The sequence below is a fragment of the Chryseobacterium sp. PET-29 genome (assembly GCF_025736815.1).
Lineage (GTDB): Bacteria > Bacteroidota > Bacteroidia > Flavobacteriales > Weeksellaceae > Chryseobacterium > Chryseobacterium nepalense.
In genome coordinates this window covers 634,384-749,726 of sequence record NZ_CP107053.1, presented here as the reverse complement: position 1 = coordinate 749,726, position 115,343 = coordinate 634,384, and the positions used below count along the sequence as shown (strand labels likewise).

The 115,343-nt window shown below is 36.1% G+C and carries 105 protein-coding genes, 3 tRNA genes and 1 pseudogene (2 of these 109 only partly in view); 51 read left to right on the top strand and 58 right to left on the bottom strand.

Annotation, left to right across the window (positions count from 1 at the left end; all coding sequences use genetic code 11):
• The 6 genes from ODE14_RS03220 to ODE14_RS03195 form a co-directional block, all read left to right on the top strand.
• Positions 1-744, top strand: partial view of an ATP-grasp domain-containing protein gene (locus ODE14_RS03220; protein WP_263602960.1) — the 3' portion only. Its footprint begins 468 nt before the window's first position; the window shows 744 of its 1,212 coding nt (coding positions 469-1,212); its start codon lies beyond the left edge, outside the window; it ends in the stop codon at positions 742-744.
• A 103-nt stretch (positions 745-847) separates the two neighbouring features.
• Positions 848-1,561: an alpha/beta hydrolase-fold protein gene (locus ODE14_RS03215; protein ID WP_263602959.1), complete on the top strand. Its 714-nt coding sequence runs from the start codon at positions 848-850 to the stop codon at positions 1,559-1,561.
• Between the two features lie 39 nt (positions 1,562-1,600).
• Positions 1,601-2,554 carry an ATP-grasp domain-containing protein gene (locus tag ODE14_RS03210; RefSeq protein WP_263602958.1) on the top strand — a complete coding sequence of 318 codons (954 nt, stop codon included), beginning with the start codon at positions 1,601-1,603 and terminating at the stop codon, positions 2,552-2,554.
• 27 nt (positions 2,555-2,581) lie between these two features.
• A complete protein-coding gene (locus tag ODE14_RS03205; protein ID WP_248393669.1) occupies positions 2,582-3,703 on the top strand; it encodes a carboxylate-amine ligase in 1,122 nt (373 codons plus the stop codon).
• A gap of 33 nt (positions 3,704-3,736) precedes the next feature.
• Positions 3,737-4,573 carry a type 1 glutamine amidotransferase gene (locus ODE14_RS03200; RefSeq protein ID WP_263602957.1) on the top strand — a complete coding sequence of 279 codons (837 nt, stop codon included), beginning with the start codon at positions 3,737-3,739 and terminating at the stop codon, positions 4,571-4,573.
• Positions 4,574-4,639: 66 nt separating this feature from the next.
• Complete coding sequence (locus ODE14_RS03195; RefSeq protein ID WP_263602956.1) at positions 4,640-5,824, top strand: hypothetical protein; 1,185 nt, start codon at positions 4,640-4,642, stop codon at positions 5,822-5,824.
• Positions 5,825-5,915: 91 nt separating this feature from the next.
• Here ODE14_RS03195 and cphA read toward each other — a convergent pair whose 3' ends face one another.
• The gene (gene cphA, locus ODE14_RS03190) at positions 5,916-8,546 is read right to left on the bottom strand and encodes a cyanophycin synthetase (RefSeq protein WP_263602955.1); all 2,631 of its coding nucleotides are present in this window, start codon (positions 8,544-8,546) and stop codon (positions 5,916-5,918) included.
• Positions 8,547-8,744: 198 nt separating this feature from the next.
• Here cphA and ODE14_RS03185 point away from each other — a divergent pair, with 198 nt between their 5' ends.
• The 3 genes from ODE14_RS03185 to ODE14_RS03175 all read left to right on the top strand — a co-directional run bounded on the left by ODE14_RS03185 (position 8,745) and on the right by ODE14_RS03175 (position 10,930).
• Positions 8,745-9,635 (top strand): cyanophycinase, encoded by an 891-nt coding sequence (locus tag ODE14_RS03185; protein WP_072885670.1) that lies wholly within the window; start codon positions 8,745-8,747, stop codon positions 9,633-9,635.
• A gap of 95 nt (positions 9,636-9,730) precedes the next feature.
• Positions 9,731-10,573, top strand: coding sequence for an isoaspartyl peptidase/L-asparaginase (locus ODE14_RS03180; protein WP_263602954.1), 843 nt, complete (start codon positions 9,731-9,733; stop codon positions 10,571-10,573).
• 99 nt (positions 10,574-10,672) lie between these two features.
• Complete coding sequence (locus ODE14_RS03175) at positions 10,673-10,930, top strand: YtxH domain-containing protein (RefSeq protein ID WP_263602953.1); 258 nt, start codon at positions 10,673-10,675, stop codon at positions 10,928-10,930.
• A gap of 49 nt (positions 10,931-10,979) precedes the next feature.
• Here ODE14_RS03175 and ODE14_RS03170 read toward each other — a convergent pair whose 3' ends face one another.
• The 6 genes from ODE14_RS03170 to ODE14_RS03145 all read right to left on the bottom strand — a co-directional run bounded on the left by ODE14_RS03170 (position 10,980) and on the right by ODE14_RS03145 (position 16,620).
• Positions 10,980-11,777, bottom strand: coding sequence for a class I SAM-dependent methyltransferase (locus ODE14_RS03170; protein ID WP_263602952.1), 798 nt, complete (start codon positions 11,775-11,777; stop codon positions 10,980-10,982).
• A 348-nt stretch (positions 11,778-12,125) separates the two neighbouring features.
• Positions 12,126-13,256: a chromate efflux transporter gene (gene chrA / locus ODE14_RS03165; protein ID WP_263602951.1), complete on the bottom strand. Its 1,131-nt coding sequence runs from the start codon at positions 13,254-13,256 to the stop codon at positions 12,126-12,128.
• Complete coding sequence (locus tag ODE14_RS03160; protein WP_263602950.1) at positions 13,253-14,320, bottom strand: leucine-rich repeat domain-containing protein; 1,068 nt, start codon at positions 14,318-14,320, stop codon at positions 13,253-13,255. Before ODE14_RS03160 ends, chrA begins: the two co-directional genes overlap by 4 nt.
• 4 nt (positions 14,321-14,324) lie before the next feature.
• Complete coding sequence (hisS, locus tag ODE14_RS03155) at positions 14,325-15,677, bottom strand: histidine--tRNA ligase (protein ID WP_263602949.1); 1,353 nt, start codon at positions 15,675-15,677, stop codon at positions 14,325-14,327.
• A 140-nt stretch (positions 15,678-15,817) separates the two neighbouring features.
• The gene (locus ODE14_RS03150; protein ID WP_263602948.1) at positions 15,818-16,171 is read right to left on the bottom strand and encodes an HRDC domain-containing protein; all 354 of its coding nucleotides are present in this window, start codon (positions 16,169-16,171) and stop codon (positions 15,818-15,820) included.
• A 116-nt stretch (positions 16,172-16,287) separates the two neighbouring features.
• Positions 16,288-16,620, bottom strand: coding sequence for a single-stranded DNA-binding protein (locus ODE14_RS03145; RefSeq protein ID WP_072885668.1), 333 nt, complete (start codon positions 16,618-16,620; stop codon positions 16,288-16,290).
• A 204-nt stretch (positions 16,621-16,824) separates the two neighbouring features.
• On the opposite strand from ODE14_RS03145, the gene ODE14_RS03140 reads away from it, so the two are divergent.
• From ODE14_RS03140 to ODE14_RS03110, 7 genes are all read left to right on the top strand, one after another.
• On the top strand, positions 16,825-17,427 hold the full coding sequence (locus tag ODE14_RS03140; protein WP_263602947.1) for an HPP family protein: 603 nt from the start codon (positions 16,825-16,827) through the stop codon (positions 17,425-17,427).
• 5 nt (positions 17,428-17,432) lie between these two features.
• The gene (locus tag ODE14_RS03135; protein ID WP_322927544.1) at positions 17,433-17,777 is read left to right on the top strand and encodes a hypothetical protein; all 345 of its coding nucleotides are present in this window, start codon (positions 17,433-17,435) and stop codon (positions 17,775-17,777) included.
• 18 nt (positions 17,778-17,795) lie between these two features.
• Positions 17,796-18,704: a TIGR01777 family oxidoreductase gene (locus ODE14_RS03130; RefSeq protein ID WP_263602946.1), complete on the top strand. Its 909-nt coding sequence runs from the start codon at positions 17,796-17,798 to the stop codon at positions 18,702-18,704.
• A 16-nt stretch (positions 18,705-18,720) separates the two neighbouring features.
• Positions 18,721-19,302, top strand: coding sequence for a GDP-mannose pyrophosphatase NudK (nudK, locus tag ODE14_RS03125; protein WP_263602945.1), 582 nt, complete (start codon positions 18,721-18,723; stop codon positions 19,300-19,302).
• Between the two features lie 27 nt (positions 19,303-19,329).
• A complete protein-coding gene (locus ODE14_RS03120; protein WP_263602944.1) occupies positions 19,330-19,908 on the top strand; it encodes a hypothetical protein in 579 nt (192 codons plus the stop codon).
• 10 nt (positions 19,909-19,918) lie between these two features.
• Positions 19,919-20,461, top strand: a complete 543-nt coding sequence (locus tag ODE14_RS03115; RefSeq protein WP_263602943.1) for a hypothetical protein — start codon at positions 19,919-19,921, stop codon at positions 20,459-20,461.
• A gap of 134 nt (positions 20,462-20,595) precedes the next feature.
• Positions 20,596-21,042, top strand: a complete 447-nt coding sequence (locus ODE14_RS03110; RefSeq protein ID WP_248393686.1) for a KTSC domain-containing protein — start codon at positions 20,596-20,598, stop codon at positions 21,040-21,042.
• Between the two features lie 267 nt (positions 21,043-21,309).
• On the opposite strand, the gene ODE14_RS03105 is transcribed toward ODE14_RS03110, so the two are convergent.
• The 4 genes from ODE14_RS03105 to ODE14_RS03090 form a co-directional block, all read right to left on the bottom strand.
• A complete protein-coding gene (locus tag ODE14_RS03105; RefSeq protein WP_263602942.1) occupies positions 21,310-24,495 on the bottom strand; it encodes an efflux RND transporter permease subunit in 3,186 nt (1,061 codons plus the stop codon).
• A gap of 7 nt (positions 24,496-24,502) precedes the next feature.
• Positions 24,503-25,564, bottom strand: a complete 1,062-nt coding sequence (locus tag ODE14_RS03100; RefSeq protein ID WP_248393688.1) for an efflux RND transporter periplasmic adaptor subunit — start codon at positions 25,562-25,564, stop codon at positions 24,503-24,505.
• Between the two features lie 9 nt (positions 25,565-25,573).
• Positions 25,574-26,941 (bottom strand): TolC family protein, encoded by a 1,368-nt coding sequence (locus ODE14_RS03095; RefSeq protein ID WP_263602941.1) that lies wholly within the window; start codon positions 26,939-26,941, stop codon positions 25,574-25,576.
• A gap of 94 nt (positions 26,942-27,035) precedes the next feature.
• Entirely contained in the window at positions 27,036-27,629 is a 594-nt protein-coding gene (locus ODE14_RS03090; protein WP_263602940.1) for a TetR/AcrR family transcriptional regulator, read from the bottom strand.
• Between the two features lie 280 nt (positions 27,630-27,909).
• Here ODE14_RS03090 and ODE14_RS03085 point away from each other — a divergent pair, with 280 nt between their 5' ends.
• Positions 27,910-28,299, top strand: a complete 390-nt coding sequence (locus tag ODE14_RS03085) for a hypothetical protein (protein WP_263602939.1) — start codon at positions 27,910-27,912, stop codon at positions 28,297-28,299.
• A 236-nt stretch (positions 28,300-28,535) separates the two neighbouring features.
• On the opposite strand, the gene ODE14_RS03080 is transcribed toward ODE14_RS03085, so the two are convergent.
• From ODE14_RS03080 to ODE14_RS03065, 4 genes are all read right to left on the bottom strand, one after another.
• Positions 28,536-31,094, bottom strand: coding sequence for a hypothetical protein (locus ODE14_RS03080; RefSeq protein ID WP_263602938.1), 2,559 nt, complete (start codon positions 31,092-31,094; stop codon positions 28,536-28,538).
• Positions 31,095-31,177: 83 nt separating this feature from the next.
• Positions 31,178-31,933 carry a GLPGLI family protein gene (locus ODE14_RS03075; RefSeq protein WP_263602937.1) on the bottom strand — a complete coding sequence of 252 codons (756 nt, stop codon included), beginning with the start codon at positions 31,931-31,933 and terminating at the stop codon, positions 31,178-31,180.
• The gene (locus ODE14_RS03070; protein WP_263602936.1) at positions 31,933-32,679 is read right to left on the bottom strand and encodes a GLPGLI family protein; all 747 of its coding nucleotides are present in this window, start codon (positions 32,677-32,679) and stop codon (positions 31,933-31,935) included. Before ODE14_RS03070 ends, ODE14_RS03075 begins: the two co-directional genes overlap by 1 nt.
• Positions 32,680-32,760: 81 nt before the next feature.
• The gene (locus tag ODE14_RS03065) at positions 32,761-33,042 is read right to left on the bottom strand and encodes a hypothetical protein (RefSeq protein ID WP_263602935.1); all 282 of its coding nucleotides are present in this window, start codon (positions 33,040-33,042) and stop codon (positions 32,761-32,763) included.
• 185 nt (positions 33,043-33,227) lie between these two features.
• Between ODE14_RS03065 and ODE14_RS03060 the strand changes: the two genes are divergently transcribed.
• Positions 33,228-33,602, top strand: coding sequence for a helix-turn-helix domain-containing protein (locus ODE14_RS03060; protein WP_263602934.1), 375 nt, complete (start codon positions 33,228-33,230; stop codon positions 33,600-33,602).
• A gap of 34 nt (positions 33,603-33,636) precedes the next feature.
• Here ODE14_RS03060 and ODE14_RS03055 read toward each other — a convergent pair whose 3' ends face one another.
• The 7 genes from ODE14_RS03055 to recQ form a co-directional block, all read right to left on the bottom strand.
• Entirely contained in the window at positions 33,637-34,461 is an 825-nt protein-coding gene (locus ODE14_RS03055; protein WP_263602933.1) for a S1 RNA-binding domain-containing protein, read from the bottom strand.
• Between the two features lie 123 nt (positions 34,462-34,584).
• Positions 34,585-35,427: a DUF4476 domain-containing protein gene (locus tag ODE14_RS03050; protein WP_263602932.1), complete on the bottom strand. Its 843-nt coding sequence runs from the start codon at positions 35,425-35,427 to the stop codon at positions 34,585-34,587.
• A 101-nt stretch (positions 35,428-35,528) separates the two neighbouring features.
• The gene (gene lpdA, locus ODE14_RS03045; RefSeq protein WP_248393694.1) at positions 35,529-36,932 is read right to left on the bottom strand and encodes a dihydrolipoyl dehydrogenase; all 1,404 of its coding nucleotides are present in this window, start codon (positions 36,930-36,932) and stop codon (positions 35,529-35,531) included.
• Between the two features lie 120 nt (positions 36,933-37,052).
• Complete coding sequence (locus ODE14_RS03040; protein ID WP_263602931.1) at positions 37,053-37,406, bottom strand: DUF2489 domain-containing protein; 354 nt, start codon at positions 37,404-37,406, stop codon at positions 37,053-37,055.
• Between the two features lie 26 nt (positions 37,407-37,432).
• Positions 37,433-37,783 carry a hypothetical protein gene (locus tag ODE14_RS03035; RefSeq protein WP_263602930.1) on the bottom strand — a complete coding sequence of 117 codons (351 nt, stop codon included), beginning with the start codon at positions 37,781-37,783 and terminating at the stop codon, positions 37,433-37,435.
• A 77-nt stretch (positions 37,784-37,860) separates the two neighbouring features.
• On the bottom strand, positions 37,861-38,940 hold the full coding sequence (locus tag ODE14_RS03030; protein ID WP_263602929.1) for a glycosyltransferase: 1,080 nt from the start codon (positions 38,938-38,940) through the stop codon (positions 37,861-37,863).
• 254 nt (positions 38,941-39,194) lie between these two features.
• Positions 39,195-41,399, bottom strand: a complete 2,205-nt coding sequence (gene recQ / locus ODE14_RS03025; protein WP_263602928.1) for a DNA helicase RecQ — start codon at positions 41,397-41,399, stop codon at positions 39,195-39,197.
• Positions 41,400-41,553: 154 nt separating this feature from the next.
• Between recQ and ODE14_RS03020 the strand changes: the two genes are divergently transcribed.
• From ODE14_RS03020 to ODE14_RS03005, 4 genes are all read left to right on the top strand, one after another.
• A complete protein-coding gene (locus ODE14_RS03020; protein ID WP_248393699.1) occupies positions 41,554-42,513 on the top strand; it encodes a KpsF/GutQ family sugar-phosphate isomerase in 960 nt (319 codons plus the stop codon).
• Positions 42,514-42,583: 70 nt separating this feature from the next.
• Positions 42,584-43,408 carry a twin-arginine translocase subunit TatC gene (gene tatC, locus ODE14_RS03015; protein WP_248393700.1) on the top strand — a complete coding sequence of 275 codons (825 nt, stop codon included), beginning with the start codon at positions 42,584-42,586 and terminating at the stop codon, positions 43,406-43,408.
• A 387-nt stretch (positions 43,409-43,795) separates the two neighbouring features.
• On the top strand, positions 43,796-45,427 hold the full coding sequence (locus ODE14_RS03010; protein WP_263602927.1) for a M1 family metallopeptidase: 1,632 nt from the start codon (positions 43,796-43,798) through the stop codon (positions 45,425-45,427).
• Between the two features lie 122 nt (positions 45,428-45,549).
• Positions 45,550-47,406 carry a PDZ domain-containing protein gene (locus ODE14_RS03005; RefSeq protein ID WP_263602926.1) on the top strand — a complete coding sequence of 619 codons (1,857 nt, stop codon included), beginning with the start codon at positions 45,550-45,552 and terminating at the stop codon, positions 47,404-47,406.
• Positions 47,407-47,870: 464 nt separating this feature from the next.
• Here the strand turns inward: ODE14_RS03005 and ODE14_RS03000 are convergent, their stop codons facing one another.
• The 4 genes from ODE14_RS03000 to pepE all read right to left on the bottom strand — a co-directional run bounded on the left by ODE14_RS03000 (position 47,871) and on the right by pepE (position 52,126).
• Positions 47,871-48,731, bottom strand: a complete 861-nt coding sequence (locus tag ODE14_RS03000; protein WP_263602925.1) for a hypothetical protein — start codon at positions 48,729-48,731, stop codon at positions 47,871-47,873.
• Positions 48,728-49,882 carry a HAMP domain-containing sensor histidine kinase gene (locus ODE14_RS02995; RefSeq protein WP_322927524.1) on the bottom strand — a complete coding sequence of 385 codons (1,155 nt, stop codon included), beginning with the start codon at positions 49,880-49,882 and terminating at the stop codon, positions 48,728-48,730. Before ODE14_RS02995 ends, ODE14_RS03000 begins: the two co-directional genes overlap by 4 nt.
• Before the next feature lie 6 nt (positions 49,883-49,888).
• Positions 49,889-51,259 carry a D-alanyl-D-alanine carboxypeptidase/D-alanyl-D-alanine-endopeptidase gene (gene dacB / locus ODE14_RS02990; protein WP_263602924.1) on the bottom strand — a complete coding sequence of 457 codons (1,371 nt, stop codon included), beginning with the start codon at positions 51,257-51,259 and terminating at the stop codon, positions 49,889-49,891.
• A gap of 174 nt (positions 51,260-51,433) precedes the next feature.
• The gene (gene pepE / locus ODE14_RS02985; RefSeq protein ID WP_263602923.1) at positions 51,434-52,126 is read right to left on the bottom strand and encodes a dipeptidase PepE; all 693 of its coding nucleotides are present in this window, start codon (positions 52,124-52,126) and stop codon (positions 51,434-51,436) included.
• A gap of 185 nt (positions 52,127-52,311) precedes the next feature.
• On the opposite strand from pepE, the gene ODE14_RS02980 reads away from it, so the two are divergent.
• Positions 52,312-52,887 (top strand): tetratricopeptide repeat protein, encoded by a 576-nt coding sequence (locus tag ODE14_RS02980; protein WP_263602922.1) that lies wholly within the window; start codon positions 52,312-52,314, stop codon positions 52,885-52,887.
• Positions 52,888-52,926: 39 nt separating this feature from the next.
• Here ODE14_RS02980 and ODE14_RS02975 read toward each other — a convergent pair whose 3' ends face one another.
• Complete coding sequence (locus ODE14_RS02975; protein ID WP_263602921.1) at positions 52,927-53,418, bottom strand: YdeI/OmpD-associated family protein; 492 nt, start codon at positions 53,416-53,418, stop codon at positions 52,927-52,929.
• A 379-nt stretch (positions 53,419-53,797) separates the two neighbouring features.
• Here ODE14_RS02975 and fsa point away from each other — a divergent pair, with 379 nt between their 5' ends.
• A complete protein-coding gene (fsa, locus tag ODE14_RS02970; RefSeq protein WP_248393708.1) occupies positions 53,798-54,451 on the top strand; it encodes a fructose-6-phosphate aldolase in 654 nt (217 codons plus the stop codon).
• Between the two features lie 54 nt (positions 54,452-54,505).
• Here the strand turns inward: fsa and ODE14_RS02965 are convergent, their stop codons facing one another.
• The 5 genes from ODE14_RS02965 to ODE14_RS02945 form a co-directional block, all read right to left on the bottom strand.
• Positions 54,506-55,066 carry a sugar O-acetyltransferase gene (locus ODE14_RS02965; protein WP_263602920.1) on the bottom strand — a complete coding sequence of 187 codons (561 nt, stop codon included), beginning with the start codon at positions 55,064-55,066 and terminating at the stop codon, positions 54,506-54,508.
• Between the two features lie 91 nt (positions 55,067-55,157).
• The gene (locus tag ODE14_RS02960; protein WP_263602919.1) at positions 55,158-56,111 is read right to left on the bottom strand and encodes a GLPGLI family protein; all 954 of its coding nucleotides are present in this window, start codon (positions 56,109-56,111) and stop codon (positions 55,158-55,160) included.
• Between the two features lie 142 nt (positions 56,112-56,253).
• Entirely contained in the window at positions 56,254-57,159 is a 906-nt protein-coding gene (locus ODE14_RS02955; protein WP_263602918.1) for a GLPGLI family protein, read from the bottom strand.
• 68 nt (positions 57,160-57,227) lie between these two features.
• On the bottom strand, positions 57,228-59,078 hold the full coding sequence (locus tag ODE14_RS02950) for a M56 family metallopeptidase (protein ID WP_263602917.1): 1,851 nt from the start codon (positions 59,076-59,078) through the stop codon (positions 57,228-57,230).
• Positions 59,079-59,084: 6 nt separating this feature from the next.
• Positions 59,085-59,450, bottom strand: a complete 366-nt coding sequence (locus ODE14_RS02945) for a BlaI/MecI/CopY family transcriptional regulator (protein ID WP_072885664.1) — start codon at positions 59,448-59,450, stop codon at positions 59,085-59,087.
• 330 nt (positions 59,451-59,780) lie between these two features.
• On the opposite strand from ODE14_RS02945, the gene ODE14_RS02940 reads away from it, so the two are divergent.
• Both ODE14_RS02940 and ODE14_RS02935 read left to right on the top strand, forming a co-directional pair.
• Complete coding sequence (locus tag ODE14_RS02940) at positions 59,781-60,365, top strand: hypothetical protein (RefSeq protein WP_263602916.1); 585 nt, start codon at positions 59,781-59,783, stop codon at positions 60,363-60,365.
• A 114-nt stretch (positions 60,366-60,479) separates the two neighbouring features.
• Positions 60,480-60,686, top strand: coding sequence for a DUF2945 domain-containing protein (locus ODE14_RS02935; RefSeq protein WP_263602915.1), 207 nt, complete (start codon positions 60,480-60,482; stop codon positions 60,684-60,686).
• 34 nt (positions 60,687-60,720) lie between these two features.
• On the opposite strand, the gene ODE14_RS02930 is transcribed toward ODE14_RS02935, so the two are convergent.
• The 4 genes from ODE14_RS02930 to ODE14_RS02915 form a co-directional block, all read right to left on the bottom strand.
• Positions 60,721-61,131, bottom strand: coding sequence for a hypothetical protein (locus ODE14_RS02930; RefSeq protein ID WP_066437456.1), 411 nt, complete (start codon positions 61,129-61,131; stop codon positions 60,721-60,723).
• 115 nt (positions 61,132-61,246) lie between these two features.
• Positions 61,247-61,319, bottom strand: a tRNA-Met gene (locus tag ODE14_RS02925).
• 35 nt (positions 61,320-61,354) lie between these two features.
• Positions 61,355-61,427, bottom strand: a tRNA-Met gene (locus ODE14_RS02920).
• A gap of 39 nt (positions 61,428-61,466) precedes the next feature.
• A tRNA-Met gene (locus ODE14_RS02915) sits at positions 61,467-61,539 on the bottom strand.
• Between the two features lie 101 nt (positions 61,540-61,640).
• Here ODE14_RS02915 and ODE14_RS02910 point away from each other — a divergent pair.
• From ODE14_RS02910 to gwsS, 8 genes are all read left to right on the top strand, one after another.
• A complete protein-coding gene (locus tag ODE14_RS02910; protein WP_248393716.1) occupies positions 61,641-62,252 on the top strand; it encodes an L-threonylcarbamoyladenylate synthase in 612 nt (203 codons plus the stop codon).
• A 69-nt stretch (positions 62,253-62,321) separates the two neighbouring features.
• On the top strand, positions 62,322-63,080 hold the full coding sequence (yaaA, locus tag ODE14_RS02905; protein WP_263602914.1) for a peroxide stress protein YaaA: 759 nt from the start codon (positions 62,322-62,324) through the stop codon (positions 63,078-63,080).
• Positions 63,081-63,932: a peptide chain release factor N(5)-glutamine methyltransferase gene (gene prmC, locus ODE14_RS02900; RefSeq protein WP_263602913.1), complete on the top strand. Its 852-nt coding sequence runs from the start codon at positions 63,081-63,083 to the stop codon at positions 63,930-63,932.
• 370 nt (positions 63,933-64,302) lie between these two features.
• Complete coding sequence (locus ODE14_RS02895; RefSeq protein ID WP_263602912.1) at positions 64,303-64,518, top strand: hypothetical protein; 216 nt, start codon at positions 64,303-64,305, stop codon at positions 64,516-64,518.
• A gap of 89 nt (positions 64,519-64,607) precedes the next feature.
• Positions 64,608-65,492, top strand: a complete 885-nt coding sequence (locus ODE14_RS02890) for a hypothetical protein (protein WP_263602911.1) — start codon at positions 64,608-64,610, stop codon at positions 65,490-65,492.
• A complete protein-coding gene (locus ODE14_RS02885; RefSeq protein WP_263602910.1) occupies positions 65,489-65,731 on the top strand; it encodes a hypothetical protein in 243 nt (80 codons plus the stop codon). Before ODE14_RS02890 ends, ODE14_RS02885 begins: the two co-directional genes overlap by 4 nt.
• Before the next feature lie 8 nt (positions 65,732-65,739).
• Complete coding sequence (gene gwsG / locus ODE14_RS02880) at positions 65,740-66,384, top strand: grasp-with-spasm system ATP-grasp peptide maturase (protein ID WP_263602909.1); 645 nt, start codon at positions 65,740-65,742, stop codon at positions 66,382-66,384.
• 175 nt (positions 66,385-66,559) lie between these two features.
• On the top strand, positions 66,560-67,627 hold the full coding sequence (gene gwsS / locus ODE14_RS02875; RefSeq protein ID WP_263602908.1) for a grasp-with-spasm system SPASM domain peptide maturase: 1,068 nt from the start codon (positions 66,560-66,562) through the stop codon (positions 67,625-67,627).
• Positions 67,628-67,683: 56 nt separating this feature from the next.
• Here the strand turns inward: gwsS and ODE14_RS02870 are convergent, their stop codons facing one another.
• Genes ODE14_RS02870 through ODE14_RS02855 form a run of 4 tightly spaced genes read right to left on the bottom strand, consistent with a single transcriptional unit; the run spans position 67,684 to position 73,340 of the window.
• The gene (locus ODE14_RS02870; protein ID WP_248393720.1) at positions 67,684-68,337 is read right to left on the bottom strand and encodes a rhomboid family intramembrane serine protease; all 654 of its coding nucleotides are present in this window, start codon (positions 68,335-68,337) and stop codon (positions 67,684-67,686) included.
• Between the two features lie 12 nt (positions 68,338-68,349).
• A complete protein-coding gene (locus ODE14_RS02865) occupies positions 68,350-70,932 on the bottom strand; it encodes a DNA gyrase/topoisomerase IV subunit A (protein WP_263602907.1) in 2,583 nt (860 codons plus the stop codon).
• Positions 70,933-70,935: 3 nt separating this feature from the next.
• The gene (locus ODE14_RS02860) at positions 70,936-71,418 is read right to left on the bottom strand and encodes a hypothetical protein (protein ID WP_248393722.1); all 483 of its coding nucleotides are present in this window, start codon (positions 71,416-71,418) and stop codon (positions 70,936-70,938) included.
• Positions 71,419-71,474: 56 nt separating this feature from the next.
• Positions 71,475-73,340, bottom strand: coding sequence for a DNA topoisomerase IV subunit B (locus tag ODE14_RS02855; protein ID WP_248393723.1), 1,866 nt, complete (start codon positions 73,338-73,340; stop codon positions 71,475-71,477).
• 481 nt (positions 73,341-73,821) lie between these two features.
• Between ODE14_RS02855 and ODE14_RS02850 the strand changes: the two genes are divergently transcribed.
• From ODE14_RS02850 to ODE14_RS02830, 5 genes are all read left to right on the top strand, one after another.
• A complete protein-coding gene (locus tag ODE14_RS02850; RefSeq protein ID WP_263602906.1) occupies positions 73,822-74,571 on the top strand; it encodes a DUF6261 family protein in 750 nt (249 codons plus the stop codon).
• A gap of 483 nt (positions 74,572-75,054) precedes the next feature.
• A complete protein-coding gene (locus ODE14_RS02845) occupies positions 75,055-75,243 on the top strand; it encodes a hypothetical protein (protein WP_263602905.1) in 189 nt (62 codons plus the stop codon).
• 122 nt (positions 75,244-75,365) lie between these two features.
• Positions 75,366-76,049: a hypothetical protein gene (locus tag ODE14_RS02840; protein ID WP_263602904.1), complete on the top strand. Its 684-nt coding sequence runs from the start codon at positions 75,366-75,368 to the stop codon at positions 76,047-76,049.
• The gene (locus ODE14_RS02835) at positions 76,042-76,461 is read left to right on the top strand and encodes a DUF1573 domain-containing protein (RefSeq protein ID WP_263602903.1); all 420 of its coding nucleotides are present in this window, start codon (positions 76,042-76,044) and stop codon (positions 76,459-76,461) included. The genes ODE14_RS02840 and ODE14_RS02835 overlap by 8 nt, the downstream gene beginning before the upstream one ends.
• A 90-nt stretch (positions 76,462-76,551) precedes the next feature.
• On the top strand, positions 76,552-77,700 hold the full coding sequence (locus tag ODE14_RS02830; RefSeq protein ID WP_263602902.1) for a methionine aminotransferase: 1,149 nt from the start codon (positions 76,552-76,554) through the stop codon (positions 77,698-77,700).
• A gap of 462 nt (positions 77,701-78,162) precedes the next feature.
• Here ODE14_RS02830 and ODE14_RS02825 read toward each other — a convergent pair whose 3' ends face one another.
• The 6 genes from ODE14_RS02825 to ODE14_RS02800 all read right to left on the bottom strand — a co-directional run bounded on the left by ODE14_RS02825 (position 78,163) and on the right by ODE14_RS02800 (position 84,251).
• Positions 78,163-78,927 (bottom strand): SDR family NAD(P)-dependent oxidoreductase, encoded by a 765-nt coding sequence (locus ODE14_RS02825; protein WP_263602901.1) that lies wholly within the window; start codon positions 78,925-78,927, stop codon positions 78,163-78,165.
• Between the two features lie 88 nt (positions 78,928-79,015).
• Positions 79,016-79,963: a helix-turn-helix domain-containing protein gene (locus tag ODE14_RS02820; protein WP_263602900.1), complete on the bottom strand. Its 948-nt coding sequence runs from the start codon at positions 79,961-79,963 to the stop codon at positions 79,016-79,018.
• 45 nt (positions 79,964-80,008) lie between these two features.
• Positions 80,009-81,094 (bottom strand): hypothetical protein, encoded by a 1,086-nt coding sequence (locus ODE14_RS02815; RefSeq protein ID WP_263602899.1) that lies wholly within the window; start codon positions 81,092-81,094, stop codon positions 80,009-80,011.
• Between the two features lie 83 nt (positions 81,095-81,177).
• Positions 81,178-82,269, bottom strand: a complete 1,092-nt coding sequence (gene ychF / locus ODE14_RS02810; protein ID WP_263602898.1) for a redox-regulated ATPase YchF — start codon at positions 82,267-82,269, stop codon at positions 81,178-81,180.
• A gap of 206 nt (positions 82,270-82,475) precedes the next feature.
• Entirely contained in the window at positions 82,476-83,027 is a 552-nt protein-coding gene (locus ODE14_RS02805; protein ID WP_248393729.1) for a ferritin, read from the bottom strand.
• A 450-nt stretch (positions 83,028-83,477) separates the two neighbouring features.
• On the bottom strand, positions 83,478-84,251 hold the full coding sequence (locus ODE14_RS02800) for an SDR family oxidoreductase (RefSeq protein WP_263602897.1): 774 nt from the start codon (positions 84,249-84,251) through the stop codon (positions 83,478-83,480).
• Positions 84,252-84,365: 114 nt separating this feature from the next.
• On the opposite strand from ODE14_RS02800, the gene ODE14_RS02795 reads away from it, so the two are divergent.
• Positions 84,366-84,692 carry a winged helix-turn-helix transcriptional regulator gene (locus tag ODE14_RS02795; RefSeq protein WP_263602896.1) on the top strand — a complete coding sequence of 109 codons (327 nt, stop codon included), beginning with the start codon at positions 84,366-84,368 and terminating at the stop codon, positions 84,690-84,692.
• A 225-nt stretch (positions 84,693-84,917) separates the two neighbouring features.
• On the opposite strand, the gene ODE14_RS02790 is transcribed toward ODE14_RS02795, so the two are convergent.
• From ODE14_RS02790 to ODE14_RS02780, 3 genes are all read right to left on the bottom strand, one after another.
• Positions 84,918-86,510 (bottom strand): glycoside hydrolase family 10 protein, encoded by a 1,593-nt coding sequence (locus ODE14_RS02790; RefSeq protein ID WP_263602895.1) that lies wholly within the window; start codon positions 86,508-86,510, stop codon positions 84,918-84,920.
• Positions 86,511-87,734: 1,224 nt separating this feature from the next.
• Complete coding sequence (typA, locus tag ODE14_RS02785; protein WP_263602894.1) at positions 87,735-89,540, bottom strand: translational GTPase TypA; 1,806 nt, start codon at positions 89,538-89,540, stop codon at positions 87,735-87,737.
• Between the two features lie 368 nt (positions 89,541-89,908).
• Positions 89,909-90,166, bottom strand: coding sequence for a DUF1294 domain-containing protein (locus tag ODE14_RS02780; protein ID WP_263602893.1), 258 nt, complete (start codon positions 90,164-90,166; stop codon positions 89,909-89,911).
• Positions 90,167-90,228: 62 nt separating this feature from the next.
• Between ODE14_RS02780 and ODE14_RS02775 the strand changes: the two genes are divergently transcribed.
• Positions 90,229-90,585, top strand: a complete 357-nt coding sequence (locus ODE14_RS02775; RefSeq protein ID WP_263602892.1) for a hypothetical protein — start codon at positions 90,229-90,231, stop codon at positions 90,583-90,585.
• Positions 90,586-90,633: 48 nt separating this feature from the next.
• On the opposite strand, the gene ODE14_RS02770 is transcribed toward ODE14_RS02775, so the two are convergent.
• The 5 genes from ODE14_RS02770 to ODE14_RS02755 form a co-directional block, all read right to left on the bottom strand.
• Entirely contained in the window at positions 90,634-91,320 is a 687-nt protein-coding gene (locus ODE14_RS02770; RefSeq protein WP_263602891.1) for a hypothetical protein, read from the bottom strand.
• Positions 91,321-91,760: 440 nt separating this feature from the next.
• Entirely contained in the window at positions 91,761-91,991 is a 231-nt protein-coding gene (locus ODE14_RS18720; RefSeq protein ID WP_412059352.1) for a DUF6161 domain-containing protein, read from the bottom strand.
• 128 nt (positions 91,992-92,119) lie between these two features.
• Positions 92,120-95,302 (bottom strand): KAP family NTPase, encoded by a 3,183-nt coding sequence (locus ODE14_RS02765; RefSeq protein ID WP_263602890.1) that lies wholly within the window; start codon positions 95,300-95,302, stop codon positions 92,120-92,122.
• A gap of 30 nt (positions 95,303-95,332) precedes the next feature.
• The gene (locus ODE14_RS02760) at positions 95,333-97,504 is read right to left on the bottom strand and encodes a DNA/RNA helicase domain-containing protein (RefSeq protein ID WP_263602889.1); all 2,172 of its coding nucleotides are present in this window, start codon (positions 97,502-97,504) and stop codon (positions 95,333-95,335) included.
• A 15-nt stretch (positions 97,505-97,519) separates the two neighbouring features.
• Positions 97,520-97,840: a nucleotide pyrophosphohydrolase gene (locus ODE14_RS02755; RefSeq protein WP_263602888.1), complete on the bottom strand. Its 321-nt coding sequence runs from the start codon at positions 97,838-97,840 to the stop codon at positions 97,520-97,522.
• Positions 97,841-98,324: 484 nt separating this feature from the next.
• Here ODE14_RS02755 and ODE14_RS02750 point away from each other — a divergent pair, with 484 nt between their 5' ends.
• Positions 98,325-99,659 carry a lipase family protein gene (locus ODE14_RS02750; RefSeq protein WP_263602887.1) on the top strand — a complete coding sequence of 445 codons (1,335 nt, stop codon included), beginning with the start codon at positions 98,325-98,327 and terminating at the stop codon, positions 99,657-99,659.
• A 325-nt stretch (positions 99,660-99,984) separates the two neighbouring features.
• On the opposite strand, the gene ODE14_RS02745 is transcribed toward ODE14_RS02750, so the two are convergent.
• The 3 genes from ODE14_RS02745 to ODE14_RS02735 form a co-directional block, all read right to left on the bottom strand.
• Positions 99,985-100,284: a GIY-YIG nuclease family protein gene (locus ODE14_RS02745; RefSeq protein ID WP_263602886.1), complete on the bottom strand. Its 300-nt coding sequence runs from the start codon at positions 100,282-100,284 to the stop codon at positions 99,985-99,987.
• Positions 100,285-100,624: 340 nt separating this feature from the next.
• On the bottom strand, positions 100,625-101,266 hold the full coding sequence (locus tag ODE14_RS02740) for a DUF6266 family protein (RefSeq protein ID WP_263602885.1): 642 nt from the start codon (positions 101,264-101,266) through the stop codon (positions 100,625-100,627).
• Between the two features lie 470 nt (positions 101,267-101,736).
• On the bottom strand, positions 101,737-102,000 hold the full coding sequence (locus ODE14_RS02735; protein ID WP_263602884.1) for a helix-turn-helix domain-containing protein: 264 nt from the start codon (positions 101,998-102,000) through the stop codon (positions 101,737-101,739).
• A 566-nt stretch (positions 102,001-102,566) separates the two neighbouring features.
• On the opposite strand from ODE14_RS02735, the gene ODE14_RS02730 reads away from it, so the two are divergent.
• The 8 genes and pseudogenes from ODE14_RS02730 to ODE14_RS02695 all read left to right on the top strand — a co-directional run bounded on the left by ODE14_RS02730 (position 102,567) and on the right by ODE14_RS02695 (position 113,966).
• Positions 102,567-104,252 carry a T9SS type A sorting domain-containing protein gene (locus ODE14_RS02730; protein WP_263602883.1) on the top strand — a complete coding sequence of 562 codons (1,686 nt, stop codon included), beginning with the start codon at positions 102,567-102,569 and terminating at the stop codon, positions 104,250-104,252.
• A gap of 2 nt (positions 104,253-104,254) precedes the next feature.
• Positions 104,255-107,164: a hypothetical protein gene (locus ODE14_RS02725; protein ID WP_263602882.1), complete on the top strand. Its 2,910-nt coding sequence runs from the start codon at positions 104,255-104,257 to the stop codon at positions 107,162-107,164.
• Positions 107,165-107,168: 4 nt separating this feature from the next.
• A complete protein-coding gene (locus ODE14_RS02720; RefSeq protein WP_263602881.1) occupies positions 107,169-110,858 on the top strand; it encodes an RHS repeat-associated core domain-containing protein in 3,690 nt (1,229 codons plus the stop codon).
• 10 nt (positions 110,859-110,868) lie between these two features.
• Entirely contained in the window at positions 110,869-111,495 is a 627-nt protein-coding gene (locus tag ODE14_RS02715) for a hypothetical protein (protein ID WP_263602880.1), read from the top strand.
• Positions 111,496-111,609: 114 nt separating this feature from the next.
• The gene (locus ODE14_RS02710) at positions 111,610-112,305 is read left to right on the top strand and encodes a hypothetical protein (protein WP_263602879.1); all 696 of its coding nucleotides are present in this window, start codon (positions 111,610-111,612) and stop codon (positions 112,303-112,305) included.
• Between the two features lie 5 nt (positions 112,306-112,310).
• On the top strand, positions 112,311-112,676 hold the full coding sequence (locus tag ODE14_RS02705) for a hypothetical protein (RefSeq protein ID WP_263602878.1): 366 nt from the start codon (positions 112,311-112,313) through the stop codon (positions 112,674-112,676).
• Between the two features lie 65 nt (positions 112,677-112,741).
• Positions 112,742-113,500, top strand: a pseudogene (locus ODE14_RS02700) (RHS repeat-associated core domain-containing protein); the annotation flags it as partial.
• A 91-nt stretch (positions 113,501-113,591) separates the two neighbouring features.
• Positions 113,592-113,966 carry a hypothetical protein gene (locus ODE14_RS02695; protein ID WP_263602877.1) on the top strand — a complete coding sequence of 125 codons (375 nt, stop codon included), beginning with the start codon at positions 113,592-113,594 and terminating at the stop codon, positions 113,964-113,966.
• 47 nt (positions 113,967-114,013) lie between these two features.
• Here ODE14_RS02695 and ODE14_RS02690 read toward each other — a convergent pair whose 3' ends face one another.
• Positions 114,014-114,691 (bottom strand): YceI family protein, encoded by a 678-nt coding sequence (locus tag ODE14_RS02690; RefSeq protein WP_263602876.1) that lies wholly within the window; start codon positions 114,689-114,691, stop codon positions 114,014-114,016.
• A gap of 272 nt (positions 114,692-114,963) precedes the next feature.
• Between ODE14_RS02690 and ODE14_RS02685 the strand changes: the two genes are divergently transcribed.
• A protein-coding gene (locus ODE14_RS02685; RefSeq protein ID WP_263602875.1) for a hypothetical protein crosses the window boundary here: on the top strand, positions 114,964-115,343 show its 5' portion. 2,023 nt of this gene lie beyond the right edge of the window; 380 of the gene's 2,403 nt are visible here — the first part of the coding sequence; its start codon is at positions 114,964-114,966; its stop codon lies beyond the right edge, outside the window.

Sequence of the window (115,343 nt, the reverse complement as noted above, 5' to 3'; positions counted from 1 at the left end):
CCCCGCTCCGAAGCCTCTGCATCCGGCATCAAAAAACTGGCATCCAAAGAAGAGCTTTGGGAAGAGCTCAATAAACTTGGTGAAGAACGGCATTTATTTCTGCTGGAAAGCTTTAAGCCCGGCGATGTATATCATGTTGACAGTCTGACTTTTAATAAAGAAACGACTTTCACTTCCGCTTCAAAATATTTAGCACCACCCATGCAGGTTTCTCATGAAGGCGGTGTTTTCAGGACAAAAACCCTGGGAAGATATTCCGATGAATTTAAAGCTCTTGAGGCTGCCAATGTAAAAGTCCTTTCCAGCTTTGGACTGATGCACGGTGCAACCCACACAGAGTTCATCAAAAGTAACGAAGATGACAAATATTATTTTCTTGAAACTTCTTCACGTGTGGGAGGCGCCCATATTCCTGATTTGGTAGAAGCATCAAGCAGCATCAATATATGGAGAGAATGGGCCAGAATTGAGGATGCCTTACTAAAGGGGAAACACTACGAAGTTTCAAAACCTACAGGATACTATTCGGGGCTAATTATTGCTTTGATCAAAAACAAAAATCCTGATTATGGAGAATTTGAAAGTCCGGAAACTGTAAAATTCTTACCCATTGAACATCATGTAGGAATTGTTTACAAATCCAATGATCCCATCATTATTCAGGAAAGGCTTGACAGCGCTGCAGAGAAAATCCTTGCCGAAATGCTGAATATTCTTCCTCCTAAAAGTAAACCGACAAGCTGAGAAGTTAGAAGTTAGAAGTTAGAAGTTAGAAGTTAGAAGTTAGAAGTTAGAAGTTAGAAGTTAGAAGTTAGCGAAAATAATTGATTATCATTCACAATACAATATGCCACATATAGAACATACAGATTATTATTCACATATTTTGGGAAAAAGCATCAAAGTTGAGGTTACCGGACATTACGGCTACCCAATTATTATGTTTCCTACCTCACAGGGGCTTTATACACAAAACCACGATTTTCAACTGAACGGAAGTATCAACTGGTTTGTGGAGCAGGGAAAAGTTAAGCTTTATAATATCCAGACTATCGACAGCTGGAGCTTTTATGATGATAATATTCTGCCTCACCATAGAATTAAAAACTATGAAAGATACGTCCAGTTTCTGATTCAGGAATTTGTACCCTATATTCAAAAAATTCATAAAACTCATCGCGTTGCGGTTGCAGGAGCAAGTTTCGGGGGCTATCATGCGGCTAATTTTGCTTTCAGGTTTCCGGATGTTGTCTCGCATCTGTTCTGCCTTTCGGGCGCTTTCAGTATCAGAAATTTCATGGAAGGATATTCCGATGATCTCGTGTATTTTAATTGTCCGAGAGAATTTGTAAAGAATGATGAAGCCTGGAAATACAAGCATATGCATATTGTACTAAGTACTTCCGACCAGGACATCTGCAGGGATAAAAACATTGAAATGGCGGAAATCCTGCGTTCCAAAGGAATTGACTTCTGGTATGATGAAAGAAAATGGATTAACCACGACTGGCCACTGTGGAGAATGGTTTTCCCAACATTTATCGGAGCATTTTTCTCTTAAATTTAAAAATACAGATTAACAAATATTAAAAAATACATTATGGTTAAAAAAGTTGGAATACTATTCGGAATGGAAGATACTTTTCCCTGGGCATTTATTGATAAGGTAAATGAACTCGGTAAAGGCGAAATTATTGCAGAACCGGTAAGTATTGATAAACTTGAACAAGGCGCAGATTACGGATATGCCGTAATTATTGACAGAATTTCCCAGGATGTTCCGTTTTACAGAGCTTATCTTAAAAATGCTGCATTAAATGGCACCTATGTCATCAATAACCCGTTTTGGTGGAGTGCTGATGAAAAGTTTTTCAATAATGCTCTGATGACAAAACTTGGGATCCCATTACCTAAAACCGTATTGCTTCCTTCTTATGAAAGACCGGAGAACACTTCGGAAACTTCTTTCAGGAATTTAAAATTTCCTCACGACTGGGATTATATTTTTAATTACGTAGGTTTTCCGGCTTACATGAAACCTCACGATGGCGGAGGCTGGAGAAATGTATACCGCGTAGAAAGTCCTGAAGATCTTTGGGCAAAGCATTCGGAAACAGAACAGCTGGTGATGATGGTACAGGAAGAAATAATTTTTGATGATTATTACAGAGTATATTGTCTGGGTAAAAAATATGTTCACATTATGCCCTATGAACCCCGAAACGCGCACCATCTACGATATGCAACAACGCATAAAACCCAGGGTGAAGAGCTGGAAAAATTATTAAAAACCATTCATGATTATACCATTAAAATGAATGAAGCCTTAGGCTATGATTTCAATACGGTAGAATTTGCCGTGCGGGACGGAATTCCTTACGCCATCGACTTCTGCAATCCTGCCCCGGATGCAGACAGGAATTCTGTAGGTGAAGAAAACTTTGCATGGATTGTTGAGCATGCCGCAAAACTTGCTCTGGAAAAAGCAAAAGAATACGTTCCGGGAAAACCGAATATCTCCTGGGGAACTTTCGTAAAAGATTCTGTACAATAAAAAAACATTAAATAAACACGAAAAAAAATGCATCAATTCACTATTGGAATCGAAGAAGAGTATCAAATCATTGATGTTGAGAGCCGTGATCTGGTCTCTCATGTTTCGAAAATTATCGAAGGCGGAAAAGCCGTTTTAAGCGAAAACTTAAAGCACGAAATGCACGAATCCATGATCGAAATGGAAACGGGAATCTGCCAGAATATTCAGGAAGCCAAAACGGAATTAACCAACCTGAGAAGACATCTTATCAAAACAGCCCATGAACAGGGACTTCGCGTTTCCGGCGGGGGAACACATCCTTTTTCAAACTGGGAACACAACACCATTACCAACGGCGAACGATATATCAAAATCGTTGATGACATGGGCGATGTGGCACGTGGAAATCTTATTTTCGGGCTGCACGTTCATATCGGAATTCCAAACCGTGAAGAAGGAGTGAGAATACAGAATGTGATGCGATATTTTCTTCCGCACGTTTATGCGCTGTCTACCAATTCACCATTCTGGATCGGAAGAAATACCGGTTTCAAGTCTTACAGACAGGAAATTTTCGTAAAATTCCCAAGAACCGGGATTCCAAGCTTTTTTAATTCCCTGGCTGAGTTCGATAGCTATGTGGATCTTCTGGTGAAAACAGGAACCATAGACAATGCCAAGAAGATATGGTGGGATCTTCGGGTTCATCCGTTTTACCCTACCATTGAATTCAGGATTTGCGATATGCCTTTAAGAATAGATGAAACCGTTTGCTTAGCTGCAATTATGCAGTCTCTTGTAGCAAAAATTTATAAACTTCATCAGCAGAATTTAAGTTTCAGGAGCTATAGAAGGTTATTGCTGAACGAAAATAAATGGAGAGCATCCAAAAGCGGAATAGAAGCGCATCTTATCGATTTCGGGAAAGAAGAATCCGTACCATACCCGGATCTTCTGAAGGAACTCCTTGAATTTATTGATGATGTGGTAGACGAATTGGGATGCAGGAAAGAAGTAGAATATGCATGGACCATTCTTGAAAACGGAACGGGTGCAGACCGCCAGCTCAGAATATTTAATGAAACCGGCGATCTTACAAAAGTTGTTGATTATATGATCTCTGAAACAGAATACGGCATTACTCATGGAGAAGTTTTACATTCATAATATTTGATACATTTGTATAAAATTTGAAATAAGATGAAGGATATTCGAATTGCTTTGCTGGATATGAATAATAATCAGATCAATCAGGGATTTAAAAATATTAAAGAAATTTCTGAAGCCTTCAGGCAAAGCTGTACCGGGGAAAATGTAAGCATTACAACATTTGATGTGAGGTTTAAAAATGAAATTCCCGGTATTGAAGATTTCGACATATTTATTTCTTCCGGAGGTCCCGGAAATCCGCACCGTGAAGGGTTTGAATGGGAAGATAGATTCAGTGCTTTTTTAGATTCAATTCACAATCACAACCGGATCAGCCAGGAGAAGAAATACCTTTTTTTAATCTGCCATTCTTTTCAGCTGGCAAGCATTCACTGGAAACTGGGCAATATCTGTAAAAGAAAATCCTATTCATTCGGTGTAATGCCCATTCATAAAACAGAGGAAGGCGAAGAAGAATTTTTATTTAAAAATCTCCCGGATCCTTTCTACGCGGTGGATTCCCGTGCCTATCAGTTTATAGAACCGGACCATGAGCGGTTTGAAGAACTGGGAATGAAAATTACTGCGATTGAAAAATTCCGTCCTCATATTGATCTGGAAAGAGCGGTAATGGCTGTGCGGTTTTCTGAGGAAATCTTCGGTACACAGTTTCATCCTGAAGCGAATCCTGAAGGAATGATTGAAAACCTGAAAGATGAAAAAAACAAATTGGCCATGATTGAAAATTTCGGAATGGAAAAGTATCTTGAAACCATCGACAGAATTGATGATGAAGATAAAATTACCCTTACGCAGTCCCAGATTTTACCGAGATTTTTAGATTTTGCAAAGCAAAATATTATCAACAAAGTAAATGTTCTGATTTAGCAAAATATAATTAATAACATAATCGGACAATCGTCCGATTTTTTTAAATCACAACGAAAAAAGATTATGATTTCAGAATACAGAAAAAAGTTTAATCAGGAATTTTCGCAGGAAAAATATGCTCAGCTTAAAGAATATCTAAAGCAAAAAAGCGGACTGGAACCGGCATTCAGAATTTCTGAAAGTCCTTTATTCCTTACCAAAGATTTTGAAGCTAAACTGATCAATGCGAGCGAAAGTATTATTAATCAGATAAAAGCTTTATCCCCGGATATTTTACAAAAAGCTGTTCCTGATAATTGCAGAGTTCCAAATGATACGGAAAAACCTCATTTTTTTACCATCGACTTCGGAATCTGTAAAAATGAAACGGGAGAATTGGAACCGCAATTAATTGAGCTTCAGGCTTTCCCTTCTTTATACGCTTTTCAAAGAGTTTTTGAAGATGCCTTCTGCGAAATTTATCCTTTCCTTTCTGAATTAAAAAATACAATGTCTCCTGACGATTTTAAAAACCATTTCAAAGATCTTATTATCGGAGATGAAAATCCGGAAAATGTTATCCTTCTGGAAATTTATCCTGAAAAGCAGAAAACAGCCATCGATTTTGTCCTGACAGAACAATTACTTGGAATAAAAACGGTCTGCCTCACCAAAGTAAAAAAGAACGGAAAAAAACTTTATTATGAGAATAATGGAAAGTTAACCGAAATTAAAAGGATTTATAACCGTGTTATCTTTGATGAATTAGATCGGATTCCGGATCTGAAAACTGAATTCGATTTCCGGGAAGATGTTGATGTAAAATGGATTACCCATCCCAACTGGTTTTTCAAAATTTCAAAATTTTTACTGCCTCTTTTACAACATCAATTTGTTCCGAAAAGTTATTTCCTGCATGAATTTCCCGAAACAGAGGATTTGAAAAATTTTGTTTTAAAGCCGTTGTTTTCTTTTGCCGGAAGCGGGGTGAATCTAAATCCTACGAAAGAAATTACGGATGCCATTGAAGATAAACAAAACTACATTCTGCAGAGAAAAGTAGACTATGCTCCTATTTTTGAGGATATCAACGAAGATTATTCGAAAGCAGAGATTCGTTTATTATATATCTGGCCTGAAAATAATGAAAGCCCGATTCTGATGGAGAATTTAGCAAGAATGACTAAAGCAGCAATGGTAAACGTCGATTTCAATAAAAAAGATGCCATCTGGATAGGAAGCTCGAATGCTTTTTTTGAGAAGGAATAGTTTACTAAACTATAATAAAAGTTAGAAAAATTTCGGCGGCATCTTCGATGCCGCCGAAATTTTATAGAAAGCCAAAACTTTAGAAATATAATTATAGCATTTTATCGTCTTCCATTAATTCCCGTGTCTGATAATCCTGAACCAGATCAATTGCATTAGATATAACGTCGCTTAAAGCAGTGATAAAAGTACCTTCTTCAGCCATTCCCATTGCATGTTTCAGGGCTTCAATTTCTTTAGGAATAATTTCATAGCTTACATCTTTGCCCGAAGACTGCATACCTTCGATAATAAGTCCGTTAATTTCATCTTCCGTACGTCCGCGGAGATGCTTCTCATTTCGGATGATGATATGATCAAACATTCTTCCTGCGATCTTTCCACACTCTTTAATATCACTATCCCTTCTGTCTCCTACCCCTGAAATAATCCCGATTTTTTTCGTTGCTTCAATATTTTTGAGATAATCTTCAATCGCTTCATAACCCGATGGATTGTGTGCGAAATCAATCAGCACCTTGAAATTTTTAAACTTAAATACATTCAAACGTCCCGGAGTAAGCTGTGCACTTGGAATAAAAGTCCGTAAAGAATTGGAAATATCTTCAATCCCGAATCCATATAAATAACAGGCAAGACTCGCAGCCAGTACATTTTCAATCATGAATTTAGCCTTACCTTCCATGGTAATCGGAAAATCCTTTGCCTTGCCGATTCTTATTTTCCAGTCTCCTTTCTTGACCGTAACAAAACCTTCCTCATAAATACAGGTAATACGTCCTTCTTTCGCGAATTTCTGGATATGCGGATTATTTTCATTCATACTGAAAATGGCAACATGGCTATCCAGGTCATTAACAATTTTCATGGAATATTCATTATCTGCATTCAGAATACTCCAACCGTTTTTCTTTACACTATCGAGCACTACTCTTTTTACACGGGTAAGATCTTTAAGGTTATGAATATCATTCATGCCGAGATGATCCTCTTCAATATTGGTTAAAACCCCAATATCACATTGAGAAAATCCGAGCCCGGAACGTAAAATTCCGCCACGCGCAGTCTCAAGCACCGCAAACTCTACGGTAGGGTCTTTTAGAATAAACTCTGCAGAAAGCGGTCCTGTAGTATCGCCTTTCGACAGCATGGTATTCTGAATATAAATTCCGTCTGAAGTCGTAAAGCCAACTCTGTAGCCGTTACTTTTTACGATGTGTGAAATAAGTCTTGTGGTGGTAGTCTTACCGTTGGTTCCTGTAACCGCAATAATCGGAACGGTAAAAGGTTTTCCCGGAGGATACAGCATATCTACTACTGGTGCGGCAACGTTTCTCGGCAATCCTTCGCTTGGCGCCAGATGCATTCTGAATCCCGGTGCGGCATTAACCTCAATGATGGCACCTCCACTTTCTTTTAAAGGCTGGGTAAGGTTTTCAGCCATAATATCAATTCCACAGACATCAAGACCGATAATTTTGGAAATTCTTTCAGCCATGGTAATGTTTTCAGGATGTATCATATCTGTTACATCAATCGACGTACCTCCGGTTGAAAGATTGGCGGTAGATTTCAGATAAACGACCTCCCCTTTCTGGGGAACCGTTTCCAGGGTGTAGTTCAGTTTTTCCAAAAGCTCGGTGGTATCTTTATCAACCTCGATTTCCGTTAAAACATTTTCGTGTCCGTACCCTCTTCTCGGATCTTTATTTTCTTTTTCTATCAGTTGCTGAAGATTCAATTCCCCGTCGCCGACAACATGGGCGGGAACTCTTCTGGCAGCAGCCACCATTTTATTATTAATGACCAGCACCCTGAAATCATATCCTGTAATATACTTTTCTACAATTACTTTTTTGGAATATTTCTGGGCATGTTCCAGTCCGATTTTGGCAGATTCCCAATCATTGACATTGATAGAAGATCCCTTTCCGTGATTTCCATCCAGAGGTTTAATAACCACGGGATATCCAATTTTTCTTACAACGCTGTCAAGTCCTTCTTCATCCATAATAAGATCTCCCATAGGCACAGGAATCGCAGCATCATGCAGCATTCTTTTGGTAAGTTCTTTATTGCAGGCGATATCTACGGCAATAGAGCTTGTTTTCCCTGTAATGGTTGCCTGGAATCTCTGCTGGTTCACCCCATATCCAAGCTGTACCAAAGAGTTTGTCCCTAAACGGATCCACGGGATTTTTCTGGAAACCGCTTCTTCTACAATGCTTCCGGTGGAAGGTCCTAAACGAACCCTTTCACGGATTTCTTTAAGCTTCTGGATACAAGCGTTAAGATCATATTCCTCACCTTTAATCAAAGCTTCTGCAATTTTTACAGATTCTTCCCCTGCAAAAATTCCGGCATTTTCTTCAATATAATTAAATACGACATTATAAACCCCGGGTGTTTTAGTCTCGCGCGTTCTTCCAAAGCCAACTTCCATTCCGGCAAGAGTCTGGATTTCCAGGGCGATGTGTTCAATAACGTGGCCCATCCATGTTCCCGTCTCAACGCGATGAAAAAAACCTCCTTCCACTCCTTCGGAACATCTGTGAGTAAATAAAGAAGGCAATAACTTTTCTATTCTTTCTCTAAATCCTTCGATTTTATTAGTAGGAAAATTTTCCATCTCTTCCAGATCCAACCTCATCTGTATCAGCTTCTTTCGTCTGATACTCCAAATGTTCGGGCCGCGCAATGCCTGTATTTTTTCAATTTTCATAGTCTATTTGCATTTTTAATAGTTAACAATAACTGCATTTAAAATCAAAGATAATGCAAAACCCTAAACAAAACTATACCACGTTTGAATATTTATTAAAAATAATCATTCTTTAGTATTCATTCTAAAATCCTCAAAATCAATTTTATGTACCCTGAAATTTTTTCAGCTGTTAATATTTTTTTAAATTTGCAGCCTATGACGAAACCTGTTGGAAAATTAATTGTAATTGGTGGTGCAGTAAACAAAGGAAGTTTTGCAGAAACCGATTTTGATCAGAATATAGAAAAAAACCTGAATTTTTTTGAGCGAGGAATACTTAGAAAAATCATCAACGAGTCTAAGCATAAGGAAAACTCTGTAATTGAAATTATTACGACAGCCTCGCAGATTCCTCAGATTGTTGGCTCCGAATATAAAAAAGCCTTTGAATTTTTAGGGGCAAAAAATGTAAATATTCTGGATATTCATAACCGTGAAGAAGCCAATTCTGATGCAATTGTCGCAAGAGCAAATGCGGCCGACGTGGTGATGTTTACGGGCGGAGATCAGCTTCGTCTTACATCTATTCTGGGCGGAACAAGATTTCACGATACCATTTTACTGAAGTATCAGGAACAGGATTTCATTTATTCCGGAACTTCTGCCGGTGCTGCTGCTGCGTCTGAAAACATGATTTATCAGGGAAGCAGTTCTGAAGCATTGCTCAAAGGCGAAATTAAAACCACACAGGGACTAGGACTGATCGACAATGTCATTATTGATACGCATTTTGTACAGAGAGGAAGAATCGGAAGACTGTTCCAGGCTGTGGTAAATAATCCGAGAACACTGGGAATCGGGCTTGGAGAAGATACCGGTCTGTTTATTTATAATGATGTAATGACGGCCGTAGGTTCCGGACTGGTAATTCTGGTTGACGGAAGATTCATTAAAGATACCAATCTTACGAATATTAACCTTGGAGAACCGATTTCTATTGATAACCTCACGGTGCACGTGATGTCCATGAATGATCATTATGACCTTACAACAAAGGTACTGACGATAGAAAATTCACAATTTAATCCTATTCCGCAGGAAAAATAGCAAATCATATTTACAATGAATATTAATTATCATTCGCAAAATCATAACCGGTTTTGAAAAATTTGGCTATCTTGTCTTCTAAATAACAATATACAATGAAGGTAATCATTCACGGTGGATTCTTTTCAGAAAGCGATCAGAGTCATGAGGTAAAAACTGCCAAACAGGAGTCTCTGAAAAATATTGCCAAACAGGCTTTTGATTTTTTACATACCCATTCTGCTTTTGACACCGCTGCTTTTGCTGTTTCTTTACTGGAAAATGACGAACTGTACAACGCTGGTATCGGTTCCCAGATTCAAAGTGACGGAATTATCCGGATGAGTGCTGCAATTATGGATGGCGAAACCCAGAAAATGAGCGGTGTGATCAATATTCAGGATGTGAAAAATCCTGTTTTTGTAGCGAAGGAACTCATGAAGGAAGACGACAGGGTTCTGGGAGGTAGTGGTGCTAAAAAGTATGCTGCAGCCCATGGTTTTGAAAATTTTTCAACTGAAATTCCGAAAAGAAGACAGGAATACGAGGAAAAATTACACAACGGCGGAAAAGGAACCGTTGGTTGTGTGGTAATTGATAAAAGCGGAAAATTAGCCGTTGCTACCTCCACCGGAGGAAAAGGATTTGAAATCCCCGGGAGAATTTCTGATTCTGCAACTGTAGCCGGAAATTATGCCAATTCTTTCTGTGCTGTAAGCTGTACGGGAGTGGGAGAAGATATTGTAAGTAATGCAACAGCAGCGAAAATTGTTACAAGAGTAACTGATGGAATGTCCCTTAGCGAAGCTTTTGACAAAACCTTTGACGAACTGAAAACAATAGACGGCTTTGCAGGCGCTATTGCAATTGATAAAGATGGAAATCTTGCCCACAGAGATTCTCACCCGACTATGGTTTTTGCAAGTTTTGACGGTGAAAATTTAGAAACCTTCAATTAATTTTAACATTATTTTATAGTTCTGATATTTTTTTTGGCACGTATTTTACATGTTTACTAATAACAAAATTTTAATATTAACATTTAAAAAATAGAAATCATGGGAAATAAAACAAAAGGTTTATTGGCACTGGTTGGACTTGGAGCTTTAGCATACTGGAAGTATAAAAACTCAAGTCCTGAACAAAAACAAATGGTAAAAGATAAATTCAACAATGCAAAGGACAACCTAAACAAATGGGGGAATGATATTAAGGACAGAGCCAACAATGTTGCTTCCCAGGTTCAGGAAAAAGCGGATGAATTTAAAAGCCAGGCACAGGATACTGTAAATAAAGCACAGGAAACTGTAAGTTAAGAATAGTTATTTAACATTCATATATTCAGAAAAGTCATCGTAGTATTTATTACGATGACTTTTTTTGCGCATCAATGGCGAAAACCAAAGGAACTTTATTGCCAAATTTTGATATTCTCCATTTACCTTTTTCAGATTCTTCAACATGTCTGAAACATGGATACGGCGACCAGTCGAATTCTTTAAACTGATGTATTATCAAATGATTATCAATCAGACTTTGTAATACTTCTGTTAAAGAATGGTTCCACATCACATATTCCTGAACGATATCCGCAGAAGGGTCTGCATAGGTTCCTTCGTATGTTTCGATTATAGGCTTTTCATTAAAATAATTATATTTCACTTCTTCAAAATCATCATCAAACATCCAAATAACAGGATGAAATTCTGCCATTATAAATTTCCCATCCGGTTTTAAGAAATGAGAAATTACTTTTGCCCAGCGGTTTAGGTCCGGAAGCCAGCCTATTGTTCCGTAACTGGTAAAAACGATATCAAATTTTTCATCAAGAACATTGGGTAGATTGTATAGATCTGTACATATAAATTTCGTGTCTGTATCACATTTTTGTGCAAGTTGCTTTGCTTCGGCAATTGCTTTGTCTGATAGATCTATGCCTGTTACTTTGCCGCCAAGCCTTGACAAGGAGATGGAATCCTGACCAAAATGGCATTGCAGATGCAGAACAGATTTATCTTCCAGATTCCCTAAAAGTTCCAATTCAATAGAGTTCAGTGAGCTTCTGCCTTTTAAAAATTCGTCCAAGAAATAAAAATCTGATTTCAAATGGGGATCTACTTTGGCATTCCACGACTTCCTGTTGATTTCTAAATAGTTTTCCATGATTAATATTTTATGTTTAAAAGTATAAAAATAAATGTAACTATAATTACAAGCTCACTTAAAAGCAAGTCAATTAAAAAGTCAGAATTTTTTAATTTGTTTCGATGTAAAAGTATATTTTCGTGAGGTTAATCTACATTTTAGCAAGGTAATTTTACTTTCTTGCGTAGTAAAGTTACATTTTACCATTGCACTTCTACATTGGCACGATGTAAATTTACTTTCTTGAAAAATAAGGTTACTTTTTTATATAGTAAAGTTACTTTTTTGCGAGGTAAAGTAACATTTTAACCTTGTAGTTGTACATTTTTCTAAAGGTTATTCGATTCTTTAATATATAATCGCCATTTATAATAAGTTCAGTAAATATCCCATTACGGAACCCGATACAACGATGAGAGCACTGTTGATTTTCCTGTATCGAAAACTTATATAAAGGCATACAACAGCAATAAGAATTGTACGCCAGTCGGTAACAGTTTCTATTCCCATACTGATGCAAACAGAAACAATAATGGCAACAGAAGCCGCATTTACCGCATCCAGAAATACTGAAAAAATTTTCGAGTTTCTCATTTTCTTTACCAACGGATTCAGCAGAGCGACAAATAGGAATGAGGGTAAGAAAATCCCAAGGGTTGAAACAGCAGCCCCAACCCATCCGTTAATCTGGTACCCGATAAATGTAACCGAAGAAAAAACCGGTCCGGGAGTAAACTGTCCTACTGCAATAGCGTCAATAAGCTGTTTCCGGTTCATCATTCCACTGGTAACGAGTTCTGCATCCAGAAAGGCAAACAGTACATAACCACTTCCGTAAAGAATGGAACCTACTTTCAGGAAAATAAGAAAAAGTTTAAAGTTTAAACATGGTATCAAATTATATTCACTACCCTGTAAATAAATGATAGGAATAAGATTTTTCAAATCCCCGGATCTTCCGGGACGTAGAAAAGTGATCAATACATAAAGAATACCGGCTCCGAAAAGAAGAAAAATTTCATTGTAACCTAATAAAGATCCCGTTAAAACAAGTAATCCTAAAATAATAAGACCTATCGACTTAAAAGATTTTTCAGCTAACGGAAAGATGGCCGATAAAATCACTGCAATAATCGCCGGCTTGATCCCATAAACAAATGGCTGAATTTCAGGCAGAGCACCATACTTTTTATACAGCCACGCGAATATCCCGGTAATAAAAACTGCAGGAAGTATAAAACATACTCCTGCAGTAATTAAGCCTTTCCAGCCTGCTTTTTCTCTTCCGATGTGGATGGCCATTTCCGTACTGTTGGGTCCTGGAATTAAGTTGGTAGCTCCTATCAGATCCAGAAAATGCTGCTGTGAAATCCATTTCCTTTTGGTGACAACTTCATTCTGCATCATTGATATATGTGCAGCCGGTCCTCCGAAACCAATTATTCCCAGCTTGAGAAAAAGTCTGGCTATATCTTTTAAATTTTCTGTATTTTTCATGGCATTTCCTGAGTAACAAACTTTGTTCTTGGCAACAAAGCCTGTGCACGGGAAATTTCCTGATACGGTATATTATTCCCTGCAATATATACTACTTTCAGTTTTTTCATTTTTTCCAATCCGGGAGGAAAAGCTGTAATTTTATTTTCCCGGATATCCAGAACTTCTAGATTTTCTAGATTATAAAATTCAGTTAAACATTCATTGGTAAGTTTATTCTTATCAATAAAAAGCCCGGTAAGTCCAGTCATACTGCCGATTCCGGCCGGAATCTGGCTAATCTGATTTTTGTAGATATCCAGTCTTTTGAGATTTGAGATTTTATATAATTCCTTAGGAAAAACTTTAAATGCATTATTGCTAAGGTTCAGCGTTTTTAAATTTTGAAGCTTAGAAAATCCATTTGGCAAGGTTGTCAACACGTTATCTGAAAGCCAAATATCATTAACCATATTTAAATATCCTATTTCTTCGGGCAGCTCAGACATTAGATTTCTGCCCAATGACAAAGTTTCCAAATTTTTCAGATTCTTTATGGAAGGCGGAAGATTCCTTCCCGGTTTTCCTTCAACATTTTGTAAGCTTCTGATATCAAATCCTCTTGATAATGCCAACCTTTTCAGTGTTTTTAGCTTCCCAATATCCTGCGAAAAATCAAAATAGCTGAACTGATAATATTCTAAATCTTCCAATGATTTAAGATTAAAAATCACAGGAGACATCTTTTCAGTAAGCATATTATGCAAAGCCAATTTTTTCAGTTGATTTAAAGAAGAAAATTCTTTAGGAAAATCTTTAATTTTATGACCTCCCGTAAGCATAAAAGACTCAAGATTCTTTAGTCTGGAAATTTTCTCAGGTAAGCTTGTCAACTGATCTGATTCACTTACTGTAAGATATTTAATATTCCATGAAAAAATATGTTCCGGAAAAGAAGTGATTTCCCGAAGCAAAACTCTGTCGCTTTCTTTGCTGAGGTCCTGTTTAGGAGGATCCGGCATCCTTACCTGTGCCTGAGTAATAACAGAAGATATGAGAAATGCTAAAAATAAGATATTCTTCATCGCTCTAAGATTGTAAAAATTCCTCTAAGGAAACCGTGTTCTGCTCTCCGGCTTCAAGATCTTTATAGGTAACATTTCCGTCCTTAATTTCTTCTTCTCCCAGGAAAACAAGATTTTTAATTCCTTTCTTCTCTGCATACGTAAACTGTTTTCCAATCTTGGCAGATTCAGGATAGAGTTCGGCAGAGATTCCTTTTTCTCTCAGCTGTTTTATTAATTTCAGAGCTTCCAGGGTTTCGTTACCTCCAAAATTAGCAAACAGGTATTCTACTTTTGAGGTTGCCTCTTCAGGGAACAACCCAAGTTCTTCTATAACAAGATAAATCCTGTCTAAACCGAAAGAAATTCCGATTCCCGGAATATTTTTAACCCCGAAAACTTCCGTAAGATTATCATATCTTCCGCCACCACCGATAGATCCCATTTGGACTTCGTCCGCTTTTACTTCAAAAATGGCTCCGGTATAGTAATCCAAACCTCTTGCAAGCGTAATGTCGAATACCAGATTCTGAATATCTACTCCCAGATTTAATGACTGCGTGATTACGAACTCCAGTTCTTCAACACCTTTTAAACCGGTTTCATTTCCGGCAAATTTCTCTTTTAGCTGTAAAAGATTTTCCAACGCATCATCTGACTGTTCAAAAAGAAAATCCAGCTTATCGATAGATTCCTGAGCAATCCCTCTTTCAAGAAGTTCCTTTACAACACCTTCTTTCCCTATTTTGTCCAGTTTGTCAAGAGCAACTGTAAAATCTATTAATTTATCTGCAATTCCTGCAAATTCCGCAAGGCCTGAAAGAATTTTTCTGTTATTAATATGAATGGTTACAGCAAGACCTAATTCTGCAAATGATTTTAAATATAACTGAACAAGATCTACTTCCTGCAGAAGGCTTTCACTTCCCACCACATCGGCATCACACTGGTAAAACTCCCTGAACCTTCCCTTTTGAGGTCGGTCTGCCCTCCACACCGGCTGAATCTGGTAACGTTTGAATGGAAAAGTGAGCTGATTATGGTTCATTGCTACAAATCTTGCAAAAGGTACGGTAAGATCATAGCGTAAAGCTTTGTCTGAAATCTGCGAGGTTAATTTCTGATGATTTTTGTCTTCCCAGTCCTGTTGATTTACTTTTGAAGTATAATCTCCTGAATTTAAAATTTTAAAGATCAGGCGGTCTCCTTCTTCTCCGTATTTTCCTGTTAATGTCGAAAGATTTTCAAAGCTTGGGGTTTCCAATGGCTGGAACCCGAATAATTCGAAGTTTTTCTGTAAAATATTAATGATGTATCTTCTTCTGGCAACTTCCAATGCTGTAAAATCTCTCGTCCCTTTTGCTAAACCTGGTTTCATTCTATAATTGATAAATGATGATTAATGTATAAGTGTTGCAAAAATAAGGAATTGAACTGACTTTTAAACTAAAATCCAAAGCTGAAGAAACAATCTTCTTCAGCCCTGAATATCTTCATCATTTGTGTTTTTGTGTTATATCAGATACTATCTAAAATTTCAAGGATTTCCTCGCCGTAATTCTCTATTTTATGCTTTCCGAATCCCTTAATATCCAGCAGCTCTTCTTTGCGGGCCGGCTTATATTTGGCAACGGATATAAGTTCTTTGTTGGTTGCAATAAAATAGCCCGGCAGATTTTGCTCTTTTGCTTTATCGGATCTCCATTCTTTCAGGGCATAGAGAATTTTTTCCTCGTCTAAGCTCAGCGCTTCATTTTCGGCTGTATATTTGGCACTTTTTGATTCTTTTACGGTAGTTACAGCCATCTTCAATGCTTCAAAATATAAGAGTACCGACCAGTAATTTTCATTGTTTACAAAAGCCGTCTCCACTTTACAATTTGATGTTTTCCGAGAAATTCATCCAGCATGTGCTGATCATGATGTAAAAACTCCTGATCCAGCCGGACTTTAAAAACTTTTACTTTCATCGCCTGTGTTTTTTACTGTTATTTACCTCCCAGAAGCAGAATCTCATCTACCCTAACTTCCGTGATATAGCGTTTTACGCCGTCCTTATCATCATATGATCTGTAGGTAAGTTTTCCTTCTATGGCAATTTCTTTTCCTTTCGTAACATATTTCTGGAAAATTTCAGCGGTTTTACCAAAAGCAATGAGATTGTGCCATTGTGTTTCTTCTACTTTTTCGCCTTTCGCATTCGTGTAATAATCACTTGTTGCAAGAGATACAACGGCTTTGCTGTTTCCGTTTTCGAAGTTTACCATTTCTACTTCCTTTCCTGTGTAACCAATTAATGTTACTTTGTTTCTTAGTGACATAATTTTGTTGTTATTTAGATTAATATTCAGATCCGAGACGTTCACTGTTTTCTCAGATCTCTGTTGCAAAGATTGGGGAAAGCTGAAACTCAAACCGGTACAAAACTATTTAAATTCGTTTGTAGTCGTTTGAAAACGAATAATGCAAAATATCATTCTTTTTATCCGTTTGAAAACGGATAATTTCCATACCTTTGAGTATATATGAAAAAAGCAATCAAAAGGACATTCAGAGTATCAAAATACGTGATTTACAGGGAAACACTTGTTGATTATAAAGAACATTTCTGGTCTTTTCTGGGCGCATTTTTCGGAATCGGGATTATTGCTTTTATCCAGTCGCATTCAGTATCCGCTACAGAGAATATTTTTCTGATCGGATCTTTCGGTGCTTCAAGTGTTTTGATTTATGGTGCAATTCAGAGTCCGCTGGCGCAACCGAGGAATTTGGTAGGAGGACATGTGATTTCTGCTTTGGTTGGCGTTACGGTTTATAAGATTGTTCCTGATATTATCTGGCTTTCGGCTCCCCTTGCCGTTGCTTTTTCAATTGTTTTAATGCAATATACCAAAACCCTTCACCCTCCCGGTGGCGCTACCGCACTGATTGCAGTAAGCTCCACAGGAAAAATCCCTGAACTGGGATTCTGGTATGTGTTATCACCGGTTCTTTCCGGGTGTATTATTTTATTACTTACGGCACTTTTTTTCAATAATATAACATCCAACAGAAGCTATCCTGCACACAGCAGGTTTAAGAAACTATTAAAGAAAAAACATGCACATCCACACAAATTGAAAAAATAAAAATTATGAATTGTCTTGAATGTGACGAAAAAATCATCGGAAGATCCGACAAAAAATTTTGCAATGACGCTTGTCGGAACGCCTACAACAACAAGCAGAATAAGGATTCCAACAATCTCATGCGTAATGTTAATAATAAACTTCGCAAAAATTACAGAATCCTTGCTGAGGTGAATACGGACGGAAAAACAAAAGTCACCCGTTCAAAATTGGATGGGTTGGGTTTTGATTTTGATTATTTTACTAATCTGAAGGTCTATAAAAATGGGTCAGAGTACAAATTTATATATGATTATGGCTATAAAATTCTGGATGATGATTTTGTTTTAATCGTTAAAAACCAATCATAACAGTAAACGCACTTATTCATGAAAGATATTATTCTCATTACCGGGGCCGGCGGACTTATTGCCCATGAACTTTCCAAAAAACTTGAAAAAGATTTTACCGTTCGCTTTTTAACAAGAAAGAAAAAGCACAGTAATGAATTCGAATGGAATATTAAAAATAAAACGATTGATGATGCGGCATTTGAAGGAGTTTCGCACATCATTCATCTGGCAGGAGCCAATATTTCTGAAAAACGATGGACCGATGAACGAAAAAAAGAACTGATTTCCAGCAGGGTTGATTCTGCCGATCTGATTGTGAAAACACTTCAGGAGAAAAAAATCAGGCTGAAATCTTTTATTTCTGCTTCTGGAATCAATTATTACGGGACAAAAACTACCGATGCAATTTTTACTGAAAATAACCAGCCCGGAAATGATTTTTTAAGTGAAGTCGTAGTCTTGTGGGAACGTGCTGCTGATCAGTTTAAAGAACAGAATCTTGCCGAAAGGGTGGTGAAAATCCGCACTGCGGTTGTGCTCTCTGAAAAAGATGGTGCTTTGAAGAAAATGCTACCTCCTATCCGAATGGGAATCGGCGCTCCTCTGGGAACCGGGAAGCAATATATGCCTTGGATTCATATTGAAGACATTTGTGCCATTTATGAATTTGCACTGAAAAATGACACCATGGATGGAGCTTTTAATGCCGTTTCACCGCAGCATACAACTAATGAGAATTTAACCAAAAAAATTGCTGAGGTTTTAAAGAAACCGCTTTTCATGCCTAATATTCCCGGATTTGTTTTAAAACTGATTTTTGGCGAACTTGCAGATGCGCTGCTGGAAGGCTCAAGAGCTTCCGCGGAGAAGATTCAGAATGCAGGTTTTCAATTTAAGTTCCCCGATTTAAAAAAAGCATTGGAACATTTATTAAAAAATAATTAACAAGATTATACAATCTATGCACAATACAAACGTTCAGATAGAAAAGACGGAAATATTATCAGACAACTGGTACACCTTAAAGAAGGTAACATTCAGCATCCAGAAAAAAGACGGCAGCTTTCAGCAGCAAAGCCGTGAAGCGTATGACCGGGGAAACGGTGCGGCTATTTTATTGTATGATAAAAGCACGGGAAATGTAATCCTCACCCGACAGTTCAGATTGCCTTCTTTTCTAAACGGAAATGAAACAGGAATGATGATTGAAGTCTGTGCCGGACTTCTGGACGATGATAATCCGGAAGATTGTATTAAAAGGGAAACCGAAGAAGAAACCGGCTACAAAATTTCTCACGTTGAGAAGATTTTCGAAGCGTATATGTCACCGGGTGCCGTCACAGAAATTCTTCACTTTTTTATCGCCGAATATTCGAAGGATATGAAAATAAATGATGGCGGCGGACTTGATGATGAAGGTGAAGATATTGAAGTGCTGGAACTTTCTTTTGAGGAAGCTTTGCAAATGATTGATACCGGAGCGATTAAAGATGCCAAAACCATTATGCTGCTGCAATATCTAAGACTTAAAAATATTCTTTAAATCTTAACTAAAAATTAGTGAAACATCATGAAATTATTATACACAGTCAGCCTCACCTTACTTTTATCAGCATCTGTTTTTGCCCAGAAAACCGAAAAGCCAGGACCAAAAGATAAGGCTGCTATCGAACATTTTAAAAACGATTATAAAAAGAAAAATTACAAAAAGTTTTCGGGAGACCTTGTGATGAAAGATAATCAGGTACAGTTTGATAATAAGGTTATTTTTTACGATAAATCTGATAAAATTACGAAAGCCATTCTTCAGGAAGGACTGGTTTACCCTCAACTTTTAACCGATTTCCAGGTTGATAAGTTTGAAAATGAAGACAGCGACAGAACCCAGAAGAGATTCGCCAGGCTACAGAAAAACTGGAAAGATTCTTTTGATGTAAACAATATAAGGTTCTTTAATGCTTCCGAGCTTGTTTTCTTAAGTAATGATGAAAAGGTAAAACGTTTCAAAATACTGTGTAAAGATCCCAAGTTTCCCAATACAATGGTGTATTACATTGAACTCACCAATAAAAATGCAGTGAAGGATATGCCGTTACAGGATTTTGTTAAGGATTCTAAAGTGACACATATTTTCCAGAAAACGGAGTAATTGAGGAATAATGTATTCTACAGAACTGACCAATTACTTTAATGCTATCTGCGAATTCAGACAGCTGCATCCTGTGCAGAAAAATATGCTTTTAAGAACCAATGATCCTGAAATGATTTCAATCGGAGATGCTCTGAATAGATTAAAAATATATTTACAACAGCAATATCGGGAAATCAATAATATTCCGCTTACCATAAAAGTTTCCCGGGGCATTGTGAATCTTCCCAATGTTCTTTATGCATGTATTCTTCCTCCCGGACAGCTGGTTCGCAATGGAATTTATACTGCCCTCTGCTTTGATGTGCTAGGAAGAGGTGCCCTGATCGGATGTGTGGAATCTAAAGTAACCTCTAAAGGCTTAACGACTGTACAGCGTAAAAATGGCCACGGATTATTGTCTATTGATGTAGACGGAGGGAGCGAAAGAACCAAATACAATAATGTTTTTGTTAATCCGAAAGAGTTTTATTATCCATTAAATAATTCAGAAATATTGGACAAACATATTCACGAGTCAATCAAGGTGTCGTTGGCATTGCTGAATATTTGAAGTAATCTGGTAAATAACTGCATTTTAAACTAATAAAAATTTAATGTTATTTTATTAAAACAAATTAATAATGAATAAGTTATATTCCAATTAAATAGTTTAATTTTGCATCCCGAAAAAAGGATCCAACCATAATGAAAAAATTAGGCGAATACAGAAAGCTTCTTGAAGTTGATAAAAATGTGACACTGAGAGAACTGAAAACCATTTACAGGAATACGATGAAGGATACGCATCCTGACAAATTCATCAATGATGAAGCCGGTAAACTGGAGGCGGAAGAAAAAAGTAAATCGGTGATTGAAGCCTATCATTTCCTGGTGAGCATTAATCCGGAAACTCAGGAAAAATACAAGGAAGAATATACGGAGACGACTACGACTTCCAATATTCAGGATTTCTATCTGGAAAAATCCATACTAACCATTCAGCATCTTAACGGTAATATTTATGAATACCTGGGTGTTCCTAGAAATACCTACATTAAAATGGTGAACGCAGATTCGCCAAGCCGTTTTGCAAGAAGACATATCTATGGCAGCTTCGTGTACCGAAAGGCAGGTGAAGTAATGGCAGATTAAATCTTACGATTTAATATAAATATAAAGCTTTCGGGATTCCCGGAAGCTTTTTTGTTGGATTAATCTTAACGCAAATAATTGCAAAGTTTTTTAAAATTATCAAAAATATTTTTGTCCGCAAAGGCTGAACTATGTTCGTAAACTTTCAGTTTATACTCAGCAATTGAGCATTGATGTTATCATTTAAAATTGCTTCTTGCTCATCGCAATGAAAAAAAGCGCACCATTTCTGATGCACTTTTAAGGTTAATTAAGGTTGTTGTTATATTAGTCTAAATGTTTCGGGGTATAACCGTCTTCACTCAGTTCTCTGTGATCATAATCGGCTTTCATTTCAGCTTCATAATCCACTTTTTCATGTTTGCCCATTCTTCTCAGGATGGAATCAAATAAAGAGTAAACCACTGGTACAATAATCAAGGTAAGGAATAGAGATGATGTTAAACCACCAATAACTACCCATGCAAGACCTTTGTTCATCTCCGCTCCGGCTCCTGTAGCCAATGCGATCGGTAACATCCCGAAGATCATCGCAATTGTTGTCATCAGGATCGGACGAAGACGGGCGTGATTAGCCTGTACCAAAGCATCATGGGTGTTGGCTCCTGCAGCTTTTCTCGCATTGGTAAAGTCGACGATCAGGATCGCATTCTTTGCAACCAGACCAATCAACATGATCATCCCCAACATGGTAAAGATGTTTAATGAATTGGCAGTAAGTGCAAGAATCACCATTACTCCGATCATTGCCAAAGGAATGGAGAATAATACCACAAACGGATACACGAAACTGTCATATAAAGAAACCATCACCAGGTACACCAATACGATAGCTGCCAGTAAAGCAATTCCTAAAGTACCGAAACCTTCCTGCTGGTTTTCCATGTCTCCGCTCCAGATATAATCTACACCTACAGGTTTGTTTTTGCCATCCATGAATTGTTTAGCCCATTCATTGGCCACATCTCCCACCGGTCTACCTACAGCTTTGGCTCTTACTTTTACAGAAGGTGCCTTATCTCTACGTTCCAGCAAGCTTGGTCCTGAACCCATTTTAACTTCAGCAAACTGACTTAAACGAATCTGCTGTCCCTGCGGATTGGTAAACATTAAGTTTTTAACATCATCAATAGATTGTCTGTTGGCATCTCCGAAACGAATGTTAATATCATATTCATATTCTCCGGCTCTGAATTTCCCATCTGTATTTCCGTTGAATGCAGTCTGCATCGTTTGTCCTACACTGGAAAGGTTTAATCCTAAAGAAGCCATTTTATCTCTGTCTATATTTACCTGTACTTCAGGGTTTCCTGTATCGGTAGATAATTCAGCATCTACAGCCCCGGGAACTTTTTTCAGTAATTCCAGGATTCTTGTTGCTTCCTTTACAGCGGTTGCGTTATCCGGTGCGGTTACCACCATTTCGATCGGCGCATTTTCAGCACCCATGATTCCGATTGGAGCAGTTTTAAATTCAACTCCGGTAAATTTCTCTTCTAACGCTCTTTTTATTTTTGCCGCTTTGATATTTGTGCTTTCAGAACGTTCAGACTTGTCGGTCAAGTTTACCTGAACCTCAGACTGGTAAGTTGTAGCCTGAGCCCCACCGAAACCGGTTGACTGCTGCCCTACCGTGGTGATAAGGTCTACAACGTCTTTATCATTTCTTAAAAACTTTTCAACATCCAATGTCAGCTGATTTGTTTTTTCAACAGTTGCATCTTTTGATAATTCCATCTGAACAAGGAACTGTCCTCTGTCGATCGGCGGGAAGAATTCACCTCCGATAAATCCGAATGCCACCAGCATGAAAGAAGCAATTAAAACAACGAATGTTATTACAACTGTAGAAATTCTTCTCAAGGTTGTTTTCAGACACCATTCCAGAATTCCTGTGATCCAGTGGGTAAATCGGTCGATCATTCCTTCAAACCAAAGGATGAATTTTTCAAACCAGTTTTTTCCGGTTAAATGTTCCAGCTTACCGAATCTTGAAGAAAGCCAAGGAATAATGGTAAACGAAGCCAGCAATGACAACAATGTAGCAATTACTACCGTAACACAGAACTGTGCCAGAATATTGGCCACCAAACCGGAGCTCATCGCAATCGGAAGGAATACTACCACGATTACCAGGGTAATTGCCGCAACCGTAAATCCAATTTCCGAAGCTCCGTCGTATGCTGCACGGATTTTACTTTTTCCCATCTCCATGTGACGGTAAATATTTTCCAGTACAACAATCGCGTCATCCACAAGAATACCTACCACGAGCGAGAGCCCTAATAAACTCATTAAGTTTAGTGTATAACCCATAAGATTCATCCCAATGAACGTTGCTATAAGGGAAGCCGGGATTGATACCATTACGATAAATGCATTTCTGATACTGTGAAGGAATAATAACATCACAATAGCAACAAGGATAATCGCAAGGAACAAGTCGAAGATAACGTGGTTGGCAGATTCCAGGGTAAAGTCTGTTGTATCATTTACAACTTTTACTTTAATTCCCTGAGCTTTGTATGCTTCCTGTACCGTTTCAATAGTTTTCTGAACACTTTCCGAAACGGAAACCGCATTTGCATCAGACTGTTTTTTCACCTGCATCAAAATAGTAGGAAACTGATTGAACCTTGCTACTTTTTCAACATCTTTCTGGGAGTCAAAAACCGTTGCAATATCAGATAAACGAACCTGTGCTCCATTTTTATTGGAAACCACAAGATTGTTCATTTCTTCTACCGATTTATATTTTCCTGATAACCTGATGGTAGATTTTGAGGTCCTTGTTTTCAGACTCCCTGTAGGGAAATCAAGGTTTGAAGATAAAATTGCCTGCTGCACATCGCCAATTGACAGCCCATACCCCTGCAGCTTCTTCTCATCAAGATTCACCTGAATTTCTCTTTCCTGTCCCCCCACAAGATCTACCTGCGCCACGCCGTTTACACGGGAGAAAATCGGTTCTATTTTTTTATCTAAAAGGTCGTACAGATCTTTGCTGTTTAATTTATCTGATGAAATACTCATCGTGATGATCGGTAAATCATCGAGTGAGAATTTATTCAGTGACGGGGCATCCACATCATCCGGAAGGTCTGCCAAGATCGCATTTACTTTTCTCTGAGCATCATTTAAAGCATAATCCACATCTGCTCCGTCATTCAGCTGTACCATGATTACGGATAAGCTTTCATAGGAAGAAGATTCTACTTTTTTCACGTTTTCCAAAGAACCAACGGCGTCTTCGATCTTTCGGGTAACCGATGTTTCCACCTCTGCGGGTGAAGCCCCCGGATATACCGTAGAAATTGTTACCATATTGGTTTCAAACTTCGGAATCAATTCGTATCCCATGAGTGTATAACTCAGGATACCACCCAACGTAAGGATCGTAAATAATACGATCACCAACGATGGTCTTTTAATCGATATTTCTGCTAACTTCATAGATCTTCTACTTTACGATATTTACTTTAGACCCGTTATCCAGATTGATCTGTCCGCTGGTTACCACCTGTTCGCCTCCATTCAGTCCACTTAGCACCTGAACTTTATCCCCGTACACTTTCCCAACGGTTACTTTAATCAATTTTGCAACACCATTTTGAACAACAAATAACTGTCCTGAACTTACACCATTTACAAAAGCTTCTGCAGGAACCGTAAGCATGTTCTGAGTTTCCGCGCCATGGTTGGTTTTAAATGTTGCTGTAGCATACATCCCGGCTTTCAGGTTTCCTTTGTTCTGAACTTCAATTTCAACAGGGAAATTTAAAGAAGCATCACTTTTGGGAGCAATGAATGTAATTCTTCCCACAAAAGAATCTTCAGGAAGAACATTTACTTTAATAGGAACCTCCTGCCCGATCTGAATTTTCCCGATCTGGCTTTCGTCAACTAAAACTGAAAGCTTTAATGAATTGATATTTACAATTTCAAATAAAGCAGTTCCCGGTGCGACTACCATTCCCGGTTCCACCATTTTCTTGTTGATAGTACCGCTGATTCCTGCGCGAACGCTGGTATCGTTTATTTTTACCCCCTGCGCACGAACTGCCGCCTGCGCATTTTTAAGCTGTAATCTTGAATTGTCAAGCTGCTGCTTTGTCACCCCTCCTGTTTTGAAAGCATTTTCGTAACGCTGATTATCAATAATAGCATTCTGCAAGTTGTTCTGAGCCTGGGTAACGTCTACTTCGATGGCATCTTTTTTAATAGTCGCCAAAACCTGGCCGGCACCTACTCTTGACCCTTCTTTAACCAGAACACTTACAATTCTTCCGGAGATTTCAGAAGACTGGTTGGATTCCTGCTTTGGAATGAATGTTCCGTTGGCAGAATAATCCGTATCTATATTTTCTCTGGAAACCGTAACCACATTCACATTGATTTTGTCTACCTGCTTGGCTACTTCTTTTACTTCCTGAGTCTGCTTTTCTTTATTTCCTGCAATTTTGTACGCCGCTAGACCGACCAGTACAGCTGCCACGATAATATATATTAGAGTTTTTTTCATTGTAGTTTATTATGGGTTTTGTAATGTGTTTAATTGTCCTTTTGCTTTGATTAATTTAATTTCAGCCTGTTTATAATCCAATAAAGCATTTGCATAATTCTGCTTAGCCTGAGTAAGGGCATTTTCAGCATCCAGCACTTCGGTAAGTGTGGCAAGACCATATTGATAATTGGATTGTGTATTTTTCTGAACTCTTTCGGCAAGACCAACGTTATCCTTCATGCTTTCGATATTAATGATCGCATTTTCCATATTACTGATGGCATTTTTATAATCAAGGTCGAGACTTTCTCTGGTATTGTTAATATCCTGATCAAGATCCTGAATATCAATTTCAGCCTGCTGAATCTGCGCTCTTGTTGATCCGCCTGAGAAAATCGGGATTTTAATTGCTAAACCTATAGACGCATAATCACTCCAGTTTGTTCCCTGGGCGCTTCCCGTAAAATACGGAAATTTATTACCCAGTCCCTGCCATCCGTAGTTTGCCTGCAGGCCAACCGTTGGATACAGTAAAGCTTCAGTAGCTTTTTTGTTGTATTGTAAAAGTTCTTTCTGTTTGTTCAATACTTTAATCTCTGAACGGGTTTCCAAATTGGCAGCGGTATTTAATAATGCTGTATTCGGCTCGATGGTTTTTTCTTCCAGTTCAATAGGTGTACTGATCGGGATTCCCATATAGAATTTCAGTGCATTTTTTGAAACTTCAACGGCATTTACAAGCTGTTGTCTGTTTGAACCGATATTCGTAAGCTGAACGTTGGTACGGTCAAGATCAATGGATTTTGCCAGTCCGTTATCCACGAGACTTTTAATAACATTTCTCACTCTTTCCGTATTGGCATAGCTGGCTTCTACGGTTTTAAGGTTTTCTTCCTGAACAAATACCTGATAATAGGCAGTCGCTACGTTTTCGATAATCTGTTCATTGGTAAGTTCAGAATTAAGCAGATAAAATTCTCTGGTAGATTTAGCCGCTTTTAACCCTGTAAAAACCCTTTGATCAAAGATATTCTGATACAGCGACACTGAATTTACCGACTGCCATTTTGTTCCGAAAGTAACGGGAACAAGCTGTCCGGGCATCCCGATAATTTCTCCGGGAAGCACAGATTTCTGAAGAATCGGATTAAAAGTATTACTGATGTTGGCACTGATCTGCGGAAGGGCTCCGGCTCTGGCCTCATCAATTTTGTATTCAGCTTTTTTCACCTGTAAAGCAGCTTTTTTAGCTTCCGCCTTATTTTGGAGCGCCTGTTTAATGGCCTCCTGAAGGGAAACCTGCTGCTGTGCAGATAGTGATGAAAAGCCGAAAATCATAAATGCAGCCGCTATTCCTATTTTAAGCTTTAGTGCAGTTATTCGTTTTCTTTTCATAATTTTATACTTCGTTTATTTTTTTAATGTAATTGCTGTTGCTGTAGTTTTTATTTCTAAAAGACGATTCATTTTTTAAAATACTTTAACATTTTTAATTTTTAAATAACATATTTAAAATGATGTCTTTCCGTTCTGAAATAATTTTATCGAATGTCACTTCATCTATCATTAGATTTTCCATTAATAAAGGTCTTACGGCACTTGGAAAAACCAATAGGGAAATCATATTCAAGACAAACTGAATGGGTGCCATTTTTTCAATATTTCCCAGCTCCATTTCTGCTTCTACTTCCTGATACAGTTTTTTTAATTCATCTTCTTCAATATCTTTTTTATGGCAGTTTCCTTTGTTGATCTGTGAAACGATATAGGTTTCCAAATATGGATACTGAAGACTGGTAGACAAACTTCCTTCGATGAACTGGCCAATCTTTTCCTTAAACGGTAAATCAGAATTCATAATGATTTCAGATTTTTCGTGTTCTACTTTCTGCGCTTCATCAAAAATGATCTGGATCAGATTATCTCTTGATCGAAAATAATAGTTGATCAGCGTTCTGTTGACCCCGGCCTCATCAGCAATCTCCTGTGTGGTGGCATCAAACTTCCCTTTCACAAAAAATAAATTCTTTGCAGTTTCTTTGATTAATTCCTGTGTTTGGTCTTTTTTTGTTTGATTTGACATTTTTGTTAAACAAATTTGTGCAAATATAAATCAATCAAATGTTTTGACAAAATTGTTAAACAAAATAATTAAAGAAAATAATTATGATATGCATCAGGTTTTAACATAAAGAATTTAACATAAGAAAAAAACCAGTAAATAAATTTTTTAGGTGCAGGTTTATAATTATTTTAGATAAAAATTTATTAAAATGAGTACAAATAATCAAATCAGTGTGGAAATTCCTTAAAATGTATTAGACAGCGTAAATCAAAAACTTCAAGAGTGCAAAACTTTACTGTTGCCATATTTACAAGCTCTCACTGTTGATGAGAGAAAATCACTTTTTAAAATGGGTGATAAAACTATTGCAACGGTACAAAAGGTAAAAATGTATATTACCACCAACCCTGAATTTGCACCAGTATATATGGATAAAACTGAATTTCTAAAAGATGAAATGGTGGTTACAGGATTAAAACCTTTAGCCAATTTAGCAGAACAATTAGCCTCTGACCTGGATGATACTATAATGCTTGCAGGAAGTGAAGCACTGGTTGCTTCAATGATGTACTATGGAACAGTTAAAGAAGCAGCATCCAAAGCAGTAACTACTGCGAAACCAATATACGAAGATTTAAGTCAGCGATTCAGTAAGAAGGCAAATAAAATTAATTCTAAAAAGGAATAGCATTAATAAAAGACCTGACAATTTGACTCTTTTAGTATCTATTTTGATATTAAAAGAGTCTTTTTTTATATTTAAAAGGTGTTCGTTGTCACAAAATGTGACAACGAACACCTTTTAAATGTTTTTATTGATATTTTTATATCTAATCAGAAACTAAAAGAATGTAAGCAATAACTTAAAATATCAATGCACATACAACAAGTATTAAATAGTTAAAAAAATTATAAAACAATAAATTAAAAATTATATTTCAAGCCCCCTATAACATAACCGTGTAATGCTGTTGTTGATGTTTCTTCAATTCCCACCTGGCGTGTATATGTATTTATATACTGAAAGGAATTGAGATTCAAAATATTACTAAATTGTAAATTGTACTCTAAGTTTGATTTTTCCATTCTATATGAAACCTGACCGCCAACTAAAAAATTTCTAAGTGTATTTTGTTCAGTTTTCTGAATAAAATATTCTCCTAATAAATTTCCGATCCATTGTTTTTTTATAATCGTTCTAATCCCCAAAGATAATTTTACATTATCTTGTTTAGCACTAGTACTGTAAAAACTTTGATCAAATACTCCTTTTGTATAGGTATATCCTAAATCAAACTGTACAGGTTTATTTTTAAAGTTGGTAGAAATCTTTTGAGAAATTTCGAAGTTTTTAATGGTCGAAGTATTTTCATTACCATTTATAAAATTAATATTTTTAACTAGAGTACTTGTTAATTTTGTTTTAAGTATAAAATTTTCACTAAATCGCCTGTCGCCTGTCAATAAAAATAACAAACGATCATTATACATCCCTGTCGTATTTTCTATTCCTGTAAATGTACCATAATTGATTGTATTGGTGGTGAAGTTAGGTTTGGTTTTATCGTACATCAGCATAAGAAAAAGACTATTCCCTTTTTCAAAATTGAACCTATGCCAGGTAAATTTATAGGTTTTTATATTACTTAAAAAAGAAGGTATAATACCTGCATTTTGGAAATAAGATAAATCTTTAGTATAAAATAGATTATTCTGCAGAATTTTTAAGGTGGGCAGCTCATACCTTGAATTATACTCTAGCTCAAAATCATTACTACTTTGATTGAATCTTATATTAATTCTTTTTTCAAGGTAATGTTCTTCAAAATCATTAACATTGAGAAAATGAGAGGTTAAAGCAGCAGATATATCAAATTTTCCTATTTGCTTATATATGCTTAGACCATTAATGTAACGATATATTTTTAATGTTCTTCTTTCATTGCTTTGTAATACCCATTCTATAAGTTCTGAATCTTCACTTTTATAAGAAAAGCCAGAATGAAAATTGAAATTAATAAACTTATTTTTATTCTTTACATAAAAATCAAATGCATATCGATTTGACTGAATTGTATAGTTCTGAAATAATAAACTACTATTTGTCTGGAATAAACTGTTATCAGAATACATATTCAGATCTGCTGAATACTTCTGGTTCAACTCGCTGAAAGCTAGGACAAGTTTTGAATTATTTAAATCCTTATTCCAAGATAGAAAATTGCTGAATGTAGTGTTTTTTATCAAATCATCAATTTCGTAAAAGTTATTGTTTTCGGAATAGCGATTTGTATTCTGACTAAAATTATCTTTTGTAGGATTGTAACCAAAGTTATAGTATAAGAAACTGTTATCAGAAAAACTATTTTTGATTTTAACTTGGGTTGTTCCTAAAAAACCTTTATTACTTTCTGATTTATGTTCAAAGAAACTAAAATCCTGTGGTTGTCCTTCAAATGCAGTTCTTTTTGTAGCAGAGAATTTTTCAAGCTGTGCATTGTTGAAAATAGAAAAAGCAGTAATAATGAAATTCTTTTTTGATTTGGAATATTGCAATGCGCCAAATTGATTGCTTTTAGATTGTACCCTTCCATCGTTATTAAGAAATGTAGGAATATCTATATTGTTGTTACCGGTGTTATCTATATCTTCCTGCGTATTCATTTCATAAAAATCCGTAAAGCTAATAGGGTCTTTAGCAATATTATTAAAGTCTGTTATAAGAGCTAAATTTCCTAATTTACCGAATTGAAATAAGTTAGTATGACTTAAATACGAGTTTTTAGTGCCATAGTTACCTTCTATATTCCCTGTAATTTTTCCTTTATACTCATTTTTCAATTTCAGATTAAGAGCAGTTGAACGGTTTCCGTTAATGGTGGTATAGTTTTGCCAAAGATCAATCCCTTCAATCATTTCAGCCGAAATGTTCTGGGTTGCCATTTTATGATTCTTCCCAAAAAACTCGTTCCCCTCTACTAAAACCTGTCCTACCGCCTTTCCCTTATAGGTTACTTTTCCGTTCTCATTAATGTCTAACCCAGGAAGTTTTTTGATAAGATCTTCCGTAGTTCTTTCTGTACCATCTCGTACTGCTTTCAGATTAAAAGCAATGGTATCCTCTTTGACAGTAGCAATTTTAGGACGAGATTTTATTTCTACGGTTTGTATAGTGGTGATCTGTGGCTCTAAGACAATACTATAATTTGTTTTTTCTGTTGTATTAATTTCGACGATTTTTGTTTTATAGAATAAAGATGTAAATTTTAACGAAAAAATTCCTTTTTCTGAAGCTTTGAAATTACAGATGCCCTTATTATCTGTTTTTTGAAATTCTATGGTTTTTCCATCCTTTAAAAGTTGTGTATTGACTTCTAAGATAGGGCTTCCGTTTATTTCTTTCACTTCGATATTAATATTTTGTGAAAAAGAATAACTAAAAAAAAACAGGATAATAAGGGTTAAATATTTAAAACTCATCATAAGTTAATGTTTATATACATAACCATTTCATAAAATCTTTCATTATAAAACTTACTATTGATGAAACACATTAATCACTGCAATTACAAATTAATATTATTTTCTGTCTTCTTTACCTTTTTGCTTTCTTCTATAAACTCACCCATTTTTTTAAAGAACTCTTCCTCATTTAGCACCTTAATTTTAGGATTTAAATTTTCAAAGTCTTCTTTTTTTGCTTCATTACTTACCTTGGTAGCATAAACAATGTATTCGGAGGATTCTATTTTTAGAACTAAACCAGGCAGATTACCATATGCATAAGGACCTGCACTTACAGGAATATCCTCTGTATACCATACTTTTGTGAGAACCCCTTTATCTGATGTAAGTTCTGCTAACTTACATTTATATTTTTCGATATACTCCATATCATCTTTATACTCTACTTTAGAAAATTTTGGGATATAATTATAATAATATTCATCTCCATGAAAATTAAAATATTGATAAAACCCTTTATCACCTTTTATATGATATATCTTCGTTTGTATATCTTTATATTCAGTTTTTGGTCGTATGGTTGTTTGTTCATCGACTTTTTTGCTTTCCTCCTCGTGAGTAATAGATGTTTTAGGAATACTTTTGTAAAAAGTATTTCCATCTAAAACATATAGTATTTCTTTTGTAGGCTTTTTTAACTCTTCTATTACTTTATTTTTAAATACATCAGAAGATTCAGCTGGTAATGAGCTATTTAAATCTTCTTTTATGATACGATCATATTCAACTTTTAAATTTTGAGCCTGTAAATTCATAAGGACTAAAGAAAATACAAATGATAGAAAGCTTAACTTCATTATAAACGAATGTCTGTATGTGTTTCTTTTACTTTTTTAATTTCTTCAAGGAAACTATTTCTTGCTTTAGAGAACTCCTCATCATTTAATACTTTTAATTTAGGATTTAAGTTCTCAAATTCTGAACTTGTACCATCATTAGTAATTTTTGTAGCATAAATAACATATGCCGGAGAATCAACTTTTAAAACCAAACCAGGAAGATTATTAAACATATATGGACCAGCACTTACTGGTACATCTTCAGTATACCATACTTTGAATAGACTTCCATTAAGAGTTATCTCAACCAATTTACATTTATAATTTTCAATTAATTCAGTTTCATCCTTATACTCAATTTTATCATATTTAAAAGTAGCGTAATGATAAAATTCATTATCGTTATAATTATGATATTGATACAGTCCGTTATCGCCTTTTTTGTGATATATTTTGACTGGAGCTTGTGTGAAAGTATTTTCTTTCCTTTTTACTGTATTTTCATCGACTTTTTCAGTCTCTCCTACATAATTAATATCGGGATTAGGAAAATTTTTGAAAAATGTATTGCCATTTAGAAAATACAAAGTGAACTTTTGCGCTTTTTTCAACTCATCTCCAACTTTAGCTTTGAAAGAATCGTCACCATTAATAGTACTAAGGGTATTATTTGTATTTTTGTTAACCCGGTCATAGTCCACTTTTAAATTTTGAGCTTTTAGATTTCCTAAAAATAATAAAAGAATTAAGAATATAGTTTTCATATTATTTTCATTTGATTATTACACATATTAAAATCTTTATAAAACAAGCGCCTACTATATAGGCGCTTATTGCTTCAAATTTTAACAACCATACCAGTAAGTATAAAAAGTTGTTTGTGTCTGTTGATATGTATAAACAACTCCCATAACCTCCTCTTGTACGGTGTAAGTTCGTGTTGTAAATACTGTTTTGTGACAGATATTCTTGATTTTCTCAGCTTCTTCCAAAGAGCTTACGCGAATAGTTTTAGACTTTACAACTGCTTTTGTGTTTTTAGAAAAGTATTGTACCTGTGTGCTGCTTTTAGCAAATCCTAAAGTAGTTCCAGCAACTAATACAGCTGCGAATAAAAATTTTTTCATAAATGAAATTTCTGTTTGATTAAAAATAAATTTATAACACTACAAAAAACATTTGTGCACTTGTGTTTTTTCTAATGGCTAAGCTAATTAAATCCCTCCGAGTTGAAAAATACTTTTGATAAAAATATTTTTACTTTTATTAAAAAAATATATACTTTTGAGGAAATTAAATATAAATGACAGAAATGGAGAAAATTATTGAGAAAATTGCCCAACAAAGGAGTAAAAAAGGCTATACTTTTGAAAATATGGCTCACGAACTAAACATTACCCCGGCTGCATATCGTAAAATAGAAACGGGAGAAACCAAATTAAGTGTAGAAAGGCTGATGAAAATATCTGAAATTCTCAATGAAGATTTATCCAACCTTTTGGATATTGATACTAAAAATATATTTAATAATCAATCTAATGAAGGGAATGGTTATGTAGAAACCATCAATAATGACTATAAAGATGTTATTAATGATATCAAAGATACCTACGATAAACTTATTAAGTCTAAAGATGAGCAAATTCTTTTACTAAAAGAACAGATTACTTTTTTAAAAGAGAAATAACAAAAAAGAGCAGAAAATTCTGCTCTTTTTTGTTTTATAATAATTTGATTTTATCGTCAAGGATATCAATAACTTTATCTTTATAAAGTCCGCCAATGGCTTTTTTAAAATTCTTCTTACTCATCTGGAGCTCATCTTTGATCTCTTCAGGAGACGACTGATCGGAAATGTATAGGAGACCGTAATTTTCTTCCAGTTTATCCAGAATTTTCTTTTTAAACTCATCAATATTTTCAAAACCTTCCGGCTGGAGTGAAACATCTATTTTTCCGTCTTCACGGATGGCCTTGATATAACCGGTTTCTTCGGATAAAGGATACAGTTTTTTGAAAACATCAGAACTGTAAATAAGACCTATGTATTTTTTATTGATAACCACATTCCAGCCCAACTCGCTTTCATTCATCATGATAAGATCTACTTTATCTCCTTTTTTGAATGGCAGCTCCTGATATTGCGGATTTCTTTTAAATTTTGTGGTTCCGGTGATGAGTTCCAGGTCTTCATCAACATAAATGTGTACAAGATATCTTTTACCTTCTACAATTTTTGTTTTCTGCTGTTTGTATGGAATAAAAAGATCTTTGATAATCCCCCAATCCATAAAAGCACCACTCGGAAGGCTCTGCACACAGCTCATTACGGCAAACTCTCCCACTTCCGCCAATGGAATTTCCGTAGTTGCCTTCAGTTTGTTGTCATCCTGATATACAAAGACTTCAATTTCATCATCTATTTCTTTATCTTCCTGAATGAAAATCTTCGGCAAAAAAGCTTTTTCACCCGATTCGTCTGTTAAGATCCATCCTGAATTATTTTTATCTGAAATTTTTAAAGCCTGAGTTTTTCCGAGTTGCATTGATCATAAAATTAGTGGGTAAAGGTACGGAAATATAAGCCGAACTTGCAAAAATGAAAAATGGACAAAAAAAAGAGGAAAAACTTCCCTCTTTTAGTTGAACTGATATTTGAATCAAATGTTTTATAATTTAGAAATATAATCCATCAGTTCCTTTCTGCTGCTTTCAAAATCCAATGCTTCTCCAACAATAAAATACTTTTGCTTATCCACACATTTCGGAAATAATGATTTGGCTAAAGCCAGTTTATTTTTATCAAAACTAAGATCTTTTACCAACATACTGATTTGCTCCGAGGTAAACATCGCATGTCTGCCCTGCTGATTGATAAATGCCAGTTTTTTATCATCAAACCAGGCTCTATCCTTCATTGTATCCATAAACTGCTGAAATGTCTGATTGTCCATCACATTAGGATAGCTTATATTTCCGCTGTTTCCGTACGGATTGTTCCAGATATCATTCCAGCTGTTGAAGCCGTAAGACTGAACAGGATAAGAATCCAGCAAAAATAAACCTTCATTGGTAAAAAAATCAAGAACCAGTCTGCTGTTGTTTCTTACATTCAAAGTAGTTCTGTATAATAAATATCCGCTTTCATAGATTGAAATGGGAATTCTTCCTGCCGGCAGATCAAAAAACCGGAATTTCCCTGAATTATTGGAGATAAACTGATCGCCTATTTCCACACTGAAAAATCCCTGTTCGGGAATTCTAAGAAAAACTTCGGAATACCCATATTCCTGATTCCAGCGGTACTGCGGACTATTTGTTCTGAAACCACTATTTCCCTGGTTTCTGAAACCTGGATTATTTTTGCCGTTTACACCGGATTTTTTATTATTTACAGATCCAATTTCAGTTTTGGAAGCTTCATTCTTCAGGAGCTCACCTGCTTTTCCTGCTTCCTGCGCAAATGAAGTGACTGCGAAGAGAAGCAAAACACTTATACATATACTTTTCATAACACTTGTATTTAAAAATACCTTTTCATAAAAAAAGAAGAGGCTTATGCCTCTCCTAATTTACAAATATTTTTAAATGATTGAATTTTTTTAATTCAATATTACATGTGAATCGGTCTTTTTGCCGTAGCATCCAATGCCGCTTCTTTAATGGCCTCTGCATAGGTAGGGTGTGCGTGAGAACTTCTGGCGATATCTTCAGCGCTTGCCCGGAATTCCATTGCAATAACACCCTCTGCGATAAGATCGGCAGCTCTCGCTCCTACGATATGCATTCCTAAAACTTCATCCGTTTTTTCGTCTGCAATGATCTTAACCAGACCATCAACATCACCACTTGCGCGGCTTCTTCCTAAAGCTCTCATTGGGAAAGATCCAACTTTATAAGCAACACCTTCTTCTTTAAGCTGTTCTTCAGTTTTACCGACTCCTGCAACTTCCGGCCATGTATAAACCACTCCCGGAATTAAGTTATAATTAATGTGAGGCTTTTGTCCTGCTAATGTTTCAGCTACAAAAACTCCTTCCTCTTCCGCTTTGTGAGCTAACATTGCTCCTTTAATAACGTCTCCGATCGCATAAATGTTAGCTACATTTGTCTGAAGGTGATCGTTTACTTTCACTCTTCCTCTTTCGTCAAGCTCAACACCTGCTTTTTCCAGTCCGAGTCCGTCTGTATACGGTCTTCTTCCTACAGAAACCAGACAATAATCTCCTTCAACCGTTACTTCTTCTCCTTTTTTATCTTTGGCTGTGATTTTTACCGTATCTCCATTTCTTTCCACTGCAGAAACTGCTGTAGAAAGCATGAATTTCATTCCCTGCTTTTTAAGAACTTTCGTCAATTCCTTGCTTAAAGCGCCATCCATTCCTGGAATGATTTTATCCATAAATTCAACAACGGTAACCTGGGCGCCCAATCTCAAATAAACCGAACCTAATTCAAGACCAATTACTCCACCTCCGATTACCACAAGATGTTTAGGAATTTCTTTAAGGTTTAACGCTTCCGTGGAAGTAATTACTCTTTCTTTATCAATCGTGATGAAAGGCAAAGAAGACGGCTTGGAACCTGTAGCAATAATGGTATATTTAGATTCAATCATTTCTGTAGAACCGTCATTCTTCGTTACTTTGATCTGGGTTGCAGATTCGAAACTTCCGACTCCTTCAAAAACAGTGATTTTGTTTTTATTCATCAGATAGCTGATTCCGTCTGTATTTTGTTTGATGACCTCATTTTTACGCTCGATCATTCTTGCGATATCAGCCTGAGGTTCGTTGATAATGATTCCGTGGCCGGCAAAATTGTGTTTTGCATTCTCAAAATGCTCTGAGCTGTCTAAAAGCGCTTTCGACGGAATACAACCCACGTTAAGACAAGTTCCTCCCAAAGTAGGGTATTTTTCAATAATTGCTGTTGTGAAACCTAATTGTGCAGCACGGATTGCAGCAACATAACCACCAGGACCGGAACCGATTACGGTAACATCGAATTGACTCATGTTATTTTATGAATTTGTTTATTATTAACTTTCTTATGCTTACAAATTTAACGATTAATTATCAGGTGGGAAAGTGAGATTTGTCAAATTTTCTGGAAGAAAGCGGAGTTAAAAACCTTTTCAGCAAAAATCTTTAATATCTTTAAATTTCTCAATGATTTCTTTACATTTTTCATCAAGCAAATTTTTATATTTTGCATCTACTAATTCTAATTTTGAATTAAGTTTCTTAAGATATTCCATATTGTAAAGTTTTCTTTCTTCACCGACAGGATAAAATTGAATTTCGTTATAGAACTTCTCAAAAATATTTAAATCAATATCTAATGGTTGGATATCATTTATTCTTCCAATAAGATAATGCATTTTAAAATATCCGGAATGAATCTCAATTTGATTTGTTATGATAGCAATAGCGTTTGATCGCAATTTTTTAATAAATCTGTAACGTTTCAGCTCTTCAAACTTATTCATATAAATTCATAAGATATCTAAAGATATTATAAATCGGCGCTCAATTTTCCCTGTCCAAATTCTCCTGTGGAATCAAAATAAGAACCTCCGTACACATACCAGTCCAGGCTTTCCAGATATTCTACAGCATTTTCGGGGGTAATTTGTGGCCTGTCTTTTTTAAAAACAATTCCTCTGTACCATCTTCCTGATTTGGAGTAATGTTCAAATTCAACCAGGTAATGAATCCATATTCTCTGGCAAAGCTTACACTGCTGAATGCTTACTTCCGCATGTCTTCCGTTCGTATGGTCAATTCCTAATTCCGAACTTCTGTATTCCGTATAATTTGATGTGGGTTTCTCGCAGGCGCATCCTATTCTCTGGATTTTATTCATGAGGAATTATTATAGTTTGGATAAAATTAAAGGCATCAAAAGTATAAAATAAACTGCATAAGAACAATACAACAGAATCATTTCACCATGCTCAACAGTACCTTTTCATAGGCATCCAGAATAATATTTTTAGAAAACCTGGATTTGATAGAGCTTTTAATCAGATCTTCATCATGATTTTTATGAAGAATTTTTAAAATTTTCTGTGAAAAATCTTCATAATTTTCTATATCGGAAACTTCACCATTAGTTTCATTTTGTATGATTTCGTTAATGCCACCCGGACAATTATTGGCCAGCGAATAGATTCCGCAAGCCCCTGCTTCAAGCAAAACGTTAGGAAATCCTTCGTAGCGCGAAGAGAGAATAAAAAGGTCCGCATATTTCAGGAATTCATATGGATTTTCTTGTCTGCCGTGGAAGATGACGTGTTCAAGACCAAGGAAATCCTTCATCTGATGCAACATTTCGCGGTCTTTTCCGTCTCCCAGAATGTGAAGCAGAATATTTTCATTTTTCAGTCTGGAAAAAACTTTCAGGAGATTATCAAAACCTTTTCTTGCCGATAAATTTCCGATAGCTACTACGTTTTTGTAGTTTAATTTAAAGCTTTCAGGCTTTTGTGCGGAAGCAAGCTTTGATTCAATAAAATCAAAATCTACGGGATTGTTGATTTTAACAATCTTGCTCGATTTTATGCTGAAATTTCTAATAAGATCCCGCATCATATCATCGCTTTGCGCAATAATCTTATCGTAATTATTATAGAAATTATAGAAGAATTTGATTTCCTTTCTGGTGACGTGCCGGGTAACCACATTCGTTTCCCTTGCGATAAATTTTGTTTTCGGAAAAAGCTTGATAAACAATGATAAATATGCATTTACCTCTCCAAATCCGGAAAATACAATATCGGGTTTTCTGCGGTATATTTCCCGCAGAATAGGTTTTAACGAATGCCTGATTCTTTCAGTATTAATGTCAATGATTTCTACATCTCTATTGAGAAATTTCAGATATCCGCCCTGTTTGCGTAACAGCAAAATCTTAGGCTCGAAACGATCTCTGGAAAGATGATTCGCAATGGTGGTAACAATCCTTTCTGCGCCTCCGGTTTCAAGATCCGGCAGAATAAATATGACAGAAATCTTTTTCATCACTGTAAAATTAGTAAAAAGTTTTCTTAACCTTTGATCCTAATCTATAATTAATGATTTTAATGAAAAAAAAGATTTTAATTTTATACTAAATACTTGTCTCTAAAAGAAAGAAACTCCTCGTGTGAAGAGTTTCTTTTTTATTTTTTTCCTTGAAGATACCAGTCTATAAATACTCCAAAAAGAAGTAAAAGGAAATAACATCCCATCAAGAAAATTATAATATACAAAAGATATTTTAATACATCTTTCATTTAGTTGGCAACATCACTTATGAATTTTATTCTCAACATTCTCACCTCTTCATCCGAAAGTTCATCCCCGAATTCATCCAGCAGCACTTTCATACTGTCACTTTCGGATTCGTTCATGAATTCCATAAAACCGTCTACAATATCTTCATCAAAATTATCTTCAATATAATAATCAATGTTCAGTTTGGTTCCCTGATAAACGATGCGTTCCATTTCCTTCAGCAATTCGTCCATAGAAAGATTTTTGGCTCTTGCAATGTCTTCAAGATCAATCTTTTTATCAGTACTCTGAATGATAAAAACTTTATGGCTGGATTTATTAGCCACCTGTTTGAGCACCATATCCTGAGTACGTTCGATGTTATTATCCTCTACATATTTACTGATAAAATCCGCAAATTCTTTACCGTATTTTTTAGCTTTTCCTTCACCAACACCGTAGATTTTGGCAATCTCTTCAACTGTTATAGGATATTGCACCGTCATATCTTCCAGACTCGGGTCCATAAAAACTGTGTACGGCGGAATTCCGTGCTTTTTGGCAACTTTTTTCCTTAATTCTTTTAACTGATTGAATAAATTCTGGTCCAATCCTCCGGCAGACTGCATCTGAACCTGATCACTTTCGGCTTTTGTTTGCGTAAGGTCAAACTCCCTGTCTTCGGCGATAAGGAAAGAATGTTCCAGCTTTCCGTCTAAAACCAGTTTACCCTTTTCAGCAATCTTTAAAACACCGTAAGTTTCAATATCTTTCTGTAAAAAATTCTGAACCGTTGCCTGTCTTAAAATTGTTTTCCAGTGATTATCTTTTTCCTCTTTTCCAAAACCGAAATAAGAGCTTTGTTCCAGCTTATAGGATTTTGTAACAGCCGTTTCCTTGCCGGCAATAATGGAAATCAGATCTTTTGCTTTAAACTTCTCACCCGTATCTTTTATCAGCTGCAGGACTCTTTTAAGATCATCTGTAGCATCTTTCAATTTTGGAGGGTTTGAGGAATTATCACACATTTTCGCGCCATCTCCATTTACCGGATCAAAATTTTCACCGAAATAGTATAAAATATATTGTCTCCTGCTCATGGACGTTTCGGCATAGCCTACTACTTCATTAAGAAGCTGTAACCCGATTTCTCTTTCCGACACCGGTTTCTGAGCCAGGAATTTTTCAAGTTTTTCAATGTCTTTCGGATCGTAAAATGCAAGACAGTAGCCTTCTCCGCCGTCACGTCCTGCCCTTCCCGTTTCCTGATAATAGCTTTCCAGCGATTTCGGGAAATCATAATGAATGACAAAACGTACATCCGGTTTATCAATTCCCATCCCGAATGCAATGGTAGCGACAATCACATCAACCTCTTCCATCAGAAACTTGTCCTGATTGGCTACCCGCACTTTCTGATCAAGACCTGCGTGATACGGTAAGGCATTGATACCGTTTACCTGAAGAAGCTGAGCAAACTCTTCCACTTTTCTTCTGCTAAGGCAATAAACGATTCCCGACTTTCCTTTATTCTGATTGATAAATTTTACAATTTCCTTATCTACATTTACTTTCGGACGTACTTCATAATAGAGGTTCGGTCTGTTGAAACTCTCTTTAAAGACCAGAGCATTCGTCATTCCCAGTGTTTTCTGGATGTCATCCTGAACTTTTGGGGTGGCAGTTGCCGTAAGGGCTATTACCGGGACATCGGCAATTTTATCGATAATGGATTTGAGATTTCTGTATTCGGGTCTGAAATCGTGACCCCATTCTGAGATACAGTGAGCCTCATCTATGGCGAAAAATGATATTTTCACTTCCTTCAGAAAATCCAGATAATCTTCCTTGATAAGAGATTCCGGCGCCACATAAAGAAGTTTTGTTTTTCCGTTTTTTATATCGTCAAAAACCTGTTTGGTCTGTGTTTTGTTTAAAGATGAATTCAAAACATGGGCTACTCCGCTATCAGATGAAAGTCCGTTCACGGCATCCACCTGATTTTTCATTAATGCTATCAAAGGTGAAACCACAATGGCTGTACCTTCGGAAATAAGTGCCGGAAGCTGGTAGCATAAGGATTTTCCACCTCCGGTAGGCATTAAAACAAATATATCTTTTCCGTTCAGAAGGTTTTCAATAATTTGTTCCTGCTGCCCTTTAAAAGTAGAAAATCCGAAATATTTTTTCAATTCGCCTGATAAATTGGCTTTTTTTGCGCTCATCTAATTTTATTGCTAAATTTGCATCTAATCCAAAGTTATGAATTTTTCGCTTAAAATAAAAGCGAACGAATTTATAAAAAATTATATTTATAATAAAAATTCTTTTAGAAATAACGCTTTTTTAATTGATTTTTATATGCTTCATATACGTAAAATGGAAAGATCCGACATTATCTCAATAGCGAAAAGCACTTTAGAAATAGAAATTTCAGAACTTGAAAAGCTCCGCCACCGATTAAATGATGATTTTGCCCGTGCTGTGGAGATTGTCCATTCTGCCAAAGGTAAATTAATCGTGGTAGGAATCGGAAAATCTGCCCATGTAGGCAACAAAATCGTTGCAACCCTGAATTCCACGGGAACACCTTCCCAATTTTTGCACGCTTCAGAAGCCATCCACGGAGATCTTGGAGTGATCCAGAAACAGGATGTGGTGTTGTGCATTTCCAACTCCGGAAATTCTCCTGAAATTGTAAACCTCGTTCCTTATCTTAAAGAATATTCTTCGGCGCTGATCGGGATGACCGGAAATAAAACAAGCAAGCTTGCAGAGTTTTCAGAAATTATACTGGACACGCATGTCGATATGGAAGCCTGTCCCAATAAACTGGCCCCGACAAGTTCCACCACTTTACAGATGGCTTTGGGAGACGCTCTGGCCATTGCTTTAATGGAGATGAATGATTTTAAGGCTAATGATTTTGCTAAATTTCATCCCGGCGGAAGCCTAGGGAAAAACCTGATATCGAAAGTGGATGATTTTTTGTCTTCGCAAAAACCGCAGGTAACGGAACATGATACCGTAAAAGACGTTATTATCTCCATCAGTGGTTCCCGTCATGGAATTACTGTTGTTACCAATAACGATGAGATTATCGGAGTAATTACCGACGGAGATTTGAGAAGAATGCTTTTGAAAGGCGATGATATTTCAAAAGTACTGGCCAAAGATATTATGTCTGCCAAGCCGAAAACCATTGAAAGAACAGCTTTGGCAAAAGAAGCCATGAAAATTTTAAAAGAAAACAATATCGGACAGCTTGTTGTGACGGAAAACGGAAAGTATTTCGGGATTATTGATCTTCACAAGCTGCTGGACGAAGGAATTAATTAAGCTGAAAGATTTAACGTTATATAATACCGAAACTTTTTTCATACATTTGAAACCTTAAAAATAGCATCCTGTGAGTGAAAAAGACATGTCTTTCCTTGGACATATTGGAGAATTAAGAGGTCACCTCATCCGTTCGATTCTTGCCATCATCATTGCGGCAGTCATTATCGGATTTAACATCAACTGGATCATGGATCATATTTTTTTTGGTCCCACCAGAAACGATTTTGCCACCTTTGAAATGGTCAATCACTTCTCAAGAATGATTTTGGGTGAAGACAGCATTCACCTTCCTAAAGATTTCCCGGTACGTGCCAGCAAATTATACCAGCAGTTCAATGTTATGATGGCGGTATCCATATTTGGCGGTATTGTTCTGGCTTTTCCATACATTGTTTGGGAACTGTGGCGGTTTATCAGCCCGGCCCTTCATCCCAATGAAAGAAAAAACTCTATTTTCATCATCAATTCCGTATGGATTTTGTTTATGACGGGAGTATTATGCGGATATTTCCTGATTCTTCCGTTTGCCGTTAATTTCGGAGTTATTTTTAAAATTTCGGATATCATTATTCCGCTTTACGATTTAAGTGATTATACAACTTTATTTTTACAGGTTGTTCTCGGAATGGGAGTTATTTTCCTTTTCCCGATTCTTATTTATTTCCTTACAACCATAGGAATATTAACCCCGGTTTTTATGAAAACATACCGTCGCCACGCGATCGTTCTCATCATGGTGGTAGCAGCAATCATAACGCCGGCAGATGTTTTAAGTATGATGATGGCAGCATTGCCATTGTTATTGCTTTACGAATTCAGTATTGTGATGTGTGCCTATACCTACAAAAAGGTACAGAAAGCGGCAGGTAATCTGCCGGCTGTTAAGAATTAATTTCAAAGACATTAAAACATATTCCCGCGGAGCTTTCTGCGGGATTTTTTTAGGAGCTTTTTCGTGCTTTCCGCTGCAATCTTTTTTTCAAAAAGGATTTCCGCTGCAATCACGGCTAGGATTTTTGTCGGGAATAGAATTAGTTTTAAAAAATATTGATCACAAGCCTTTTTTAGATTAATGTTTTTTGACACCCCGTCAAAAATTTTTGAATTTTTGCCACCCCTCCAAAGGAGGGGAATCTCACGATAGGGTAATTGATTACAAAATGACACTTATAAAGAATGTAACAAAACTTAATTTTTTCAGTCATATTAACAGATTTGCTATTGAAACAGATGCCAGAATTAATTTATTCTTTATTTTAGTCTCATTAATTTAATTTAGATGAAAAAACTTTCATATACGCTTTTATTTGCTTCAGGATTGGTTTTCGGCCAGTTTTTCGAGACAGGTAAAACTTTTACGAAACAGGACACTTTGAAAGGTTCAGATACGGCATTCAGAAATTTCTGGGATGTAAAGAAGTACGACCTTTCCGTGGAACCGGATTTTGAAGCGAAAAGCATAAAGGGCTATAATAAAATCAGCTTTGAAATCACTAAAGATATTAAAAATCCTACGTTTCAGATAGATTTTCAGCAGCCGATGAAAGCTGATAAAGTGCAAGCAAGCTTTCCCATGGCAGAGTATAAACAGGAAGGCGATTTTATCTGGATTAAATCTGATAAAGCATTTAAAAAAGGAGAAAAATATACGGTTGATATCACCTATTCAGGAAATCCGAGAATCGCGAGAAATGCGCCGTGGGACGGAGGATGGATATTTACCAAAGACGAAAAAGGAAATCCGTGGATGAGTGTTGCCGATGAAGGCATTGGAGCATCCATCTGGCTTCCTACCAAAGATATATGGAGTGATGAACCCGAAAACGGGATTGTTATGAAAATCATTACGCCGAAAGATCTGGTTGGTGTTGGAAACGGAAGGCTCATCAGTAAAAAACAGGAAGGTGATAAAACCGCTTATACATGGGAAGTTAAAAATCCGATCAATGCGTATTCCATTATTCCCAACATCGGAAAATATGTCAATTTTAAAGACGCTTTCAAAGGAGAAAAAGGCAAGCTGGATCTTGATTACTGGGTAATCGATTATAATCTTGATAATGCTAAAAAACAGTTTCAGCAGGTAAAACCGATGCTTTCTGCGTTTGAATACTGGTTTGGTCCGTATCCTTTTTATGAGGATTCTTACAAACTTGTAGAGTCGCCTTATCTCGGTATGGAGCACCAGAGTAATGTGGCCTACGGAAACGGATATACAAACGGATATCTCGGAAATGATCTTTCAGGAACCGGTGTCGGGCTAAACTGGGATTACATCATTATCCACGAAAGCGGCCATGAGTGGTTTGCCAACAATATCACGGCAAAAGATCAGGCAGACATGTGGGTACACGAAGGATTTACCATGTATTCCGAGGTTCTCTTCACAGAAAAGTTTATGGATAAAAAATCTGCAGACCTTTATATGCAGGGAATCCATAAAACCATCAGCAATGATACGCCAATCATTGGAAAATACGGCGTTAGGAATGAGGGAAGCGGCGACATGTATTCTAAAGGAGCAAGCATGCTGCACACCATTCGCCAGGTAATCAATAACGATGAAAAGTTCAGGGAGATTTTAAGAGGAATCAACAAAGATTTTTATCATCAGACGGTAACCACACAACAGATTGAAAATTATATTTCAAAAAAATCGGGAATTGATTTTTCAAGCGTATTCAACCAATATCTGAGATCTGTAAAAGTTCCTGTTCTTGAATATGAACAAAAAGGAGAAGAGCTGAAGTTCAGGTATACTAATGTGGTTAAAAATTTCAGTTTGCCTATAAGAATCGACAGTGATCTTACCATTAATCCTACCGAACAATGGCAAACCATAAAAATGAAGAAAGGAAATCCGGTACAATTCAATAAAAATTATTATATCAGGTATAAAAAAGTACAATAATAAAACACAGCAAAGGACAAATCTTTTAATAAAGAATTTGTCTTTTTTTTATAAAAAATTTAACAGACGCGGTGTAACAAATACAGATTTTCAACAACTATTTAACTATAATTTTAAACTCAATGAAAAAAATAGCACTTAGCTTAGGCGTTTTAACTACGTTTCTGATGAATGCCCAGTCGATTAAAACTACAATCGATCTAGTGAACGTAAAAGACGATAAAGTGGCCGTAACCATGGAATTTCCGAAGATGAAATCCGGAGATGTAAAGTTTCACTTTCCAAAAACGGTACCCGGAACCTATTCTGTAGATGATTACGGAAGATTTGTGGAAGGCATTAAATTTTTAGACAACAAAGGAAAAGAAATTGCATTTACAAAAGTCAATGACAATACCTATGCTCTAAAGAATGCACAGAATCTATCTAAAGTCACCTATCTGGTAAACGATAGTTTCGATGATGAAATGGATACTTCAAAGCACAAGGCTGTTTTTTCGCCATCCGGAACGGACATTGAAGCAGGAAAGATTTACCTGATCAACACCCACGGATTTGTCGGATACATCGACAATATGCAGGATGTTCCTTATCAGCTGGTGATTCAGAAGCCGGCAGATTTTTATGGGACAACGGCTTTGGTAGACCAGGACCAATCGGATGCTACAGATACCTTTACGCTGGCCAATTATGCAAAAGTTACCGATTCACCATTAATGTACACCAAACCTGATTATATCACCTTCAATGCAGGAGGTATGGATCTGGTATTGGGAGTGTACTCCCCTTCCGGAAAATATAAAGCTGCAGATTTTAAAGATAATCTTGAAAAAATGGTGGTTGCCCAAAAGAAATTCCTGGGTGACATGAATACCAATAAAAAATACGCGATCATGCTGTATCTTGCGGGTGGAGACGGACCTCAGATCAAAGGATTCGGTGCGCTGGAACATCATGAATCGACCAGTGTTGTGCTTCCTGAAATGATGCCGAAAGAAGCAATCGACAAAACCATTACCGACGTTGTTTCGCATGAGTTTTTTCATACCGTAAATCCATTGAAAACGCATTCTGAAGAAATCCATTACTTTGATTACGCAGATCCGAAAATGTCTCAGCATCTCTGGATGTATGAAGGCGGAACGGAATATTTCGCCAACCTTTTCCAGATCCAGGAAGGGCTTATTACCAGAGATGAATTCCTTCAGAGAATGAATGAAAAAATCACTAACTCAAAGAACTACAACGACACCATGCCTTTCACGGTGATGAGTAAAAATGTTCTTCTGGACGAATACAAGGACCAGTACAGAAATGTTTATGAAAAAGGAGCACTTCTTGCCATGTGTCTGGATATCGAGCTCAGAAAACTTTCTAACGGTGAAATGGGATACAGGGATATGATCAGGAAACTGTCTCAACGATTCGGTGAAAATAAGCCGTTCAAAGATGATAAGCTTATTGATGAACTGGTTGCCGTAACAGGATATCCTCAGGTAAGAGATTTTTATAATAAATATATTGCAGGAAGCCAGCCGACACCTTATGCACAATACCTTAATATGGTGGGTGTTGAACTGAAGAAGCAGGAAACGCCGCCGATTTTCTGGTTTATTAAAGATCCGAACCAGACAGGATATGACGAAAAAACAAATACTTTCGTGTTTGATGAAAGCTCTGCACTTTCACCTTTTGCAAAAAGCATCGGCTTCAAAATTACCGATAAGATCCTGGCTTTGGATGGAAAAACCATCAACATCCAGAACGTTCAGGATTTCATTAATTATTCCAAAACGATTAAAGAAGGCCAGAATGTAACGGTAACGGTTCTTAGGGACAACGGCGGGAAATCTGAAAAGATTGATCTTAAAGGTAAAGCGGTTCTTGATAAAATGACCATAGAAAATTTACAGTTTAAAGCTAACCCGACACCGGAAGAAAAGAAACTTCAGGATCAGTGGCTTACGGGAAAGAAGTAATATCAGTAAAATCAAATAATTAAAGCGGGGATTTTTTCTCCGCTTTTGTTTTGGATAAATACGGTCAATATTTTTGGAGCTTTTTCCCGCTTTTCGTTACAATCTTTTTGCTTCAACTGCCGTCGGGTTAAGCCTGCGAGGCTTGCAAAAAGGATTTTCTCTACAATCGGGGCTATGAGAGACGAATGGTCAATTTCTGTGAGTCTATGGTGAATTTTCTTATTTAAAATCAGATTATTCATTTCAAATCACCGCGTCAAAAATTTCTTTGAAATTTTCGCCACTCTCCAAAGGAAAAACATTATGAATCGGGATAGAAATTCCGTAAGTTTGTTTATGTTGGAAGCAACTAAGAGCATAAAATCAACATGAAACTCAATCAAAAGAAGGCCAAGCTAAAGATTTAAAAAGCTTATATATGTAAAAGAAGATTCTACATTTCGCTACGCTTAAGAATTCCTACTTTATTTTATACGACATTTATTACTGGATAGATAAAATTCAAATAAGCCCTTGTCATAATTACTATTCTTTAGAACATCGAAAACGGTATTGATTAATTGACCTGATTTTTGATGGTGACAGAACTTTGCGACAGTAGAAAGATATTCATAATCACTATATTCTTTTTTAGCCATTGATTCTAGAAATGGTAGAAACTCTTCCGAAGGAAACTTTTGAATGGCAAAATAAGAATCTTTTCCGAAACTTTTAATCAACTTTATATCGTCTGGATTCTTAAATTCAGCTATAAATTCTAACAAATATTTAGATTTATATTCAACTAATATATCTTTTATTTCATTATAATAATATGGATTTTTCGGAATTTTATGGGTTATATTTTCAATTAAAGGAATATTCAATGGTTTTGAGTTAAAAATATAGGCTGTCAGTTCATTAATAAGCTTATTATTACGTTTATCATCGGTAATTTCATCAAAAAAAATGCTTTGTAGCGGATAAGTTTCTAACGATAAACCTTTCAATTGATCTTTATAATGAACTGTTTCTTTAAAAAGTTTTATTTTATCAATTCTTTTTCTCTTATATATTTCATTTAAAACTTCATTTTTAATTCTGGGTTTGAAATCATTTTTATAAATATAGATAAGTTCATCATCTTCCACTTTTACCTGAAATTGTTGTCTTAATATTTGAAGTCGGTCAATTGTTTTAATATCTTCATCTGAAAAATGATCAAATGGAAGTTTTTCAAAAATCCGGTCTATGGTATCTGTAAGAATTAAAATCTCCTTTCTAATTTGTGAATCAATACTATAAAAAGATAAAAATAATAATACTGCCAATATTTTTTTCATCATGCTTTTTTAACTGTTATTCTAAAAGTCGTTCCTTTTCCCACTTCAGTCTGTGCAATTTTGATATCGCCTTTATGGTACTCCTGGACCACTCTTCTTGCAAGAGATAAACCTAACCCCCACCCGCGTTTTTTGGTAGAATAGCCGGGTTTAAAAGCATTCAGTGCCTGCTGTTTTGTCATGCCGCTTCCGGTATCCTGAACTTCCACTATAATATTTTTATTTCTCTCGATTACCGAAATGGAAAGCGAACCTTCCCCTTTCATGGCATCAACGGCATTTTTCACCAGATTTTCAATCACCCAGCTCATCAGGATCTTATTGTGCGGTACGGAAATCGTATAGTTCGGAAGATGCAGCCCGAAATTAATTTTTCTGGAAATCCTTGTTTTCAGATAATCATAATTCTCCTGAATGGTTGCGTTAAAATCCGTATCATTTAATTCGGGAACAGAACCTATTTTGGAAAATCTCTCCGAAATGGTTTTTAATCGTTCAATATCTTTTTCAATTTCATGAATACCTTCCGATTCGGGATCATCCAGCTTCATGATTTCCATCCAGCCGATCATTGATGATAAAGGAGTTCCGATCTGGTGTGCCGTTTCTTTCGCAAGTCCTGCCCAGAGATAGCCCTCATCCGTTTTCTTAATGGTCCTGAAAAACCAAAATGAAAACAGGAAATAACACAAAATAAAAAAGCCAAGAATATAAGGGGAATATCTAAGATTGTTTAGCAATGGAGAATTGTCATAAAACACGACCTGCTTATCTCCTTTTGCAATTTCAATTTCAATAGGAGGATAGCTCTTGCCCATTTTCTTTGCTAGAGCAACAATTTGACCGGAATTATTTTCAACATCTTTCGGCAGATTCTTATGTTCAATCACATTATCATTTTCATCTAAAATAATAACCGGAATGGTAGTATTTGAGCTGTAAATCTGTAAAAGCAATGCCTGAACTTCTAAATTAGGATTATCCACTTCCTGCTGAAATTTCAATGCACTTACTAAAATGTCAACTCTTTTAATTTCTTCCTTACGGAGAAAATTGATCAGAATGGTGGAGGCGATCACAATGGTCAGAACAACGATCGTCATCAGGACAAAAATGATCCAGTTATTCAGTCTTGCAAATATTGATTTTCTCAAAGCAGATTATTTTAAAACACTCAGGATTTTCTGCAGCTCTGTGCTTCCGCTTCCCTGATAATTATTGATGATAATTGAAAACACATATTTTTTTCCTTCTTTCGAAGTATGAAATCCTGCAAAAGATTTAGTGTCTCTCATGGTTCCGCTTTTCATTTTCATTCCGTTATCCTGAGTCGGGAAACCATCATAATAAGATTCGAACCAGGGCTGTTTTTTAGCATAAATCAGTGCCTGTACTTCGGCTCTTGCGGCTACGTAATTCTGTGGGGAAAGTCCGCTTCCATCAGCAAAATTAATCATGTTGGGATTAATTCCTTTCGACTTCCAGAATTCTTTCAGGAACGCTACACCGCTTTTAAAATTAGGATTTCCTTTTTTCTCTTTGCCTAAAGTTTTGATTAATGTTTCACCGTAAAGATTGATGCTCTTTCTTAAAAACCAATAGATGATCTTATCCAATGTTGGAGATTCGTAGGTGAAAATCATGTTATTTTTAGGAAAAACTGATATTTTTTTCCCTTCAATTTCAAGCTGGGAGTTGGTAACGGTTTTTCCCGAAAGCTCAATTCCTGCCTGCTGCAGCCATTGTTTAATCTCTACACCAAGTTGTAACGGAGGATTGGGTGTAGCTCCTGAGACCGTTACTGTTTTGGAAGGCAATGTTCCGTTTATCAAAGCGACATTAGAATGTGGCGCGGTAAAAATCAGGCTTTGATCTGAGGTTCCGCCTACTTTCACGTCATTGAGCCATTTTACACCCTCCAAAGGATAAGAAAAACTTTTGAATTCATTTCCGTTGATATTGATGTCAAACTGGTTTTCGCGCCAGTTGACTCCCCAGACTCCTGCTCCGTAATAATTCCCGAGATCATCCCACGGCCAGCCTCCGGGAATTGTCTGGTGATCAAAATAAGAATCATCAATAACAAGATCCCCTGAAATTTTTGTGATGCCTGCTTTTTTTATGGCTTCTAAAAGCTGCTGTTTAAAATTTTCCGGTTTATACCCATCATATCTCCAGCTTCCGAGCGTTGGGTCCCCTGTTGAAGTGATAATAAAGTCTCCTTTCAGATTTCCTCCGGAAATATTTCCCGAATAACCAGCCGTCGTTTTATAGGTGTAGTTTTTACCTAATACTTCAAGAGCCGCTGCTGCAGTAAATATTTTTTGAGTAGAAGCTGTAGACAGTCCTTTGTTTCCCTGATAATCATAAATAAAATTTCCGTTTTCGTCCGCAACGTAAAATGATAAGTTTGATGACACGGCACCTGAAGAATTCATCAGATTCTTTGTAGCTTCATCAAGTTTTTGGGATATATCCTGGGCAAAAACAACCTGCACGGATAAAGTAAGGACAGCTAATGTTTTTCTCATTCTTTAAGCTTATTTTCAGTCTATATAAAGAAAAATGATGATTACTGATGTACGACAAGTTCACCATGACATCACTATAATTCTTGCTGGTTAATAGCACGCAATAGAAATATCAGCATATACGGTTGAAATATCTTTTAATCAGAAATCAATTCAAATATAATTAAAAATAAATTACAGTTCTGTTCCGGGCTTGATCTCGTACGGTTCTTTATCTTTTTCGAAAATTCTGGTAAGCTCCGTTCCTTCAACGGTAATTTTATTATTTTTCCCTCTGATCCAGTTTCCTTCACGAAGTCCGACCACTTTAAGATCATTCTGTGTAAGAAATTCTTTAATTCGGGTTTCTCTTGTTTCACCGTTGTGTTTAAGTTCCGGATTCGGATCCAGATAATGCGGATTAATATTAAACGGAACGAGCCCCATACAATCAAAGCCTGGAGGATACACAATGGGCATATCGTTGGTGGTTTTCATGTTCCGTCCGCCGATATTGCTTCCGGCACTACAGCCAAGATAAGGTTTTCCGTTTTCAACATTATTTTTCAATATTGACATCAGGTTTTCTTCATGTAAAGTTTTAACCAACAGAAAAGTATTTCCGCCACCTGTAAAGAATCCTTTTGCATTATTCACTGCCGCTATTTTATCGTCAAATTCATGAAGCCCTTTTACTTTAATGTTGATTTTTTCAAAGAAAGAACATGCTTTTTGTGTATAATGCTCATGTGAAATGCCTCCCGGTCTGGCAAAAGGAATAAAAATAATTTCATCAATACCCTGAAAAAGGTTAGTGATTTCCTCTTTTAAATATTCCAGATAGTCTCCGCCAAAAAGTGTAGAAGTTGATGCTAATATGATATTCATCGGTATTAATGTCATTAAAAAGGTTAAAGTGACAAAGATAGTTTATATGTCATGAATCTAAAATTAATATAAAAGACCTAATTAACCCGTTAATTTTTTCAAAAAAAGCTTAAAGGTTCTAAAATATTAACTTTTATGGAATCATTATTGAATTTTATTATATGCAATTGAAAAATATTAGAATTATGAAAATGACTAAAATGAATATCAGAACCCTTCTTTTAGGTTTAATGCTGACAGGAGGTTTAGGTTTTGTGAGCGCACAAACGACTCAGACAGACAGCACGGCAGGTACAGCTAATACAACTGCAGCCACAGCAGCAAGTACTGCTCAGGCGTCTAATCCAACTATTGAAGCACTTAAAAAGCAAATAGAGGCTAATCCGAAGGATACAGAAGCTTTAGCTAAATTAGCAGGAGCATATCAGGAAGCTTCAGATTGGACTAATGCGATAGATACGTGGAAGAAAATATCGGTTCTTTTACCGGATTGGGCTCCATCGTATTACAGTCAGGCTTACGCCTATCAAAGTGCAAAAGACGATGTCAATGCCAGATTGGCCTATGAAAAATATATAGCTACCGTAAAGCCTGAAGAGGTGGAACAGAATAAGAAAAACCTGGCATATGCGTACTTTTATGTAGCATTCTCAGAGCAACAAACTGATCCGGCCAAGGCTAAAGAACATATTGCAAAATCATTGCAGTATGATCCAACCAATCAGGATGCCATCAAGCTGAGCCAAGCTTTAAATTCATAGTTATAATGTAAATCCGGAGAATCTTCTCCGGATTATGTTTTATCGGTTTATTTTCTTTCCGAAAAAATCAGTCTCTCCGTTTAGATACCGGATGATCTTTTCAATATTCCTTTTAACTGCGGTTTCCGTTTTAAGGTTATTGATGTAACGGATCAGTTCCAGCTTTGCGGAAGGAATAAGGTTTTCAAAATTTTGCAGCGCCAGAGGATTTTCATGAATGGTTTTATACAATTCAGGGTGTATGGAAACTGTTCTTTCGGACCTGTCAAACTCAACTGAGACTTCTATCATTTCACCAATTCTTTTCGGTGAATCCTTAAGCATCGTCAGGTTAATATATAACCTCCACTCTCCCAAATATTTCATTAAATTTTGCTTGAACGGCTTACCATTTACCTTTCCTTTTACCGGAATGGGACTTTTGCATTTTCCTGCAGCCTGAAATATCTCATTCAGGATATCCTCAGGCACAAAAACGAAAGGGTTGATCCCAATAATTTCAAGCCTGGCTGTAAATGGATTGTTTTGCATATTTTAAAGATACATTTTTATGGCTGTTTGTTCAGATAATTTCCTGAGTTTTTACTATGTCTTCAGCCTAGCCTTGATTGAAGCAATTGTTTGAGCTCATTTTTATACTAATGGGTTACGGCGATGGAGCCACTGCAACCCATTAGTATAAAAATAGCGAGTGCGAAAAGCAAGAAAAAGCTTCAAAAATAAAAAATAATATCGCTTTTCGATGCAATCAAATTGCTCCTTAAAAAATCATAAATACAATTCAACGGAGTCAAAAAGCTACCAATAAAAATATGAATACTTTAATTTCGATATTAATCTGATTAAAACAATTAAAATTTTCCACTCAGAATGGAATGTTTATCTTTGTATTAAATAAATCTGTAAAGACATGAAATTTTTTATTGACACTGCTAATTTAGAGCAAATTAAAGAAGCTAAAGATCTTGGAATTCTTGACGGCGTTACGACCAATCCTTCATTAATGGCAAAAGAGGGAATTCAGGGTGCTGAAGCGATCAGAAATCATTATAAAGCAATTTGCGAAATTGTTGATGGAGATATTTCTGCGGAAGTTCTTTCTACAACATATGAGGAAATGATTAAAGAAGGTGACGAATTGGCAGCCATCCACCCGAATATCGTGGTTAAAATCCCGATGATCAAAGACGGAATCAAAGCATTAAAGTATTTTTCAGATAAAGGTATCAGAACCAACTGTACGCTGATTTTTTCTCCCGGGCAGGCTCTTTTGGCAGCAAAAGCAGGTGCTACCTACGTCTCTCCTTTCCTGGGAAGACTTGACGATATTTCAACAGATGGATTAAATTTAATCCAGGAAATCAGACTGATTTTTGATAACTACATGTATGAGACTGAAATTTTAGCCGCGTCTATCCGTCATGCTATGCATATCATCGATTGTGCGAAGATTGGTGCTGATGTAATCACTTCACCGCTTCCTCCGATTTTGAGCCTTCTTAAGCATCCGCTTACCGATAACGGACTGGCTCAGTTTATTGCAGATTCTCAGAAACTGGCTTAATTTAATTATAATAAAAATCATTAGCGCGGAAACTTTGTTTCCGCGCTAATGATTTTACTGTTCAATATTTCTCACAGGTTTGCAGGGATTTCCCACTGCCACAACATTTTCCGGAATATCTTTAGTGACCACACTTCCTGCGCCTATTACGGCATTTTTTCCAATCGAAATCCCGGGAAGCACTACTACATTTCCACCGAACCATACATTATCTGCTACCTGTATAGGATCCGCCGTTTCAAGGCCCTCATTGCGTTGTTTTACATCAATGGGATGGCTGGCCGTGTAAAAGCTGCAATTGGGCCCGATAAATACATTATCGCCAAAAGTAACTTTAGCACAATCCAGAATGACAAGATTATGATTGGCATAAAAATTTTCTCCTGCTTCGATATTGTAACCATAGTCGCACCAGAAGTGGGGTTCTATACAGATATTTTTGCCAGTCTTCCCTAATATCTTTTTCAATAATGATATTCTTGCCTCTGAGTCGGAATTTCTGAGCTGGTTATATTGCCCGCAAAGATCTTTCGCAGCAATCCTTTCCTGTATGAGCTCCTGATCATAATTGGCATTGTATAAAAGTCCGTTCGCACATTTCTCTTTTTCTGTCATATCTTGTGATGTATATTGGTTTTAAGTCTAAAGATAGCAAAACAAAAACAGGATGAAAATATTCCATCCTGCTTTTAAAACAATTTATAATTTATTTTACTAAATCCAGCTCAATAGGATTACTATCCTTTTTTTGATTTTCTTTAGCGCTTTTTTCTATCAGTTTATAAACATCATTCATAGTTGTTTCTTCTGCTTGTTTTGTGCCATTACCATTCGTTATAATTTTTGTTGAAATATTTGCATTACTTCCAAAACTATTAAGTAATTGTTTCAAACCAAGTGAAGGGTCTTTATTGTAATCTTCCGAAAGTTTTTTAAACTTTTCTTTTGTTACTTCAATTTCATTTCCATTGATTACAGAAGCTAAATTATCAGGAATATCCTCTTCACGATCACCTCCCTGAACGGCTTTATTTCCCATTAAAGTTATTATATGTGAAGCAGTAGCATCTTCTATCTTTATTATAAGACCCGGCAATCCGTAAAATTTGTATGGTCCGTCCTGAAAAGGAATTTCTGTTGTAAACCATGCAGTCCATTGTCTGCCTCCGAAATTTGTTGTGGCTTTCTGCGTATTGTACTTACCTATTTTTTGTGTATCCGGGAAAATTTTCCAGACTATCTTCTGGTCTTCTAAAACTTTATAAGTATCAATAGAAAGGGCTTCTATAATATATGTTTTATAATCTGGATATTTTTTTATTACTTTATAATCTTTTTTTCCTATAGTGAATAACTTAGTTTCATTCTTATCTATTTTGTAACTTTTATAATTCCCGTATTCTTTTGTTATTTTATCTTTTATTTCATTTTCAAAATCCGAATCAGATATATCCTTTTTCAAAGAATCTACTATTTGGCGATGCTTATCTTTGTAGTAATAAGAACCATTTTTCTTATCTATATCCAGTACCATGAGATCTCTTTTGACATCCGATTTATCATTGATATCCGGAATATATTTATATTCATAAAAAAAGCGGTTGATTTGCGCATTAATGCAGACGCTTAAAAGCATAAAAAGTAAAACATTTTTTTTCATAATTGTGCAATTTTTAAACTTTATCAATGATTTCTAATTCATATCTATTGATAAGGTTCAGATTAAAAATTAATTTATTTAGTTATTTATTTAATTTAAAAAATATTATTGGAATTTTTATTTGATCAAAAATAAGAAAATCTTAATTACTTACTAAATCCGGTTCAATGGGATTATTGTTTTTTGCAAGAGATTCTTTGGTTCTTTTTTCCATTTCGCGGAATACCTCATTGGGATCTGATATTTCTTTGCCGTCTGCCGTTCTTACCTTAAAACTTACTCTTGTATTATCACCACCATTTCTCATCATCATTTCTCTCATGTTTTTAGAAGGATCATTTACATAATCTTTCCATAATTTTTTATATTGGGATTTCGAAATTTCAAGCTCTTTTCCTCCGATTCCCATAATTTTTACATTACCGGGAACGTCCATTTCTGTTTCTGAAACCGGAGCTGCCATTTTCTTATTTCCTACAAGGGTCATAACATGAGAACCTGTAGTATCTTCAAGTTTTACAATAAGCCCCGGCAGTCCATAAAATTTGTATGGCCCGTCCTGAAAAGGGATATCTGTACTGAACCATGCAACCCACTCCCTTCCGCCATAGCTGGTGGTCGCTTTTTGGGCATTGTACGCTCCTATTTTCTGTTTTTCGGGAAGTATTTTCCATTCCGGTTTCTGATCTTCCTTTACTTTATACTGATCCATGGAAATCCTTGTGAAAAGATAGGTTTTAAAATCGGGATAGCTTTTTGTCACTTTATATCCTACCATTCCCTGATTGTCCCTTCTGCTGATATTGATATTTCCGCCACCGCTTTTAATCTGCTTCTGCACTTCAGCCATAGAGGTGGAATCGGCTACAAACTTATCTCTGCTGTAATAATTTGAGCCTTTCTGATCAATATCCAGCAGCATCATTTCTTTTTTCACATCCTCTTTGTTATTGGAATCAGGTATAAATTTGTATTCATAGAAAAATCGGTTGACTTGTGCACCGGCTGTAATGCTTATGAACAGGAGAAAAAGACTGATATTTTTCATAGTATATTATTTTTTAAAAAGCTCTGTCAATATTTATTGTTTTTATTAACAGAGCTGATGGGAACTTTCTATTTCTTTGTTTCGATTCTTACCTCTCCGGTCGTTTTTCCGTCCGTATTACTCTTATTGATATTCACACTTCTGATGGATTCCGGTTTTAGGGCTTCCATCTGTTCTTTTGTGGATTCTTTCCCGTCAATATAAATCTTCAGTTCTTCAATACCTTTTGTATTTTTAAATCCTGAAGTAATAATAGATGTACCGTTGTTACTGAATTTTATATTATCGGCATTGATTTTTAATACCCGATCCCCGGGAACCGTTCTGAAGGTATTGCTATAAATAAAAGGTCTTCTTCCGCCTTCCAACGCTCTTCTTTCTGCTTCCAGTTTTGCCCTTTCACCTTCCAGCTTCGCTCTTTTTTCTTCCAGCCTTGCACGTTCTTTATCAAGCTTAGCTCTTTTTTTGGCAGTTGCAGCAGATTCTTTTGCTTTTTCTGAGGATCTGAAAGCCATATCGGATTCAGGAGTCCATTTCATATCCCCGGTAGTTTTAAATTTATAGACTTTAACTTTCGGGGCATCCGGGGGTGCGGGAACATCAGGAAATTCAATATTCATTTCCGGAATTTCAGGCATGTCAAATTCATATTTAAAATCTTTAACCTCCTTCAATACATCTTTAAATTCTTTGGAGTTAAAATACTCATCAAATTTCATATCTTTTCCATCGATTTTAATGACCATTGCAGAATTAAGAAAATCTTTAGAACTTGCTATTTTTCCGATTTCACCGGATAGTTTTCCGATCTCTTCAAGATTTTTATTGTATTCATTACTTTCCGGCTTAAAATTTTTCAGAGCCTCAGTTCTTTCCTGAATCTTTTTGCTCAGCTCGGCAATTTTCCTGTCATCATCTGATTTTCTGTATACTTTTGGAGTAACTATGGTTTTATTTTCAGATGATTTTGGAGAAATAGTGTCTTTTTTAACAATACTCTTATTTTCTTCTTTGATTTGAGAAACGGCCTTCTCAATCTCCATATTCGTTGCTTTAATTTCCTGGTTTTTAGCATTTACCAGATAAGCAAAAGCTACTGAAAATACAACCGGCAACGCAAAAATTCTACGCGCATACCCGAATTTTGTTTTAGGTTTTTGTAACATTTTTAATCGTTTTTTTAAATTAGAACTTAAAAACGGACTGGTGGCAGGCAACTGGTTTCCGGAAAAGTGGCTTGCTAAAAGCATCTGCGCAAATGCTTTGGTGTCCGATTGTTTTACGGCTTTTTTATCAGCCAGATATTCGTGAATTAAACTAATTTCTTTTTTAATGAGATGAAAGAACGGATTGAACCAGAAGACAGACGTAATAATTTCCATAAAGATTTTATCGAATGAATGTTTCTGTTCGATGTGAACCATTTCGTGTTTCAAAATCTGCTTTCCGACATCTGAATTCAACATAATTGAATTTTTCCAGAAAAGATTTTTAAAGTATGAAAAAGGCGCTTCACTAAGGTTGGTATGGTAAAAGTTGATTCCGTCAAAGCTTTCCTTATGAAACTGACTTTTCAACCGGTGGATTCTGAAAATCCCGTAGATCAATCTTCCTAAAAAATAGAAAGAAACCAGCCCCAAAGCTGAAAAAATAATTCTAAAATAAGTGGAATCATGGGTTGCATTTTTATTGTTAAAATTCTGTACGGTATCTATTAATTTATAGATATCATTACTCACCTCGATAGTAAAATCTTCAACTTTCACTAACGGCAGCAGCAGTGATATGAGCATCGCAGACAAAAGATAAAATCTGTTGTAATGATGAAATGTCCTGTCTTTTAAAGACAATTTATAATACAAAAACATTACACCGGAACATAAAATAACTTTCCCAAAATATAGAAGTACAGTTTCCATAGCCTATCAGTTTTTCTTTTTAAGTTCGTGCAGCAGCATTTCAAGATCTTCCACAGTCATTTCATTCTTTTCTACCAGAAATGAAACGGCGCTTTTATAAGAACCCTTGAAATAATTTTTAACCAGACTTTTTATTGTTTTTCCGGAGTACTGCTCTTTGGATACCAGTGGAAAATACTCATGCTGCCTTCCGTACACATGATAATCAACAAATTCTTTTTCCTTTAAAACTTTAAGAATTGTGGAAACGGTATTTGTATGAGGTTTCGGTTCGGGAAAAAGATCGAGGACATCTTTCAGAAATCCTTTTTCGAGTTTCCATAAATACTGCATTACCTGCTCTTCTGCCTTAGTTAACGTCTGAATTTTCATACATTTTTCATTTATCATTGATTGTGATACGATTCAATTTCAATATCACTAAGAAATTAGTTATACAAATGTAGAAATATTTCCTGTTCAAACAACTACTTTTTTAGTGATAACAAAGATTATTTCATAATTAACTGAAAATCAATATTATAATTTTTATTAAAATTTGTTAAATTTTTAACTCCTGCAATTTATAACACAATTATTATTCATTAAAAAGAAAAATTTTCATTTAAATTCTTAAAACTTGTTAAATTTTATTAAATAAAATTAAAATGAATTTGTCTTAACTCAGAAAATATATTTATTTTAGTGCTTTAAAAATTTCTCATGAAAAGATATAATTTGTTATTTGTACTATTACTCCTGATTTTTAACGTGACCAATGCCCAGAAAAAGGGTACTCCAGCAGCAGATTTCAGTGCGATAGGTGAAGCGAAAACCAAGATTGAAAATACAGTTCCTTTAGTTATCAAACATTTAAAAGAGATCAGCGAAAAAGAAAATGACCCTGCAATCCTTACCAACGGAACCAATGCATTAGCAAAGGAATATGGAAAAGTAGAACTGGAATGGCGTCTTTACAGAGGAAACATGAACAACTGTATCCTCAACAATTCTTCAAAAAAAGCTAAAAAATGCATGGAGTATCATAACTCAATGTTCAGAGGCACCCTTATCAATTACAACAACTATATTACAAACCTTACCAGAAAGAATGGTTATCTTGGAGTAGAAGGTGATACAAAATTTGAATTGAATCCTTCTGAAGTAACTACAAAACTAAGCGAATCCTATTTCAATGGAAATGACGCTGCCAACAGAATGAAAGGGAATCAGAAAAAAGAATTTTTAAGTCAGACTACAGCAGACGACAATGCACTTAAGCCTTTTAATCAGCTTACAGTAGAGTAATCAATCTGCTTTTAAACAATATTCCCGCTTCTAAAGGCGGGATTTTTTTTGCCCTTTGTATAAATTAGGGTATGGCATAATAATTAGTACCATTCTAATAATAATACGAAAAAGATGAGCACATTAAAAAAAGGAGATATGGTACGATGGAATTCCAGCAATGGAGAAACTCATGGCGCCATCACAAAAGTCCACACCAAAGATTTTGTATTTATGAACAGGCAACGGAGAGCTTCCGAAGATGAACCGCAGTATGAAGTAATGAGCGAAAAAACAGGAAAATCCGCTGTACATAAAGCATCAGCATTAAAGAAAATGTAAAGGCCACAAATTTGCGGCCTTTACATCTATACTATTATTTTATTTTATCATAAATAAATTTGGTAACAATTGCTCCGAAGAGATAATAGGCAACCGTCATTATTTTTTTCTGATTATTCTCGGCAACCGGTGTATCATCCAGTCCGAGTTTTTCAGGAAGCGCAACTGCGCCAAGTCCCATTAAAACTCCGGAAGCTACATTAAAACCGGTAGTCGCTGTTGCGGCGTAATACATTCCGTTTCCAATAACATCCCCTGCCAATGTTGCAGCATACAGCTGATCATGATTGGTAACTTTTGCGTCTACTTTATCCAATGCTTTGTTTAAAGCTTCTTCTCCCACTTTATTAATCTCGGGAACATTATCGAAATTTTTTCTGATGGCTTCGTGCAGAAGGCTTAGCGCTACGGCACCGCCTAAACCTGCCAGGATTTTTTTATACATACTATTATCATTTAAATGGTGTAATAGTCTATCTGCATAAATTAAGCCATTGGGAAAACAAAAAGTACCATATAAAAATAAAAAGAGTATTGCCTGTTGACAATACTCTCTGTAGTAGCGGGAACCGGACTCGAACCGATGACCTTCGGGTTATGAGCCCGACGAGCTACCTACTGCTCCATCCCGCGGTGTATTTTTTAAAACGCCACCACAGCGTTCTTAGTAGCGGGGACACGACTCGAACGTGCGACCTTCGGGTTATGAGCCCGACGAGCTACCTACTGCTCCACCCCGCGGTATATTTTTTGTAACGTTACCGATAACGTCAATCTTAGTAGCGGGAACCGGACTCGAACCGATGACCTTCGGGTTATGAGCCCGACGAGCTACCTACTGCTCCATCCCGCGATATTGGATTGCAAATATACGACAATTTTTTGAAAATCCTAATTTTTCTTTTAAATAAAGGACTTTCACCAAAACTATTTTAATATTTGTATCTTTGAACTATGGCAAAAATATTGAGAATTTATCCCGAAAACCCTCAGGAAAATCTTATTAATGAGGTTATTAAAACTTTAAATAATGGCGGACTGATCATTTACCCGTCCGATACGGTGTATGCGCTGGGCTGTAATATTTTTGACATTAAAGCCATGGAAAAGCTTGCACAGATTAAAAAAATGAAGCTGGAGAAAGCCCAGTTCTCAATAATTTGTAATGACCTGAGCCATCTTTCAGATTTTACGCGGCCTATTGATACTTCTGTGTTCAGGTTCCTTAAAAGTCATCTTCCCGGTCCGTTTACTTTTATTCTGGATGCCAATAAAAGCCTTCCTTTGGCTTACAAAGGACATAAAACCATTGGTATCCGGGTCCCGGATCATCCGATTCCCCAGCTGATTGTGGAAAAATTAGGACATCCCATTGCATCAACGTCTATAAAAGATGATGACGAAATCATTGAATATTCTACCGACCCGGAACTGATCGCCGAAAAATATGATCATCTGGTAGACATTGTTATTGATTCCGGATACGGGGATAATGTAGCGTCTACGATTGTAGATCTTACTTCCGGAGAACCGGAACTGATCCGACAGGGAAAAGGGATCATTTAAAAACGATTTTAAATTATAAAGTTTAAACAATTTATTATTTACTGATATTCACATATCTGTATTTTAACTATGAAAATACTTACCTCACCTGCCAAATTGATGAATACTGAAAATACTACGGATCTGCTGAAAACAACAGTTCCGAAATTCATTGATGATGCAGCTTACATACAGTCTTATCTCAAAGAAAAATCACCGAAATACCTTTCAGAGTTGATGGAAATTTCAACCAAGCTGGCGGATGAAAACTGGGAAAGGAACCAGAAATGGAAAGCAAAACCTACGGCAAAAGAATCTGCTCCGGCACTCTATGCCTTTACCGGTGAGGTCTACAGGGGTTTAGATTCCAAAACACTGGATAAAAATGCGGTGGATTACCTGCAGAAAAACCACAGGATTCTTTCCGGCTTATACGGGCTGCTGAGGCCTTCGGATAAAGTCATGCTGTATCGTTTGGAAATGGGACGGCCATTTGAATTTGAAAATTATAAAAATCTATACGAATTCTGGAAAGAGAAAATCACAGATCAGCTGAATGCTGAAATGAAAAAGAATGAAATTCTTCTTAATCTGGCCAGCAATGAATATTTTAAAGTGGTTGACCGGAAAAAGCTCAATCATACAGTTATTGATTTTGACTTCTATGAATTAAAGGACGGAAAACCAAAAACCATCGTCGTATATACCAAACATGCCAGAGGAATGGTAGTACGCTTCTGTGCTGAAACCAATGCTAAAACGCTGAATGATGTTAAAGCATTTAATTACGAAGGCTACAGAATCGATGAAGATAAATCAACAGATACCAAACTGGTTTTTACAAGATAAATGACGATTTCAGAATATAAAAAACATTTTAAAACAGAGCTTTCCGGATTGTATACCGATTCCGAAAACGCTTTTTTAAGTTTCATTTTTATTGAAAAAATTACAGGATTTAATTCTTTTTACCAGAGAAGATTCTCAAATCAGGAACTGTTGCTTGATGATGAGAAAAAGCTGTCTGAAGTTCTTTCTGAATTAAAAACAGGCAAGCCTTACCAATATATCCTGGGTGAAACGGAATTTCACGGAATGTCTTTTTTTGTGAATGAACATGTCCTTATTCCCCGGCCGGAAACGGAAGAATTGCTGGAATTGGCTATAAAAAAAATTCATGCCTCAGCATTACCAATTGAAAGCATGAAAATCCTCGACATCGGAACGGGAAGTGGAATTATTCCTCTGGTTTTGAAGAAACACTTTCCTGATGCTAAAGTTTCTTCTGTTGATTATTCTGAAAAAGCTCTGGAAGTGGCAAAAAAGAACGCTGATTTCCATCAACTGAACATCAATTTCATCCATGCCGATTACCTTAATTTTGTCCTGGAAGAACAATTTGATGTGATCATTTCCAATCCGCCCTATATCGGAATTGATGAACAGGACGAAATTGAAGATTCCGTAAAAGGTTTTGAACCAGAAATGGCGCTCTTTTCGCCGACCTCAGACGCCCTGATTTTTTACCGGAAAATTGCTGAAGATGCTCAAAAACAATTAGCAGACAATGGATTACTATTTCTTGAAATTAATCAAAAATTGGGCCCTGAAACGCTGGAGTTGTACGCCAAAGATTTTGCAGAAGCAGAACTGATAAAAGATTTATCCGGAAATGACCGGTTTATTTTTGGAAGAAAGTAATAAAACCAAATTTAATGGAAATCAAAATACACGATACCGACACTTCCAGAATTACAGAAGTTATTTCGGAGATAACATTTATTAATTCTTCCTAGAAGGACTGGATCTTTGAATATTACCGGTCCAAACAAAATAATTTTGACAATTCCTCATATTTTAAGCATAATTAACACATTCAACACATCTATTTTGCAAAAAATAAAAAAAATCAAATTTTATTTTTCATTATTAAATTTTTATTTTTAGTTTTAGCGCTTCAATATTGATAACTCACTTAATATTTTTTGTTTGTGCACAAAACAACTATATTAAAATTCCCTATGTCAGGGCTTATATGGCATAAAATTTTTAAATAAAAAAATTAACAGGAATGAAGAAAAGATTTTCTTCATTAGAAAACAAAAGATTAAAAAGTTTAGATTCGATATTTGGAGGGTCACCAGGTTTTACAAATGATTTTTGGTCACAATCTTCAATTAGTCAATGGAATTGTTCGGATATTGACACTTATGTAGATGGTGTACACGTTCAACGTCAAGAGTGTTTAACAGATGATTGCGCTGATTCAACTATTATTACAAAATAATAAAAAATTACTGTCCTATTTTCATAGGACAGTTTTAAAATATTATTGTTTCTTCATGATACTCTCAACCATTTCTTTTAACTCTACACATGATTAAAAACCTATTTTTCTTTATTAGTTTACTTATTTTCTTTTCCTGTCAAATAAAAAAACAAAATCATATTAACTATTTAAATAAGGTAAATGATATTGATAATATATATAGACTAAAAAATGATACACTTACAACGATTGAAAAATATAGAAAATTATTTAAAAAATATCCTCCCCATAATTCCCATCTAATTAATGAGTTTCAAACTTATATTACCCTCTCTGATAAACGTAATGAAAATTTTGGAGGCAAAGAAAGTTTATATAAACTAATTCCATTGATCGCTCCCAATTGGAAGTACAATAAGTATGACAAGTACCTAATCTCAATATTTAAAAAATATGATATCGATAGTATTGAACTAGAAAATCGTATAACTACCTGGAAAAAAAGTCTTAATAAGAAATTAGTAGATTCATTTTCTATAGCTTTCTTTCGAAATCAGGAATTTCGAACACCTAAATACATTGAAAAATTGCAAACTATTAATGATAAAAAAAATTCGGAATTATTTCTTTGGACATTTAATAATTTTGGCTTTCCATCAGTTAATACAATAGGACTGTGGGGAAATAATGATATTTTTATGCCTATGGGAAATATTTTGAATCATATGGCAGGATTAGATAACAAAGATTACAACTATTTTAAAGAGAAGATTTATGAATATGTGAAACAAGGAGAATGTACTCCAGAAGATTATGCAGAAATGATTGATAAGAGAGCTTTTATTGAGGGTAAAGAATGTGTTTATTGTAATGTCAGCAATTCAAATATTAAAGACAGTTTACAAATCAATAAAAATCGAAGGGATATTGGTTTACCAAGTCTTAAGCACAGCCGAAAAATTAACTCCGATTATTTAAAAAAATTAAAATGATACTTATAATTTCAGAAAATAATGAAAGGACCACAAATGAAGTTATACGTTGGCTTATTTCATTTGGAAAAAAATTTATTCGTGTTCATGAAGATGAGATTTTTACAATTAGAATAAAAGAAAAACGCATATATATTGAAAGTAATAGAAACTGTTTTTTTATTGATGAAATTACACATGTATGGTATAGAAGAGGCGGATTAAAATTACAAGAAAAAAATATGACAACTTTGCCGTAGATCTTCATATGAATGAACACCAGCACTGGTTAGAAAATTATGTGAGAAATTATCTCGAAAATAAAAGTCATATTAATAAAGAAACTAATTATCATGTTAATAAATTGACTATTTTAAACACTGCAAAAGATATTGGTTTTGACGTTCCTGAATACTTTTTAGCAGAAACTACTGATGATATAGATGTTGATAAATATATAATTAAGCCTATTGCGGGTAATGGTATTTTAAAGTTTGAAGAATATTATGGGGTTATGTATACTTCAATGGTTAAGAATAAAGAAAAAGAAGATTTTTATATTACTTTTTTTCAAGAAAATATTGAAAAAGATTTCGAGATAAGATCATTTTATTTAAACGGAAGAATTTGGTCTATGGCAATATTTTCGCAAAATGATAATCAAACAAAAATAGATTATCGCAAATACAATAAGCAAAAGCCTAATAGAAATGTCAGGTATAACCTTCCAAAAAATATTGAGGAAAAAATCAAAGCTTTAATGAATAAACTGGATTTAAATTCCGGTTCTATTGATTTTATTAAGAGTAATAACAATATTTATTTTTTAGAAGTAAATCCTATTGGACAATTTGGAAATGTTTCATTTTATTGTAATTACAATTTAGATTATGAAATTGCAAGAACTTTATGAAAAAAATTATTAACGAAAAAAACTTGCTCCCACTTACATTTAAGTATATTGAATTTTCAAAAAAAATGGTCAAGGTCAAAAGTAAATCTACCTTAACATTTTTTGTTGAATGTGAAAAATTTCAGACAGAATACCTTATTAGAAAAAGACCATATAAATCAATCACAAGACTTTTATGGACTATTTTAATTTATTTAGTAATATTTTTATTACTAAAGGTGTCGGACGAATTCTCATCAACGACTTACAAAGAAACGAAGTAGAATTATTCCCACTAGAGCTTAACAATATAATAGAAGATCTTAATAAAAATTCAATAGAAGATACTATTAATTTATATGATAAAGAATCGCAAGAATTTGTAAAAGAATATATAGCTATACTTCTAGATAAAGAATATGGATTCATTACAAAGGATAACTGGGATAAAAATTTTCCTTCACTATCCTATCAATTTTACACTCCAAATATTATTACTAATGCTTATTTAGAAATTGATAATATAAGTACTTTATCTAAAGTAAATCAATCATTATCAAATTTAGGGACTGAATATATTGTAATTCACTATAACAATGTTTTAACTGTTTCAGATATTAAATTTATTGAACAAATATTTAAAAATTCATCTGTAACATCAATAGAGCTTATTTCTCAGTATAAAGAATTTCACAATGAATTATTTTTTGAAGAAATAGAAGATTTTTGCGAAAGAATTTATAGTTTTTCTTTTTATGACTGCAATAAGATTCCATTTAAAATAAAAGATAAATACAAGTTTACAATATCATTTGTAAAAGAAAAAATAAATAAAAATTCTTGTGGAAAAGTAGATTTACAATATTTTAACACTAACCTTCCTAAGGTTTTAGAGGCAATTAACTATAATTCTTGCCTGTATAAAAAAATTGCCATAGATATAAACGGTAATATTAAAAACTGTCCTGCTATGTGTAAAAGTTATGGAAATATTAAAGATACAAGATTAGAAGAAGCTTTACAGCATAAAGATTTCAAAAAATATTGGAGTCTGACAAAAGATAATATTGAAGTCTGTAAAGATTGTGAATTCCGATATATTTGTACAGACTGTAGAGCATTTACAGAACAATCGCATAGTAGTAATGATGGACTGGACATTTCTAAACCTCTGAAATGTGGCTACGATCCACACACTGGCAAATGGCAAGAATGGAGTACCAATCCATTAAAGCAAAGGGCTATTAAGTATTATGGCATTTAAATAAAAAACCAATGAAATTGTTCATTGGTTTTACTTTTTTATCATTTAATTTTAAACTATCCTATCCTTTTACGTACAAAGATTTCATACGCGAGATAAATCAGCGGGAGCGACATAATCCCCAAATAAAGAGAGTTGGCGATCGCAGCCTGCGGCTGAACAGCAACCGCATACACCAGCCCAAAAAAGGCACCTCCCAAGTGTGCAGCATGGCCAATATTATCATGTTGATTAGGATTCAGCATCATATAAACGGAATAGCTGAAATACACAAGCCCGAATACAAATCCCGGAATACCTATCGGAATAAAAAACATATAAATTTCAAGGTGAGGAATCATGGCGATTGAAGCGAACAAAATTCCCGAAACTCCGCCACTTGCTCCAATTGCAGAATACCAAGGCTGTCTCTGGTATACAAAAAGTGAAAATATATTCCCAAGTAAGATGGATCCCAAATAAATCAGGATAAAGCCAAAATTACCAAATGCCTGCATCACCACCGGCCCGAAAAAGTAAAGCGTCATCATATTAAACAAAAGATGAAAAATATCGGCATGCAGAAATCCTGAAGAAAGCAGGCGAATATATTCTTTTCTGTTGAGGATAGCTCCTACATTGAATTTATATTTTTCGAAATTACTGCTGCCGTTGGGTGCAACGAAGCTTATGATCGCGGTAATTGCTATAATGAGTATTAAAATATTCATATTTTCTTAAATTTAATTATCGGAATTGTCTTCACTTTGGAAAAGATCACCAATCATGCCATCTTCATCCATTCCGGCTGTTGGCTCCGTGTCTTCGTATACTTCAGGTTCTTCCTCTTCAGGCTCCGGAACAGTTATGTTAATGGTCTTTACTTTAAATTTCGTAAACTGGTTTCCGATCGCTTTAATCCCTTTTACGGCAATAAACTCATCAATATTTATGGTTTCGGGCTCTCTCTCCTTGCCTTTATCTTTAGCGAAAATAATTTCGGCAGTAGCGCCGTTGGCAACAATTACGTTTTCAATAAATGATTTCGGATGTTCCGAAGGCATAAAGGTCTGGACATTCGGAGTGTTTTCAAATAAGAATCTCTTAATGAAATAAATATCTTTTTCACCATCGAAATAAATACACGTTACCGGTTGGTTCGGTTTCCACTTTTCCAATACCAGATATTGATCGTCAAAACGGTTTCCGAGGTCAAACGAAACAAGCTTTGCTTCGCCATTCGTATTAATGGTCAGTATTTTATTATCGCCTTTAAAACTTCCCAGCAAAGTACCGCGCCCGTCGGCATTCAGTCTTCGCACGGTATCATCAAACCAGATCTTTCTCGGTGCAAGCGTAGAAACACCTTCTTCTTTTAGGTCTACCTTTTTCACCGAATATTTGGTTACCAGGTTTCCTTTGGAATCCCGGCCTTTGATGGCGAGTTCGGAAAAATCAACATCCATTTTATTCTTCCTGATTCTTGGATTCGGTTTTAAAAGAACAGACACCGTTTCTGCTTCTCCGTTTGGATTGGCGGAGAAATACAGTACTTCCGAACCTTTTTTGTCTGAAGCCAAAGGATAATCCGTATTTCGGGTAACTCCCGTCACAGAGAAGCGCTTCATGTAATACGGACCTTCCCTGCCTTCTCGGTAGATCATATTATACACCGTTCTTTTATCATTTTTCTTCCAGATGGCAACGTGCAGAATATCTTTCCCGATAAATGTTTTTGCTTCCACTTTTACGACTTTCATGCTTCCGTCCTTTCTGAAAGTGATGATATCATCTATATCCGAACAGTCAAACAAATACTGATCTTTTTTGAGCGAAGTTCCGATAAAGCCTTCCTCAAAGTTGGCGTAGAATTTTTCATTAGCCACTGCCACTTTAGTGGCATCAATGGTATCAAAAATCCTGAGCTCTGTCTTTCTCTGGCGGTCTTTTCCGTATTTTTTCTGAATATTGAGGTAATAATCAATAGCATACTGAACAAGGTTATCCAGATGGTGTTTTACCATTTCGATTTTACCTTCAAGTGCCGCAATATTTTCTTTAAATTTATCTAAATCGAATCTTGAGATTCTTTTGATTCTAATTTCCGTTAATCTTAAAATATCTTCTTCTGTAACTGCTCTTAAAAGATGCGCGGTGTGAGGTTTTAATCCTTTATCGATGGTTTTCAACACATCTTCCCAGGTTTTCACTTCTTCAATGTCGTGATAGATCCTGTTTTCAATGAAAATTCTTTCGAGGGAAGAAAAATGCCAGCTTTCCTGCAACTCGTGAAGTTCGATTTCCAGTTCTTTTTTAAGCAATGAAACCGTATGATCAGTATTCATTTTTAAAATATCGGAAACATTCATGAACATTGGTTTATCTCCAACAATCACACATGCATTCGGTGAAATCGTAACCTGACAATCCGTAAATGCATACAAGGCATCAATAGTTTTATCCGGAGAAACATCATTATGAAGATGAATCAGAATTTCTACTTTGTCCGAGGTATTGTCCTCAATTTTTTTAATCTTAATCTTTCCTTTTTCATTGGCTTTGAGAATGGAATCAATAAGATCACTTGTCGTCTTTGAATACGGAAGTTCTGTGATGATCAGCGTATGTTTATCCAGCGGTGATATTTTTGCCCTGGCTCGTACTTTTCCGCCTCTATGTCCGTCATTATATTCAGAAACATCCAGATAACCAGCCGTTAAAAAATCCGGGAACAGTTCAAATTTTTTCCCTTTAAGATAAGCAACGGAAGCACTGATTAATTCATTAAAATTATGAGGAAGAATTTTAGTGGAGAGCCCCACCCCGATTCCTTCCACACCCTGTGCCAGCAGCAACGGGAATTTTACAGGAAGATCAATCGGCTCGTTATTTCTGCCGTCATATGATTTTGCCCATTCTGTAGTTTTCGGATTAAAAACCACTTCCAGCGCAAAAGGAGTGAGCCGTGCTTCAATATATCTTGCTGCAGCCGCAGAGTCACCGGTATAAATATTCCCCCAATTCCCCTGGGTGTCTATCAGCAGTTCTCTCTGCCCAATTCCCACCATGGCATCCGTAATGGAAGCATCACCATGGGGATGGTACTTCATGGTATTTCCAACAATATTGGCTACTTTATTGTAACGTCCGTCTTCCAGCTCACGCATCGAATGCATGATTCTTCGCTGAACAGGTTTAAAACCATCATAAACCGACGGAATGGCCCGGTCTAAAATTACATAAGAAGCATAATCCAGGAACCAGTCTTTATAAAGCCCGGAAACTTTCTTTAGGCTTTCACCTTCGTGCGGGTGTTCTTCTGTCATTATTTATATATTAGCTCTGTTCTCTTTATTTGTTTTGGTCACTTTATTTAAAGAAAATCTCAAATCTGCAAGTTCTTTTCTTGTAAGATATGAAATCTCGTATTTTAAAAGGGTAGTACCATTGTTTTTACTGGAGATTGAAATGTACAGTCTTTTCACAAAAAACATATTGATAATCTCAAATTTCAGCAGTTTATACTTTGGGAATTCGTCATTCAGAGGCTTTTGCAGAAAAGGAATTACATTTCTGTTCCTGAAATGAAGAGCTTCTCCCTCACTGTCGTATTCAAAAATCTGCCTTCCGCTGAGATAAAACAATACGATTAAAAGCAACGGTACGGCGATCAGCAGCAAACTTTCTTTCCCTAAGACGTTGAATTTGTTCTCTTCCAGAAAGTAGGCGCCGGTACCGGCTGCCAGCAGCATGATCAGCACTGTGTTGATAAAGTTGTATACCGAAGTTTTTTTACGGTTACTAAGTCTCATATTTTTTGTGTTTTTGTGGTTTATCGATTTTATTTTTTCATCTGCAATATTTCAACTCATACTTCTTTTTTATCAATCTCAGGATCTTCTACTACGAGGTTTTCCAAAATAAAAACCTGTCGGTCCGGTGTATTTTTACCCATATAAAATTCCAGCAGCTGATCAATCGTCTGATCTTTTCCCACCACTACGGGCTCCAGACGGATGTCTTTCCCGATAAAATGCTTGAATTCATCCGGGGAAATTTCACCCAGACCTTTAAATCGTGTTATTTCAGGGTTTTTCCCTAATTCATTCAACGCTTTAACTCTTTCCGCTTCAGAATAACAGTACCTTGTTTCTTTTTTATTTCTTACCCTGAATAATGGGGTCTGAAGAATGTAAAGGTGTCCGTTTTTGATAAGATCCGGGAAGAACTGTAAAAAGAATGTGATCATCAGCAGGCGGATGTGCATCCCGTCTACATCAGCATCCGTGGCGATAATCACCTGATTGTACCTCAGGTCTTCCAAGCTTTCTTCAATATTCAGGGCAGCCTGCAGCAGATTGAATTCCTCGTTTTCATACACTACTTTTTTCGTTAATCCGTAGCAATTTAAAGGCTTACCTTTTAATGAAAATACGGCCTGTGTTTCTACATCCCTGGATTTTGTGATGGATCCTGATGCAGAATCCCCTTCTGTAATGAAGATCTGGGTTTCCCCTTTTCTTTCATTCTTCTGATCATTGTAATGCTGCCTGCAATCCCGAAGCTTTTTATTGTGAAGAGAAACTTTTTTAGCCCGTTCTCTGGCCAGCTTCTGAATTCCGGAAAGTTCTTTTCTTTCTCTTTCGGAAATTAAAATTTTTCTTTGAATAGCCTCTGCTACTTCAGGATTTTTATGTAAAAAATTATCGAGTTTACTCTTCAGGAAATCAATTACAAAAGTTCTTACGGTAGGCCCGTTTGGTCCGATATCATTTGAACCCAGTTTTGTTTTGGTCTGAGATTCAAAAACAGGTTCTTCCACATTGATGGAAATTGCCGCTACAATTGATTTTCTGACATCCGAAGCGTCGAAATTTTTATTGAAGAATTCACGGATTGTTTTCACATAAGCTTCACGGAAAGCATTGAGATGCGTCCCTCCCTGCGTAGTGTTCTGCCCGTTAACGAAAGAAAAATACGTTTCCGTCTGGGATTTATCCGTATGCGTGATTGCCACTTCGATATCATTATCTTTCAGATGAACGATAGGATAAAGTGTTTCATTTTCCAGCTCCTCTTCCAGCAAATCTTTAAGTCCGTTTTCGGAATAAAAAGTTTCGCCGTTGAAAAATATTTTAAGCCCGGGATTCAGGTATGCGTAATTCCGGAGCATTCTTTCGATGTATTCTTTTCTGAATTTAAAATTCAGGAAAATATCGCCGTCCGGAATAAAAGAGATCTCGGTTCCGTTTCGGTCTGAGGTATCTTTTTCATCGTAATTTTCGGTGATCATTCCTTTGGAAAACTCAGCCATCTTTAACCTCCCGTCCCGGAATGAGCGGACGCGGAAATATTCGGAAAGTGCATTTACCGCTTTTGTACCTACTCCATTCAGACCAACGGATTTTTTGAAAGCTTTGCTGTCGTACTTACCCCCGGTATTCATTTTAGAAACAGCATCCACTACTTTTCCAAGTGGAATACCCCTTCCGAAATCACGGATGGTAACCTTACCGTCATCTACTTTTATTTCGATTCTTTTACCGGATTTCATCCTGAACTCATCAATGGAGTTGTCCAGTATTTCTTTAAGTAAAATGTATATACCATCATCGGCAGAAGAACCGTCTCCCAGCTTCCCGATGTACATTCCGGGGCGCAAACGGATGTGTTCCTGCCAATCGAGGGTTCTGATATTATCTTCGGAATAGATTGGATTTATTTCTTGTGACATATGTAATTTCAGCAAACATACAAAAATACGAAATTGAAGAAATATATCCGAAGGTTTTACATTATTTTTCACGAATATTTTGCTGAAAACCCACGGTTTTACAAGTACAAACCTGTAATTACTTTATTTCACAAAATAAAAAAATAATAAACCGAATTTAATTAAAACTTTAATCAGGAAATAAGATAATATTGTGGAATTTTCAACTCTGCTTTTGGCAAATTGAAATAAACATCCAAAATAAACTATTGTTATAATGTTTAAATTTTGTAAACTATTTATAGATATAACTTACAAGTAACAATTTGAAGAAAACTATTGAATCTTTTGATTACTTTCCGATATTAGCTTGGTTTATAATACCTTATAATTAAATACAAGCTGTAAAAAAACAAAAATATCTCCAGTGAAAGTGAATTTTAAATTTGGTTGCTTATCTAAAATTTTTAAATTTACAATTCAATTTTAAAATAAAACACTTATGATTACAACCGCCAATCTGGAAAAGTACCGCAATGGAGACTTTTTACAATTTGTAAACAATGTATTGGAATTATTACCTCAAACCATTGCCAACCAATTAAATCTGGGCAATCAACGAACAGCCCTGCAAACAGCAGCACAAAATTTCAACAATGCCTATCTGCCTTATACCGGCAGTGATATTACACCAGAAATCCAAGCGCTGGATGCTCAGAGAGACAACGCCGTTATTGGCATCAAAATGATGCTGGAGGCATGGCAGTACCACTTCGATCCTATCATTAAAAACAATGCTTTTGCTCTTTTAGACATTCTCAACCGTTTCGGGGAACGTATTTACAAGCTTCGGTACCAGCTGGAAACGGCAACCATCAATAGCATCCTGGCAGAGTGGGAAGAAAAACACAGCGACAAAATTTCCCAGCTGCAGCTCACTGCCTGGGTAAATGAATTAAAAACTTCCAACCAAAATTTTAATGACAAATATGTTGCCCGAACCGTACAGCTTTCGGAAGTAGAAACAGGCGTACTGGCTAATGCCAGAATAATATCTACAGAAGCCTACCGAACGCTGAAACAGCATATAGAAGCCCATGCTTTGCTTACCCCGAGTACAGAATACGATCAGTTAATTGCAAAGCTCAGCAGCCTGGTAAATCAATATAATCTTGCCGTTACCAAATATACCAGCACGAAAGAAAGCGGAGGTGAAGACCAAAACCCAGAATCTCCGCAAACGCCTTCCTAGAGCTACCGCCCAAGGGAGGAAGGTATCGGGAGCAGCCGAAGCCGTTCCGCCGAAAAGAGCAGGCTTTCGGAATTCTCCGAATGGATCCCGCCAAAAGGATAACATGGTCGGGGAATTCCGAAATGAGACCGCCCAAAGGAATGGGTCTTCGGAAACGTCTGAAACAAAAACACCGGAGGGAGCTTCTTTTCTTTTACAAGTAAGTGATTTAAATAATAAGAGACGAAATACTTGAAAATATTTTAAAGATGTTCCGTTTTTATTTTGCGTATTAAAAGGACAGCACAGAAAATTTTAAAAAACCGAACAGACTGATAAAATATTGAAAACGGGCAGGACGAGCCGAAAACCAGCCTTCTTAAATAAGCATGATATATTTTGCTTTTGGAAGAAAAGTTTAAAATCTCTCTGTTGAAGAATTAAACAAAATAAGTAGGTGAAAAAAAATTAAAATTCTTTAAAAACATGAAAAAGCTAGTTATTATGTCAGCTTTTGCACTTATGGCAAGTGCATCTTTAACAAACAATCAAATACAAGCAAGAACAGGTGGCTACATCTGGAAAGATTCCGCAGGATGTTACTACCAGATTGTAACTCATAGTATATTGTGGGGTTTAATCGAATGGGAAGAAGAACCAAGGCTTATTGGTTGCGGACCTGGGTTTGCATAATAGCTGATTCATAACTCTAAAGCTACCTCAAAATAAATTTGAAAATTATTCAAAAAAGAATAATTTTCAGATATAAATACAATATAGCAGTTTTGAGGTAGCTGCTTTTATAATTAAGAATAATGAAAAATATACTACAAGTCTTTCTAATTACGATGAGTTTATTTATTAATGCTCAGCAAGAATTCAAAAAAGATACCTTAACGGAAAAATATACAGATATAGAGACTGTTGTAATCAATGACAAAGATTATGAGAAAATAGATTATGCATATGGGTTAAAACAAGAAATTAACAGTCGATTAGCAATTGGTAACTCTCCTTCTTCCTACGAAATGGGGCTTAGGTTTGAAAATAATTTAAAACAAAAAGGTAGAATAAGTAATGTCGTTTTATTCTTACATAAAACAGATTCCGACTATAAACTTGTTGACTTAGAGATTAATTTTTACAAAATTAATGCTTTAACCGGTGAGCCGGGTGAAAAGTTAAATACTCAACAAATTATCTATACTCCCAAAAACAGAAAAAGAACTAATGTAAAAATTAATGTTGAAAATTACCATATTTCTTTTCCTGAAGAAGGAGTTTTGGTCGCTGTGAAGTGGCTGCATGACGGGGTTAAAGATAAAAACATTGGTCCTTCCGTTAGATTAACAACTTATAATGAAATATTAACCTACACTCGCTACGATGAAAAAATTGGTTGGGGAGCATTTAGTCTTTCAAAAAAATCTGGAGCGTACACTAATGTAATGATGGGATTAGAGGTTTACATTAAAAAAAGAAAAAACACCAGTGAATAAAAAATATCTATATATTATTATTGCCTTTTTAATATTAATAATTTTATGTTTGCTCACCTATAAAACTTCTGAAAAAGTAGTTTTTAACGGAGACAAAGAAAATTTAATACATGATTTTGGTACTTTTGATAAAAATAAAAACGTAATATATGAATATACTTTCAGGTATATTAATTCTAAATATGATAGTTTGAAAGTATATGGAGTAAAAGAAGGTTGTGATTGTACTCAAAGCAATGTAAAAAAAGGGCTTTACTTTAAAAATGATACTGTTTTTATAAAAATTAAATATGATCCTACTAAGTATAATGATAGTGGAGCTACTATTAAAAAGTTTTTTTTAATAACAGATAAAAGCATTTCAAAATTCGATACAATATTACCTTTGACTTTGAAGGGAATTGTTAAATAACTAAATCTTTGACACTATTTAAGTCAAAATACAACTGTATATCCTAATATTAAAAATTTTGAATTAAATTCGGTATTCTAAAAGACTTTCATGATACAACTCCCACTGTCAAAGCTTTCCAACGTAGGAACAACCATATTCAGCCAGATGACACAGCTTGCCAATGAAAACGAGGCGATTAATCTATCACAGGGATTCCCGGATTTCATGCCGGATCCTGAGCTGTTAAACTATGTTGATCGTTTTATCAAAAAAGGATTTAACCAGTATGCGCCGATGGGCGGAATGATCGGTTTAAAGGAAGAAATCGCCAAAAAAATCGAGAGTGCCCATCAGGCAGTTTATCATCCGGATCTGGAAATCACGGTCACCGCAGGAGGTACGCAGGCTATTTTTACGGCGATTGCAAGTTTTATAAAGAAAGATGATGAAGTGATTATTTTTGAACCCGCATACGACTGCTACGAACCTACGGTTGAGCTTTTCGGTGGCATTGTAAAACGTTTTGAAATGAAAGCCCCGGATTATGAAATCGACTGGGACACCGTAAAGAATCTGGTTACGAAAAAAACAAGAATGATCATCATCAACAATCCTAACAATCCTGCCGGAAAAATTTTAAAAGAATATGACATTCAGCAACTGATTTCAATTGTTAAAGACACTTCCATTCTTATATTAAGTGACGAAGTATATGAAAATATAATTTTTGACGGGAAACCGCATTTAAGCATCTGCAAATACCCGGAACTGAAAGAAAGAAGTCTGCTGGTGGCTTCTTTCGGAAAACTGTTTCATGTGACCGGCTGGAAAACAGGATATTGCGCCGCTCCGGAAAACCTGATGAATGAATTCAGAAAAGTGCACCAGTTCAATGTTTTCTCTGTTAATACACCGATGCAGCTTGCTTTGGCAGAATACATGAAAAACCCTGATCATTACAAGGGTTTGAGCGCCTTCTTTCAGGAAAAAAGAGATTTTTTAAGACAAGGATTATCGAATACTTCGTTTGAGCTGCTGGATTGTGAAGGAACGTATTTTCAGGCTTTGAAATATGATGCAATATCCGATAAGAGGGATATTGATTTTGCACGGGAGCTTACCATTACTCATAAAGTAGCCAGCGTTCCGTTTTCATCTTTTTATCAAAATAAGCGGAACGAACATGTGATCCGACTATGCTTTGCCAAAAAACAGGAAACGTTGGAAAAAGCAATCGACAATTTGTGTAAAATATAAATAAAAAAGGTGGCTTCGAGAACCTCAGCCACCTTTTTTGTGACTCAGAGAACCTCAGTCACTTTTTTTTGTGATTCCGAAAACCTGAGCCACAAATTTCGAGAATAATAGCCACCGATGAACCTGAGGCTTTTCACATAGAATTGTATTTACACAAGAGTCACAGAAAATTTTTTGATTTGTTGAAAATATTGTAGACCACATCAGAAAAAAAATCAATGATTTTTTAAAAACTTATGTGTTCTAAAATATACGCAAAACTTTATCCCTACATCTAATGTGGCTCATGTGTTTAAAAAGCTTTTGTGACTTTGTGGTTAAAACTTCCACGCGTTGCACGGATTTTCACAGGCGATAGTGTAGTTTCAGGGCCTCTTTTTCTAAATTGGTGATTTTGACAGTATCAATTACCAATTTAAAACCGATGATTTTGAGAACCTCAATCACCCGTTTTAATTATTATTATAAAAACATTCCGCCGGACGCTTCAATTCTCTGGCCATTGATCCATCCAGCATCTTCAGTACAGAGGAAAGCCACCACTCCACCGATATCGTCCGGTAATCCTGCTCTTCCTAAAGCTGTATTGGCTGCAACCATGGCATTAATATGCTCATCATCCCTTGTTCTTCCTCCTCCGAAATCCGTTTCTATCGCTCCCGGTGCCACAACATTTACTTTAATTTTTCTTGGACCCAGCTCTTTAGCCATATACTTTGTCAACATTTCAACGCCCGCTTTGATCGAGCCGTATACAGAAGATCCCGGTAATGCAAATCGAGCCAGGCCTGAAGAAATATTGATGATTCCTCCGTTATCATTCATGTACGGTAAAAATTTCTGGGTCAGGAAAAATACGCCTTTGAAGTGAATATCAACCACATCATCCAGCTGCTCTTCGGTAACATCAGGAATCGGTGCATACAGTGCTGTTCCGGCATTATTGATCAGAAAATCGATATTTCTGCTGCCTGTATTTTCCTCAAGATGATCTCCTACCGTTTTTACAAAAGCGTCAAAGCTTCCTGTATCTTTCGTGTTGAGCTGATAAGCAATGGCCTTTCTTCCCAATGCCTGGATTTCACTTACTACTTTGTCCGCTTCTTCTTTGTTGCTATTATAAGTGATAATGACATCTAGGCCTTTCTGAGCGATCTTAACTGCTGAATTTCTTCCTAAACCACGGCTTCCGCCTGTAACTAATGCAATTTTTGTTCTTGCTTCCATTATGTTTTATTTTTTTGATGAAACAAAGTTCAGCTATTTCGGGCCGCGACCGTTTGCTTTAATCAAACTGAAATTTGCAAAATTCAAATCACGAACGGAATTCCATCGGTGCCAGTGAAGTTTTCTTTTTAAAGAAGTTGGAAAAATGGGCGATCTCTTCAAAACCCAGAGCATAAGAAATTTCGGAGATATTCCAGCGGGTCTGCCTGAGCATAATTTTCGCTTCCTGCACAATTCTTTCGGCAATGATTTCCGTTGTGGTTTTTCCGGTGCTTTCTTTTAGTTTTTTGTTTAAATAATTCACATGAACCGCTAACCTGTCGGCGTAATCTTTTGCAGTTTTCAGCTGTAGTCTCTGGTCGGAGGACTCGATGGGAAACTGTCTTTCCAGCAATTCGATAAAGAGGGAAACTACCCTTAGAGAAGCATCATTGGAGGTTGATAATTTTGAGGCAGGCTGCAGTTTCTGTCCGTAATGAATAAGCTCCAGCACGTAATTCCGGATCAGATCATATTTAAAAATATAATCGGAGTCTATTTCTTTTTTCATCTTCAGGTACAGCTGTTCGATTTCGTCTGCCAATTCATCATCAATTTCAAATAAAGGAATATTTCCGGGCTGGAAGATCGGCAGGTCTTCGAGGGTGTTGTATGATTTATCTTTAATAAAGAAATCTTCGGTAAATACACAAAAACTTCCTGACTGGTTATTGTCTTCGGGAATCCAGTGGTAAGGAACTTTCGGAGTTGCAAACAATAAAGCATTGTTTTTTATCTGAATGATTTTATCTGCGTATTCCGCTCTGTTTCTACCTCTTATCAGGCTTATCTTATAATATTTTCTCCTGTTGTAGGGCATTTCGGAAGTAAGCTTCACCTTTTCTATGGTCTGCGCAATATCAAATACATTAAAATGCCCGATTTCTTTATGCAGGCCTTTGGGAAATATACTTTCGATATCCGCTCCCAGCTTGGAAGTCATTTCACGGTAAAAATCATCCAGTGATGCATAGGAAGTATGTGCTGTTTTTTCCATATCTAAATTTGTATAATTCAAATGTACGAAATATTGAATATAAAATTAAATGTCAATTCCTCCGATCATTTCAAGCTCCCATTTCCCGTTTTTGTATTCTGCAGAATAGTCACGCTCATAACTGCTGCCTGATTTTGAGATATAATATTGATCCGGATTGTTTTTATCTTTCTTTATTTTGGAAATCGTATCGCTTGTGACATCTGTCATCTTCACATAATAGGTTTTCTTATTGTCGTTTTCCGGTATAAATAAAACCCTGTAATCCGTACTGACCTGGTGAAAGTAATCGCAATCATTTTCAAAAACAGTGAATGTGTAATGCATTTTATTTAAATTACCTTCAGTGTCTCCATATTGAAGCATCAATAATTCATAAAGCTCGGTAAACTTATTTTTCGAAGATATGAACATGGGATTAAGGTCATCAAAATCATTAATTCCGTCACCGTCAGAATCTTTATCATCAGGGTTCAGACCAAAGCATTTCTCAAAAATATCATTGTAGCCATCATGATCCGTATCTTGTATAAGATCTTTTAAATTTATTCTGAAAAAATTACCGTCACGGATCGCTGAATAGTCATCATATCCAGGCAATCCGGGAACCTTCACTATTTTTACGAGACTACCTTCCAATTCAAGAAAACCACCATTGATAATGGGTTTTTGCTGAATAGTATTAATATAATAATGACTAAAACTCAGACCCAAAAAGTATGCGGAAGATTTGTTATTTTCAATAGCAAGCAGCCAGAAGCCAAGATTATTTGTTCCTAATGCATACAGTTTGTTTCCGAACTGCTGTTTTTGAGAGAAAGAAAATTGGTCTGAAAAGTAATCTTTAAATACTTTATATTCTTTCTGATGCGCCTTCCATCTTTCCTCCTGAACTTCATCGGATTCATAACGGTGTATTGATTCAATACTATCTTGTTTAAAGGACCGGTATTTTTTAAGATGTATAATTTCAAGATAATCCGGTTTATTCTCCATGATCTGATCTACGGTAAAGGGCTTTTTTTCCTGATAGAAAGTTAATTTCTCTTTCAAACCGGCAAAGCAACGGTCTTCCACAGTTTCCGAACACGAAAAAAGGAATATAAATGCGAGAAAATATATAAGCTTCATGAATAAAAGTTTCGGACATGAATGCAAAAAACGCTCCCAAAATAGATCGGAAGCGTTTTTCTATAACTAACTTTAATATTTTCTTATACGTTGAATCTGAAGTGCATGATGTCGCCATCTTTCACAATATATTCTTTACCTTCAACAGAAAGCTTTCCGGCTTCTTTTACTTTCGCTTCGGAACCGTACTGCATATAATCATCATATTTAATAACTTCTGCACGGATAAAACCTTTCTCAAAATCGGTGTGGATTACTCCAGCCGCCTGAGGCGCCGTCCATCCCTGCCCAATCGTCCAGGCTCTTACCTCCTTAACTCCTGCCGTAAAATAGGTCTGAAGTTTTAACAGATCATAAGCTTTTCTGATCAGACGGTTAACACCCGGTTCTGTAAGTCCCAATTCTTCAAGGAAAATCTCTCTTTCTTCGTAGGTTTCCAGTTCGTTGATATCTGCTTCAATCTGAGCAGCCAATACCACTACTTCCGCTCCTTCGTTTTTAGCCATTTCTTCAATTTTGCCGATCCATTCGTTTCCGTTTTTAATGGAGTTTTCATCCACATTACAAACGTAAAGCACCGGTTTATTAGTCAGCAGCTGAACTTCTCCGATGATTGTTTTAGTAAAATCATCCGTTGAAAATTCTCTGGCGTTTTTACCGTCTTCCAAAAATTTCTGAAGGCTCTGAAGCGTTTCATACGTCAGAATATCTTCCTTCTTTCCGGATTTAATGAATTTCTTAGCTTTTTCAACCGCTTTTCCAACGGTTTCAAGGTCTTTCAGCTGAAGCTCGATATCGATTATTTCTTTGTCTCTTAACGGATCTACGGAACCTTCTACGTGTACAATGTTTCCGTTATCAAAACATCTTAATACGTGTATAATGGCTTCACATTCGCGGATATTGGCCAAAAACTGGTTCCCCAGTCCTTCTCCCTTGCTCGCTCCTTTCACCAATCCTGCAATGTCCACGATTTCTACAACCGCCGGCAAAACTCTTTCAGGTTTTACTATTTTTTCCAGCTCAAACAATCTCTGGTCCGGTACGGAAACTGTTCCCAGGTTGGGTTCTATGGTACAGAAAGGATAGTTGGCCGACTGGGCTTTTGCGTTGCTCAGACAGTTAAAAAGAGTTGATTTACCTACATTCGGTAAGCCTACGATTCCACATTTCATAACGTTAGATTCAAATTTAATGTTTAAAATTCAAGGTTTAATGTTTAGAGTTAGGCTTAAAGTTTATATAAACATCAAATTAAACCCGAAACTATAATCTTTGAATTATGAGTGTGCAAAGATAGTGATTTTAAAGGGAGTTTCATAATAAAAAAATCTGCCAGCAACCTGACAGATTTTTATGTATTGAATTCACCGGAATTGTTTTATGGATTGTCACCCGTCGCTTCCTGAGCAAGCGGAACATCGTTTGGTGCATTTTCCAGCGTTTTATCTAAAGTAAACAGAGACTCGTCAGTAGCACGGTCACCACCTGCAATTTTCAGTTTATCCATAAGGTTCATCGCAAGGGTTTCTTCTTCGATCTGTTCCTGAACGAACCACTGCATAAAGTTCCATGTCGCCCAGTCTTTTTCCTCTAATGCCATATCTACCAGTCTGTAAATCGCAGTCGTATTGTCCACTTCGTGTTTGAATACGCCTTCAAAACATGCGGTAAGAGATTCAGGATCGGCTGGTGGAGCAGGTATAGCTTCCACTTTCGGTTTTCCTCCCCTGTTCAGAACATATTCCATAAATTTGATGGAATGGTTTCTTTCTTCCTGCGCGTGTCTGTAAAGGAAATTGGCAATTCCCTGGTATCCTTTATCGTCTGCCCAAATTCCGTAAGATAAAAAAACATGTGATGCATGGATCTCTTTATTCATCTGATCACTAAGCGCTTTTTCCATCGCTTCGGAAAGTCTGTTGGTATTCATAATTCATATTTTTTAGTGATTATGAATCAATACGATGCAAAAATGATTCCGAGAAGATTTGATCACCCTATTTTGTTTTTGTGGTATTTATAAAACATTGAATATCTTAATTTTACATAAACAATTTATAGTTATTCTAAACTTCTGTACTTATGGATCGTCAGTTTTTGTCAGCAATGCTTTTCAATCTTCCGAAGATTTCTGACTTCGCTGAATGTCTATTTATACTTTTTAGGGAGCTTTTCCCGCTTTCCGTTGCAATCTTTTTGCACCCCACCGCTGTCAGGCTTTGCCTGTCGAAACATGCAAAAAGGATTTTCTCTGCAATCGAGGCTAGGGTGAATGTCATTAATTTTACAATTCAACTTTACAGAACCACCCGTCTTCTCCCTGTGGTCGAATCCACCCATCCAAAGGAGGGGAATTTGTTTCCGTCATTTATTTTAAATATCAGATCGTAGGTAAAGCACCTCCATCAACCGAATAATTCACTCCTGTGATGTATTTCGCTTCAGGGGAAACAAGATAAGCGACAAGACTTGCAACTTCATCAGGTTCAGCCATTCTTCCCATCGGAACATTCAGCTTTTGCATGACTGATTGATAAGCTTCTTCCGGCGTAACGGAAGATGACTGCGCCATATTCTGAATGAATTCCAGCATGAGCGGTGTCTCTACCAATCCGGGCGATACTACATTAACACGGATTCCATGGGCGGCCACTTCATTGGCCAATGCTTTACTGTAAGCGTTCAGTGCTGCTTTTGCGGAAGAATATGACATGGTCATTTCCCACACCGGCAGTTTCGCCGCTCCCGTAGAAATGTTTACAATCACTCCGCTTTTTTGTTCGATCATTACCGGCAATAATGCTTTGTTGATCCGTACCACCGACATAAAATTCGTCTGCCAGTCATTATTCCAGTGCTCATCGGAAAGTGTACTGAAACCTCCGCCCGGACTTAAATTGGCTCCCGCATTATTAACGATAATATCTATTCTTCCGTATTTTTCCAGAATCTCCGCAGCAATGATTTTCGCACTTTCAGGCTCAGCAAGATCTGCTTGAATAAAATATTGTCCTTCTTTATTTTCTGCAGGAGCTTTACGGGCTGTTATTACCACCTGAATACCTGAATTGCTTAAACGATCGGCGATCGCTTTGCCAATGCCTTTTGTTCCTCCTGTTACCAGAGCAACCATTTCCTTTAATGAATGATTCATATTTTTTTTGTTTAAATGAGTTGCAAAGTAAATTACAATACTTTACTTTTGCAAGTAGTTACAACAATGTATAGTAATAACATAAAGTAAAGTATTAAACATAATCAATCAGTTATGGCTAAAAAAAATATAGAACATCCTGAAGAAAAATGTGCGCTTCAGGAAATACTGGGCGTTATTGGCGGAAAATGGTCGATGTCCATCATTTATGCACTGTTCACCGGTAAAAAACGTTTCAGTGAACTGGAAAGGCTTATTCCCAATATCAGTACCCGAATGCTCGTGAAAGAACTGAAGAATATGGAAGCCAACGGAATTGTGATTAGAGAGGTATTTGCAACGGTTCCTCCAACGGTTGAGTATACTTTAACGACAAAAGGCGAAAAATTAGAACCTATTATTAACGAACTGCATAAATGGGGCGTTGAATATGTGATCTGATTATTGAAAAAGAATCTTTTTTCAACCACAGATTTCTCAGATGGCCACAGATGATCGTGTGGTTTTTTTGTTATTCTGAATAGAGCAAAGCGGAATGATGAATTTTTTTATTGCCCGCAGATTTCGCAGATGATTGTGTTATAGTTGTCATTCTGAGAGCAGCGAAGAATCTCTATAATAAAAGTTTAAGATTCTTCACTACTATTTTTGAGACAGCTTCAGTACTTATTTAATCTGTTTTGCTGTATAATCACTTTCGTTTCCTAACCGGTCGATAGCTTTTATAGCAACTGCATTTAAGGTTTTTCCGTCTTTAGACTTCGGAATTTCTTTTGAAAGCTGATCAAGCGTCAGGATTTCGGTTTCCCAAATACCGTTGTACTGCGTAAAAAGTACCCATTGGAAAACCTCCTTTATATTTTTTGTACTCCAGCTTACCTGTATAAAACTTCCGTTATCATTAATGAACAGGCTTGGTGTCTGTAAAGGTATCGCTTTCAGCCAAGGTGTTTTCGGAACCAGGGCTTTCTCTTTATAAGGTCCGTTCTTTAGTGCCGGAAGCATGCCCGGATTTTTGGTGAGTCCGGCAATACTCCAATGGATTTCGCCGGCATTATTTCCCAACACCTGTCTTGAAATATTAATCTGATTTTTAATTTCTGCAGGGCGGTCAGAAGATCTTATTTCCACGGTATTCAATCCCGGCCAGAGATGACGGTTTAAGGTATTTTCTGATTTCCACCATTGCAATAAAGGTTCAAAAGGCTGCCCTTTTGATTCTACCGGCCAGTACAGCTGGGGCGAGAAATAATCTACCCAGCCTTTATTCAGCCATAATTTAGCATCAGCATATAATTCGTCATACTGAGAGGATCCTACAATCCCCTGCGGATAACCCGGTTTCCAGATTCCGAACGGGCTGATCCCGAACCGGACATAGTTTTTCTCAGCATGGATTTCCTTATAGATCCTTTCCACAAATTTGTTTACGTTATCCCTTCGCCAATCTGCTCTTGATAATGTCCCTCCGTTTCTGAGATATTCGTTCCAGCTTGCATTATCAGGAAAATCTGCTCCTTTGTTGTAGGTAGCATACGGATAAAAATAATCGTCAAAATGAACAGCATCAATATCATAACGCTTTACAATATCTTTCACTACATTGGAAACGTGGCCCTGGGTTTTCGGATTAGCAGGATCAAACCAGTACATTCCGTTCTTCAATCTGATCACAATGTCCGAAAGTTTATTCACCATTGACAAACTGTTGGGCGTTCCTCCGTTGGAATGATGGGCACGGTAAGGATTCAGCCAAACGTGAAGCTCGAGACCTCTTTTATGGGCTTCTTCAATCCAGAACTGCAGCGGATCATAATTGGGATAAGGCGCCGTTCCGGTCTTACCCGTCAGAAAGTAGGACCAAGGTTCGATATTACTGGTGTATAAAGCATCGCCGGAAGGTCTCACCTGGAAGATCACGGCATTGAAATTATTATCTTTCAGCATATCCAGCATGCTGATCGCCTCTGCCTTCTGCTGATCAACGGAAAGGTTATTTCTTGAAGGCCAGTTGATGTTGGCCACACTGGCAATCCAGGCGCCGCGGAATTCTCTTTTAATTTCAGGGAGCACCGTCCTGAAGGTTTCATCGGGCGGAATTACAGCTTCCGGTTTTGGGCCAGCTGGTGGTGAAGTTTTATTTTTAGCGGTATTTTTTGAAGGCATGGAAGCTTTTACTGCATTATTCTGTGTGGAACAAGCCATGAATGATGTAAAAACTCCTGATAATATGATTAGTTTTAAGTAATTTATTCTCATATCTGCAAAACTACATTAATTTATTTTGTTGATTTAAATTACGATAATAAAATTAGTTAAAAGCTAAGAACGTAAAGATTTTTTTGAGTAGTAATGTATTTTTAAACGCAAAGCGCGCGAAGGTTTTTTGACTACTAAGTGTTTTTAAGGTCGCAAAGGCGTTCTACTCAGCGAAGAGCGTGAAGAGATAAAATGCTCCCGCTGATTTCACGGATGGCGCAGAAGATCTTATTCCGTAAACTGTTTAAAGCTTGTAAATATGCTGAGCGCTTTTATTTTATCAGGAGGTTGTCATGCTGTAAGCATCTTGATATCGAAATGTTTTTAACGCAAAGGACGCAAAGAGTTTTTAACTACTAAACGTTTTTAAGGACGCAAAGGCGTTCTACTCAGCGAAGAGGTGAAATGGTACAGAAAGCAAATTAAGTTTTTATTCTCCCGCTGATTTCACGGATGGCGCAGATCTTATTCCATAAACTGTTTAAAGCTTAAATATGCTGAGCGCTTTTATTTTATCAGGAGGTTGTCATGCTGTAAGCATCTTGATATCGAAATGTTTTTAACGCAAAGGACGCAAAGAGTTTTTAACTACTAAACGTTTTTAAGGACGCAAAGGCGTTCTACTCAGCGAAGAGGTGAAATGGTACAGAAAGCAAATTAAGTTTTTATTCTCCCGCTGATTTCACGGATGGAGCGGATCTTATTCCGTAAACTTTTTAAAGCTTGTAAATATGCTGAGCGCTTTTACTTCATCGGGAAATTGTCATGCTGGAAGCATCTTGATATCGTAATGTATTTTTAAACGCAAAGAGCGCGAAGAGTTTTTTGAATACTAAGTGTTTTTAAGGGCACAAAGGCGTTCTACTTAGCGAAGAGTGCAGAGAATTTTAGAAAGTAATGTATTTTAATTTCTCCCGCTGATTTCACGGATGGCGCAGATTTTTTTTAACCTTTACTTATCAGGAGATTGTCATGCTGGAAGCATCTTGATATCGTAATGTATTTTTAACGCAAAGAGCGCGAAGAGTTTTTTTTGACTACTAAATGTTTTTAAGGGCGCAAAGGCGTTTCACTCAGCGAAGAGCGCAAAGAGATAAAATGCTACAGAAAGAAAGCTAAGTTTTATTCTCCCGCTGATTTAACGGATGGCGCAGATTTTATATAGGTATTATTTAAACAAAAAAAGCTCCGGAATTCGGAGCTTTGATATTAGTGAAAGTGGGATTAGGCTTTTGCTGATCTTTCCACTTTTTTTCTTTCTTCTTCGGAAAGGAGTTTCTTTCTCATACGGATGAAATTCGGAGTTACCTCGATGGCTTCATCAGCCTGGATGTATTCCATACATTCTTCCAGTGAGAATAAGATTTTCGGAGCAACACCGGTATCTTTATCTTTACCCGCAGCTCTCATGTTATTCAGCTGTTTTGCTTCAACGATGTTTACCACAAGATCTCCAGGTTTGTTCTGTTCTCCGATAATCATTCCTGCATAGATTTCCTCTCCCGGATCTACGAAGAACTTACCTCTGTCCTGTAGTTTGTTGATGGAATATTCTGTTGCAGGACCTTGGGTTTTGCTGATCAACACCCCATTGTTTCTTCCCGGAATGGCTCCTTTGAAAGGCTTGTATTCCGTGAAACGGTGCGCCATAATGGCTTCTCCGGCGGTAGCGGTTAGCATCTGGGAACGCAATCCGATCAGACCTCTTGAAGGAATTTCGAATTCCATATGCTGCATTTCGCCTTTCGTTTCCATAATGTGAAGATCTCCTTTTCTCTGGGTAGCCAGATCGATTACTCTTGAAGCATACTCTTCAGGAACGTCTACTACCAAAGATTCGTAAGGCTCACAGCTTACTCCGTCGATTTCTCTAAGGATAACCTGTGGCTGACCGATCGTCATTTCGTACCCTTCTCTTCTCATGGTTTCGATCAAAACCGATAAGTGAAGGATCCCTCTACCGAATACAAGGAAAGTATTGGCATCGTCGGTCTGCTGTACTCTTAATGCTAAGTTTTTCTCTAATTCTTTGGTTAATCTTTCTTTCAGGTGGTTAGAGGTAACATATTTGCCGTCTTTCCCGAAGAAAGGTGAATTGTTGATAGAGAACGTCATGTTCAAGGTAGGCTCATCGATCGCCGTTCTTTCCAATGGTTCAGGATTTTCCAGGTCCACGAAAGAGTCTCCGATCTGGAAAGCGTCGAAACCTACAACAGCACAGATATCACCTGCCTGAACTTCAGTTACTTTTTTCTTTCCTAAACCTTCGAAAACGTATAGTTCTTTAACTTTTCCTTTTGCAATTTTACCTTCTGCCTGAGCCAGTCCGATCCACTGGGATTCTTTAAGCTCGCCTCTTGTTACTTTCCCGATGGCAATTCTTCCTAAGAAAGAAGAATAATCAAGAGAAGTAATCTGCATCTGAAGGTTTCCTTCCGTTACTTTCGGTTCAGGAACATATTGAAGGATACCGTCCAGCAAAGGGAAAATATCTTCAGTCTGCTCCAATGAAGTGTTGAACCATCCCTGTTTTGATGATCCGTAGAACGTTGGGAAATCCAACTGCTCTTCGGTAGCGTCAAGGTTGAAGAACAGATCAAATACCTGATCGTGAACCTCATCCGGACGACAGTTCGGCTTATCTACTTTGTTGATAACCACCAATGGTCTTAATCCTAATTCCAGTGCTTTCTGAAGTACGAATCTGGTCTGTGGCATCGGTCCTTCGAAGGCATCCACCAAAAGGATTACCCCGTCTGCCATTTTCAATACCCTTTCTACCTCTCCCCCGAAATCGGCGTGACCCGGTGTATCGATTACATTAATTTTCGTGTCTTTATAAGTAACAGAAATATTCTTGGATAAGATCGTGATTCCTCTTTCTCTTTCAAGGTCGTTGTTATCCATAATTAACTCCCCACTCTCCTGATTTTCCCTGAAAATATTGGTAGCGTGGATGATCTTGTCAACCAATGTGGTCTTCCCGTGGTCAACGTGTGCGATGATCGCAATATTTCTAATGTTTTGCATAAAAGATTTTTACGGGTGCAAAAGTAGTGATTTTTAATGAAATACTTGCTAATAAGTTGTGTTAATTAACAAATTCATAATGAGGGTGTTTTGTAAATTTATATAATAGTGTTTAAAGATTAACTTTTATAATGCTGATTTTTAACATTAAGATTTTATAAGGAGTCTAAGAATATCTTTGATATTTAATAAGCCGGGAGCTCTTGTTTATGCTACCTAATTAATTTTTACCGCAAAAGAAACAAAGACTTTGATAAAGTTATTCAACAGGTAAAAGAATACAACAGTTTAACATCTTTGATTTTTTTCTTTAAGAACTCTTTATTTGAATAGTCCAACATTTGGTTACGTCGAAGCTTGGTTTATGGCTATGCATTTAAAAAGATAAAATAGATAAACAGAGCCTGAATCAGGACGATTAATGCGAACTTCAACAAAAATGATCTCTTTGAAATTTTATGCCTGAAAACAAGCATTCCCAGCAAAGCTCCGATCGTTCCGCCTAAGAAAGTCAGGGACAACAAGGTGGACTCCGGGATTCGCCGTTGGTGCTTCACCGCTTTTCTTTTATCGATTCCGAAGATGATAAACGTGATAATGCTGATGACTGCTATTGCGTAAAACATGCTGCAAATCTAAGATAAAAAAATGAGCCTGATTTTTTACCTTTGCATTCTAAATATCATCTATGACGATACAGGATCTCGCGGGAAGTTATGCCATTCAGGGCAGCAATCAGGAGGAGGCAGGCGGCAGTTCCTACCAGGGAATCCTGACTTTATCCCTCGACGAAAACAACCGCATCATTGCCGAATGGCTCATCGGCGACCACGAACAGCACGGCACCGGCTTCTACAAAGACGGCATTTTAGTCATCAACTTCCGCTACGAAGGTGACGACCAAAAGATCTATAAAGGGGTTGCTGTTTATCGTTGGATCAACAAAGATGTGCTCGACGGCTTCTGGTCTGAGAAGCATGGGGATCCGAGGTTTCTGGGAACTGAGTATGGTGTGAGGATTTTTGGTGGCGGGGTGGTGAATTGATGGGTCATTGCGAGCGAAGCGAAGCAACATCAAACAACTATTTCAGCATTAACCTACTCTATTACCTATGAACTTTCCTAATTTGATTTTCTTCAAATGCTCTTCTTTACTAAAAATTAATGAATAACTATTGCTTTCTAATTTCTGTGAATACCAAAGGTAGTTATCCAGTTTTTCAAAGTTATTAATTTCTGAAAGCCGATTAAGTTCAGATAATGCCTGTACAAAATTAGCGTCTGTAATTTTTTTGTAGCCAGTTTTAATATGATATTCTATAATCACTTTTGGATAAGCTATTTTTACCAAGCTATCATAAATAGGAAATTGGTAACCCGTAAGAAAATACAAATATTTAGAAATAAGAGAAACCGCTTTTTTCTCTTTTTGACCTACAGAATTATAACCATACTTTTCATAAAATAGTTTTTCTAAAACCTCAGACTTTTTGTTATTTATATATGTAGTCGCTTCATCAATTAGTTCTTCATCAGAATATTGAGCCAATGCTTCTGCCAATTCTTCCAAGCCATAATAACGTTTATTCATTTGTGTAGAATATAGTGAGTCTATTAAATGCAAGCGAAGTTTAACTCTATCAAATCGATCTTCTACGAACATCTGAAAGCATTTGCTAATAAATGCTTTTTCTTTGGCATAATGCGAAGATTGTAAATCTAAATAAGCTTTATCAACTTCAGTCCTAAAATCAAGTAAAGATTGAGAATTTTGTTCCATCTGATTGAATTCTACATTAATCTTATTAGATAATACCCCTCATAATTTTATCGATTAAATCGACAATGTACTTTGCAGATTCCTGGCTACATTCATCCTGAACAGTTCTATTATCATTTATTCTGTAGTTGATTGCTTTTATCAATCTAAAATTATTGTTTTTTGCTTCTTTACGCAAAAAACTGTCTACGTTATTATATACTCTGCTTGCAGCAATAATGATATCACATTGTAAAAAGCAATTATTCAGATGAGAGCGTAGATGGGATTGTAACTCATCACCCATCGACGACATTCCTATTACAAAACCGTTGCAATTGAAAATTTCATAAATCTCTCCCCTTAGTAAAGGCAACGAATAAGTATGATGAACATTGATGTATTTTTTTTCTAATTCGTGTTTGATAATCTAAATTGTTATTGTTTTCCCACTTCTGGCTTTACCCCATATTTGTATGAGTGCTTTTTGATTCATAGTTTTTTAGTTTTATGTTTTTAATCTCTTCTGAATTCAAAAAATATTTATTTAATTTTTTCACAACAAAATTAAGACCTGACATTGCAGGTGATGAATCTTCTTTTAATAATCCAGTAACTGAACGGATGAAAAGTCCTTGAAAAACAATTTTCTTTTCTTCTTCTGATACATCTACATTATCACTTAGAGAAATATAGAGTTATTGTCTTTCGCATTCACATAAATTAACGCACCTAAAGTAGTCCAAGGAGTTTTTCCCTGTGAGTTAAGCTGTTTATCATGAATGAATGATTTTACTAATTGGGATCGGTGTATTTCATTTTAGTTTTTCTCAGATTTATCATTAGGGGATCTCCTGATATCTAGTGCTTTAGCTAGCTTTTCAAATTTAGTATTATCATCTCGTTTTTCATTTAACAAATTTCTAAAACCATCTTTATCTTGTTGCGAGACATTTCTATAAATTGTCTTTATATAATCTGAATTATTAATTAGCAATTCGATGAATGTAGTATCTGAAAGAAAATCATTTTTTATTACTAATCTAAATACATCAAATCTATCTTGTAGTAAATTATATTTTATAAAGTATGGTAATAAATTCTTAGCTTTTCCAATGTTGAGCACAATTGATGAGTTTAAAATTCCATCTAAAATATTTTTGAATGTGTTAATAATTGATATATTGGAATTGTTCGAATCATAGACTTTTAAAATGATCCACCATTGTTTACTTATCGTATTACCAGTTTTTAATAATTCAATAAATTTATTTTCATATACATCTAAGGACTCCTGAGTAAGATTTTTTAATTCTAAATATGCAAAATATTTGAAATGAACATCTGATTCATTATCAAAAACAGCCTCATAAGTATCTTTGTCAAAATTTTTAAAATCTGTATTAAAAACTTCTAAAAAATCTTTTGTCATTCTAGAGTCCTGATTCTTAATGGAATCGTTAATAAATTCATCATCTAGCTTATTAACGTCAAAATTATCCTTATTAATTGCCCACTTATTTAATTCGATAAATAATTCACTATCATCTATTTTTAAACTTTCTTTAATTTCTTGATATTTGTTTATTAAATCAATAACATTTGCTGTCTTTTTTAAAGAAGGTAGCGGAAACATTGACGAAATAATCTGTTTAAACAATGGTGCATTTTCAAATGTCTTAGATAATAAAAGTAATTCACCATAAGAGATGTACTGCAAAATTATTTGTGCAATTTTACCAGCCCTCTCTTCATCTTCCGTATTAAGAACATTATTAAAAGTACTTTTGTAAGAGGAACTAAATGTATTTCCTTTAGCGATTCTCATAGAAATTAATTCGTTTATAATTGGTAAATCTGATGAAGTATTATTAGCATAAATATTATAAACCTTAACATCTTCTAATAAGTTTTTCAAATCACCAGCTTCTTTCACAGTTTCTTTTATTTTAACTAAAGTATTATTTGCTAATTCAATATCATTTTGATCTATAAATTTGTTCAATGCAGTTCTTAGCGATTCTCGATATTGCCTAAATTTTGCAGTTTTAGCAAGTATATCAGTATGCTCTAATTCAAAAATTTCATCAATTGTTAATTTAGAGAGATGCAAATCCAGTTGATAATAATTTGGCTTAAATTTATACTTTTCAAAATCATCACTTTTGTATTCAATTAATTTTATAAAATTACTAGCAGAGATTGGTTTTTCATTTAAAGTAGCGCTAATTCTATTATCTCCTAAATCTTTTGAGATATCGTCTATCAAATCTGCATAATTTTCTATATTACTGTCATCTATTAATGTATAATAATTTGCTAGTAATTTAGATAAGTAAATATCATCAGAAATATTTTTCAATAAAGTTAATTGCCATTTTTCAATTTCTAACTTGCTACCAATATCCAATCCTAGTATCCTACTATAAAATAAATCCCACGCTTGACTAATATGTAATTTTGAAAGATTTGTTTCCTCATTTAATTTTGATAATGTTAAAATTGGATTTTCTAAAATCTCAAGTTCGGTAATTGCAGAATTGAAGATAGAGTCAATAAATTCAGATTTGCATATTTTATTAAATTGCTCTACATCATTTTTATTCATTGAATCTTTCAACTCTTGAGTATATATGAGTTCTATTGCCTTCTCCACATCAATATGATAAACTATTGCAGTTAGTTGTTTTGCAAAATCTTTATCGTTGCTATAAAACGCTTGTAAACCTTTTAGGTATTCTAAATTTGTTATAGCATTTAGAGGATTCTTTAAAATATCGTCTTTTTTTAGAACAAAAATTGCAACATATCTTTCTTTAAAATTGTTGTCTAATAATTTGATTGTAAGTATTTCGTTTATAAAATATATAATTTCTCGTGGTGTTATTCTTCGATTTAAGAACTCATAAACTTGGACAACCAATCTTAATTCATCTTCATCATAGCTTGCAAAAGCTTTTTTCCATTGGTCAGTAAAAAACTTTTTCCAGTTAGACATAATTGGCAAAGTAATTCTAAATACAATATCAAAAGTTTTATTTACATAATCATCCCCAAATTTAGTATCTGAACCGTTTAATTCTTTAAAGGCATTTTGGATATGCTCTCTATCAAAAGGAATAATGACTTTAATATTTTTATATTTTTCCTCCGCAAAAAATATATGTATAGAGGACCATATGTTTAATATATGTCTTTTGGGAAGTCGATCAAAATTATCAAAAACTATAACAACTTTTTGATTTAGATCCGAATCAATATCTCTCATCCAACTACGGAATTCTTTTACAGTAGGTTCTTTTTCACTAATTAACTCTATTTTAGTTTCATCAACTTTTTGATTATTATATATTTTAAATAACTGTTGTGTCGCGTCAAAGCTATACTTTTTAAATCTTTGAAAAGCTGTCAACTTATTCTGTTTATCATTTAATCCTTTGTTTCTCAATCTTAAATAATAGTATATGAATAAACTAAACAATAAAAGGATTGGTAAAATAACAAGTATAATTTGCCAATAAAAATGCAGTCCTTTTGCAAATGTATTTACCGTGGGAATATATATTATTAATAATAGTGAAATGATGAAACCAATACTTAAATGAGGAATGTTTGTAGTAGTTGTATTTTTCTGTTTACTAGTAAGAATTTTTAGTTTCTCATTCCAATCATTTTTTCCATTAACAATACCAGTAATTGTTATAAAATCAGTAATCTCAGAAAGTATTGAATGTCTTTGTTCATCTTCTTGATGCCCCCAAACATCATAAACAAAAAATTTATGAGTATTTTCAAGTTTTTTATCAAGCAGTCTAACCAAGTTACTTTTACCAGAACCCCATTCACCATCAATGCCAATAATCTTAAATTCTGGATCATTGATAATTTTGTCACTAATTACTTGCGCTATTTTATCTTGTGATTTATTTTCGAACAAATCTTCACCTAAAGGTTGATTCGTCAGAAACTTTAATACCTTCTCGTTTGTAGAATTCTCTGTCATAGTTTTATAGTTATCAGTTTTAGTTTTTTATTACCGCACAACCTTCACAAACACTCCAATTACCTTAAAATTCAACATTTCTTCATCCCTTAAAATAATGGGTTGATAAGTTTTTGTAGATAAGGGTTCCAATGTAATTTCTTCATGATGCCACCCTTCTTCATCAACTGCTTTTTTACTTGAGTATTTTTTTATGGTATAATGAGCTCCGGTTTCACTGTCAAAAATATCACTGCCTTCAACCAAAATAATTAAACCATTTCTACTTCCTCCTGTATATTTCCTAAAAAGACAAAAACTACCATTAGGAATAACTTTATTCATTGATTCGCCGACTACTCTACATATAAAATAATCATGGGGTAAGTTTAGATTATGAACTTCAATAAACTTTGCATCTCCTGCGGATTGCAGATCTGAGAAACTACCTGCTGCAATTTCCAAATCATAAAAAGGAACAGTGTTTTCGGTAGGCTCGTCCAAGATTTCCAGAGGTGCTTGTTGTTCATCTTTTTCTTGATAGATCGGAATAAACTGAGAAAAATATTTACGAAGATTATGATTAGAGACATAAATATAGGTACCCTCAATCCCCCTTAACAAAATAGTCTTATAGATATTGATCACATAATCAAGCAGAACCTTAGAATCGTTGATAGAATTCTTTCCATTTTTATCTTTGTACCGGTCTTTATAGATAATAAACTCTTGAGTCGAAAAATCATAATCCAATTCAGGTCCTATAATAATTCCCGCATAATTGAGATCATATCCTTGAGTAGTGTGAATACACCCCACTTCATTAATTGCATTGGAGGAATTTACCCAATCTTTATCAGTACTGTTCCACTGTAATAAAGTATCTTCAATAACAATATCGAACTTCGATTTATCATTTTTAGAAATCCATTCCCATGCAAAACCAGCAATCATTCTGGATAAACCTTTTTGATCTTCTTTCAACTGTATTTGATTGACCATTTCATTGATATCATCAAATAACTTAAAATCATAAAAGCCAATATTAATTTTCGGATCGTCAATATTTATATTTCTATCAAACAAATGATGAATTAACTTTACATAATTATTCCCTCCTTTTACACGAAACTGGGTTCGTAGCTTTTCATTCCGCGTCGTTGGAAGATTTTTTAAAGCATAAAAACTTTCCTTTGAAACATCAGATGGTTTAATAGATTGGAACTGATCATAAAAGATAATTGACTTTGTACTTTGCAATTGTACCCAATCTAATTCTGAAGAAGTATATTTATCAAGACCTAGAGTTTCAGAGTTCTTATCAAAAGTTCCAAAATAGGAGCCTAAATTCACTCTTCTTCGCAAACGATGACCTTCATCTACAATTAGCAAATCATATTTTTGCTTTACAATTTCGGAAGGTCCAATGACCATTTTACTTGAGAGCCCTTTTATATTTTTAAAGACATTAGAAATAGTCTGGCGAAAAGAAGCCATGGGAATGACAAGAGCCATACTTAACTCGCCATATTTTTGTTTTACCAATTCTAATAAATGAAAAATATCTATATCATTTTCATCAAAATCTGATTCATTAAAATCACCCAGATTTGTTTTTAAAAGTTTAAATAAGAAAATAGCTAAAATAGATTTACCTGTTCCAGCACCTCCTTGTATAAGACTAACTTTTGCATTATCATCAAGAAGGCAATTCAGAATCATTCTAAGCCCCTTTATCTGTTCCCTTGATAACGATTTATAAGGTGAATATTTGAATAAATCAGAATTATCAATATCGTGAAGATAATGTCTAGCAATACCTAAGGCTTTTAATTCCCCCCAAATGTTCTTAAATAATTCCCAATAGATTTCTTTTTGCTGATAATATTGATGATTTGAAATACCTAGATTACCATTTTGCAGAGAATACGTTCCATCTGCAGAAATATATTTGATAAGATTCGATTCAACATCTAAAGTTGCAGATTTATTAAACTGATCACTTAAAATTAAATTGACAGTATTTAATCTCTGCTTTCTTTCACTTTTAGAATGTGTTTTTAATCTGCTGAGAACATCTGTTGTTTCACCTACATAAGCCTCTTTAGTTTTATTCTCTTCTAAAAAATAGACGAGTGGCCAGTTAAGAAAATCTCTATGATTATCAATTATTTCAGATTCCAGATTATTGTCAAAAGGATATTGTCGAATAGAAAAGTTCATAAATTAATATTAATTCTACAATTCATTATATTTTGTTGCATTACCTCTTGATTTATCAACCGGATATTTTTCTGCATTTTTTCTAATTTTATCTAAAATAATTTCGTGAATATCTAAGTCATGCTTATTGGCTAAAAGTAAGGCATACATCAGAACATCAGCTAATTCTTCTTTAAGCTTATCAATATTAAAATCTTCATTTTCTTTCCATAAGAATAATTCTAAAAGTTCTGAAGCCTCAACAGATAAGGCAACAGCCAGATCTTTCGAGTTATGAAATTGTTCCCAATCCCTTTCATTCCTGAATTTTATTATTTCGTTTATAAGCGTGGTCATATTTTCCATAATTTCTAACTTTATCAAAGTTTAGACTATTAAAACTAAACTCCCTTAATATGATCAAAGATATTAATAGCTTTTCACTCTTTAAAGTATTTACAGTACTATTTGCAATCAATAGAATAGTAAATTATACATTGAAGATCTACATTAAGTTAATATTTTCGTAAAAATTGAATTATAGAATTGCAGCAACGCATTCTGCTCGGTAAGAACAATTTTCATGGTAAAAGTTTTTTTCAAATATAAATAAAAAAACAAAATCATTATTTACTGAAAACCGTAAAGACATTATGATTTACTCAACAATATTACAGTGACATACGATGATCAGGACATCATCCGTACAAACACCTACCCCTCATTTTAGTCATTTTCACGGATTCGCAAATCACAATTTGTCCCGAACTTTACTCTGTTATTTAAAAATAAATAATCAGCATTCATTCAACAAAAACGATCAACCAAAAACAAAAATATCATGACAAATCCAACATTAGATGCTTATCAGCAGATATTCGGGATGGCCTGCCTTGTGGGCCGTTCCTCAGGGTACAAAGGTACCGCGAGTGAATTACAGCAACAGCTGCAATACGACCTTTCTTTCTACCTGAATAATGTTCCGCCTGTAACCGTTCTGGGACAGACCGGTCCTTCTATCGCCGATGCTTCGGTTACGCCGGTGCTGGGCAGCTGGAACCTGGTTTGGGGCCCTGCTCTGTTGCAGGAAAACAACGATGATGTTTCCGATAATGCCGTATTTGTAGCGCAGTGTGATGCCGTGGCATTTCCGGGCGGACCTGTAATGCCAACCTACGTCGTAGCCATCGCCGCCACCAACCCCGATTCCTTATACGACTGGGAATCTGAAGATTTTTCCGTTTCACAGGTGGTCAATTGGAGTACGTATAATCCATCCAGTTTCAGTCCATCTGATTACAACGGTACCGATCCCTATATTTCACTCGGAACCGCTACGGGAATCAGCAATCTTCTGGGACTTACGACTGTAGAAACTGCCGCAGCTCCGGGAACTACGCTTGAGCAATTCTTAAGTAGTGTGCAGCTTTCCGAAAATACTGCTGTAATTTTCTGCGGCCACAGCCTTGCGGGAGCCCTCTCTCCTACTTTGGCGCTGTATCTTACGGAACAGAAAAAGCTGGAGGCTTTTGATCTTACGCTGGTGTATCCTACTGCGGGAGCCACTCCGGGAGAGACTAATTTTGCCAATCTTTTCAATAATACATTTCCTGCATTGCCATCCGGCTGGGAAAAGCAATCGCTTCCTTACCAAAGCTGGAATACGATGCACTGGAATGACCTGGATGTCGTACCTCACGCATGGCAGAAACAGGATCTGCAACAGATAGCCGATCTTTACGGCCCATCACCCAATTTCTGGACTGAAGCCTCATTGCTGGCACTTCAGACGTATGCAATCGTAGATTCTACACAGTCGGGTGCTGTGTATACCCGGATTCAAAACAGTTCGCTGCCCGGAACGCTTCAGCATTCCATGGGAACTTCGGCAATTAATGTTCCTCCAAAATCAATACAGGATTTTGTAGAACAGTTGTTCATCCAGCATGTTGAAATGTATTCCGGTATTCCGACCAACGGTTCAAATCCTGAAGTTACCGGACTGATCCTTCCGCAGCCTTTGCCACCAACACCATCATCCTACACCAAAACAATACCTGGTATTTCTACTGTAACCGAAGCCGAAATGATTGCAAGAATCATTTCCCAGATCATCGGCTGGATTTCCAAACATGCCTTATCAGACATGAAATCCGCAGTGAAAGAAGAAAAATAACGCCGATATATTGATTTCATATAAAAGCCACCTGTTATAGATTTGCTGTAACGGGTGGCTTTGCTTTGGTAACGATGCCTTCGGGAACCTCAGGCATCGTTCCATATAACTATCAGATAAAAACAATGTATCAAAGGTGGCTGAGGCACTCGAAGCCACCCCTCCTATAGAGCCTCACGCATCGTTCAGTATAACTATTAGATAACAACAATGTACCAAAGGTGGCTGAGGATCAAATCACACTCTGCCTTCGAGAGCCTCAGGCATCGTTCCTGTACAATTCTTATAAAACACTAATACTCTAAATGAGGCACTCGAAGCCACCTTACTCTTTTGTTAGATCCCGGTAGGCAATTGCCAATTTCGGAAGAAGTTCCGGCATCCCGCTAATCAGTGCTTCTTTCTTTTTTCTGTTCCATCCCTGGACTTGTTTTTCGCGGTAGAAAGCAAGATCAATCCGGTGATATTCTTCATAATATACCAATTTTACGGGAAGTCTCTTTTTAGTGTGGCTGGCACCCTCTTCAATTTGGTGCTGTATGATTCTGCGATCAAGATCATTCGTACTCCCGGTATAATAACTTCCGTCGGAACAGAGAAGAATGTACATCCATCCTTTCATCATTTGCGTTTTTAACAGGTCAAAGATAAAACTTTTGACATTATACTCTGCCTTCGGGAGCCTCAGGCATCGTTCAGTATAACTATCAGATAATAACAATGTATCAAAGGTGGCTGAGGCTCTCGAAGCCACCTCTCCTACAGAACCTCAGGCATCGTTCAGTATAACTATCAGGTAACAACAATGTATTAAAGGTGGCTGAGGCTCTCGAAGCCACCTCTCCTACAGAACCTCAGGCATCGTTCCTGTACAAATTCTTATAAACACCAACACCTCAAAGGTGGCTGAGGCTCTCGAAGCCACCTAACCAAAAAAAACTCCACCGGTGTGGTGGAGATCAGTGTTACACTAAAGTAAAGCTTCCCAGGTGAACACTGTTCGAAGCCAATGTTTCCGTAGAATTATGAAAATAACTCCAGACCTGAATTTCTTTACCGTTATACAAGGCGGGAAGTGTAGCATCTACCGTAAGAGCGGTACGCAGGGCAATGGATTCGAAAATCTCGAATTGGTCAAGCTCTTCACAATAACAGACTACATTCACTTTGTCGCTTTCGGAAGCAGTGCCTTGTACCGAGTTATTCTCCCAGGTCAGCCTGATGATATTTCCGGGCTGTGCCGCTGCACCCACATTCTGAAAGCCGGTCAGGTCTCCTTTCGTAATCAGCACCTTATTATACATCAACTCCGGGATGGTACCTGCCATCTGTATTGCTTCGCTGATGGTGTAGGATACCGCCAAATTCACCCTGGATTTTGATCCGCTACGCGATCCGAAATACCGGGTCTGGATATTTTTTAACGGCTGCAGGAAACTGATCACCAGCTTAAATTTATCCTGCTGAAGCTGTTGCTTTTCACTTGGCGGCCTGCTGCTTGGTTTGGGAGTACTTCTGATAATATCCTGTCCGCGCCAGCTGGCTCCTACAATTGTTCCTACTTTTCCTGAAAATCCTCCGAGGATTCCTTTTGTTATTCTTGCCATTTCAATTAATTTTAAAGGTTAACAGAACGAAGATATAACGGAATATCTGTATTTTAACGACCCGTGAAAAGCGTGACCGGTTTTGACCGGCAATGCCTGTTTCTGACTGGTGCGGGTATCTGATTCTTCGGGAGTTGTTCGGGTCAGCTTCGGGAGTTGTTCGGAAAAAGCATGCTTTTTCCGAACAACTCCCGAAGAAACATACAACAACAGCCAAAGCGTTACCCTATGATGACAAATTATTCAAAATGATTATAAGTATCACATTCTGATTCATTTTCGTCAATTTGAGTAGATTTTTTTGAAAAAAATCGTATTGAGAAGTTATTTCCATGGATCTTTTCATTCACCGGTTCTCGATACATTTTTCTCCGCTGCGCTGCGAAAAACACTCGAACTGACGAATCTACTATCAAAATTTTTCAAAATGCACAACGGGTCATAAGTATATACAGCCAAAAAAAATACCCTCATTTTCTGAGGGTAGCTGTAAAAAAAGATTTCGGGTAAAATATTTTCCTGCCGATTCTGACATAAGGAATTTTCTGTGATTTCCTGATCCTGAACAAGGTACTGTCGCTGATATTCAGCAGTCTTTTAACATCGGCACTGTCATAATACTGAACTTCATTATTTTTTGATTTTTCAAGGGTTAACAGGATTTCTGAGAAAATTTCGATAATAATATTCATCAGCTCATCATGATGAAACGGAGGATGTGACTGGTTTTTCATTTTTGTGCTCTTTAATGGTCAATAATAATTTTGCTTTTTCCAGTTCAAACGTAAGGGAATTAAATTTATTGTTGCCTTCCTGAGCAATATTTTTTCATACAAAAAACGTCATTTTTTTTATTTTAACCCAATGCTTTTTATGACAGTATATTTTTCTATAAAATTCATCTTATTGAGTATGAAAATCAATATACTACAAAAATTAAAAAATAGCGTTTACAGGCATTTTTACAGGCATTTTTTTTGTCACATAAAATTCATTTAAATTTCTTTGTCCGGAGATTTATTTTTTCTATTTTCGCACCGGATTTTAGAAAACTTCCAACCTGAAAACAGGAAAATGCATCTTTAAAATAATACGACATCTTTTGTCGTGTGTGAGCATTAATTTTGCAGCAATGGAAATTATTTTTCTAATCAATAGTCATTAAAAAACAAGAACCATGATAAAAACACATCCTTATCGGGCCATTTCTCCATAGCGCTCCGAATTCTAATACAGGAATTCTGTATTCTCAGACCTTTCAATTTTAAACAATAATAATACTTATCATTAAACACTTTGTATGAATAAATTCTACTCAGGAGCATTTTTCTTATGTTCCGTACTGGGCGTTTCTGCCCAGGAAGTGATCTGGCAGAAAGACATCAAATCCTCCATCCAGGATTTTCTTTCCCAGGTTACCACTACTATTGATCAGCAGTATTTGATAACCGGCAGTTCTATTAGAGCTGGAAGCGGGATGATGGAAGCTGGAAGTAAAAGCCAGATGCCAAATTCCGACACCCAGCAGCAAAACAACGGTTACGATTTTCATTTGGTTAAATTAAACCAGCAGGGCGAAGAAGTCTGGGAGAAATATTTCTCGGGGCAAAACCATGATTTCCTTTCGGCTACCGTGAATACCCAGGATGGCGGATTCCTTATTTCAGGAACTTCGTTTAGCAGTAAGGGGTTGGATAAAAAAGAAGATTCCAAAGGCGGAAGCGATTTTTGGCTGATCAGAATCAATGAATTCGGAGATGAGTTGTGGCAGAAAACGATTGGAAGTAGTTCGGATGAGGAAGCAAGAGCAGTAATTCAGACAACGGATATGGGATTCTTTGTGGCGGGAAATATAATGACAGGTTCCCTTCGAGAGCCTCAGGGAACGAGAACTTTGGGTTACGGATCCAAAGATGTTTTGGTCATTAAATTAGATAAAAACGGAAAAGAATTATCGCAGCTTATTTTAGGCGGAAAAGGTTTGGATGAAGTAGAGAAAATGATTCCTACGAAAGACGGCGGGGCTTTACTCGGAGTTTATTCGAGAAGCGGAGCGGTAGCTGGAAGCGGGATGCCGGAAGCGGGAAGTAAAGCCAGCAGCCAGATGCCAAAAGCCAGCGGCAATTTTGGGGAGGGTGATTACTGGATTATCAAACTCAATAAAGAAGGCAAAGTAGAATGGGAGAAGAATTTCGGAGGAAAGGGAGATGACCATTTGAGAACATTAGCTTTAACCTCTACAGGTTATTTAATCGGAGGCGAATCAAGGTCTGAACGGTCAGGGAATAAAACCGTAGGCATCGAAGAAGGAACCGACTTGTGGCTGATTTCTTTAAACGAAAGAGGCGAAGAGATCTGGCAGAAATCCTACAATTTCAAGAACCGGGATGTGCTGATGGGAATGAGCGTAATAGCCGGGAAGCAGGAAGATGGAAGTGGGAAGTCTAAAGGCGTTTTATTGGGAGGTTATACCCAGGCTGAAGGAAGAATTGAAAGTGATGATGAAACGTTCTGGATGCTGTATCTGGATCAAAATGGTAATGAGCAGTGGAGAAAACATGTAAAAGGAGAATCCAGGAAAAAAGAGGAAAGACTTTCGGATATAAAGCTGAACAGGGATGGTTCTATAGTTTTGGCCGGAACCAGTGCAGAGGAACTGGGAAAAGAGAACTGGAAAATTGTGAAGCTGGGAGATAAGCAGATCGACCAGCTGATCGAAAAACAGGATATCAAGATCTACCCAAATCCGGTGAGTGATTATGCGTATGTGGAGATTGGAATGGAAGATGGAAGCTGGAAGCTGGGTGATGGAAAGTTCGAGGCAGAAATTATTGTATATGATATGGGCGGAAGACAATTGCAGAGCCTGAAAACAAAAAATAAAGTCACGAAGATCAATACACAGAACCTGATTCAGGGAGCGTATCTGGTGACGGTGAAGACCAATGATAACAAAACAGCGAGTGCTAAATTGATTAAGAAATAATAATGATGAAAACAAAAAATAAAATATTGGTGTTTATACTGCTTAGCAGTATGTATGCTCACTACGATGCACAACAAGAAATAAATTTTGGGGATTTTTCAAGACCTGTTCCTTCCGTTTCTTCTTTGGCTGCATATAATAATACCCCTGTCTCTTATGCTTCCGGAATCCCGGATATTTCCATTCCTCTATTCGGATTGCCTACCAATAATAAAAATATCAATCTTAATTTAACACTATCCTATAACCCAATGAATGTGGCTCCAGGAGAGGCCGCAAGTGATGTAGGAACAGGCTGGTCGTTATTTATGGGTGGTGTAATCTCAAGAAGAATTATCGGCGAACTAGATGAAAAATATGATGATGCAGGCAATGGACATTATATTAAAAATGCTTTTGATGATATTTATTATTACAATCTCCCGGGACTTTCAGGTAAGTTTAAAATCATAAGAGATATTGCTTCAAACACCTTCAGGGTCGTTAATTTATCATCAAATATTGTAAAAATCGAATATACAAGAGAAAGCAATCCTGCCACACTTATTTTGAATTCTTTTATTATTACCGATACTAAAGGCATCAAATATATATTTAATGACTACAGTAGAAGTAATTCTGAGCAAAATTCATTTATGCTGGGAGGAAGAGTATATAAATCTGCGTTTTTCTTAAGCCAGATTAAAGATGCCAACAATGTGGAAATTGCTAATTTTTCCTATCAAAAAGATATAAAATATAAAAATAACAGCAATGTTTTTATTCAATATCAGACCTGTAAATTAAAAACCATCAGCTCTCCATCATATGGAAAAATAGAACTCAACTATCTTTATAACAGTTCTATGGAAAATACCATGAATGATCCTTACAGCATTGATAATGTTCAGTTAAAAGATAATTACAACCATGTGATTTCAAAATACACCTTTGGATACGGTGAATATTTGTATCCTTTTTTTAATGGGATCAGTACGATTTCTACTAATAAAAGAATATTAACCCAGCTAAAAAAAATCAACAGGAACAATATTGTTTCCGAAAAAACCGAGTTCCAGTATAACAATCAGGAATATGAGCAATTTCCCGGAGACGGCCTTACTCCATATGGATTTAATCTTACATATTTTTGTCCGGAACCGGATGTTACAAAAAATCCGAGAACAATCGGCTTAGGAGTATTAAAGAAAATCATTAATCCTACTGGTGGCGCCATTGAGTATAATTTTGAACCGCAGGAAATATATATCGACAAGAATGCTCCCGCCTATTTAAATCCTATTTTAAACGGTGAAAGTTTTGTTGATCCACAACTGCAGTATCTGAAGCAATTCAAAGAAATTGTTTATGACACCAACCAAAATACGGACTATTTATTTACGGTTACAGGCACAGCAGGAGCTCCAAAAAAAGTGTATGTGGAGTTTCATGTGGATAACCTTTACACTCCGCCGTATTGGGACAGCAACACCCCTACCTACGTTGATTTCAGTATCAGAAAAGGTGCTGAAGTAATTCCTGGAAACGGAAGCTGTCCAAACCCTCTTTTTGACGGTACTTACAGGGTAGTATCCTACGATCTTCTCCCGGGAAGCTATGTGATAAAGTTTACGGGTTCGGGAGGGAACGGTAAAGTATACATGCATGATATCGGTCATATTCCTACTCCTTTTAAAAATAAGGATATCACTAACGGAGTAAGAATAGCCAATATTAAATATTATGAAAATGCATCAGCTACCAATCCTGTAAAGACTGTTCGATACAGTTACGATAGCTTTGTAAACAGCAATAATTCCACCGGTTACAGCTTTAGTCCTGAAGATGACTTTGGAAATATGATGGTTTCCACTTTCACATTATACAAAAACGTTAAAGTTACCAATGCAGATGATAATATAGGATATACCAGATATTATTATAAAAATCCGGATGATTATCCTGCCTACAGTTCTTCCATAGCGGGAAACAGCGTGCAGTTCTGGTCCTATTTTAATCTTACAAAGAATGGAATACTAGATAAGAAAGAAATCTACAACTCCCAAGATCAGCTTCTGGTTTCCGAACAAAATGATTATGTATTTGATAATATACCAGGGTCTGAAAACTATCCTATGATAGGGGACGAAACGTATTCAAGAGCCGCTTATTATAAAAAAATGACCGGAACTTCCAAAAGCTATCTTGGTAACCAGATTGTTGAAGAAAAAACAGAGACAGAATTCAATTCTGAAAATCTTCAACCTTCTATAGTTAGAGAAATAAATGATAATGTGATTACCGAAAAAACATTTACTTATCCAACTCCGCAAGGAGGTGGTTATACCCAACTTATTTCAAACAATATCATTGGAATACCTGTAGCTGAAGAAACTAAAGATAATGGAAAGACATTAAGTAAATCTCAGACAAAGTTTGATAATTCCTCTTCTACTTATCCTACTTCCGTTTTGACAACCAACATCAGCGACGGGACTACAAAGACCGCTATGAAATTTGATCTCTATGATGAAAAAGGTAATCTGCTTCAGTTCACTACATCAGTAGGAATCCCAACGGCTATTGTTTACGGATATGATAAAACACAGCCCATTGCTAAAATAGAAGGCGCAACTTATGCACAGGTGTCTCCTTATATACAGTCTATTATAGATGCTTCCAATGCAGATGCGGCGAATCCCTCTAATGAACCGGCTCTTCTTACCGCATTGGATAATTTCAGGAAAACCTCTGCATTACAGAATTTCCGGATCACAACCTATACTTATGATCCGCTTATAGGAATGACAACCACTACTCCCTCAAACGGTATCAGAGAAATATATTTGTATGACACCGACAACAGACTGACGAAAATTGTGGACATGAACGGGGTTACTTTGAAGGAGTATCAGTATAATTACAAAAACTAAACACATGAAGAAAATAATAGTACTGCTTAATTTGTTTGTGGTTGCTCTTACTTTTGCGCAAACTAACCTTACCACAACAGAAAATTATATTTACGAAAAAAACTGCTTAACGGAAGACTGTTCGAAAAAAACAGAATCCGTACAATACTTTGACGGCCTGGGACGGGCAAAACAAAGTGTTATTGTAAAAACAACCCCATCCGGTAAGGACATTGCGGTTCCCGTAGAGTATGACAGCTACGGAAGACAGCTGAAAAGCTATCTCCCGATCCCACAAACAGGGACGCAGAACGGAGCTATTTACAGTAACCCTCTCTCCAATGCTTCTTCGCAGTATGGCGCAGAAAAGATCTATACCGAAAAAGTACCGGAAGCCTCTCCGTTAGGAAGAATACAGCAGCAAAAACAGATCGGAAATGACTGGGCTTCACATCCCGTAGAATTTTCATATGCTTCCAATACCACCGCAGACGAAGTAAAAAAATATACGGTGGCTACAACCTGGCTGGAGGGAAGAACAAACAGTGTTTTAAATCTTTCAGGAACATATACTGCGGGCACATTATACAAATCTGCCGTTACGGATGAAGATGGTAATACAACTACAGCATTCAAGAATAAAAAAGGGCAAACGGTTTTAACAAGAAAAAAAGACGGAACTCAGAACGTGGACACGTATTATGTGTATAATGAATACGGTCAGCTGGCTTACACCATTCCCCCGTTGGCTTCTGCTTCGCCTACACTCACGACTTCCGTACTGGACAACCTTTGCTACCAATACCGCTATGACGGGTGGAACAGGCTGGTAGAAAAGAAAATCCCCGGAAAAGGCTGGGAATTTATGGTGTATGACCAGCAGAACAGACTGGTTCTGGCGCAGGATGCCAATTTAAGAACAACCAATAATAATTTTGCGGCCAAAGGCTGGATGTTTACCAAATACGATCAGTTCGGAAGGGTGGTCTATACCGGTTTCTTCTCCAACACGGCTACCAGGACAGCCATGCAGACGGCATTAAACAATATGTCCGCTAATGCAGCCAATAATGAGACAAGAAGCACCACACCGTTTACCTTAAACGGGATGGATGTGTACTATACTAAAACTGCCTTCCCTACAGGAAGTATGAAGATTTTAAGCGTAAATTACTATGATACGTATCCTTCATACGGCTTTAACCCTGCTTTTCCTACAGCCATTATGGGAAAAAGCCTCCTTTCCGATAATTCCACGGCCAATGCCGTCAGTACGAAGGATCTTCCGGTAATGAATCTGGTAAAAAATATTGAAGATGATAACTGGACAAAAAACTATGTCTATTACGATACCAAAGGAAGAATTATAGGGACCTATTCTATTAACCATTTAGGCGGTTATACGAAAACAGAATCTGATCTGGATTTTGGAGGAGTTCCTCAAAAAAGCAATGTCTACCATGTAAGAAAGCCCGGTGAATCCGGAATAACGGTTAAGCAACGTTATCTGTATGATTCTCAGAACAGATTGCTTCAGCATTATCATCAGGTCGATACAAAACCTGAGGAGCTGTTATCTGAAAATACATATAATGAACTTTCCCAGCTGGTTAACAAAAAAGTAGGAAATAATCTTCAAAGCATCGATTACACATACAATATCCGGGGCTGGCTTACGGAAGTTAATAAAAATCAGATGGATGCGGCAGATTTGGGAGGAAAATTGTTTTCCTACCGCATTAAATATAACCAAAAAGACGGGATAGCCAACCCTGATCCCGCACAGTTTGCAGGAAAAAATGTAGTGCCGAGATACAACGGGAATATTGCAGAAGTCGACTGGCGTGCGGTAGAAAGTGTAGGCGTTAATCCTTCCCTTACCCCAAAAAGATATGGTTATGCTTACGATTCTTTAAACAGAATTACGGCAGGATATTATCAGAATCCCAACAACCCGTACAGTAAAGAAAATACGGAATCTGTATCGTATGACCAGAACGGAAATATCACCAGCCTTTACAGAACTTCCGTAACGGAATACGGAACCAATACTGCTACGGTTATTGATAATCTCAGCTATGCATACGCCGGAAACCAGGCAACCAGTATTCATGACAGCTCCCAAAACTTTGCAGGTTATGAAGGCGGAGGAAATACCATTGTTTATGACCAGAACGGCAATATGACGAACATGCCGGACAAAGGAATAAGCTCCATCAAATACAACTACCTGAATCTCCCGGATTACCTGAATCTAAACAGGTTCGGCAATGAACAGGTAACAATTAATACAAAATACAGGGCAGACGGAACCAGGCTGAGAAAAGAAAATACCACCATTATCACCGGTGTTAACGGGGATACCACTACTACCGGCATTACAGATTACCTGGATGGCTTCCAGTATTTTTCTTCCGTTAATCCGTCAGGCGGAGGAATGGGATCAATGTCAGCCCGCGCCATGCAGCCGCAGACCTTTTCAATTGACCAGGCAAAAACCACACCTCCTGCCAAGACTCCTGACCTGAAGTTTTTACCAACTGCGGAAGGATTTTATGATTATACAAAAGATCAGTATATTTACCAGCACAAAGACCATCTGGGGAATGTAAGGGTTTCCTATGCCAGAAACAGTGCAGGCGCTCTTGAAATTGTTGACAATAATGATTACTACCCGTTCGGGATGAATCATCTGAATTCCGGAACGGCATTCTTTGGACAGGGAAGCTATAAAAACCATAAATACAACGGAAAAGAGCTTCAGGAAACGGGAATGTACAGCTACGGCTGGAGAGACTATATGCCGGATCTGGGAAGATGGAATGGGATCGACCAGCTAGCAGAAAGTTATCATTCTACCAGTACCTATGCTTATGTAGCCAATAACCCGATTTCCAATACAGATCCGGATGGAAGATGGATCTATGAAGACGGAAGCATTGGACAGGCACCTTCAACATGGAGTATGCTGGGACCAAAATACAAACCTTATCTGTCTTACAGTACATCTGACGGAATGGGTTATAACAGCGGTGCCGGAGTAAGCGGATCATATTCCTTTACCGGAAATAATGCTGCCACCATGTTCAATTATTTTGCCAATGGAGGGAAAATTGACGGGATTGTATTTAATAAAGGATATGCAGAATGGTGGACGGATGGCGATATACAAATCTATGGCTCTATTACAAATGATGAAATAGATGTAAATTTACAAGCAAAGATACTTCATAAAATGAAAATTTATCAGAAGGAACAGTTTTGGGATGGTGTAACCAAAAAGCTTGGTCCTTTAAGTTTTGCTAATGATGTAAAAATTCAATCATTTGAAGCCGCTATCAGAAGAAGTGCTGGATTAACAATCAATGAGTTCAATGCTCTAAATAAAACTGCACAAGAATTAAGAACCCTAAGTGCATTAGGTTATACTGGAACTAAATATCTTAGTGTATTTAAAAACTTAGGTGTAGCTGCATCAGTTGTTACAACTGCATACTCTGCGACTAAAGTTTATAATCAATATCAAACAGGTGGGATTAATGAGGTTTTCAGTCATAGGGATGTTGTTGATACTACGGTTGGTTTGGTTGGACTCGGCACAACTGCTTTAGTCACCCTTGGCCTAGTATCAAATCCTGTTGGATGGGCTATTGGTATTGGTGTTTTAGTATATGGTACAGGAACGATGATTTATGATATGACACAACAACCTTAATTCTTAAAATATGCAAGAATATAATATAAAAATTTTTAGGCAATCAAGAGTTTTATTAAGTCTTTTTTTGCTTCCTCTGCTGTTTTTGTTATCTATCTTTTTAGGTGCTTCGCTAAATTCAATCATTATTCCTATTTCACTTATGGTAGTTTGGATTTTCATATCCTACTATTTTAGTTTTGGAAATCTCAAAATAATAATCAAGAATGATAATGAATTATTCTTTGAATGGGAAAAGAAGTTTATTTTTAATTATAAATCGATTGATTCTGTAAAAATAAGGGACATAAAAACTATTGTTGTAGATAACGGCAGATCGCTAAAGAAAATCAAAACGATTGATCATACGATCTATATTAATAATTCTAATATCAATTCAAATGATGTAGTTAAATTTATAGAAAAGATTAAAGAAGATAATATCAGGATTATAGACAGTTGGGATGAGTTTAAAGAAAAAGGATATCTCAAAATGGCTTATTTTATTAATACAATAATATTAATTATATCATTTATTGTATTTATAATCTTTACAATTCTAAAAGGATTTAATCCTGTGTACTTATCTATTTTTTTATTATTTATACCACAAGTAATTTTATATCAAAAACATATTAAAAGTAAAATACAAAAATAATATGTTAATGTAATTGTTTCTGATCTTGAGAAATATTCGCTCAAGGCACCTTCAACATGGAGTATGCTGGGACCAAAATACAAACCTTATCTGTCTTACAGTACATCTGACGGAATGGGTTATAACGGCGGTGCCGGAGTAAGCGGAGCATATTCCTTTACCGGTAATGATGCCGCCACCATGTTCAATTATTTTGCCAATGGAGGAAACATGAGTGGGATCACCTTTAAAAACGGATGGGCAATGTGGGGAACATTAGAGGGAAATCCATTCTTAGAAGGTTATGACGGAGATATGTATGTAAGTAATACGGGGAGCGTGGTTTTGCATAGAGCAAAGGTTGAACAAAAAGATTTCTTTACAAATTTAGCAAATAACCAATATTTTAGTGCTGGTCATTTGGGAATTAGTGAATCTATATCTCGTTTTGGTAATTATTCTATGGTTAGAGCATTAAATCATAGCTATATCAACTTTACTGTTTTAAATGATTTTGCAAGACCATATATAGGAACAACAGTTGCTGGAATAAGAATGAGTTCCACTGTTGCCGCTAATATTGGTAAAGCTGCCAAATATGGAGGTGTAGCTTTAGGAGTTGTATCGATCGTTGCTACAGAGCTTCAGTATGCAGATGGGCAAATTGGTGATACTGAAAGGATAATGAATCATATTATGACAGGTGTGGGATTTATTCCAAGCCCATGGACAATCGGAGCAGCCTTATTATATGGAGCAGTAACAGGAGGTTATCAAGCTATAACAGGTAGAAGTATCTTTAATGATATGGGACTTGGTCCTAAAAAATAATTATTATGATAAAACTTATTGACTATGTAATTTTTCATTTAGATTGCTTATATAAAAGAATGGATAAATTTAAAGATAAAGATAGAGGATTTGAAAAATTTTGGTTAGTTGCAATTATTTCTTCTTTTATTAATTTAAATATTTCAAGTATTGATAATGTTCTTTTAAATAATTATTTTCATACACTTAACAAGTATATTTTTTTGTTTATTATTCCCATTATAATGTATTTTGTTTATCATTTTTTTGTCAAAAATGAGAGATTTTTAGAGTATGGCTTTAAGGAAAGTAAAAAAGGTTATTTAATATTATTTATGTTATTTGTAACAATGATCATATTAATGATTATGGTGAAGCCAATAACACATTAGTAATATCTTAGGCATACTAAATTATTTTGCAATTTCCGGAAAAAGTTAATTAATACAACGGAAAAGAGCTTCAGGAAACGGGAATGTACAGCTATGGCTGGAGAGACTATATGCCGGATCTGGGAAGATGGAACGGCATCGACCAGCTAGCGGAAAGTTATCATTCAATAAGCCCGTATACATATGTAGCCAACAATCCTGTATCAAATACAGATCCGGATGGAAGATGGATCTATGAAGACGGAAGCATTGGACAGGCACCTTCAACATGGAGTATGCTGGGACCAAAATACAAACCTTATCTGTCTTATAGTACATCTGACGGAATGGGTTACAACAGCAGTGCCGGAGTAAGCGGAGCATATTCCTTTACCGGAAATGATGCCGCAGCGATGTTCAATTATTTTGCCAATGGAGGAAGCATCAGTGGGATCACCTTTAAAAACGGATGGGCAATGTGGGGAACATTAGAGGGAAATCCATTCTTAGAAGGTTATGACGGAGATATGTATGTAAGTAATACGGGAAGCGTGGTTCTGCATAGAGCATGGTTTGGAAATATAACAGATTTGGGTTCTTTTTGGAAACCGACGAGTACAACAACATTTGCTGGAGTGACAAGCTTAATTATGGAAAACCCTTTTATTAAAGCGGAAAATACCATGTATCACACTAAAGGAAATGCAGGAATATCAAATATAGATTATAGAAGAGTAAGAAATATTAATACGGGTAAACAAAATAACTTAGTATCTATGCAACTAAACTTGTCTTATCTTAATCTTTATAATGAACTTACTACTGCATCAGATACTAACGAATAATGCAAATGTAAAATCTGTAGCTCAATCAAAGATTCAGTTACAATAATATTAATATTTTGAGAACAAACAGGAGAAATTAAAAATCACATACGTGGAAAATAATTTTAATATAGAAGTTGATAAATCCAGTAAAAAAACTATTATAATATTCATAATAGCTTTTGGATGCATTTTATTACTTACGATAATGTATTTGATCATAAATTCAAATAGATTAGTAAAGGAAAAAATATTAGCAATCGAGAGAAATGCTAGAGTGGTCGATATTTATAACAATAAAAAAGAGCATAATTTTCTCTATGTTAAATATTCTAATGGAAATCAAAAACTTTTAGAATATCCGTATAAATTGGGAGATTCCGTTTCAAAGAAAAAGGGTGATTCTATTGAGTATATTTTTAGAAAAGACAGTATCATAAAAAATAATCTTTTAGAAGACTCCCGAAAAAATGGTTTTTTAAAATAAAAAAGCTGCCTTTTCAGGCAGCTTCAATGATTTTATAGCTAACAATATTATTTCTTCGCTTTTACATCTACAGCGATCTCAATGTCCTTGCTGATCATCCATTCTGCAGGATCGGCTTCGGAAGTACCGAACTTGATCCCCCAGTCTGCCCTGTTTACCGTAAACTTAGCCTGAATAGAAGCCGAAGTTTCCGTTACATCCACTTTTGCAGGGAATGTTACGTTCATCGTTTTTCCGGATAACGTAAGATTTCCGCTTACTGTTTTATTGGCCCCTGCAACTGCATCTGCAGAAGCATTCTTAAGATCGGTTACACTGGTAATTTTGAAATCTGAAGTAGGGTTTTTAGCAGTATCAAAGAAATCAGGGTTTTTAAGGTGTGCTTCAAGATCTGCAGGTTTCTTGTCTTTTTCCGTTACGGAAGCAGGATCTACCTTGATTGAATTCATATCAATCACAAAGCTTCCCGCAGCAAGCTGTCCGCCTTCAATGCTCAGATCTCCGGATTTGATGTTGAGCGTCCCCCAACGCGGAGCCATACCCCCTTTGTGGAAAGCTTTCCAGTTTACTACAGAAGCAGCCGTATCAACAGCCAGTACCTCTCCTTTACTTTCAGCTACCGTCTGTTCCTGTGATGTTGCCGCATTTTCAGCAGATTTTTCTTTCGTACATGAAGCAGCAAAAAGACCTACTCCCACAAGAGCAATTACACTCAGTTTTTTCATATTATCAATTGTTTTAAAAGTTTATTACTGATGATCCGAAATGGTATTTCCGGTTTTGATTTTTCAAAAATAGAGAACTTCTTGATGACATCACTTACCATACATCAAGAAATCTCACGGTACCACAGTATTCAGTTGATGAATATAATAAAAATCTGTTTAATACAGCGCTGTGTTTTAATAATATCTTAATCCTGATTACCGTTTTTCTATTGTTTCATCATTTCTAATCATGTAAATTTGCGCACTAATTCCAAATGAAATTCAGATTTATGACAAAAAAAATTATTTTCCTATTAAGTATTTTCATGGCTTTCTGCAGTTTACACGCGCAGGGCAAAGCAGAAAAAGCGATAACCACATTCTTTGAAAAATATCCCCAGGAAAAAATACACCTGGTTTTCAATAAAAACAGCTTTGTTGCCGGAGAAAATCTATGGCTGAAGTCTTTTGTTTTCAATGGATATGACCTCTCATCTATTTCCACATCTATGTTCGTGGAATTGTATGACAGCAATAAAACCCAGATCAGTAAAAAAATTCTCCCTCTTCTTAACGGACAGGGCAGCGGAAGCTTCGCTTTACCCGAAAACCTGAAAGAAGGAGTGTATTATATTAGAGCTTACACCACCTGGATGTCCAATTTCAGTGA

What these genes read in the sequence shown, in the direction of transcription:
- ODE14_RS03215 (WP_263602959.1), top strand. Translation starts at nt 848, where the DNA reads ATGCCACATATAGAACATACAGATTATTATTCACATATTTTGGGAAAA.
- ODE14_RS03210 (WP_263602958.1), top strand. Translation starts at nt 1,601, where the DNA reads ATGGTTAAAAAAGTTGGAATACTATTCGGAATGGAAGATACTTTTCCC.
- ODE14_RS03205 (WP_248393669.1), top strand. Translation starts at nt 2,582, where the DNA reads ATGCATCAATTCACTATTGGAATCGAAGAAGAGTATCAAATCATTGAT.
- ODE14_RS03200 (WP_263602957.1), top strand. Translation starts at nt 3,737, where the DNA reads ATGAAGGATATTCGAATTGCTTTGCTGGATATGAATAATAATCAGATC.
- ODE14_RS03195 (WP_263602956.1), top strand. Translation starts at nt 4,640, where the DNA reads ATGATTTCAGAATACAGAAAAAAGTTTAATCAGGAATTTTCGCAGGAA.
- cphA (WP_263602955.1), bottom strand. Translation starts at nt 8,546, where the DNA reads ATGAAAATTGAAAAAATACAGGCATTGCGCGGCCCGAACATTTGGAGT.
- ODE14_RS03185 (WP_072885670.1), top strand. Translation starts at nt 8,745, where the DNA reads ATGACGAAACCTGTTGGAAAATTAATTGTAATTGGTGGTGCAGTAAAC.
- ODE14_RS03180 (WP_263602954.1), top strand. Translation starts at nt 9,731, where the DNA reads ATGAAGGTAATCATTCACGGTGGATTCTTTTCAGAAAGCGATCAGAGT.
- ODE14_RS03175 (WP_263602953.1), top strand. Translation starts at nt 10,673, where the DNA reads ATGGGAAATAAAACAAAAGGTTTATTGGCACTGGTTGGACTTGGAGCT.
- ODE14_RS03170 (WP_263602952.1), bottom strand. Translation starts at nt 11,777, where the DNA reads ATGGAAAACTATTTAGAAATCAACAGGAAGTCGTGGAATGCCAAAGTA.
- chrA (WP_263602951.1), bottom strand. Translation starts at nt 13,256, where the DNA reads ATGAAAAATACAGAAAATTTAAAAGATATAGCCAGACTTTTTCTCAAG.
- ODE14_RS03160 (WP_263602950.1), bottom strand. Translation starts at nt 14,320, where the DNA reads ATGAAGAATATCTTATTTTTAGCATTTCTCATATCTTCTGTTATTACT.
- hisS (WP_263602949.1), bottom strand. Translation starts at nt 15,677, where the DNA reads ATGAAACCAGGTTTAGCAAAAGGGACGAGAGATTTTACAGCATTGGAA.
- ODE14_RS03145 (WP_072885668.1), bottom strand. Translation starts at nt 16,620, where the DNA reads ATGTCACTAAGAAACAAAGTAACATTAATTGGTTACACAGGAAAGGAA.
- ODE14_RS03140 (WP_263602947.1), top strand. Translation starts at nt 16,825, where the DNA reads ATGAAAAAAGCAATCAAAAGGACATTCAGAGTATCAAAATACGTGATT.
- ODE14_RS03135 (WP_322927544.1), top strand. Translation starts at nt 17,433, where the DNA reads ATGAATTGTCTTGAATGTGACGAAAAAATCATCGGAAGATCCGACAAA.
- ODE14_RS03130 (WP_263602946.1), top strand. Translation starts at nt 17,796, where the DNA reads ATGAAAGATATTATTCTCATTACCGGGGCCGGCGGACTTATTGCCCAT.
- nudK (WP_263602945.1), top strand. Translation starts at nt 18,721, where the DNA reads ATGCACAATACAAACGTTCAGATAGAAAAGACGGAAATATTATCAGAC.
- ODE14_RS03120 (WP_263602944.1), top strand. Translation starts at nt 19,330, where the DNA reads ATGAAATTATTATACACAGTCAGCCTCACCTTACTTTTATCAGCATCT.
- ODE14_RS03115 (WP_263602943.1), top strand. Translation starts at nt 19,919, where the DNA reads ATGTATTCTACAGAACTGACCAATTACTTTAATGCTATCTGCGAATTC.
- ODE14_RS03110 (WP_248393686.1), top strand. Translation starts at nt 20,596, where the DNA reads ATGAAAAAATTAGGCGAATACAGAAAGCTTCTTGAAGTTGATAAAAAT.
- ODE14_RS03105 (WP_263602942.1), bottom strand. Translation starts at nt 24,495, where the DNA reads ATGAAGTTAGCAGAAATATCGATTAAAAGACCATCGTTGGTGATCGTA.
- ODE14_RS03100 (WP_248393688.1), bottom strand. Translation starts at nt 25,564, where the DNA reads ATGAAAAAAACTCTAATATATATTATCGTGGCAGCTGTACTGGTCGGT.
- ODE14_RS03095 (WP_263602941.1), bottom strand. Translation starts at nt 26,941, where the DNA reads ATGAAAAGAAAACGAATAACTGCACTAAAGCTTAAAATAGGAATAGCG.
- ODE14_RS03090 (WP_263602940.1), bottom strand. Translation starts at nt 27,629, where the DNA reads ATGTCAAATCAAACAAAAAAAGACCAAACACAGGAATTAATCAAAGAA.
- ODE14_RS03080 (WP_263602938.1), bottom strand. Translation starts at nt 31,094, where the DNA reads ATGATGAGTTTTAAATATTTAACCCTTATTATCCTGTTTTTTTTTAGT.
- ODE14_RS03075 (WP_263602937.1), bottom strand. Translation starts at nt 31,933, where the DNA reads ATGAAGTTAAGCTTTCTATCATTTGTATTTTCTTTAGTCCTTATGAAT.
- ODE14_RS03070 (WP_263602936.1), bottom strand. Translation starts at nt 32,679, where the DNA reads ATGAAAACTATATTCTTAATTCTTTTATTATTTTTAGGAAATCTAAAA.
- ODE14_RS03065 (WP_263602935.1), bottom strand. Translation starts at nt 33,042, where the DNA reads ATGAAAAAATTTTTATTCGCAGCTGTATTAGTTGCTGGAACTACTTTA.
- ODE14_RS03060 (WP_263602934.1), top strand. Translation starts at nt 33,228, where the DNA reads ATGGAGAAAATTATTGAGAAAATTGCCCAACAAAGGAGTAAAAAAGGC.
- ODE14_RS03055 (WP_263602933.1), bottom strand. Translation starts at nt 34,461, where the DNA reads ATGCAACTCGGAAAAACTCAGGCTTTAAAAATTTCAGATAAAAATAAT.
- ODE14_RS03050 (WP_263602932.1), bottom strand. Translation starts at nt 35,427, where the DNA reads ATGAAAAGTATATGTATAAGTGTTTTGCTTCTCTTCGCAGTCACTTCA.
- lpdA (WP_248393694.1), bottom strand. Translation starts at nt 36,932, where the DNA reads ATGAGTCAATTCGATGTTACCGTAATCGGTTCCGGTCCTGGTGGTTAT.
- ODE14_RS03040 (WP_263602931.1), bottom strand. Translation starts at nt 37,406, where the DNA reads ATGAATAAGTTTGAAGAGCTGAAACGTTACAGATTTATTAAAAAATTG.
- ODE14_RS03035 (WP_263602930.1), bottom strand. Translation starts at nt 37,783, where the DNA reads ATGAATAAAATCCAGAGAATAGGATGCGCCTGCGAGAAACCCACATCA.
- ODE14_RS03030 (WP_263602929.1), bottom strand. Translation starts at nt 38,940, where the DNA reads ATGAAAAAGATTTCTGTCATATTTATTCTGCCGGATCTTGAAACCGGA.
- recQ (WP_263602928.1), bottom strand. Translation starts at nt 41,399, where the DNA reads ATGAGCGCAAAAAAAGCCAATTTATCAGGCGAATTGAAAAAATATTTC.
- ODE14_RS03020 (WP_248393699.1), top strand. Translation starts at nt 41,554, where the DNA reads ATGGAAAGATCCGACATTATCTCAATAGCGAAAAGCACTTTAGAAATA.
- ODE14_RS03010 (WP_263602927.1), top strand. Translation starts at nt 43,796, where the DNA reads ATGAAAAAACTTTCATATACGCTTTTATTTGCTTCAGGATTGGTTTTC.
- ODE14_RS03005 (WP_263602926.1), top strand. Translation starts at nt 45,550, where the DNA reads ATGAAAAAAATAGCACTTAGCTTAGGCGTTTTAACTACGTTTCTGATG.
- ODE14_RS03000 (WP_263602925.1), bottom strand. Translation starts at nt 48,731, where the DNA reads ATGATGAAAAAAATATTGGCAGTATTATTATTTTTATCTTTTTATAGT.
- dacB (WP_263602924.1), bottom strand. Translation starts at nt 51,259, where the DNA reads ATGAGAAAAACATTAGCTGTCCTTACTTTATCCGTGCAGGTTGTTTTT.
- pepE (WP_263602923.1), bottom strand. Translation starts at nt 52,126, where the DNA reads ATGAATATCATATTAGCATCAACTTCTACACTTTTTGGCGGAGACTAT.
- ODE14_RS02980 (WP_263602922.1), top strand. Translation starts at nt 52,312, where the DNA reads ATGAAAATGACTAAAATGAATATCAGAACCCTTCTTTTAGGTTTAATG.
- ODE14_RS02975 (WP_263602921.1), bottom strand. Translation starts at nt 53,418, where the DNA reads ATGCAAAACAATCCATTTACAGCCAGGCTTGAAATTATTGGGATCAAC.
- fsa (WP_248393708.1), top strand. Translation starts at nt 53,798, where the DNA reads ATGAAATTTTTTATTGACACTGCTAATTTAGAGCAAATTAAAGAAGCT.
- ODE14_RS02965 (WP_263602920.1), bottom strand. Translation starts at nt 55,066, where the DNA reads ATGACAGAAAAAGAGAAATGTGCGAACGGACTTTTATACAATGCCAAT.
- ODE14_RS02960 (WP_263602919.1), bottom strand. Translation starts at nt 56,111, where the DNA reads ATGAAAAAAAATGTTTTACTTTTTATGCTTTTAAGCGTCTGCATTAAT.
- ODE14_RS02955 (WP_263602918.1), bottom strand. Translation starts at nt 57,159, where the DNA reads ATGAAAAATATCAGTCTTTTTCTCCTGTTCATAAGCATTACAGCCGGT.
- ODE14_RS02950 (WP_263602917.1), bottom strand. Translation starts at nt 59,078, where the DNA reads ATGGAAACTGTACTTCTATATTTTGGGAAAGTTATTTTATGTTCCGGT.
- ODE14_RS02945 (WP_072885664.1), bottom strand. Translation starts at nt 59,450, where the DNA reads ATGAAAATTCAGACGTTAACTAAGGCAGAAGAGCAGGTAATGCAGTAT.
- ODE14_RS02940 (WP_263602916.1), top strand. Translation starts at nt 59,781, where the DNA reads ATGAAAAGATATAATTTGTTATTTGTACTATTACTCCTGATTTTTAAC.
- ODE14_RS02935 (WP_263602915.1), top strand. Translation starts at nt 60,480, where the DNA reads ATGAGCACATTAAAAAAAGGAGATATGGTACGATGGAATTCCAGCAAT.
- ODE14_RS02930 (WP_066437456.1), bottom strand. Translation starts at nt 61,131, where the DNA reads ATGTATAAAAAAATCCTGGCAGGTTTAGGCGGTGCCGTAGCGCTAAGC.
- ODE14_RS02910 (WP_248393716.1), top strand. Translation starts at nt 61,641, where the DNA reads ATGGCAAAAATATTGAGAATTTATCCCGAAAACCCTCAGGAAAATCTT.
- yaaA (WP_263602914.1), top strand. Translation starts at nt 62,322, where the DNA reads ATGAAAATACTTACCTCACCTGCCAAATTGATGAATACTGAAAATACT.
- prmC (WP_263602913.1), top strand. Translation starts at nt 63,081, where the DNA reads ATGACGATTTCAGAATATAAAAAACATTTTAAAACAGAGCTTTCCGGA.
- ODE14_RS02895 (WP_263602912.1), top strand. Translation starts at nt 64,303, where the DNA reads ATGAAGAAAAGATTTTCTTCATTAGAAAACAAAAGATTAAAAAGTTTA.
- ODE14_RS02890 (WP_263602911.1), top strand. Translation starts at nt 64,608, where the DNA reads ATGATTAAAAACCTATTTTTCTTTATTAGTTTACTTATTTTCTTTTCC.
- ODE14_RS02885 (WP_263602910.1), top strand. Translation starts at nt 65,489, where the DNA reads ATGATACTTATAATTTCAGAAAATAATGAAAGGACCACAAATGAAGTT.
- gwsG (WP_263602909.1), top strand. Translation starts at nt 65,740, where the DNA reads ATGAATGAACACCAGCACTGGTTAGAAAATTATGTGAGAAATTATCTC.
- gwsS (WP_263602908.1), top strand. Translation starts at nt 66,560, where the DNA reads ATGGACTATTTTAATTTATTTAGTAATATTTTTATTACTAAAGGTGTC.
- ODE14_RS02870 (WP_248393720.1), bottom strand. Translation starts at nt 68,337, where the DNA reads ATGAATATTTTAATACTCATTATAGCAATTACCGCGATCATAAGCTTC.
- ODE14_RS02865 (WP_263602907.1), bottom strand. Translation starts at nt 70,932, where the DNA reads ATGACAGAAGAACACCCGCACGAAGGTGAAAGCCTAAAGAAAGTTTCC.
- ODE14_RS02860 (WP_248393722.1), bottom strand. Translation starts at nt 71,418, where the DNA reads ATGAGACTTAGTAACCGTAAAAAAACTTCGGTATACAACTTTATCAAC.
- ODE14_RS02855 (WP_248393723.1), bottom strand. Translation starts at nt 73,340, where the DNA reads ATGTCACAAGAAATAAATCCAATCTATTCCGAAGATAATATCAGAACC.
- ODE14_RS02850 (WP_263602906.1), top strand. Translation starts at nt 73,822, where the DNA reads ATGATTACAACCGCCAATCTGGAAAAGTACCGCAATGGAGACTTTTTA.
- ODE14_RS02845 (WP_263602905.1), top strand. Translation starts at nt 75,055, where the DNA reads ATGTCAGCTTTTGCACTTATGGCAAGTGCATCTTTAACAAACAATCAA.
- ODE14_RS02840 (WP_263602904.1), top strand. Translation starts at nt 75,366, where the DNA reads ATGAAAAATATACTACAAGTCTTTCTAATTACGATGAGTTTATTTATT.
- ODE14_RS02830 (WP_263602902.1), top strand. Translation starts at nt 76,552, where the DNA reads ATGATACAACTCCCACTGTCAAAGCTTTCCAACGTAGGAACAACCATA.
- ODE14_RS02825 (WP_263602901.1), bottom strand. Translation starts at nt 78,927, where the DNA reads ATGGAAGCAAGAACAAAAATTGCATTAGTTACAGGCGGAAGCCGTGGT.
- ODE14_RS02820 (WP_263602900.1), bottom strand. Translation starts at nt 79,963, where the DNA reads ATGGAAAAAACAGCACATACTTCCTATGCATCACTGGATGATTTTTAC.
- ODE14_RS02815 (WP_263602899.1), bottom strand. Translation starts at nt 81,094, where the DNA reads ATGAAGCTTATATATTTTCTCGCATTTATATTCCTTTTTTCGTGTTCG.
- ychF (WP_263602898.1), bottom strand. Translation starts at nt 82,269, where the DNA reads ATGAAATGTGGAATCGTAGGCTTACCGAATGTAGGTAAATCAACTCTT.
- ODE14_RS02805 (WP_248393729.1), bottom strand. Translation starts at nt 83,027, where the DNA reads ATGAATACCAACAGACTTTCCGAAGCGATGGAAAAAGCGCTTAGTGAT.
- ODE14_RS02800 (WP_263602897.1), bottom strand. Translation starts at nt 84,251, where the DNA reads ATGAATCATTCATTAAAGGAAATGGTTGCTCTGGTAACAGGAGGAACA.
- ODE14_RS02795 (WP_263602896.1), top strand. Translation starts at nt 84,366, where the DNA reads ATGGCTAAAAAAAATATAGAACATCCTGAAGAAAAATGTGCGCTTCAG.
- ODE14_RS02790 (WP_263602895.1), bottom strand. Translation starts at nt 86,510, where the DNA reads ATGAGAATAAATTACTTAAAACTAATCATATTATCAGGAGTTTTTACA.
- typA (WP_263602894.1), bottom strand. Translation starts at nt 89,540, where the DNA reads ATGCAAAACATTAGAAATATTGCGATCATCGCACACGTTGACCACGGG.
- ODE14_RS02780 (WP_263602893.1), bottom strand. Translation starts at nt 90,166, where the DNA reads ATGTTTTACGCAATAGCAGTCATCAGCATTATCACGTTTATCATCTTC.
- ODE14_RS02775 (WP_263602892.1), top strand. Translation starts at nt 90,229, where the DNA reads ATGACGATACAGGATCTCGCGGGAAGTTATGCCATTCAGGGCAGCAAT.
- ODE14_RS02770 (WP_263602891.1), bottom strand. Translation starts at nt 91,320, where the DNA reads ATGGAACAAAATTCTCAATCTTTACTTGATTTTAGGACTGAAGTTGAT.
- ODE14_RS02765 (WP_263602890.1), bottom strand. Translation starts at nt 95,302, where the DNA reads ATGACAGAGAATTCTACAAACGAGAAGGTATTAAAGTTTCTGACGAAT.
- ODE14_RS02760 (WP_263602889.1), bottom strand. Translation starts at nt 97,504, where the DNA reads ATGAACTTTTCTATTCGACAATATCCTTTTGACAATAATCTGGAATCT.
- ODE14_RS02755 (WP_263602888.1), bottom strand. Translation starts at nt 97,840, where the DNA reads ATGACCACGCTTATAAACGAAATAATAAAATTCAGGAATGAAAGGGAT.
- ODE14_RS02750 (WP_263602887.1), top strand. Translation starts at nt 98,325, where the DNA reads ATGACAAATCCAACATTAGATGCTTATCAGCAGATATTCGGGATGGCC.
- ODE14_RS02745 (WP_263602886.1), bottom strand. Translation starts at nt 100,284, where the DNA reads ATGATGAAAGGATGGATGTACATTCTTCTCTGTTCCGACGGAAGTTAT.
- ODE14_RS02740 (WP_263602885.1), bottom strand. Translation starts at nt 101,266, where the DNA reads ATGGCAAGAATAACAAAAGGAATCCTCGGAGGATTTTCAGGAAAAGTA.
- ODE14_RS02735 (WP_263602884.1), bottom strand. Translation starts at nt 102,000, where the DNA reads ATGAAAAACCAGTCACATCCTCCGTTTCATCATGATGAGCTGATGAAT.
- ODE14_RS02730 (WP_263602883.1), top strand. Translation starts at nt 102,567, where the DNA reads ATGAATAAATTCTACTCAGGAGCATTTTTCTTATGTTCCGTACTGGGC.
- ODE14_RS02725 (WP_263602882.1), top strand. Translation starts at nt 104,255, where the DNA reads ATGATGAAAACAAAAAATAAAATATTGGTGTTTATACTGCTTAGCAGT.
- ODE14_RS02720 (WP_263602881.1), top strand. Translation starts at nt 107,169, where the DNA reads ATGAAGAAAATAATAGTACTGCTTAATTTGTTTGTGGTTGCTCTTACT.
- ODE14_RS02715 (WP_263602880.1), top strand. Translation starts at nt 110,869, where the DNA reads ATGCAAGAATATAATATAAAAATTTTTAGGCAATCAAGAGTTTTATTA.
- ODE14_RS02710 (WP_263602879.1), top strand. Translation starts at nt 111,610, where the DNA reads ATGGGTTATAACGGCGGTGCCGGAGTAAGCGGAGCATATTCCTTTACC.
- ODE14_RS02705 (WP_263602878.1), top strand. Translation starts at nt 112,311, where the DNA reads ATGATAAAACTTATTGACTATGTAATTTTTCATTTAGATTGCTTATAT.
- ODE14_RS02690 (WP_263602876.1), bottom strand. Translation starts at nt 114,691, where the DNA reads ATGAAAAAACTGAGTGTAATTGCTCTTGTGGGAGTAGGTCTTTTTGCT.